94 protein-coding genes (2 of these 94 running past the window's edge) are annotated in these 115,343 nt (G+C 60.3%); 51 read left to right on the forward strand and 43 right to left on the reverse strand.

Going from position 1 to position 115,343, the window contains the following annotated elements:
• The 14 genes from rsmH to lpxC all read left to right on the forward strand — a co-directional run.
• Positions 1-772, forward strand: the 3' portion of a protein-coding gene (gene rsmH, locus HDE80_RS09970) for a 16S rRNA (cytosine(1402)-N(4))-methyltransferase RsmH (RefSeq protein ID WP_184670434.1). 185 nt of this gene lie to the left of the window's left edge; only the last 772 of its 957 coding nucleotides appear in the window; its start codon lies off the left edge, out of view; the stop codon is at positions 770-772.
• Between the two features lie 5 nt (positions 773-777).
• Positions 778-1,038 carry a cell division protein FtsL gene (gene ftsL / locus HDE80_RS09975; RefSeq protein ID WP_184601103.1) on the forward strand — a complete coding sequence of 87 codons (261 nt, stop codon included), beginning with the start codon at positions 778-780 and terminating at the stop codon, positions 1,036-1,038.
• On the forward strand, positions 1,038-2,855 hold the full coding sequence (locus HDE80_RS09980) for a penicillin-binding protein 2 (protein WP_184670436.1): 1,818 nt from the start codon (positions 1,038-1,040) through the stop codon (positions 2,853-2,855). Before ftsL ends, HDE80_RS09980 begins: the two co-directional genes overlap by 1 nt.
• The gene (locus HDE80_RS09985; protein ID WP_184670438.1) at positions 2,852-4,357 is read left to right on the forward strand and encodes a UDP-N-acetylmuramoyl-L-alanyl-D-glutamate--2,6-diaminopimelate ligase; all 1,506 of its coding nucleotides are present in this window, start codon (positions 2,852-2,854) and stop codon (positions 4,355-4,357) included. Before HDE80_RS09980 ends, HDE80_RS09985 begins: the two co-directional genes overlap by 4 nt.
• Complete coding sequence (gene murF / locus HDE80_RS09990) at positions 4,354-5,772, forward strand: UDP-N-acetylmuramoyl-tripeptide--D-alanyl-D-alanine ligase (RefSeq protein ID WP_184670440.1); 1,419 nt, start codon at positions 4,354-4,356, stop codon at positions 5,770-5,772. Before HDE80_RS09985 ends, murF begins: the two co-directional genes overlap by 4 nt.
• Complete coding sequence (gene mraY / locus HDE80_RS09995; protein WP_184670442.1) at positions 5,762-6,862, forward strand: phospho-N-acetylmuramoyl-pentapeptide-transferase; 1,101 nt, start codon at positions 5,762-5,764, stop codon at positions 6,860-6,862. The genes murF and mraY overlap by 11 nt, the downstream gene beginning before the upstream one ends.
• Entirely contained in the window at positions 6,862-8,103 is a 1,242-nt protein-coding gene (gene ftsW / locus HDE80_RS10000; RefSeq protein WP_184670444.1) for a putative lipid II flippase FtsW, read from the forward strand. Before mraY ends, ftsW begins: the two co-directional genes overlap by 1 nt.
• On the forward strand, positions 8,100-9,173 hold the full coding sequence (gene murG / locus HDE80_RS10005; protein ID WP_184670446.1) for an undecaprenyldiphospho-muramoylpentapeptide beta-N-acetylglucosaminyltransferase: 1,074 nt from the start codon (positions 8,100-8,102) through the stop codon (positions 9,171-9,173). Before ftsW ends, murG begins: the two co-directional genes overlap by 4 nt.
• Positions 9,170-10,612 carry a UDP-N-acetylmuramate--L-alanine ligase gene (gene murC / locus HDE80_RS10010; RefSeq protein ID WP_184670449.1) on the forward strand — a complete coding sequence of 481 codons (1,443 nt, stop codon included), beginning with the start codon at positions 9,170-9,172 and terminating at the stop codon, positions 10,610-10,612. Before murG ends, murC begins: the two co-directional genes overlap by 4 nt.
• 14 nt (positions 10,613-10,626) lie before the next feature.
• Positions 10,627-11,580 carry a D-alanine--D-alanine ligase gene (locus HDE80_RS10015; protein WP_184670451.1) on the forward strand — a complete coding sequence of 318 codons (954 nt, stop codon included), beginning with the start codon at positions 10,627-10,629 and terminating at the stop codon, positions 11,578-11,580.
• A complete protein-coding gene (locus HDE80_RS10020) occupies positions 11,577-12,314 on the forward strand; it encodes a cell division protein FtsQ/DivIB (protein WP_184670453.1) in 738 nt (245 codons plus the stop codon). The genes HDE80_RS10015 and HDE80_RS10020 overlap by 4 nt, the downstream gene beginning before the upstream one ends.
• A gap of 10 nt (positions 12,315-12,324) precedes the next feature.
• Positions 12,325-13,557 (forward strand): cell division protein FtsA, encoded by a 1,233-nt coding sequence (gene ftsA, locus HDE80_RS10025; protein ID WP_184670455.1) that lies wholly within the window; start codon positions 12,325-12,327, stop codon positions 13,555-13,557.
• Between the two features lie 165 nt (positions 13,558-13,722).
• Positions 13,723-14,913, forward strand: a complete 1,191-nt coding sequence (ftsZ, locus tag HDE80_RS10030; RefSeq protein ID WP_184600637.1) for a cell division protein FtsZ — start codon at positions 13,723-13,725, stop codon at positions 14,911-14,913.
• A gap of 453 nt (positions 14,914-15,366) precedes the next feature.
• Entirely contained in the window at positions 15,367-16,281 is a 915-nt protein-coding gene (gene lpxC, locus HDE80_RS10035; RefSeq protein WP_184600638.1) for a UDP-3-O-acyl-N-acetylglucosamine deacetylase, read from the forward strand.
• A gap of 235 nt (positions 16,282-16,516) precedes the next feature.
• Here lpxC and HDE80_RS10040 read toward each other — a convergent pair whose 3' ends face one another.
• On the reverse strand, positions 16,517-16,966 hold the full coding sequence (locus HDE80_RS10040; protein ID WP_255483688.1) for a DUF721 domain-containing protein: 450 nt from the start codon (positions 16,964-16,966) through the stop codon (positions 16,517-16,519).
• 75 nt (positions 16,967-17,041) lie between these two features.
• Between HDE80_RS10040 and HDE80_RS10045 the strand changes: the two genes are divergently transcribed.
• Positions 17,042-17,971 carry a M23 family metallopeptidase gene (locus HDE80_RS10045; protein WP_184670459.1) on the forward strand — a complete coding sequence of 310 codons (930 nt, stop codon included), beginning with the start codon at positions 17,042-17,044 and terminating at the stop codon, positions 17,969-17,971.
• A 234-nt stretch (positions 17,972-18,205) separates the two neighbouring features.
• Positions 18,206-20,941, forward strand: a complete 2,736-nt coding sequence (gene secA / locus HDE80_RS10050) for a preprotein translocase subunit SecA (RefSeq protein WP_184670461.1) — start codon at positions 18,206-18,208, stop codon at positions 20,939-20,941.
• 73 nt (positions 20,942-21,014) lie between these two features.
• Here the strand turns inward: secA and HDE80_RS10055 are convergent, their stop codons facing one another.
• The 9 genes from HDE80_RS10055 to HDE80_RS10095 all read right to left on the reverse strand — a co-directional run bounded on the left by HDE80_RS10055 (position 21,015) and on the right by HDE80_RS10095 (position 30,359).
• Complete coding sequence (locus tag HDE80_RS10055) at positions 21,015-21,866, reverse strand: symmetrical bis(5'-nucleosyl)-tetraphosphatase (protein WP_184600642.1); 852 nt, start codon at positions 21,864-21,866, stop codon at positions 21,015-21,017.
• A 16-nt stretch (positions 21,867-21,882) separates the two neighbouring features.
• Positions 21,883-22,266: a Co2+/Mg2+ efflux protein ApaG gene (gene apaG / locus HDE80_RS10060; RefSeq protein ID WP_184670463.1), complete on the reverse strand. Its 384-nt coding sequence runs from the start codon at positions 22,264-22,266 to the stop codon at positions 21,883-21,885.
• A 73-nt stretch (positions 22,267-22,339) separates the two neighbouring features.
• Positions 22,340-23,137, reverse strand: a complete 798-nt coding sequence (gene rsmA / locus HDE80_RS10065) for a 16S rRNA (adenine(1518)-N(6)/adenine(1519)-N(6))-dimethyltransferase RsmA (protein WP_184670465.1) — start codon at positions 23,135-23,137, stop codon at positions 22,340-22,342.
• Positions 23,134-24,192: a 4-hydroxythreonine-4-phosphate dehydrogenase PdxA gene (gene pdxA / locus HDE80_RS10070; protein ID WP_184670466.1), complete on the reverse strand. Its 1,059-nt coding sequence runs from the start codon at positions 24,190-24,192 to the stop codon at positions 23,134-23,136. The genes rsmA and pdxA overlap by 4 nt, the downstream gene beginning before the upstream one ends.
• A 6-nt stretch (positions 24,193-24,198) precedes the next feature.
• The gene (locus HDE80_RS10075; protein WP_184670468.1) at positions 24,199-25,551 is read right to left on the reverse strand and encodes a peptidylprolyl isomerase; all 1,353 of its coding nucleotides are present in this window, start codon (positions 25,549-25,551) and stop codon (positions 24,199-24,201) included.
• 51 nt (positions 25,552-25,602) lie between these two features.
• The gene (gene lptD / locus HDE80_RS10080) at positions 25,603-28,041 is read right to left on the reverse strand and encodes an LPS assembly protein LptD (RefSeq protein WP_184670470.1); all 2,439 of its coding nucleotides are present in this window, start codon (positions 28,039-28,041) and stop codon (positions 25,603-25,605) included.
• A gap of 193 nt (positions 28,042-28,234) precedes the next feature.
• Complete coding sequence (locus HDE80_RS10085; RefSeq protein ID WP_184670472.1) at positions 28,235-29,158, reverse strand: histone deacetylase family protein; 924 nt, start codon at positions 29,156-29,158, stop codon at positions 28,235-28,237.
• Positions 29,159-29,179: 21 nt separating this feature from the next.
• Positions 29,180-29,752: a cob(I)yrinic acid a,c-diamide adenosyltransferase gene (locus HDE80_RS10090; RefSeq protein ID WP_184670765.1), complete on the reverse strand. Its 573-nt coding sequence runs from the start codon at positions 29,750-29,752 to the stop codon at positions 29,180-29,182.
• 1 nt (position 29,753) lies between these two features.
• Entirely contained in the window at positions 29,754-30,359 is a 606-nt protein-coding gene (locus HDE80_RS10095) for a hypothetical protein (protein WP_184670474.1), read from the reverse strand.
• A 136-nt stretch (positions 30,360-30,495) separates the two neighbouring features.
• On the opposite strand from HDE80_RS10095, the gene ubiH reads away from it, so the two are divergent.
• The 4 genes from ubiH (at position 30,496) to HDE80_RS10115 (ending at position 35,175) form a co-directional block, all read left to right on the forward strand.
• Positions 30,496-31,743 carry a 2-octaprenyl-6-methoxyphenyl hydroxylase gene (gene ubiH, locus HDE80_RS10100; protein ID WP_184670476.1) on the forward strand — a complete coding sequence of 416 codons (1,248 nt, stop codon included), beginning with the start codon at positions 30,496-30,498 and terminating at the stop codon, positions 31,741-31,743.
• Positions 31,740-33,002, forward strand: coding sequence for a UbiH/UbiF/VisC/COQ6 family ubiquinone biosynthesis hydroxylase (locus tag HDE80_RS10105; protein WP_184670478.1), 1,263 nt, complete (start codon positions 31,740-31,742; stop codon positions 33,000-33,002). Before ubiH ends, HDE80_RS10105 begins: the two co-directional genes overlap by 4 nt.
• A gap of 61 nt (positions 33,003-33,063) precedes the next feature.
• The gene (locus HDE80_RS10110) at positions 33,064-33,858 is read left to right on the forward strand and encodes a dienelactone hydrolase family protein (RefSeq protein ID WP_184670480.1); all 795 of its coding nucleotides are present in this window, start codon (positions 33,064-33,066) and stop codon (positions 33,856-33,858) included.
• A 108-nt stretch (positions 33,859-33,966) separates the two neighbouring features.
• Positions 33,967-35,175, forward strand: coding sequence for a DUF2252 family protein (locus HDE80_RS10115; RefSeq protein ID WP_184670481.1), 1,209 nt, complete (start codon positions 33,967-33,969; stop codon positions 35,173-35,175).
• Between the two features lie 81 nt (positions 35,176-35,256).
• On the opposite strand, the gene HDE80_RS10120 is transcribed toward HDE80_RS10115, so the two are convergent.
• Positions 35,257-36,258, reverse strand: a complete 1,002-nt coding sequence (locus HDE80_RS10120) for a polyprenyl synthetase family protein (RefSeq protein WP_184670483.1) — start codon at positions 36,256-36,258, stop codon at positions 35,257-35,259.
• A 386-nt stretch (positions 36,259-36,644) separates the two neighbouring features.
• On the opposite strand from HDE80_RS10120, the gene kdpF reads away from it, so the two are divergent.
• The 9 genes from kdpF (at position 36,645) to HDE80_RS10165 (ending at position 48,627) form a co-directional block, all read left to right on the forward strand.
• Positions 36,645-36,737 carry a K(+)-transporting ATPase subunit F gene (gene kdpF / locus HDE80_RS10125; protein ID WP_179477788.1) on the forward strand — a complete coding sequence of 31 codons (93 nt, stop codon included), beginning with the start codon at positions 36,645-36,647 and terminating at the stop codon, positions 36,735-36,737.
• Positions 36,734-38,536 (forward strand): potassium-transporting ATPase subunit KdpA, encoded by a 1,803-nt coding sequence (gene kdpA, locus HDE80_RS10130; protein ID WP_184670485.1) that lies wholly within the window; start codon positions 36,734-36,736, stop codon positions 38,534-38,536. The genes kdpF and kdpA overlap by 4 nt, the downstream gene beginning before the upstream one ends.
• A gap of 47 nt (positions 38,537-38,583) precedes the next feature.
• The gene (kdpB, locus tag HDE80_RS10135; RefSeq protein ID WP_184670487.1) at positions 38,584-40,671 is read left to right on the forward strand and encodes a potassium-transporting ATPase subunit KdpB; all 2,088 of its coding nucleotides are present in this window, start codon (positions 38,584-38,586) and stop codon (positions 40,669-40,671) included.
• A 79-nt stretch (positions 40,672-40,750) separates the two neighbouring features.
• Positions 40,751-40,960 (forward strand): hypothetical protein, encoded by a 210-nt coding sequence (locus HDE80_RS10140; protein WP_184600657.1) that lies wholly within the window; start codon positions 40,751-40,753, stop codon positions 40,958-40,960.
• 83 nt (positions 40,961-41,043) lie between these two features.
• Complete coding sequence (locus HDE80_RS10145) at positions 41,044-42,540, forward strand: outer membrane beta-barrel protein (protein WP_184670489.1); 1,497 nt, start codon at positions 41,044-41,046, stop codon at positions 42,538-42,540.
• A gap of 8 nt (positions 42,541-42,548) precedes the next feature.
• Positions 42,549-43,130: a potassium-transporting ATPase subunit KdpC gene (kdpC, locus tag HDE80_RS10150; RefSeq protein ID WP_221437507.1), complete on the forward strand. Its 582-nt coding sequence runs from the start codon at positions 42,549-42,551 to the stop codon at positions 43,128-43,130.
• A 219-nt stretch (positions 43,131-43,349) separates the two neighbouring features.
• Positions 43,350-46,031, forward strand: coding sequence for a sensor histidine kinase KdpD (locus HDE80_RS10155; protein WP_184670491.1), 2,682 nt, complete (start codon positions 43,350-43,352; stop codon positions 46,029-46,031).
• A 77-nt stretch (positions 46,032-46,108) separates the two neighbouring features.
• Entirely contained in the window at positions 46,109-46,804 is a 696-nt protein-coding gene (locus HDE80_RS10160) for a response regulator transcription factor (RefSeq protein ID WP_184670492.1), read from the forward strand.
• Between the two features lie 629 nt (positions 46,805-47,433).
• Complete coding sequence (locus HDE80_RS10165) at positions 47,434-48,627, forward strand: hypothetical protein (protein ID WP_184670494.1); 1,194 nt, start codon at positions 47,434-47,436, stop codon at positions 48,625-48,627.
• 58 nt (positions 48,628-48,685) lie between these two features.
• Here the strand turns inward: HDE80_RS10165 and HDE80_RS10170 are convergent, their stop codons facing one another.
• From HDE80_RS10170 to HDE80_RS10185, 4 genes are all read right to left on the reverse strand, one after another.
• Positions 48,686-50,137, reverse strand: coding sequence for a glycosyltransferase (locus HDE80_RS10170; protein WP_184670496.1), 1,452 nt, complete (start codon positions 50,135-50,137; stop codon positions 48,686-48,688).
• 104 nt (positions 50,138-50,241) lie between these two features.
• Positions 50,242-50,889, reverse strand: a complete 648-nt coding sequence (locus tag HDE80_RS10175) for a cytochrome b (RefSeq protein ID WP_221437508.1) — start codon at positions 50,887-50,889, stop codon at positions 50,242-50,244.
• 180 nt (positions 50,890-51,069) lie between these two features.
• Positions 51,070-52,113: an alpha/beta hydrolase gene (locus HDE80_RS10180; protein ID WP_184670498.1), complete on the reverse strand. Its 1,044-nt coding sequence runs from the start codon at positions 52,111-52,113 to the stop codon at positions 51,070-51,072.
• Positions 52,114-52,248: 135 nt separating this feature from the next.
• Positions 52,249-53,799: an MFS transporter gene (locus HDE80_RS10185; RefSeq protein WP_184670500.1), complete on the reverse strand. Its 1,551-nt coding sequence runs from the start codon at positions 53,797-53,799 to the stop codon at positions 52,249-52,251.
• Between the two features lie 112 nt (positions 53,800-53,911).
• Between HDE80_RS10185 and HDE80_RS10190 the strand changes: the two genes are divergently transcribed.
• Positions 53,912-54,820, forward strand: coding sequence for a LysR substrate-binding domain-containing protein (locus HDE80_RS10190; protein ID WP_221437509.1), 909 nt, complete (start codon positions 53,912-53,914; stop codon positions 54,818-54,820).
• Here the strand turns inward: HDE80_RS10190 and HDE80_RS10195 are convergent.
• The 4 genes from HDE80_RS10195 to HDE80_RS10210 form a co-directional block, all read right to left on the reverse strand.
• On the reverse strand, positions 54,813-56,102 hold the full coding sequence (locus tag HDE80_RS10195) for an MFS transporter (protein WP_184670502.1): 1,290 nt from the start codon (positions 56,100-56,102) through the stop codon (positions 54,813-54,815). The genes HDE80_RS10190 and HDE80_RS10195 overlap by 8 nt on opposite strands.
• 3 nt (positions 56,103-56,105) lie before the next feature.
• The gene (locus HDE80_RS10200) at positions 56,106-56,435 is read right to left on the reverse strand and encodes a hypothetical protein (protein ID WP_184670504.1); all 330 of its coding nucleotides are present in this window, start codon (positions 56,433-56,435) and stop codon (positions 56,106-56,108) included.
• Between the two features lie 2 nt (positions 56,436-56,437).
• Positions 56,438-56,998, reverse strand: a complete 561-nt coding sequence (locus HDE80_RS10205; protein ID WP_184670506.1) for a cysteine hydrolase — start codon at positions 56,996-56,998, stop codon at positions 56,438-56,440.
• A 134-nt stretch (positions 56,999-57,132) separates the two neighbouring features.
• A complete protein-coding gene (locus HDE80_RS10210) occupies positions 57,133-57,585 on the reverse strand; it encodes a MarR family transcriptional regulator (protein ID WP_184670508.1) in 453 nt (150 codons plus the stop codon).
• A 376-nt stretch (positions 57,586-57,961) separates the two neighbouring features.
• Between HDE80_RS10210 and HDE80_RS10215 the strand changes: the two genes are divergently transcribed.
• The 7 genes from HDE80_RS10215 to HDE80_RS10245 all read left to right on the forward strand — a co-directional run bounded on the left by HDE80_RS10215 (position 57,962) and on the right by HDE80_RS10245 (position 64,552).
• Positions 57,962-58,672, forward strand: coding sequence for a FadR/GntR family transcriptional regulator (locus HDE80_RS10215; protein WP_184670510.1), 711 nt, complete (start codon positions 57,962-57,964; stop codon positions 58,670-58,672).
• Positions 58,669-59,598 carry a 2-dehydro-3-deoxygalactonokinase gene (locus HDE80_RS10220; RefSeq protein ID WP_184670512.1) on the forward strand — a complete coding sequence of 310 codons (930 nt, stop codon included), beginning with the start codon at positions 58,669-58,671 and terminating at the stop codon, positions 59,596-59,598. Before HDE80_RS10215 ends, HDE80_RS10220 begins: the two co-directional genes overlap by 4 nt.
• Entirely contained in the window at positions 59,595-60,227 is a 633-nt protein-coding gene (locus HDE80_RS10225) for a 2-dehydro-3-deoxy-6-phosphogalactonate aldolase (protein WP_184670514.1), read from the forward strand. Before HDE80_RS10220 ends, HDE80_RS10225 begins: the two co-directional genes overlap by 4 nt.
• Positions 60,224-61,372, forward strand: a complete 1,149-nt coding sequence (gene dgoD, locus HDE80_RS10230; RefSeq protein WP_184670516.1) for a galactonate dehydratase — start codon at positions 60,224-60,226, stop codon at positions 61,370-61,372. Before HDE80_RS10225 ends, dgoD begins: the two co-directional genes overlap by 4 nt.
• Positions 61,373-61,432: 60 nt before the next feature.
• Positions 61,433-62,200 (forward strand): SDR family oxidoreductase, encoded by a 768-nt coding sequence (locus HDE80_RS10235; protein WP_184670518.1) that lies wholly within the window; start codon positions 61,433-61,435, stop codon positions 62,198-62,200.
• Positions 62,197-63,096 (forward strand): SMP-30/gluconolactonase/LRE family protein, encoded by a 900-nt coding sequence (locus HDE80_RS10240; RefSeq protein ID WP_184670520.1) that lies wholly within the window; start codon positions 62,197-62,199, stop codon positions 63,094-63,096. Before HDE80_RS10235 ends, HDE80_RS10240 begins: the two co-directional genes overlap by 4 nt.
• A gap of 70 nt (positions 63,097-63,166) precedes the next feature.
• Positions 63,167-64,552 carry a sugar porter family MFS transporter gene (locus tag HDE80_RS10245; RefSeq protein WP_184670522.1) on the forward strand — a complete coding sequence of 462 codons (1,386 nt, stop codon included), beginning with the start codon at positions 63,167-63,169 and terminating at the stop codon, positions 64,550-64,552.
• A gap of 91 nt (positions 64,553-64,643) precedes the next feature.
• On the opposite strand, the gene HDE80_RS10250 is transcribed toward HDE80_RS10245, so the two are convergent.
• Positions 64,644-65,117 carry a hypothetical protein gene (locus tag HDE80_RS10250; protein ID WP_184670524.1) on the reverse strand — a complete coding sequence of 158 codons (474 nt, stop codon included), beginning with the start codon at positions 65,115-65,117 and terminating at the stop codon, positions 64,644-64,646.
• Between the two features lies 1 nt (position 65,118).
• Positions 65,119-65,802, reverse strand: a complete 684-nt coding sequence (locus tag HDE80_RS10255) for a pyridoxamine 5'-phosphate oxidase family protein (protein WP_184670526.1) — start codon at positions 65,800-65,802, stop codon at positions 65,119-65,121.
• A 610-nt stretch (positions 65,803-66,412) separates the two neighbouring features.
• Between HDE80_RS10255 and HDE80_RS10260 the strand changes: the two genes are divergently transcribed.
• The 5 genes from HDE80_RS10260 (at position 66,413) to HDE80_RS10280 (ending at position 73,022) form a co-directional block, all read left to right on the forward strand.
• Entirely contained in the window at positions 66,413-67,417 is a 1,005-nt protein-coding gene (locus HDE80_RS10260; protein WP_184670528.1) for a DUF535 family protein, read from the forward strand.
• The gene (locus HDE80_RS10265) at positions 67,405-67,950 is read left to right on the forward strand and encodes a sigma-70 family RNA polymerase sigma factor (protein ID WP_184670530.1); all 546 of its coding nucleotides are present in this window, start codon (positions 67,405-67,407) and stop codon (positions 67,948-67,950) included. Before HDE80_RS10260 ends, HDE80_RS10265 begins: the two co-directional genes overlap by 13 nt.
• Positions 67,950-68,954 (forward strand): FecR domain-containing protein, encoded by a 1,005-nt coding sequence (locus tag HDE80_RS10270; protein WP_184670533.1) that lies wholly within the window; start codon positions 67,950-67,952, stop codon positions 68,952-68,954. The genes HDE80_RS10265 and HDE80_RS10270 overlap by 1 nt, the downstream gene beginning before the upstream one ends.
• A gap of 214 nt (positions 68,955-69,168) precedes the next feature.
• A complete protein-coding gene (locus HDE80_RS10275) occupies positions 69,169-71,565 on the forward strand; it encodes a TonB-dependent receptor (RefSeq protein WP_184670535.1) in 2,397 nt (798 codons plus the stop codon).
• Between the two features lie 587 nt (positions 71,566-72,152).
• A complete protein-coding gene (locus HDE80_RS10280; RefSeq protein ID WP_184670537.1) occupies positions 72,153-73,022 on the forward strand; it encodes a bacterial transcriptional activator domain-containing protein in 870 nt (289 codons plus the stop codon).
• A 192-nt stretch (positions 73,023-73,214) separates the two neighbouring features.
• On the opposite strand, the gene HDE80_RS10285 is transcribed toward HDE80_RS10280, so the two are convergent.
• The gene (locus tag HDE80_RS10285) at positions 73,215-74,024 is read right to left on the reverse strand and encodes a hypothetical protein (RefSeq protein WP_184670539.1); all 810 of its coding nucleotides are present in this window, start codon (positions 74,022-74,024) and stop codon (positions 73,215-73,217) included.
• Between the two features lie 244 nt (positions 74,025-74,268).
• Between HDE80_RS10285 and ssb the strand changes: the two genes are divergently transcribed.
• Positions 74,269-74,775: a single-stranded DNA-binding protein gene (gene ssb, locus HDE80_RS10290; RefSeq protein ID WP_184600687.1), complete on the forward strand. Its 507-nt coding sequence runs from the start codon at positions 74,269-74,271 to the stop codon at positions 74,773-74,775.
• 212 nt (positions 74,776-74,987) lie between these two features.
• Here the strand turns inward: ssb and HDE80_RS10295 are convergent, their stop codons facing one another.
• The 3 genes from HDE80_RS10295 to HDE80_RS10305 form a co-directional block, all read right to left on the reverse strand.
• A complete protein-coding gene (locus HDE80_RS10295; RefSeq protein WP_345776437.1) occupies positions 74,988-75,617 on the reverse strand; it encodes a DNA-3-methyladenine glycosylase in 630 nt (209 codons plus the stop codon).
• Between the two features lie 93 nt (positions 75,618-75,710).
• A complete protein-coding gene (mug, locus tag HDE80_RS10300) occupies positions 75,711-76,259 on the reverse strand; it encodes a G/U mismatch-specific DNA glycosylase (protein ID WP_184670543.1) in 549 nt (182 codons plus the stop codon).
• A gap of 90 nt (positions 76,260-76,349) precedes the next feature.
• The gene (locus HDE80_RS10305) at positions 76,350-76,976 is read right to left on the reverse strand and encodes a TetR family transcriptional regulator (RefSeq protein WP_184670545.1); all 627 of its coding nucleotides are present in this window, start codon (positions 76,974-76,976) and stop codon (positions 76,350-76,352) included.
• 275 nt (positions 76,977-77,251) lie between these two features.
• Between HDE80_RS10305 and HDE80_RS10310 the strand changes: the two genes are divergently transcribed.
• Positions 77,252-78,193, forward strand: coding sequence for an aldo/keto reductase (locus HDE80_RS10310; RefSeq protein WP_184670547.1), 942 nt, complete (start codon positions 77,252-77,254; stop codon positions 78,191-78,193).
• Positions 78,194-78,587: 394 nt separating this feature from the next.
• On the opposite strand, the gene HDE80_RS10315 is transcribed toward HDE80_RS10310, so the two are convergent.
• Positions 78,588-79,268: a TetR/AcrR family transcriptional regulator gene (locus HDE80_RS10315; protein WP_184670548.1), complete on the reverse strand. Its 681-nt coding sequence runs from the start codon at positions 79,266-79,268 to the stop codon at positions 78,588-78,590.
• A gap of 475 nt (positions 79,269-79,743) precedes the next feature.
• On the opposite strand from HDE80_RS10315, the gene HDE80_RS10320 reads away from it, so the two are divergent.
• On the forward strand, positions 79,744-81,168 hold the full coding sequence (locus tag HDE80_RS10320; protein ID WP_184670549.1) for a lipase family protein: 1,425 nt from the start codon (positions 79,744-79,746) through the stop codon (positions 81,166-81,168).
• Here the strand turns inward: HDE80_RS10320 and HDE80_RS10325 are convergent.
• The 5 genes from HDE80_RS10325 to HDE80_RS10345 all read right to left on the reverse strand — a co-directional run bounded on the left by HDE80_RS10325 (position 81,155) and on the right by HDE80_RS10345 (position 86,196).
• Positions 81,155-81,475 (reverse strand): hypothetical protein, encoded by a 321-nt coding sequence (locus HDE80_RS10325; RefSeq protein WP_184670550.1) that lies wholly within the window; start codon positions 81,473-81,475, stop codon positions 81,155-81,157. The two genes, HDE80_RS10320 and HDE80_RS10325, sit on opposite strands and share 14 nt — an antisense overlap.
• Before the next feature lie 49 nt (positions 81,476-81,524).
• Positions 81,525-82,523, reverse strand: coding sequence for an ABC transporter permease (locus HDE80_RS10330; RefSeq protein ID WP_184670551.1), 999 nt, complete (start codon positions 82,521-82,523; stop codon positions 81,525-81,527).
• Complete coding sequence (locus HDE80_RS10335; RefSeq protein ID WP_184670552.1) at positions 82,520-83,488, reverse strand: ABC transporter permease; 969 nt, start codon at positions 83,486-83,488, stop codon at positions 82,520-82,522. Before HDE80_RS10335 ends, HDE80_RS10330 begins: the two co-directional genes overlap by 4 nt.
• Positions 83,485-85,041, reverse strand: coding sequence for a sugar ABC transporter ATP-binding protein (locus tag HDE80_RS10340; protein WP_184670553.1), 1,557 nt, complete (start codon positions 85,039-85,041; stop codon positions 83,485-83,487). Before HDE80_RS10340 ends, HDE80_RS10335 begins: the two co-directional genes overlap by 4 nt.
• A 63-nt stretch (positions 85,042-85,104) precedes the next feature.
• The gene (locus HDE80_RS10345; RefSeq protein ID WP_221437510.1) at positions 85,105-86,196 is read right to left on the reverse strand and encodes an ABC transporter substrate-binding protein; all 1,092 of its coding nucleotides are present in this window, start codon (positions 86,194-86,196) and stop codon (positions 85,105-85,107) included.
• A 366-nt stretch (positions 86,197-86,562) separates the two neighbouring features.
• Between HDE80_RS10345 and HDE80_RS10350 the strand changes: the two genes are divergently transcribed.
• A complete protein-coding gene (locus tag HDE80_RS10350; RefSeq protein WP_184670555.1) occupies positions 86,563-86,775 on the forward strand; it encodes a hypothetical protein in 213 nt (70 codons plus the stop codon).
• Positions 86,776-86,895: 120 nt separating this feature from the next.
• Here the strand turns inward: HDE80_RS10350 and HDE80_RS10355 are convergent, their stop codons facing one another.
• The 5 genes from HDE80_RS10355 to HDE80_RS10375 all read right to left on the reverse strand — a co-directional run bounded on the left by HDE80_RS10355 (position 86,896) and on the right by HDE80_RS10375 (position 93,617).
• Positions 86,896-88,890, reverse strand: coding sequence for a M1 family aminopeptidase (locus HDE80_RS10355; protein ID WP_184670557.1), 1,995 nt, complete (start codon positions 88,888-88,890; stop codon positions 86,896-86,898).
• Between the two features lie 24 nt (positions 88,891-88,914).
• Positions 88,915-90,168: an AGE family epimerase/isomerase gene (locus HDE80_RS10360; protein WP_184670559.1), complete on the reverse strand. Its 1,254-nt coding sequence runs from the start codon at positions 90,166-90,168 to the stop codon at positions 88,915-88,917.
• Positions 90,165-91,142 (reverse strand): carbohydrate kinase, encoded by a 978-nt coding sequence (locus HDE80_RS10365; RefSeq protein WP_184670561.1) that lies wholly within the window; start codon positions 91,140-91,142, stop codon positions 90,165-90,167. Before HDE80_RS10365 ends, HDE80_RS10360 begins: the two co-directional genes overlap by 4 nt.
• A gap of 91 nt (positions 91,143-91,233) precedes the next feature.
• Positions 91,234-92,466 (reverse strand): L-fucose:H+ symporter permease, encoded by a 1,233-nt coding sequence (gene fucP, locus HDE80_RS10370; RefSeq protein WP_255483695.1) that lies wholly within the window; start codon positions 92,464-92,466, stop codon positions 91,234-91,236.
• Between the two features lie 98 nt (positions 92,467-92,564).
• Positions 92,565-93,617, reverse strand: a complete 1,053-nt coding sequence (locus tag HDE80_RS10375; protein ID WP_345776441.1) for a LacI family DNA-binding transcriptional regulator — start codon at positions 93,615-93,617, stop codon at positions 92,565-92,567.
• Between the two features lie 215 nt (positions 93,618-93,832).
• Between HDE80_RS10375 and HDE80_RS10380 the strand changes: the two genes are divergently transcribed.
• The 4 genes from HDE80_RS10380 (at position 93,833) to HDE80_RS10395 (ending at position 100,223) form a co-directional block, all read left to right on the forward strand.
• Positions 93,833-96,139, forward strand: coding sequence for a GH92 family glycosyl hydrolase (locus tag HDE80_RS10380; RefSeq protein ID WP_255483697.1), 2,307 nt, complete (start codon positions 93,833-93,835; stop codon positions 96,137-96,139).
• Positions 96,140-96,262: 123 nt separating this feature from the next.
• On the forward strand, positions 96,263-98,065 hold the full coding sequence (locus HDE80_RS10385; protein ID WP_184600705.1) for an ATP-binding protein: 1,803 nt from the start codon (positions 96,263-96,265) through the stop codon (positions 98,063-98,065).
• Complete coding sequence (locus tag HDE80_RS10390) at positions 98,062-98,508, forward strand: response regulator (RefSeq protein WP_184600706.1); 447 nt, start codon at positions 98,062-98,064, stop codon at positions 98,506-98,508. Before HDE80_RS10385 ends, HDE80_RS10390 begins: the two co-directional genes overlap by 4 nt.
• A 149-nt stretch (positions 98,509-98,657) precedes the next feature.
• Positions 98,658-100,223: a response regulator gene (locus HDE80_RS10395; protein WP_184670567.1), complete on the forward strand. Its 1,566-nt coding sequence runs from the start codon at positions 98,658-98,660 to the stop codon at positions 100,221-100,223.
• 54 nt (positions 100,224-100,277) lie between these two features.
• Here the strand turns inward: HDE80_RS10395 and HDE80_RS10400 are convergent, their stop codons facing one another.
• The 6 genes from HDE80_RS10400 to pgmB all read right to left on the reverse strand — a co-directional run bounded on the left by HDE80_RS10400 (position 100,278) and on the right by pgmB (position 112,328).
• Positions 100,278-101,672 (reverse strand): sigma-54 dependent transcriptional regulator, encoded by a 1,395-nt coding sequence (locus HDE80_RS10400; protein ID WP_184600708.1) that lies wholly within the window; start codon positions 101,670-101,672, stop codon positions 100,278-100,280.
• A gap of 124 nt (positions 101,673-101,796) precedes the next feature.
• Positions 101,797-102,870, reverse strand: a complete 1,074-nt coding sequence (locus HDE80_RS10405; protein WP_255483669.1) for an alpha/beta hydrolase — start codon at positions 102,868-102,870, stop codon at positions 101,797-101,799.
• Positions 102,871-102,911: 41 nt separating this feature from the next.
• Complete coding sequence (locus HDE80_RS10410) at positions 102,912-105,182, reverse strand: glycoside hydrolase family 65 protein (protein WP_184670569.1); 2,271 nt, start codon at positions 105,180-105,182, stop codon at positions 102,912-102,914.
• Between the two features lie 67 nt (positions 105,183-105,249).
• The gene (locus HDE80_RS10415; protein WP_255483670.1) at positions 105,250-106,512 is read right to left on the reverse strand and encodes an MFS transporter; all 1,263 of its coding nucleotides are present in this window, start codon (positions 106,510-106,512) and stop codon (positions 105,250-105,252) included.
• 168 nt (positions 106,513-106,680) lie between these two features.
• Complete coding sequence (locus HDE80_RS10420; RefSeq protein ID WP_184670571.1) at positions 106,681-109,221, reverse strand: TonB-dependent receptor; 2,541 nt, start codon at positions 109,219-109,221, stop codon at positions 106,681-106,683.
• Between the two features lie 74 nt (positions 109,222-109,295).
• A complete protein-coding gene (gene pgmB, locus HDE80_RS10425) occupies positions 109,296-112,328 on the reverse strand; it encodes a beta-phosphoglucomutase (protein ID WP_184670573.1) in 3,033 nt (1,010 codons plus the stop codon).
• Positions 112,329-112,730: 402 nt separating this feature from the next.
• Here pgmB and HDE80_RS10430 point away from each other — a divergent pair, with 402 nt between their 5' ends.
• Positions 112,731-113,702: a LacI family DNA-binding transcriptional regulator gene (locus HDE80_RS10430; protein ID WP_255483671.1), complete on the forward strand. Its 972-nt coding sequence runs from the start codon at positions 112,731-112,733 to the stop codon at positions 113,700-113,702.
• 44 nt (positions 113,703-113,746) lie between these two features.
• On the opposite strand, the gene HDE80_RS10435 is transcribed toward HDE80_RS10430, so the two are convergent.
• On the reverse strand, positions 113,747-115,343 hold the 3' portion of the coding sequence (locus HDE80_RS10435) for a HAMP domain-containing sensor histidine kinase (RefSeq protein ID WP_184670575.1). It continues 17 nt past the right edge of the window; 1,597 of the gene's 1,614 nt are visible here — the last part of the coding sequence; its start codon lies off the right edge, out of view; it ends in the stop codon at positions 113,747-113,749.

Here is a 115,343-nt window from a genome sequence, read left to right on the forward strand (position 1 = left end):
TGCCGCCGCCCAGGCCGAGTTCGCTGTCGATCCGCGCGTATCGATTCGCCACGCCAATTTTTCCACCATGGCCGAATGGGACGAAACCGCCGCAGGCCTAGATGGCATTCTGCTGGATCTGGGGGTGTCGTCGCCGCAGTTGGACGAGGCCGAGCGCGGCTTCAGCTTCATGGCCGATGCGCCGCTGGATATGCGCATGGACACCACGCAAGGCGAAAGCGCGGCCGACTTCCTAGCCAGCGCGACCGATCGTGAAATTGCCGACGTGCTGTGGACGTTTGGCGAAGAGCGCCACAGTCGCCGCATCGCGCGGGCGATCGTTGAAGATCGTGATGCCAAGCCGTTCACCCGCACCGGTCAGCTGGCGTCACTGATCGAGCGCATCGTCGGCCGACGTGAGCCGGGCAAGCATCCGGCCACACGCAGCTTTCAGGCGCTGCGCATTCATGTCAACGGCGAGCTGGATTCGCTGCAGCAGGGCTTGAACGCGGCGTTGGAACGGCTGCGTCCGGGTGGTCGTCTGTCGGTGATCAGCTTCCATTCGCTGGAAGATCGTGCGGTGAAAATGTTCATCCGCGATCAGTCCGGTCGCGTGCAGAACAGTCGACGCGGGCCGCCGGTGGCTGTCACTGCCGCGCGACTGGTTGCGATCGGCAAGGCGCAGTTTCCTTCCGACGCCGAAATTGCCGTGAATCCGCGTTCGCGTTCTGCGGTGCTGCGTGTGGCGGAAAAGCTTTCCGAGCAAAAGCTGTCAGTCGAGGGCCATGCATGAAGGCGATCGGCGCACTCATCATGCTGATCCTGCTCGCGGCCGTGCTGGCCAGCGCGCTCGGCGTGGTGTGGACACGCCACGAGAGCCGCGTGCTGTTCGTCATTCTCACGACCCTGCAGAACCAGCGCGACGAGCTGAATATCGAATACGGCAAGCTCGAGCTGGAGCAGGCCACGTACGCCGAGCCACGCCGCATCGACGACCAGGCGCGTCAAAAACTGGGCATGCTCAACCCGCGCCCGCAAGACATCCGGTTGCTGCACTGATGGTTACGCGCAAGCCAACCCCATCATCGCGACAGGGCCGTCGGCATAGTGCCGGCCCTAGCGCCAGCAAACGCATGACCGTGGTGGTCAGCCTGCTCGGGCTTGCGTCGCTTGGGCTGATGGCCCGTGCTTTCGATCTGCAGGTGGTCGGCAAGCAGTTCTATCAGCGTCAGGGTGATGCACGATTTTTGCGCGAGATGCCGATTCCGGTTTCGCGTGGGACGATTTTCGATCGCAACGGCGAGCCGCTGGCGGTATCCACGCCGGTGATGTCGATCTGGGCCAACCCGTCTGAAGTACTCGAGAACGAAGACCGGATTCCTCAGCTGGCACAGGCACTGGGTACCGATGCCGAAGAATTGAAGGAGCGCCTTGAGCAACGCTCCGACCGCGAGTTTCTGTTTCTGCGTCGCCAGATGGCGCCGGAAGCCGCACAGGCCGTGCTTGATCTGGGCATTCCTGGCGTCAATGGCCAGCGCGAATTTCGCCGCTTCTATCCGTCCGGCGAGGTGACCTCGCACGTGCTTGGTTTTACCAATATCGATGATCACGGTCAGGAAGGTCTGGAACTGGCCTATGACGACTGGCTGTCCGGCAAGCCAGGCGAAAAGCGCGTGATCCGCGATCGCATGGGTCACATCGTGGAAGACGTCGAGCAGGTACGCGCGCCGCAGCCCGGTCGCAATCTCACGCTGAGCATCGATCGCCGCGTGCAGTTTCTTGCCTACAGCGAGCTGAAGGCGGCGATCGAGAAGTCGAACGCCGACTCCGGCTCGATGGTGATTCTCGACGTCAAGACCGGCGAAGTGTTGGCGATGGTCAACCTGCCGACTTACAACCCTAACGCATTGGTGAGTACGGCAGCATCGGATCGCCGCAACCGCTCGATGACCGACGTATTCGAGCCGGGTTCGACGATCAAGCCGGTTCTGATGGCGGCAGCGCTATCCAGCGGCAAGTTCACGCCGACCAGCCCGTTGATCGACACCACGGGTGGACACTGGTTCTTTCTCGGGCACGACATCCACGACACGCATAACTGGGGCGTACTCACGCCCACGGGCGTCATCACCAAGTCGAGCAATGTGGGTGCTGCACACATCGCGGCCGATCTCGACACCAGTCTGATGTACGACACCTACCGCGCGTTCGGTTTCGGTTCCAGCACCAACAGTGGTTTTCCCGGAGAAGCGTCCGGTCACCTGAAGCCTGGCGGCGGCTGGGGCCTGCGCGAAAAGGCCATTCTCGGCTACGGCTACGGCCTCAACGTCACTGTGCTGCAGCTCGCCAACGCATACGCGACGATTGCCGATGGCGGCGTGATGCATCCACCCACTTTTATCAAGGGTGGCGAGAACGATGCCAAGACGATCATCGAACCGCAGATATCCAAAGAGCTCATCGGCATGCTGGAAACCACCACCCAGCCGGGTGGCACCGCAGCGCCCTACGCGTGGATTGCCAACTACACAGTGGCCGGCAAGACCGGGACCGCGCACAAGGCCACCGTCGGCGGTTATTCCAAAGACAACTACGGCGCGGCGTTTGCGGGCTTCGTGCCAGCGACCAACCCACGTCTGGTCGCCGCCGTGGTGGTCGACAACCCGAAGAAGGGTAGCTACTACGGCGGTCTGGTTTCCGGCCCGGTGTTCGCCAAGGTGATGGACGGCGCGCTGCGTTTGCTCGATATCCCGCCCGACAACATCGGTCGCTGGTATGTCGGCGGGCCTGTGCAGGATCAGAACGGATTGACCGGTAGCAAGCCACCAGAGGCGCCGAATATCGAAGAAGCGCCGGTTGACGAGGCGACGCCATGAGCACCGGCCAACTCGACCAGTTGCTGATGGGTATTGCCGATGCGCAAGTGGCGCAGGCAAGGGGCGCAGCACGCATAGTTGTCTCCGGACTATCGCTCGACTCGCGCCGCGTGCGCCGCGGTGATGCTTTCTTTGCGCTGCGTGGAACCCAGGGTCACGGTATCGAATTCGCGGCTGGCGCCATACAGCGTGGCGCGCAGGTCGTGCTGGCCGAAGCGCCCGCTGTCGAGGTCGCGCCGTTCGATGTGCCGTTGCTGTGGATCGATGGACTGCGCGATCAGGTCGGCGAAATCGCTGCGCGCTTTTACGATCGTCCCACCGAGTCGATGCGTGTGGTCGGCATCACCGGTACGAATGGAAAGACCTCCTGCGTGCAGCTGTTGACACAGGCGCTGACGTTTCTCGGTCATCGCGCGGCAAGCATCGGCACGCTGGGTGTCGGCCTGCATGGCAAGCTGCTCGAAGGCGAGCGCACCACGCCAGACGCGATCACGGTGCAGCAGCAGTTGGCCGATTTTCGCGATGCCGGCGCCAGCCATGTAGCGATGGAAGTTTCCTCGCACGCGCTGGAACAAGGTCGCGTATCCGCTGTCGATTTCGAGGTGGCCGCTTTCACCAATCTCACCCGCGATCATCTGGATTATCACGGCAGCATGGAGGCTTATGGCGCAGCCAAAGCCAAGCTGTTTTCGTGGCTAGGTCTGCAGGTCGCCGTCATCAATACCGACGACGCGTACGGCGCAGATTTGCTGGCCACCTTGTCCGCAGGCGTGCAGGCGCTGCGAGTCAGCAGCACCGGTGTGGGTGATGCGGACATCATCGCCAGCGATGTGGTTACCTCGCCAGAAGGTCTGCTGTTCCGGCTGCGTACACCGTGGGGTACGCGCATGGTGAATAGCCGTCTCCTAGGTCGTTTCAATGTGGCCAACCTGCTCACCGTGGCGGCCTGTCTGGGCGCGTTGGGTGAACCGTTCGAACGCATCGTCGGTGCGCTCGAAAGCCTGCAGCCTGTGAATGGACGCATGAGCCGGCTGGGTGGACTGCATGGCATGCCGCTGGTAGTTGTCGATTATGCACATACGCCCGACGCGCTGGAGCAGGCGCTCACCGCATTGCGCGCGCACTGCACCGGCCGACTGATCTGTGTGTTCGGATGCGGTGGTGAACGCGATGCCGGCAAGCGTCCGCTGATGGGCGGGATTGCTGCGCGGCTGGCCGATGTGGCCATTGTCACCGACGACAACCCGCGTGGCGAAGATGGCGACGTCATCGTGGCGCAGATCGTTGCCGGCATGGTCGCGTCACCATCGATGGCGGTGGAGCGTGATCGCGCAAAAGCGATCGGCGAAGCGCTGCAGCTCGCGCATTCCGGCGACGTGGTGCTGATTGCCGGCAAGGGGCACGAAACGTATCAGGAAGGCGCGACGGGCAAGCGCCCGCTCGACGATCTGGCCGTGGCGCACGCCGCGCTCGATCGGATGAGCTGGGAGCCGCGCGCATGATGCTTTTGAATACCATCGCGATGTGGACTCACGGCCGCCTGCTCGGCGCGGATACCGCGAGTACGGATATCAAAATCAGTGGCGTAGCCATCGATACGCGCAAGGTTGTGCCAGGGGATCTGTTCGTCGCCATCAAAGGCGAGCACGCCGACGGTCACGATTACCTCGCCGATGCCGCCGCGCGTGGGGCCGTGGCTGCGCTGGTCACACGCACGATCGAGGGCGCGCTGCCGCAGGTGCTGGTGAAGGACTCCACGCTGGCATTGGGCGATCTGGCCAGCGCTGTACGCGCGCAGCACCACGTGCGGGTGGCCGGCATCACCGGTTCCAACGGCAAGACTACGGTGAAGACGCTCACTGCATCGATCCTTTCACGCCACGGCCGCACTCACGTCAGCTCGGGCAATTACAACAACGAACTGGGCCTGCCACTGACTCTGCTGTCGATGCCGCAGGACACGCAATTTGCGGTGCTCGAGATGGGCGCAGGCAAGCCGGGCGACATAGATTACCTCGCTGCCATTGCACGGCCCGATGTTGGCCTCGTCACTCTCATTGCGCCGGCGCATCTTGAACGGATGGGCAGTATCGAAGGCGTGGCGGAAACCAAGGGTGCGCTGTATCAGGCGCTACCCGCTGACGGCGTCGCCATCATCAATGCCGATGATGCCTTTGCCAGTTTCTTTGCCGGGCTGGTCGGCTCGCGCAAGGTGCTGCGCTTCGGGCTTGATCATAAGGCTGACGTTGGCGCCGACATTCTCGATCAGGGCATCGATGGTTCGCGCTTTGTACTCAGCACGCCGCAGGGCGATGCCGAAGTGTCGCTGCCCCTCCCTGGCCGCCACAACATAGCCAACGCGCTGGCTGCTGCCGCTGTTGCTCTGGCGCTGGAGGTTCCGTTGGACACCATCGTCATCGGATTGGAGCAGGTCAGCGGTGTGTCAGGCCGGCTGCGGCGCATCACGACGCGCGGTGGCTGGACCTTGATTGACGATAGCTACAACGCCAATCCCAGTTCGATGATGGCGGCGATCGACACCTTGCTGCTGGCTCACGGCGAACGCTGGTTGGTGTTGGGCGACATGGCTGAACTCGGAACCGATGCCCGGGCGCTGCATGCGGGTATCGGCCAGCGCGCGCGCGACAGCGGTGTCGATCGCCTGTTTGCGGTGGGTCCTCTGAACGCAGCTACCGTTGAAGCATTTGGTGCGCAAGGCGAGCACTTCGCTGACAAGGTATCCCTGATCGCTGCACTCAAGAATCAACTGCACGACGGCGTGACCTGCCTGATCAAGGGTTCACGATCCGCGGGCATGGAACAGGTCGTTGCCGCGCTGGGCGATCGCGCTGATGCCAGTACGCAACACGCTCACACGGAAGACACCAACAAAGGGAGGGCATCCGATGTTGCTTGAACTATCGGATTGGATGGCCCGGCATTTCACCGCCCCCCATCTTTTCCAGTACATCACCTTCCGTACGATCATGGCTGCGCTTACCGCGCTGGCAACGTCACTGCTGTTCGGTCCGGCGCTGATCCGAAAACTGGCTGCGTTGAAGGCAGGGCAGGTGGTTCGCACCGACGGTCCGCAGACGCATCTGGTCAAGGCCGGTACGCCTACGATGGGTGGCGTGATGGTGCTGCTCTCGGTCGTTGTCGCCACCCTGCTGTGGGCCGACTTGCACAATCGCTACGTGTGGACGGTGCTCGCGGTGATGCTGGCTTACGGTGCGATCGGTTTCTACGACGATTACCGCAAGCTAGTGCTGAAGGACAGTCGTGGCCTGGCCAGTCGCTGGAAGTATTTCTGGCAGTCGGTGTTCGGTGTCGGTGCAGCACTATTCCTCTATTACAGCGCGCCGCATGCGGTGGGTACCTTGCCGGTTGCGGAGACCGCGCTGTACGTGCCGGTGTTCAAGCACGTGGTAATTCCAATGGGCTTGTTCTTCGTCGTACTGACGTACTTCATGATCGTCGGCTTCTCCAACGCGGTGAACCTTACCGACGGCCTAGACGGTCTGGCGATCATGCCGACTGTACTGGTGTCAGGCGCGTTGGGCGTATTCGCTTACCTCGCCGGTAACAAATTATTTTCCGAATATCTCGGCATTCCGTCGATTCCCGGCGCCGGTGAGCTGGCCGTCTTTTGCGGTGCATTGTCCGGTGCGGGCCTCGGATTCCTTTGGTTCAACACGTATCCGGCGCAAGTGTTCATGGGCGATGTCGGCGCGCTGGCGATGGGCGCGGCGCTTGGCTGTGTGGCGGTGATCGTGCGGCAGGAAATCGTGCTGCTGATCATGGGCGGCGTGTTCGTGATGGAAACCGTGTCGGTGATGCTGCAGGTGGCCAGTTTCAAGATGACTGGCAAGCGCATCTTCCGCATGGCGCCGATCCATCACCACTTCGAATTGAAGGGCTGGCCCGAGCCCCGCGTCATCGTGCGTTTCTGGATCATCAGCGTCGTGCTGGTGCTCGTCGGTCTTGCCACGTTGAAGGTGCGCTGATGTTTGACTTCGACACTACGCAGGCAAAACGCCGCGAAGGTCCACGCGGCCGTTTCGACATGCTCCTTCTGATCGGTTTGATCGGACTGGCCAGCGTGGGCGTGGTGATGGTGACTTCGAGCTCGATCGCGGTAGCCGATAGCCAGCACTTGGGGCAGTTCTATTTCCTCAAGAAGCACCTGATCTTTCTCAGCCTCGGCATGCTGGCAGCCGGCATGGTGATGCGCACCGAGCTGAAGCTATTCGAGAAGTACGCGTTTCCGCTATTGGCCCTTGCCTTCGTCCTATTGCTCGCTGTCTTCGTGCCGCACTTTGGCATGCGCATCAACGGCGCACGGCGCTGGTTGAATCTATTGGTGACCACCTTCCAGCCGGTGGAAGCGGTAAAGCTCATCCTGGTGATCTACATCGCCAGCTACCTGGTACGTCATCGCGAAAGCGTCGAGACGCGCTTCATGGGCCTGATCAAGCCGATTGCCGTTGCCGGCATCATCGTGCTGTTGCTGCTCGCCCAGCCGGACTTCGGCTCGGCCACACTGGTGATTGCGGTGAGCATCGCGATGGTTTGGCTAGGTGGCGCGCGTCCGGTCTTCCTGTTTTTGATGGGTCTTCCGTTGATGCCGCTGCTGTATGTCGCGGCGACTGGCGAAAGCTATCGCATGAAGCGACTGACGACGTTCATGCATCCCTGGGATCATCCGTTTGACGACGGCTTTCAGCTGACCCAATCACTCATGGCGATCGGCCGTGGCGAATGGACCGGTGTCGGTCTGGGTTCCAGCGTGCTGAAGCTGTCATACCTGCCGGAGGCGCATACCGACTTCATTTTCGCGGTGATCGGCGAGGAACTGGGCATGGCCGGCGTGGTGCTGGTGATGGGCCTGTTCGCGATAGTAGTGGGGCGCGGTCTGTATCTGGGCCTGAAGGGTGTCGAGATTGGCCAGCGGTTTGCGGGCTACGTGGCGTTTGGTATTTCGCTGATGATCGCGATGCAGGCCATCGTGTCGGTGGGCGTGAATCTCGGCGCGCTGCCAACCAAGGGGCTGACCTTGCCACTGATCAGCTACGGTGGCTCATCGATGGCGCTGACTTGCGCGATGGCCGGCGTGCTGCTGCGCGCGACGTTTGAGATCAATCGCGCGCTCGACGCGCGCGAAGTGCGCAATCGCATGTCATTGGCGGCGTCAGCACCTGATGCGAATGTTGCCGTCATTCACCCGGGCGAGGCAATGGCCGCATGACCGCTTCCGCGCCTGTGCTGATCATGGCCGGTGGCACCGGTGGCCACATTTTCCCAGGCCTCGCGGTGGCCGAGTGTCTGCGCGCGCAGGGCATACCGGTGGTGTGGCTCGGTGCGGTCGGCGGCATGGAGACGAAAGTTGTACCGGCACACCAGATCGAACTGCATACGGTGGCGGTCGGTGGCTTGCGGGGCAAAGGCTTGCGTACCCGATTGCTGGCACCGCTGATGTTGCTGCGCGCGCTGGGCGCCTCGCTGCGGGTGTTGAGCAAAACCAAACCTCGCAGCGTGCTGTCGATGGGTGGCTATGTCGCCGGCCCCGGCGGCCTCGCGGCATGGTTGTTGCGCCGGCCGCTGCTGGTGCATGAGCAGAATCGCGTGGCGGGATTCACTAATCGCAAGCTGGCGAGCTTGGCCAAACGCGTACTGGCGGGTTTCGCAGATGCGTTGCCGAATGCCGAGTGGGTGGGCAATCCGGTACGTGCTTCCATCGCATCGCTACTCGAGCCGGCACAGCGCATCGGCGCCCGCACCAGCACGCCGCGACTGCTGATACTTGGCGGCAGCCTCGGCGCGCGTGCGCTGAATCTGGCGGTGCCGAAAGCGCTGGCGCAGCTGACGCTGGCCGAACGTCCGGAAGTGCTGCATCAGTGCGGCAGTCGCGGTCTCGATGAGGCTCGTGCTGCGTATGCGCAAGCCGGTGTCGAAGCCGAAGTCGTGCCCTTCATCGATGACATGGCAGGCAGCTACGGCTGGGCCGATCTGGCTGTCTGCCGTGCCGGCGCGCTGACGCTGGCTGAACTCACGGCTGCAGGACTGGGCGCTGTGCTGGTGCCGTTCCCGCACGCGGTGGACGACCACCAGACGCGCAATGCCGAAGCGCTGGTTGCGATCGGTGCGGCCGAACTGATTCAGGAGCGTGATCTTGACGCACAGCAACTGGCCCAGCGACTTTCTGCGTTGCTGCATGACCGCGTTCGCGTGACTGCGATGGCTGTCGCCGCGCGCACGCTGGCCAAACCCGACGCGGCGCAAGTGATTGCGCGTGCTTGTATGGAGGTCGCCGCATGACACTGCGCCGCCTGCATGCCCACGAGGATTTGATGAGCACGTTCCGTCGCGTGCATTTCATTGGCATTGGTGGTGTGGGCATGAGCGGCATCGCCGAGGTGCTGCACAATCTCGGCTATGCCGTGTCCGGTTCGGATCGGGCCAATTCGCCCACCGCGCAACGTTTGCAGCAGCTTGGCATCAGCGTGCATGTAGGCCATGCCGCCGAACATATCGGTGATGCCGATGTGGTGGTGACATCAAGCGCGATCAGCAAGGACAACCCCGAACTGGTCGCTGCACGTGCCGCGCGTGTTCCGGTGATTCCGCGTGCCGAGATGCTGGGCGAACTGATGCGCTTTCGCCGTGGCATCGCGATCGCCGGCACGCACGGCAAGACCACCACCACCAGCCTCACCGCCAGCGTGCTGGCCGAAGCAGGCTACGACCCGACCTTCGTGATCGGCGGCCAGCTCAATGCGGCCGGTGCCAACGCACGGCTCGGCACCGGTCAGTATTTGGTAGCGGAAGCTGACGAATCCGATGGCTCGTTCCTGCTGTTGTCGCCGGTGATCGCGGCGGTCACCAATATCGATGCCGATCATCTGGAAAATTACGGCGGCGATTTCGCACAGGTGAAAAAAGCCTTCGCCGATTTTCTACATCGGTTGCCGTTCTACGGCCTGGCCGTGTTGTGCGTCGATGATGAGGAAGTGGCTGAGCTGGCCAAGTCCACCACGCGTCGCGTGATGACTTATGGCATCGATACGCCCGACGCCGATGTGCGCGCCATCAACATCACCCAGCACGGCTTCGAGATGCACTTCGATGTGGTGTTGCCGGCTCGCGCTGATGCGCTGCCCATGAAGTTGAATCTGCCTGGTCGACACAATGTGTTGAACGCGCTGGCCGCGGTCACTATCGGCTGGCAGCTCGGTGTGGAAGCCGAGGCGATGGCGCACGCGCTGGAACATTTCCAGGGCGTCGGTCGACGCTTTCATGCTCGCGGCGAAATCGCGCTCGATCGCGGTAGCGTGCTGCTAGTCGACGACTATGGTCACCACCCGCGTGAACTCGCCGCGGTATTCGAGGCCGCGCGTGGTGGTTGGCCAAAGCGTCGCCTGGTGGTGGGTTTTCAGCCGCATCGTTACAGCCGCACGCGTGATCTGCTGGATGACTTTGCCAATGTGCTGGCGGAAGCCGACGTGCTCGTGCTGACGGATGTCTATCCCGCCGGCGAGGCACCGATTGCTGGCGCCGATGGCCGCGCGCTGGCGCGTGCGGTGCGCGCACGCGGCAAGGTTGATCCGGTGCTGATCGAGCATCCGCGCGAATTCAAGGACACGTTGCCGACCCTGTTGCGCGACGGCGATCTGCTGTTGCTGCTCGGCGCGGGCGACATCGGTGCCGCAGCACTGGAGCTATCGCAGGCCGGTGAGCTGAGGACGCATAAATCATGAGTCAGTCAAACCCTATGTTTAATAAAATCCGGCGAAACCAGATCACCGACCCAGCCCAGTTCGGCCGTGTTGCCGTGGTGATGGGCGGGAGTTCGGCCGAGCGCGAGGTGTCGCTGGATTCCGGTCGCGGTGTGTTGGCTGCCCTGAAGGCGCGCGGTGTGGATGCACATGCCATCGACGGCATTCCGGCCTTGCTGGATGCGGTTCGTGCCGGTCACTTCGCACGCGTGTTCAATATCCTGCACGGTGCCGGCGGCGAGAACGGCGAGCTGCAGGGCGCGCTGCAGTCGCTCGGCGTGCCGTTTACCGGTTCGGGCGTGCTCGGTTCGGCGCTGTCGCTGGACAAGATTCGCGCCAAGCAGGTGTGGCAGGCGATCGGCCTGCCGACGCCGCTCTTCAAGGCGTTGCCGCGCGGAGCGGACATGCATGCCGCCGCGCGCGAGATCGGTTTTCCGCTGGTGGTAAAACCGGCTTGGGAAGGCTCCAGCGTTGGCGTAACGCGCGTTTTTGACGAAAAGGATCTGGATGCAGCGGTGGCGCTGGCGGCGAAATATCCGGGCGACCTGATGATGGAAACGCTGATCGAAGGCGGCGGTGAATTCACCGTCGGCATTCTCGATCGGCAGGTGCTTGCCAGCATCCGCATCGTGCCGAAGGGCGAGTACTACGACTACAACGCCAAATACATCGCCGACGATACGCAGTACATCTGCCCTGGCCTGGATGGCGCCGCCGAGCAGGCACTGCGCGAGTTGTCGCTGCGCGCCTTCGACGCGCTGGCCTGCGCCGGCTGGGGACGCGTTGATGTGATGCGTGATGCCGCTGGTCGTAACTGGCTGCTGGAAGTGAATACCGCACCGGGCATGACCTCGCACTCGCTGGTGCCCAAGGCCGCTGCCGAAGCGGGCATCGACTATCAAGAGCTTTGTTGGCGCGTACTCGAGACCAGTTTTCGGGAGGGCTCATGAGAGGCACCGTCCGCCTCATCGCCTGGTGCCTGGCCATCGCGTTGGTCGCGCTACCGATCGTCGGCGTGCTGCGCGGATGGTTTGCGGCCAATCGGTGGCCCGTGACCCAGCTCACCGTGCAGGCGGAGTTCAAACACGTCACTGCGGATCAGCTGCGTGCGGTGGTGTTGCCACGACTTGGCAAGGGCTTTTTCGCGCTGGATCTCGATGCGGTGCAGAAAGCGGTCGCCGCGCTGCCTTGGGTCGAGTCAGTGGAGGCGCGCAAGCGCTGGCCCGACACCTTGTTGCTTCGTATCTATGAGCGTCAGCCATTTGCGCGCTGGAACGACAAGCAGCTGATCAGCCGACAAGGTCTGGTATTCGATGCGCCTGGTACGGATGACACCAGCGCGTTGCCGAACCTGCATGGGCCGGACGATCGGCTGGCCGAGGTGGTTAGCTTTTATGCCGAGACGCACAAGGCCTTCGCCGGTACGCATCTGGAAATCACCGGCGTTGCGCTGACCGAGCGTGGCAGCTGGAGCGTCACCACCGCCAGCGGTGCGCAGATCGTGATCGGCGATCGCGACCAGGCTGGCCGTCGGCTGCGCCGCTTCCTCGACGTTTATCCGCAGATGACGGTCGGTCATGCCGACGCCTTCGCCTACGCCGATCTTCGCTACACCAACGGATTTGCCGTGCGCTGGCCACAACCGCCGATCGCTACCCACGCTGGAGGCCCGACCCGCATATGAGTATCTCCTTATGAAGCCGCGCAACGACAAACAACTGGTCGTCGGCCTCGATATTGGCACCTCGAAAGTGGTGGCGATTGTCGGTGAGTACGAGCCGGGCGAGCCAATCACCGTGATCGGCATCGGCACCCATGTGTCGCGTGGCATGAAGCGCGGTTCGGTGGTCGACATCGAATCCACCGTGCATTCGATCCAGCGCGCGGTGGAAGAGGCCGAGCTGATGGCGGGCTGCGATATCCGCTCGGTGGTTGCATCGATTTCTGGCAGTCATCTGGAGACGCGCAACTCGCATGGCAACGCGGCGATTCGCGACCGCGAGGTCACCGCAGGCGATCTGGAGCAGGTGCTGGAAGCGGCCAGTGCGGTCGCGATCCCGGCCGATCGCAAGGTCCTATATAAGGAGTCGCAGGAATATCGCATCGACGGCCAGGACGGCATTCGCTCGCCAGTCGGCATGAGCGGTGTGCGGCTGGAGGCGAACGTGCATCTGGTCACCGGCGCAGCGGCGGCGGTGCAGAACATCACCAAGTGCATACAGCGCTGCGGGTTGTCGGTCGACGAGCTGGTGCCTTCGGCGCTGGCCAGTGCCAAGGCCGTGCTGACCGACGACGAGCGCGAGTTGGGCGTCTGCCTGGTCGATATCGGCGCCGGCACGACCGACATTGCGATCTACACGCAGGGCTCGATCCGTTTCACCGCCTCGCTGCCGATCGGCGGTGATCAGGTGACCAGCGACATTGCCTATGGTGTGCATACGCCAACGGCGCATGCCGAGGAAATCAAGATCAAGTACGCCTGCGCGCAGACCGGACTGGCGCATGCCGAGGAGACTATCCAGGTGCCCAGCGTCGGCGATCGACCGCCGCGCCGGCTGGCCCGACAGTCGCTCGCGCAAAGCGTGCAGGCGCGCTACGAGGAAATCTTCGAGATGGTGCAGGACCAGCTGCGTCGCTCCGGCTACGAGAGCCTGGTCGCTGCCGGCGTGGTGCTGACTGGCGGCGCTTCCAAGATGGAAGGCGCGCTGGAGCTGGCCGAAGAGATCTTCCACAAGATGGTGCGCATCGGTGTACCGCAGCAGATCAGCGGTCTGGGCGAAGTCGTGGCCAGTCCACTGCATGCCACCGGCGTTGGTTTGTTGCTGCATGGCGCGCGGTCCGGCGGCATGCGCGTGAGCGGACCAGCCGGCGGCAGTGTCGGCGGCATCGTCGACAAGCTGCGCGGCTGGATCACCAAGAATTTCTGATTTCGAACGACCAGGTTTTTGAACAACAGGTTTTTTTAACAGCAACGTTTTCGGGTGGCGCATGGAGTTGTCACCCAGGGCGGATGGAACCAGCCCACCACCATGGACCGACAAGGAGTCGCGTTCCCTGGTTACAACGACAACAACTCTTTAGGAGGACGGGAAATGTTTGAACTCATCGATAAGCTCGCACCAAATGCAGTCATCAAAGTCATCGGCGTAGGCGGTGGCGGCGGCAATGCCGTGGCCCATATGCTCAATGCCAACATCGAAGGCGTCGAATTCATCGTCGCCAACACCGACGCGCAAGCCATGACCAGCTGCGGCTCGCGCACTCATTTACAGCTGGGCGGCAACGTAACCAAGGGTCTTGGCGCCGGTGCCAATCCAGAGGTTGGTCGTCAGGCCGCGCTGGAAGATCGTGAACGCATCGAAGCGATGCTTGAAGGTGCCGACATGGTGTTCATCACCGCCGGCATGGGTGGCGGTACCGGCACTGGCGCGGCGCCAGTGGTGGCGCAGCTGGCCAAGGAAAAGGGCATCCTCACCGTGGCGGTGGTCACCAAGCCGTTCCCGTTCGAGGGTCGTCGGCGCATGCAGGTCGCCCTGAAGGGCATTGAGGACCTGTCGCAGCATGTCGACTCGTTGATCACTGTGCCCAACGAGAAGCTGCTCAGCGTGCTGGGTCGCGACGTGACCCTGCTGAACGCGTTCAAGGCAGCCAACGACGTGCTACAGGGCGCCGTGCAGGGTATTGCGGACCTGATCACAGCTCCTGGCCTGATCAACGTCGACTTTGCCGACGTGCGTACAGTGATGTCCGAAATGGGCCTGGCGATGATGGGCTCGGGCACCGCCCGCGGCGATGACCGTGCGCAGGCCGCGGCGGAAGCGGCGATCAAGAATCCGCTGCTGGAAGATGTCAACCTCAACGGCGCCTGCGGCATCCTGGTCAATGTTACGGCCGGCACCAATCTGACCATGCGCGAGTTCGACGAAATCGGTCGGATCATCCACGACTTCGCCAGCGAAGACGCCACCGTGGTGATTGGTACTTCACTCGATCCGGACATGAAGGACGATGTGCGCGTCACTGTGGTCGCTACTGGCCTCAACCGTGCCGCCGCCTCGCGTCAGCCGATGCGCATGGTCGAAACCCAGCAGGTGCAGATGCGTCCACGTCCGGTCGTGCTGCGTACCGGTACGGGTAATGAAGTGGTCGACTATGCCCAGCCGGAAGCGACGACGGTGAGCCACCACGCCCGCGCCGATGCGAATGGCGTACCGGCCAAGAGTGCCGAACCGGGCTTCGATTACCTGGATATTCCGGCGTTTCTGCGCCGTCAGGCGGACTGAGTTTGAAAAGAATCGCTAAGGAGGCGTGAAATTATTGAACAAATGCCCGTTTAGCTGGTCCATTTGAAATCGCATCTATTGCGCGTGCTTTACGCGAGATAGATGACGACTCGGCACGATTTTTGCGCCGAAGTGTGCTGGCTAAGCGTTCGGACTGTTGGTTCGTTCGTGTGCGAGCAGTGACTATGCGTCCGGAGTGGCGCATGGCTGGCAAGTCAGGTCCTGCCTGAGTTGTTGGTTCGACACCCGTGCCGGATTCCCGTCCCAGGCACGGGCGTTGTGTCGAGATGCTCGATGGTATCGGGAGCAAGGTTCTGTCTGCTTATTGCCTTCAGATATGAAGGAAGCATGAAGGTTTAATCAGACTGTACGGTATGGTTTGCTATTGCCGCAGGTTAAAACTGTGTTAGCATCCGCTCCTAATTGGCTGTGCCTACACGGGTACCAACAAAAATGATCAAGCAGCGTACGCTCAAAAATATTATCCGGGCTACCGGCGTGGGCCTGCACACAGGCGACAAGGTCTACATGACCCTGCGGCCTGCAGCGCCAAATACCGGCATTGTGTTTCGCCGCACGGATCTTGAACCGCCGGTCGATATTCGCGCCCGTCAGGACAACGTTGGCGATACCAGCTGGTCCACCACGCTGGTCAACGGCGAAGCCAAGGTTTCAACCGTCGAGCATCTTCTTTCTGCCATGGCAGGATTAGGCATCGACAATGCTTACGTGGACCTTTCAGCGCCGGAAGTTCCGATCATGGACGGCAGTGCCGGTCCCTTCGTATTCCTGCTGCAGTCCGCTGGTATCGAAGAGCAGAACGTCGCGAAGCGCTTCATCCGCATCAAGAAGCCGGTGAAAGTGCAGGAAGGCGACAAGTGGGCCAGCATCTCGCCCTTCGAAGGTTTCAAGGTCGGCTTTTCGATCGACTTCAATCATCCGATCATCAGCAAGCGCACCTCGCGCGCCGAGATCGATTTTTCGACAACGTCGTTCGTCAAGGAAGTCAGTCGTGCACGCACGTTCGGCTTCATGCGCGACATCGAAATGATGCGCGAAAAGAACCTCGCGCTCGGCGGCTCGATGGACAATGCGGTGGTACTCGATGATTACCGCGTGCTCAACGAAGATGGCCTCCGCTACGAGGACGAGTTCGTCAAGCACAAGATTCTCGATGCGATCGGTGATCTGTACCTGTTGGGTCACAGCCTGATCGGTGCCTACAGTGCGCACAAGTCCGGCCATGAGCTCAACAACAAGCTTTTACGCACGCTGATGGCTGATGTCACGGCATGGGAAGAAGTGAGCTACCAGGATGACCCGGCGACTTCGCCGATCTCCTACGCGCACCCTGCACAGGCCGTTTGATCCAACTAACGCCTGGAAAACAAGCAAGTTAACCAAAAAGCCACGTCTTCAGACGTGGCTTTTTGGTTTTGCGACATGCCGCTCAATCGCTCCGATTTCGTTCACATGTCCTCGACATTTGTTGCAATGGGGTCGGGAAGTCGTGCTATAAATCTCCGCTTGGCATAATCGCTGAAACGATTCTTGAGTGTCGGCGAAAATGTTCAGAATGGTTGGTGCCGAAAACGTTGGCAGTTTACCGTTCGGTTTTGGCTTGGGAATCAGTGGTTTCGGCGAGGGACGCCAATCCAAGGAACAGTGCCCGCAATTCGGGGTCTGAGAGCGAAGCTGCAGTTGCCTGAAGATGGGCCGCCGCGGCGGGAGAAAGCGGTTTTGACCTGTCCGGCTCGATCACGACCGGCGGTTGGGGGGCCACTTTCACGGTGACTGAACTGGCGCTTGTGCCGATGGCGTGGGCGGTGGCAAGGATCTGCGTCTGCATGAGACGCAGGCGCGTTGCCCAGGCCGGTGATGACGCCAGAAAGACGAGGCGATCGTTGCGCAGGTTGGCGAATCTCACCTGTTCGCGCAATGGCGATGGCAACGTCTGGCGCAAGGCGCGATCCAGCGCTTCGAGCTCGCCGGCCTTTTTGGCCAGCGTAGCGAAGGAGCCGCAGTCGACAAGGGACTTCGGTCCGTTGCCCATGCGGCGGGAAGTGGCCTGATTGGGGCCGGCTGGAGTGGTGCGTTGCACGGTGCCCGCATTCGATTTTGGAAACATATGCAAATCATACTCGTCTCACGTTCGCGCAAATTGCCCAAAACACTTGATCTGGCCGACCGGCGCGTACGCTGGAAGCTGCTTTCGACACTGGCGCTGGCAATTGTGGGATGTGTGGGGGCAGGCGTTGGTCTGGCTTTGACCGTGGCCAGTCCACGTGATCGGGCGCTGTCGCAAATTCACGAACTGCAGCAGCAGATACGACAACAAAACATCCAGCTCGGCGGCGTACGCGAAGATTCCCAGCGCGGGCTTGATGCACTGGCAGTCAAGCTGGGCCAGCTGCAGGCACAGTCGACACGACTGAACGCGTTGGGCGAACGTCTTACCGAAGTCGGCAAGCTTGACGCCAGTGAATTCAATTTCGATCAGCAGCCGGCGGTCGGTGGCGTCGAGGACGTCAGCGGTAGCGCCTATGCCTTGCCGCAGACACTCGATAGCAGTATCAGCCAGCTGGCGACTCAGTTTGATACCCAGCAGGCGCAGTTGTCTGCGTTGCAGAGCCTGTTGCTGGATGCCAAGATCGAATCGAATCTGAAACCTACCGGTATGCCGGTGGAGGGCTATATATCATCGTATTTCGGTGCGCGCCCGGATCCGTTCGATGGTCGCTCCGCTCGCCACACTGGCATCGACATTGCCACCCCTTACGGCACGCCTGTGCATGCTGTGGCCGAGGGCATGGTCACCTACGCCGGCGTGCGTAATGGCTACGGCAATGTGATCGAGATCGATCATGGCAATGGCTACATGACTCGCTATGCACACAACAGCGCGCTGGAAGTGCATGCGGGCGAACACGTTCAGGTCGGTACCGTCGTTGCGCAGGCCGGCTCCACGGGGCGTTCGACCGGCTCGCACGTGCATTTTGAGGTTTGGTACGACGGTCGCGTGGTCAATCCGCTGGCTTTCGCACGCAATCATCGCTAGCTGAAGGCTTCCAAAGGCTGGCGGTACCCTTGAATCTGGATGCGACTGCCGCCATTCGGATGGCTGGGTCGAAGTTCTGCTCCCCCTGAACAGTGCAGGTAGGTTCAGGTGCAGATACTCGCTCTTCAAGGCTACCCAATAGGGGCCGTAAAACTGGTTCGCATAGGCATGTAGTAATATGCCCGACTGGCTTGCGCGTGTTGCAGGCAACTTGTTTCCCAATCCGGAAGATCGATGTTCAACCGTGCCCTGACGAGTCTTTTCGGTAGCCGCAACGATCGCGTGCTGCGCCAGCTTTCCCGAAGTGTTTCCCGCATCAATGCGCTGGAGTCCGAGTTCGAAAAGCTGAGCGACGAAGCCCTGCGTGGCAAGACCGAAGAGTTCAAGCAGCGCGTTGCCGGTGGCGAGTCGCTGGACAAACTGTTGCCGGAAGCCTTTGCGGTGGTGCGTGAGGCGGCCAAACGCACGCTGGGCATGCGCCATTACGATGTGCAGATGATCGGCGGCATGGTGCTGCATTCGGGCAAGATCGCCGAAATGCGCACTGGTGAAGGCAAGACCCTGGTTGGTACGTTACCGGTCTATCTCAATGCGCTGGCCGGCAACGGCGTGCATGTGGTTACCGTCAACGATTACCTGGCGCGCCGCGACTCCGCGCAGATGGGCAAGCTGTACAACTTTCTTGGTCTCAATGTGGGTGTGGTGTATCCGGGGATGGATCACGCCGACAAGCACGAGGCTTACGCTGCCGATATCACCTATGGCACCAACAATGAATTCGGTTTCGACTACCTGCGCGACAACATGGCGCTCAGCAAGGAGCAGCGCTACCAGCGCGGCCTGCATTACGCCATCGTCGATGAGGTCGATTCGATCCTGATCGACGAAGCGCGCACGCCGCTGATCATCTCCGGTCCGGCGGAGGATTCGCCGCAGCTGTATCTGGCGGTGAACAAGATCGTGCCGCGGATGATCCGCCAGCCCGACGAAACCAGTCCTGGCGACTACTGGGTCGATGAAAAGCAGAAGCAGGTGCACCTGTCCGAAGAGGGCATGCAGCACGCTGACGAATTGCTGCGCGAAGCCGGAGTCATTGAGCAGGACAGTGGCCTGTACGACTCGAAGAATCTGGCCGTAGTGCATCACCTCAACGCGGCGCTGCGTGCGAACGGTATTTACCAGCGCGATGTCGATTACATCGTGCGCGACGGTGAGGTCATCATCGTCGACGAGTTCACCGGACGTACCCTGGCCGGGCGCCGTTGGTCCGACGGCTTGCATCAGGCCGTCGAGGCGAAGGAAGGCGTACCAATCCAGCGCGAAAACCAGACGCTGGCCACGGTGACGTTCCAGAATCTGTTCCGCATGTACAAGAAGCTGGCCGGCATGACCGGCACGGCCGATACCGAGGCGTTCGAGTTCCAAAGCATCTACGGCCTGGAAGTGGTGGTCATTCCGACCCACATGCCGATGATCCGCAAAGACAACTCGGACATGATTTTCCTCGCGCAGGATCCGAAATACCGCGCGGTGATCGAGGACATCAAGGCCTGCCACGAGCGCGGCCAGCCGGTGCTGGTCGGTACTACTTCGATCGAGGTGTCCGAGCTGTTGTCCGGTCTGCTTACACAGGCAAAGGTGACTCACGAGGTCCTCAATGCCAAGCAGCACGAGCGCGAAGCGCACATCGTGGCGCAGGCTGGCGCGCCGGGGCAGGTGACCATCGCCACGAATATGGCTGGTCGCGGTACCGATATCGTGCTCGGTGGCAGCCTCGAGGCGGCAATGTCCAAGCTGCCCGAGGGCGCCAGCGAGATCGAGCGCCAGCGTGTCAAGACCGAATGGAAAAAGCTCCACGAGCAGGTGCTCGCGGCCGGCGGCCTGCACATCATCGGCACCGAGCGGCACGAGTCGCGCCGCATCGATAACCAGCTGCGCGGCCGTTCGGGTCGCCAGGGCGATCCGGGCTCCTCGCGCTTTTATCTGTCGCTGGAAGACAATCTGCTGCGCATCTTCGGCGGCGAAGGCCTTATCCGCTGGATGAAGCGCTTCGGCATGAAGGACGACGATGCGCTGGAAGATCGCATGATCAGCCGGCAGATCGAAAAGGCCCAGCGCAAGGTCGAGCAGCACAACTTCGATATCCGCAAACACCTGCTTGAATTCGATGACGTTGCCAACGATCAGCGCAAGGTGATCTATCGCCAGCGCGACGAATTGCTCGAGGGTGAAGAGGTTTCCGCCACGGTCACCGACATCCGCGAAGACGTCGTGCAGTCGTTGGTGCGCGCGCATGTGCCAGCTGAAAGCATCGACGAGCAGTGGGATATCCCCGCGCTGAATCGTGAGCTCGAAAGCGAATTTGGTCTTTCGCTTGATTTGCCGAATTGGATCGAACAGCAGCACGAGATCGACGCCGAGATGATTCTTGGCCACGTGCGCGAATCCGTGGACGGGTTTTTCCAGGCCAAGGAAGCGCAGGTCGGCGCAGACACCATGCGTCAGCTGGAAAAGCACATCATGCTCACCGTGGTAGACAACGCTTGGAAAGATCATCTGGCGAACATGGACTACCTGCGCCAGGGCATTTATCTGGTCGGTTACGCTCAGCAGGATCCGAAGCAGGCGTTCAAGCGCGAGTCGTTCAAGCTGTTTTCTGAAATGCTCAACCGGATCAAGGCCGAAGTGGTGCAGATGCTGGCACGTATCCGCATCCGCAGCGAGGAAGAGGTCGCGGCGATGGAAGCCGAGCAACAGCGTTTGGCCGAGCGCCTGCAGACGCAGATGCTGGCTACCGGCGGTGGCGCTCCGGCGAATGCGTTTGCGGCACCGTCGATCGAAGCCTCAGGCAATACCGGTAACTATCAGCGCTTGCCGGAACCGGATAATAGCCCGAAGGTCGGTCGCAACGATCCGTGCCCGTGTGGCTCAGGCAAAAAGTACAAACATTGCCACGGGCAACTGGCCTGATCCATTTAGGTTGAAAGGCTTCTGCTCAATCAAGAAAAACCCCGCTGAGGCGGGGTTTTTCATTGGCTGAAACTCAATCCTCGCCACCTGGCGGTCGTTTTCGGTGTGGCTCCGCGTTGACGGTGATGTACTGCGGCTCTTCGCCATCGATCCGCAGTGCCGTCAGTTTGCCGCCCCAGACACAACCGGTGTCGATGGCATGCACGCCGAGTCCGGCAAACCGTCCCAGCGCCGACCAGTGCCCGCAGACGATCTGCGTTTCGCGACGTCGCATGCCGGGAACCTCGAACCATGGATACAGACCGGGTTTCTGCGTGCCAGGAATATCCTTGGCGTCGAAATCGATCCGGCCATTGACATCGCAGTAGCGCATCCGGGTCATGGTGTTGATCGTCGCACGCTGGCGATCCAGCCCCTGCAGACGGCTCGACCATACGGCCGGGCGATTGCCGAACAGATTGCGCAGTAGTCGCGGATGCCGTGGGCTGGACAGCTCGCGCTCGACATCCTGTGCCGCGCGCTGCGCCTGCTTCAGGGTCCACATTGGCGCGAGACCCGCATGCACCATCGTCCAGTTGAGTTGTTCGTCGTGATGCAGGAGTTTTTGCGAACGCAGCCATTCGAACAGCACGGGAGCGTCATCGGCGAACAGCACTTCGCGCAGCTCCGGATTTACCCGTGCCTGCGCATCCGGCCTACGCTGCGCGATCGCCAGAAGGCTGAGGTCGTGATTGCCAAGCGTCACCACACTGGACTCGCGCAGCTCGTGGATCAGCCGCAGCGTATCCAGCGACTGTCCACCGCGGTTGACCAGGTCGCCACAAAACCACAGTTGATCCTGCGACGGATCAAAGCGCAGTTTCTCCAGCAAACGCTGCAGTTCGGGATAACAACCCTGCACGTCGCCAATGGCGTACGTGGCCATGGTCAGATCGCGTCCATCAGTGCAGCGTGCGCGGGATGGACAGGGTGAAGGTCGGGATCGGCGCCTCGAAATGTGTGCCGTCGTCGGCCAGCATTTGATAACTGCCGCCCATGGTGCCGACCGGTGTCTCCAGTACGGCACCTGAGGTGTATTCGAAGTCATCGCCCGGGCGCATCCATGGCTGCTCGCCGACCACGCCGTCGCCACGCACTTCCTCCACCTTGCCGTTGGCGTCGGTGATCATCCAGTGGCGGGTCAGCAGGCGCGCAGGCATGTCGCCTGCGTTGCGCAGGGTAATCGTGTAGGCGAAAACGTAGCGATTGTCACCGGGCTTCGATTGATCGGGGACGAAGCGCGTTTCGACCTGCACATCGATCGTGTAGGAAGCTTTTTCATTCATGGCCCGATTGTAAGGCTTGCCACCGTGAATGGGGTGCAGCCTTCACGTCTGTGATGAAACCCGGGCAATAAATCTATTCGTGCGACTGCGCGCTGTAGACCTTGGCCAGTCGCACAAAGTCCTCCGGCGCCAGCGTTTCAGCGCGCGCCTTGGGGTCGACATCGGCGCTGCGGATGGCGTCACTGTCGAGCAACTGCTTGAGTGCATTGCTGAGCGTCTTGCGCCGCTGTGCGAAGGCTGCCTTCACCACGGCATAAACATGCGTGGGATCGGCATCGTGTTGCTGCTCAGGTGACAGCGGCAGCAGGCGCACGACAGATGACTCCACTTTTGGCGGTGGACGAAACGCCTCGGGCGGCACGTCGAACAGCGGCTCGACCCGGCACGCCAACTGCAACATCACCGAGAGCCGCCCGTAGACTTTACTGCCGGGTTCGGCGGCCATGCGATCGACCACTTCCTTCTGCAGCATGAAATGCAGATCCTGGATCGCACCAAAGTGATCGACGCAGTGAAACAGGATCGGGCTGGAAATGTAATACGGCAGATTGCCGGCAATACGCAGCCGCGGTACGCCGAGGCTTTGCGCCAGCGCGGTGAAGTCCACCTTCAACACGTCGGCGTGGATGATTTGCAGTTCGCCCACGCTGGCCGCACGCGCCTGCAGACCAGGGATGAGATCAGTATCGAGTTCGATTGCGGTGAGCTTGCCTGCGGCCTTCAGCAGTGGCAGCGTCAGCGCGCCCTCCCCGGGGCCGATTTCGACCACGACGTCCTCGGCGTGGGGTGCAATCATGCTGACGATCTGCGCGATGTACCGCTGGTCGTGCAGAAAGTGCTGGCCAAAACTTTTCTTGGGGCGAGCGCTCATGAGGTGGTTCCTGGCGGAGATTGCCCCTCACCTCGTTCCTCTCCCCGCCGGGGGGAGGATGGATGAGTGGCACGGCGCGCCACGAGCTCCAATGCCATCTGTGCTGCGGCAATCAGGCTGGCGGGGTCGGCTTTGCCGGTTCCCGCAAGATCCAGCGCGGTGCCGTGATCGACCGATGTGCGGATAAATGGCAGGCCGAGCGTGAGGTTCACCGTCCGATCGAACGCCTCGCTCTTCAACACCGGCAATGCCTGATCGTGGTACATCGCCAGCACCGCGTCGTAGTGCTGACGTTGCGCTGGTACAAAGGCGGTGTCAGCCGGCAGTGGCCCAAGCAGGTGCATGCCTTCCGCGCGCAGTGCTTGCATGGTCGGGATGATCGTGTCGATTTCCTCATGTCCCATATGGCCGGCTTCACCGGCATGCGGGTTGAGACCCAGCACCGCTATGCGTGGCGCGGCCAGGCCAAACTTTTCGCGGAGCTCCGCATGCACGATACGCAGTGTGCGTGTCAGCCACGGCTCTGTGATAGCTGCCGATACCGCAGCCAGCGGCAGATGCGTGGTGACCAGGGCTACCCGAAGCTCGGGGCTCGCCAGCATCATCACTACATCGGTACGCGTGCGTTCGGCGAAAAATTCGGTGTGACCACTGAAGCGGATGCCAGCGTCGTTGATGGATGACTTCTGCAACGGCGCAGTGACTACAGCGTCATAGCGGCCGGCCATGCAGCCATCGCTGGCTTCGGCCAGCGTGGCAAGCACGTGGCTTGCGTTGATTGGATCGGGATGGCCGGGAATTTCCTGTGCGGCCAGCGGCACGTGTCTGACGCGCAGCGTTCCGGGCACTCGTTGGAATTCCGGGCTGCTGTCGTCGTTAACCAGTTCAATGGTGGTGCCGCAGCTTGCAGCGGCACGTTCGAGCAGGCTGCGGTCGGTAATCGCGATAAGGCTGGCGGGCAATGGGCTGGCGGCTAGCCTTATCAGCAGTTCCGGACCGATGCCGGCCGGCTCACCGGCCGTGATGGCGAGCCGCGGGAGTGGCGCCCCGTTCAACGTGGCTTACGGGCTAGTGCTGGTCGCGGATGCCTGATCGTCCGCTGAGCGCAGTTCGGGCACCAGGATGTTGATATAGGCACCGGCGCGCATCTGACGCAGATAGTCGTCATACGCCTGATCGGACTTGCGGTTGCCGATGGCTTGGCGCGCGTTGTTGCGGGCGATTTCATCGGTGAGATCGCTCTGGCGTGTGCCGAGTCGCTGCAAGATGTCCCAACCGGCTTCGGTCTGGAACGGCTGCGATACCTGGTTGTCCTTCAGCGCGTCGATCTGCTGGGCGATGCTCGAACCCCAATCCTGCTGCTTGAACCAGCCCATGTCGCCACCGGCGTTCGCTGTGGTCGGGTCGGCCGAGTCCTTCTTCGCTGCGGCGGCGAAGTCCTCATGTTTGTTGACGATGCGGTTATAGATGTCTTGCGCCTTCTGCTGCGCTTGTTCGGGAGTGATCAGCTCGCTCGGTTTGATCAGGATCTGGCGCGCGTGATATTCGGTCACGACCTGGCGGCTGGGCTCGCGCTGGCCGATCAGCTTGATGATGTTGAAGCCGGTCGGGCCGCGCAGGGCCGGACTCACGTCGCCAGGTTTCATCGCCGTAACGGTGTCGGTAAACGCCGGCGGAATAGCGTCCATGCGGCGCCAGCCCAGATCGCCGCCTTCCAGCGCATCGGAGGCATCGGAAAAGCGGATCGCTGCCGCGTTGAAATCCATGCCACCCTTGAGCGCGGCAACGGCCTGCTCGGCTTTCGCCTGGGTTGCCTGGATGGCGGCAGCGTCGGCGCCGCTCGGCGTGCTGATCTGGATATGCGCCAGATGCACTTCGCCAGCCTTGTAGGTCGGGCTGCTGAGCAGGTTGGTGACCTCACTGTCGGTGACCGAGACGGAATCCTGGATCACGCTCTGGTGCAGACGCTGAATGGTGATCTGGTCGGCCAATTGCTGGCGAAACGCCGCAAAGCTGCCGCCGTCGTGTTCCACCGCAGCGCGTAGCTGATCGGCGGTCATCTTGTTCTGTTGTGCTACGCCGTTGACGGCTTGATCGACGTCGGCATCGGACACGTGGATGCCTTGATCATCTGCCTTCTGAATCTGCAGCCGATTCAGGATCAGGCGATCGAGCACCTGCTGCTGAAGCACGTTCGCCGGCGGCAACTGGCCAGGCTGGCTGGCGTACTGCTGCTGTACTGAACGTGTGGCTTCGTTCAGTTCGCTCTGCAGGATAACGTCGTCGTTGACTACAGCAACAATACGGTCGATCGCTTGATTGGCCGGCGCTGCAGTCGCACCGGGGAGCAGTTGGGCGTGCACGGGAAGCGCGATCGCGAGCGCCAGCAGGAAAAATGCAGTGGGTTGCTTCATTATTGAAAAGCCTAGGTCGCCAAAAGTGAATGCAGAAGGGGCGAATGCAAATTATTGATAGCCGAGAATATCACGGCGCAACGTGGGATCGATTTGGCCACCGGTTGAGCCCAGTCCCTTGAAGACCACTTCAAACATGATGGCGTTGTCGCGAAGGTTGGTATTACTGGCCGTGGGCACGGCAACGGTGCCGTAATAGGTCTGGTTTACGTAGTTGCGATCGACCAGTCTCAGTGTCACGCAGCAGCTGTCGTATTCGACGCCAGCCAGGGCTTCCACCGTTCCGGTCGCCGTATTTTCGAGGCCCTTGATTGGTTCCTCGTAACTCCAAGAGCCGATCAGGCGCCAATACGCGGATATCGGGTAGGTCGCCGATACGCTGTATTGATCCAACAGGCCGCGGCGATAGTGATACGAGAAATTCAGCACGCCATCGTTGCCTAAGCGGTGCTGTAATTCAAAGGCGGCCATGTCGGTTTGATGCGTATTCGGGCTCCACTGATAAGCGGTGTTGACGCGCCAACGATCGTTGAGCTGCATGTCAAACTGCGCAACGTAATCGGAACCGTGGAAGTTTGTTGAGGGGGTAAGTGTGTTGGCTCCGGTGGGTATCTGCACGAGCTGCGGGGTGAAATACCGGATCTGGCCGAAACTGGCGGAAATCCTCTCCACGCCGTTCTCATCGAGCAGGCGGGTGGTCAGCGCGCCGGTGAGGTTGTTCGCGTTCATCTGCCGATCGTCGCCGGCATACTGGTTCGGGGTGAAGAGCTGGTAGTAGTCGAACGAGGTTAGCGAGGTGTCGAATAGCGGCAGATCATCCTGGTTGCGGTACGGCACATACAGATAATACGCGCGCGGCTCCAGCGTCTGTGTGTAGTTGGTGCCGAACAGCGAGATGCTGCGGTCAAATACCAGGCCGCTATCCAGACTGACGATCGGCATCGAGCGGGTGGGCGTTTTGTCGGTAAAAGGTGTAGTTTGACCGCTAGTCAGTAGACCGGAGTAGCCGTAATTCTGGTAATCACCGCTGAGATCGTAGGCTGTATAGCGATATGCCAGCTTCGGTCGAACGAACCAGGCTGAGTTACCCAAGTCCGCCTGAATGTACGGGTAGAGGTCGAGGCGCTCGCCTTCCACAAAGTCGGCTTTGTGGAAATCGTCGAACTCGTTGTTCGCGCCGAATTCCAGCCAGCGGGAGATCGGTATGTTCAAGTTGAGTATCAGGTATGGCAACTTGTCGTATGGATTGACCGCATCGGTAGCGAACGGATTGGTGTTCTGATAGATGAGTCCGCCGAACTGCGCGTTCCACCACGTTCCGCCACCGACAATGGCTGCGTTGGAAGCCAGGGTATAGATCACCGTATGCGACAAGGCGTTGCCGAAATCGTAAAGATAGGCGTTATCGGACGCGTGGTTGTAGGAACCCACGAAGGTCCAGCTGTCCCATAAATGCGTCGTATCGGTGTAGTCGATCAGGTAGCGCGACTGGCCGGTGGTATTGGTTGTGCCATCGCTCTCGCCGGTGTCGTTGGGTACGTACTCGACATTGAGTTGACCGTGGCTGGCTTGGTTGCCGGATGTGAGATAGCGGAACTCACCGGCCAGCAACTCTCCGCGCGAGGCGTAGTAGCGCGGATCCAGGGTGGCGTCGTAATTTGGCGCCAGATTGAAGTAGTACGGCGTGCTGATTTCGAAGCCGGAGCGACTGGTATTTCCCAGCTTCGGGTTGAGGAAGCCGCTCTTGCGCCGGTGGTCGATCGGAAAGGTGAAATAGGGCAGGTAGATAAATGGCATCTTGCCGACCCGCATGGTCGCGTTGCGCGCGGTGCCGACACCGGTGTCCTTGTTCATTGTGATCGACTTGCCGCGGAACTCCCAGATGTGGTGGCCGAGGTCACAAGTCGAATAGGTCGCCATCGAATAGCGCGTGTGCAGGTCGTCCAACATCTGGCCCTGCTTGGCCACGCCGTTGCCGCGCTCATCGAGCATCTGGTAGTGCACGTTATCGGCGATGCCGCGGCTGTCGTTGCTGTTGCCGCGGATGTGGGTGCCGGCAATCAGCTGGCTCGCCTCCTGATAGCGGACGTTGCCGCGGGCATCGTAGTCGGTGGTGTCGTTGTTATAGTCGACCGTGTCGGCCTGCATTTTCTGGTCGGCGCGTTGCAGTATCACGTTGCCGGACAGATGGAAGATCGTCTGGTTGGAGCTGTCGACGTGATCGGATTTGACGTAGGCCGGGCTGGTATTGCGCAGCGACGGATCCTTGCCCAGTGCTGGGTCATAGAAATCCAGCAGCGCGTTGGGCCGGCATATCGCATAGTTATAAGGACGTGGCGCGCAGTGAAACGTGCCCAATGGACACACTTGTTCCGATCCGTCCAGGGACGACTTTGGGCGGACCTGACCGGTAGCTTCGGCCTGGTTGCCGATCAGGGCGAGCGCGGCGGCGACGGCCAGAAGGCGGCGCGGTGGGAGCTTATGCGTCACAGTCAAAATCTGTCGGCTATGAGAGTTCGTTAAGCTAACAGAAAGACCGAGTGTAAGGCAGGCATACATTTACCCGACGCTCGTGCAATTCAGCTGCCATACCCCAGTTCCGCAAGGAATTGGGGCGAAAACGGGTTTCTGCGCTGTGTAAGCCGGGTCAGCGGGTCAGGTCGCTGATCGTCAGAGTCGGCGGCTAGTCCATCAATGCAGCGACATGCGCCGAAGCACTGGCCGCCAGCGCTGCCAGGTCGTAGCCGCCTTCGAGTGTTGAGACCAGCTTGCCGGCGGCATGCTTGTGGGCCAGCGCCACCAGGCGCTCGGTGATCCATGCATAGTCATCCTGGCCGAGCCGGATATCGGCCAGCGGGTCGTTGCTGTGGGCATCGAAGCCGGCCGAAACCAGCACCAGCTGAGGCTTGAACGCATTCAGCCGTGGCAACAGCATGCCGTCCCACAGTTCGCGGAATTCGTGCGAGCCATCGCCAGGTGATAGCGTGCCGTTGACGATATTGCCCACCCCGTGCTCGCTTTCGAAGCCGGTACCCGGATACAGCGGCGACTGGTGGCTGGAAACAAACAGCACGCGCTTGTCCTGCTCGAAGATCGCCTGCGTACCGTTGCCGTGATGCACGTCGAAATCCGCGATCGCCACGCGCTTGAGACCGTAGGTCGACATGGCATGCGCGGCGGCGACCGCGATGCTGTTGAACAGGCAGAAGCCCATCGCCTGATCGCGTGTCGCGTGATGGCCCGGAGGCCGCACGGCGCAGAATGCGCGCTGTCCGTCAGCCCCGTTCATTACAGCATCCACCGCGGCGACCACTGCGCCGGCAGCGCGCAAGGCGGCGTCAAGCGAGCCGGGCGACATCACGGTGTCCTCGTCAAGCCGCTGCGTACCTTCCCGTGGTGCGCTGGCAAAAATGCGATCGACGTACTCGGCGCTGTGCGCCCGCAGCAGCTGTTCGCGTGTGGCCAGTGGTGCCTCGATCCGGTCCAATGCCGCGTAACGATCGAGGTCCAGCGCGTGCAGCACTGCCGACAGACGCGCCGGGCGTTCGGCGTGGCCGACGCCGGGATCGTGTTGCAGGCAGGCGGAATGGGTATAGAGCTGAAGCATAGTCAGGTTGTCGGGCGGCGGCTAATTCGTGGCGTTGGGTTTGCGGCGGCGCTCGTGCTGCCAGAGCACTTCACCATGGCCGCTGGCGCGGGCCAGCACGCGGCAAAGCACGAACAGCAGATCGGACAGCCGGTTGAGATAACGCGAAGCCTGCGGACGAACGTCTTCGACGTGCGATAGCGCCACCACGTCACGTTCGGCACGCCGGCAGACCGTGCGGGCCAGATGGCAAGTTGCCGCCGCCATGCCACCACCGGGCAGGATGAAATCTTTCAGCGGCGGCAGCGGCTCGTTGAAGCCGTCGAGCACGGTTTCCAGCCGGTCGATATCGGCGTCGTCGATCATCGCCATGCCGGGAATGCACAGCTCGCCGCCCAGATCGAACAGCTCGTGCTGCACCTGGGTCAGCGTTTCGCGTATGGCGTCGTTAACGCCTTCGCTCGCCAGCACCATGCCGATCGTACTGTTGAGTTCGTCCACCGTGCCATACGCGGTTACGCGCAGGGAGTCTTTCTGTACCCGCGAGCCATCGCCCAGGCCCGTGCTGCCGTCATCGCCGGTGCGGGTGTAGATCTTCGAAAGGCGATTGCCCACGTCAGTGAGGCTGGCCGCTGTGCTGACGCGCACGAGACAGCTGCACCGCCAGTACGTGCATGATCGCGCCCAGCCCGACCCATATGGCCGTGGTTTCCAGGAACGGCAGATACCAGTCGCCGAGATTCTCGGCCCATCCGCTGAAGTTGCGCGTTGCCGTCGGCACGCTGGCGCTGAGCCAGAAGAAGCTGCCGTTCGAAATGAGGTAGCACACGGTCACGCTGACCAGCAGGGCCAGCACGGCCATGCCCAGCGTGGACAGGCTCAGACCACGCTGATACTTGGCCAGCAAGCTGCCGCCCAGCCACAGGCTGAAATATGAGGGAATCAGGAACCAGTACGCCACCGACACGCAGTAATGGCTCCAGAAATCCAGCCCCTGGTTGGTGATCACCACATAGTCGACCAGCACCGCCTCGACCATCAGCAGCGGGAATGCCCAGCGCGCCGAACCACGCAGCCAGAAGCCGGCCAGGAAGAACACGCCCCACGAGGCGTCAGGCAGTGCATCAAAATGATGCAGGAACGAATGGTGGATGCGGGTGAGCGCCATCCCCAGGGCAAGTACGAGCAAAATGCCCAGGCGTTGGGTGAGCGTCTTGGCCATGCGGAACTCCGTGGGATCGCCAGATAGAGGCAGGTTTATACAGGCCGCTAGTCTAGCCCACCGGCTGCTCTATGGCCGCAGTCATACGGCCGGTATCAAATACGGCGTGTTTCATTTCAGCGGGTATCATCGCAGCATGAATCTACCTGCGCCTTCCTCTTCTTCAGGCCGAAACAGTGTGCTGATCGTCGGCGGTGGCCTGGTTGGCGCCAGCCTGGCGATTGCACTGGACGCGGCGGGCATTGCCGCCACCCTGGTTGAGGCCGCCGCGCCTCGCACCGACGAGCAGCCCAGCTATGACGAACGCAACCTCGCCCTGGCGCGGGCCACGGTCAATGGCCTCGATGCGATCGGCGTGTGGAAGCATGCTTCGACCCACGCCACTCCGATCAAACATATCCACGTCAGCCGAACCGGCGAATTCGGTAGCGCGCGCATCGACGCGGACCGCCACGGTGTTGACGCACTGGGCTGGACTCTGCCGGCCCGTGAGCTCGGCAGCGCGCTGCTGCGTCGGCTGGGCGAATGTACCCGATTGACCCGGCTCGCACCGGCCAGCCTGGTCGCGCTTGAGCCGCAGGCCGATGGCTGGCGTGCAGAAATCAAGACGCCCGAAGGCACGCGAAGTATCGGTACGTCACTGCTCGTCGGCGCCGACGGCACGGATTCCTTCGTGCGTAGCCAGCTTGGCATCGAGGCCGAGCAGCACGATTACGAGCAGACGCTATTTGTCTGCACCATTACGCCGGAGCGTGAGCATCGTAACCGCGCCTACGAGCGATTTGCCGACGATGGCCCGGTGGCGCTACTGCCGCTAACCGAGCGCCGCTGCGGGCTGGTTCTTACAGTACCCGCCGAGGAGGCCGATGCCATCACCGCGCTCGACGATGCCGGCTTTGTCGAATTCGCCCAGCGACGCTTTGGCTGGCGACTGGGTCGATTCAGCCGGCCTGGCAAACGCTATCCGTATGCGATTCGCGCCGTTACCGCGAAATCCTTGACCGCGCCACGTGCTGTGCTGGTGGGCAATGCAGCGCAGACGGTGCATCCGATCGGTGCGCAGGGATTCAATCTTGGGTTGCGCGATGCACTGACGCTGGCCGAGCTGGTGGCGGCGTCTTCCCATTCGGGCATGGCCGATCCGGGCGTGGCCGATGTGCTGGCCAATTACGCGTCGCGTCGCGCGCCAGATCGCGAGGGCACCATCGCCATGAGCCATGGCCTGGTGCGTCTGGCCTGCCTGCCGCAGCCGCTGCTGGCGCCATTGCGTTCGCTGGCCCTGCTGGCTTTTGACCGTGTGCCGCCGCTGTGCAATGCGATGGCCAGACGAGGCATGGGCTTTCGCGGCGAACCGCCGCTCGCCGTGCTGGAACCACTGCCATGAGTTCATCCGCACAGGATATTCCGTCGCGCCGTCGTCCGCCGGCACTCGACGTGGCGGTGGTTGGCGGCGGCATGGTCGGCGCAGCCGCTGCGCTGGCGCTGGCCCGCGCCGGTTTTGCTACAGCCTTGGTAGAGGCCCGTGCTCCGCAGCCGTGGCAAGTGCAGGACGAAGTCGATCTGCGAGTTGTCGGTCTCGCGCCGTCCTCAATAAAGTTGTTGGATGATCTGGACGTCTGGACGTCCATCCGAGAAGCACGCTCCAGCCCCTATGCGCGCATGCACGTATGGGATGCCGAAAGCGGTGCGTCGATCTCCTTCGATTCGGCCAGCGAAGGTCGCCAGCAACTGGGCTATATCGTCGAAAATAATCTGGTGCAGTGGACGTTGTGGCAGGCGCTTGAGGCTGCTGGTGGCCGCTCCAGCACATCCTGTGCTCGCGGCACTGGCACATCCATGTGCGGTGTACAACGCTTGTGTCCCGCGCACGTGCGGGCGTTCGAAGCGCGCGAGGATCGCATCCAGCTTGAACTCGGCGACGGCCAATCGCTGACCGCGGGTTTGCTGGTGGCCGCCGATGGTGCGGCCTCACCACTGCGAACGCTGGCCGGTATTGCCACGCGCGGTCACGACTACGCTCAGAGCGCCGTCGTCGCGCATCTGCAGACCGAACGGCCGCATCAAGGCACGGCATGGCAGCGTTTTCTCACTACCGGCCCGCTGGCTTTGCTGCCGCTGGCCGACGGGCGCAGCTCGCTGGTCTGGTCATTGCCCGAAAACGAAGCACAACGTGTGCTGGCGCTGGACGATCATGCCTTCATGGACGAACTGGGCATGGCCAGCGACTTCCGCCTGGGACGGATCGCCGCAACCACGCCGCGGGCGGCGTTTCCGCTGAAGCTGCAACTGGCCGACCGTTATCAAGCCGACCGTTTTGTGCTGTTGGGTGACGCTGCGCACGCCGTGCATCCGCTGGCAGGACAGGGCGTCAACCTCGGTCTGCGCGATGTCGCCGAGCTGCGCGATACGCTGGTCGCCGCGCGCACGGCTGGCCGTGATATTGGTGCCGAACATGTGCTGCGTCGTTACGCACGTCGTCGGCGCAGCGCCGATACGCTGGATGCATTCGGCTTTGACGCGTTGGCGCGTATCTACGCTTGGGAGTCTTCGCCACTGGTGGCTGCACGCGCTATAGGCGTACGACTGCTGGATCGTCTGTCTCCGCTCAAGCGGCGTATTGCTGATCACGCGGCAGGTATTTGATCGGCGCGTCTCACCCGTTCGTTTTTTTCAGTTTCTTCAACCAACGCACGAGGATTCTGCCATGCGATTCGTCCGACTTTGCTGTGCGCTTGTTCTTTGTACCGTCGCCATGGCGACGCAGGCCAGGATGGTCAACAAACCGGTGGAGTGGACGCAGGACGGCACCCGCTTCCACAGCGTGCTGGTGTATGACGATGCGGTCAAAACCAAGCGTCCTGGGCTGGTGATGGTGCCGAACTGGTACGGCATAAACGATATGGCGGTGCAGAAGGCTGAGATGATTGCCGGCAAGGATTACGTGATTCTGCTGACCGACATGTACGGCGCCAATGTTCGCCCAACGCAGGGTAATGCCGATCAGGCCATGGCCGCCGTGAAACCGCTCTATGGCGACCGTACGTTGATGCGCAAGCGCATCAACGAAGCCCTGTCGCAACTGAAGGCGCAGGCGGGCAGTGCGCCGATCGATCTCGACAATCTGGCTGCTATCGGTTTCTGTTTCGGTGGCTCGGCGGTGCTCGATCTGGCGCGCAGCGGCGCTGATGTCAAAGCGGTGGTGTCATTCCATGGTGGTCTTGCGACCGACAACCCTGCGCTGGGCAAAAACATCAAGGCACGCGTGCTGGCGATGAACGGCGCAGACGACAAAAGCACGATGCCGGATGCCGATAAGTTCATGGATGAGATGCGCGGCAGCCCGGCGGACTGGCAGTTCGTGGTGATCGGTCACGCCGTGCATTGCTTCACTGAAAAAGGCGAGAACTCACCCGGCTGTCGCTACGACGAAAAAGTGGCCCAACGCAGCTATCGCCTGATGCACGATTGGCTGCACGAGTCTTTTGCGAACAAGCCCTGATCGCAGCGCTCTGATCGGGTCATGTCCTGTTCGGATCATGCTTTTCTCGGCGTGTGAACGCGTCCCGCTCATCCCATCGGCCAATGCGTCGATTTTTCGGAATCATTGATGAAAGCCAGCAAAGGCGTGGTACGGGTGCAAGATCGCGCAGCGGTGCTACGCGCGCTACAGAACGCCAAGATGGCAGCGTCTGCCCACGCGTATGTGCGCGGTGCCACCGTGCGATTCTACGAATGGCTGGAAGCGAACCATAGCTGGTCGATTCCGAAGGGTCCGGCCATCTGGATCTGCGGCGACTGCCATCTTGGCAATCTCGGCCCTATCGCTGATACGGAAGGCCACGTGCAGGTGCAGATCCGCGATCTGGATCAGACCGTGATCGGCAATCCTGCGCATGATCTGATCCGCCTCGGCCTGTCGCTGGCCACCGCCGCCCGTGGCTCGGATCTGCCGGGCATCACCACGGTGCGGATGATCGAGACGCTGATGGAAGGTTACGAATCCGCCTTCCCCGAGAACGACGAGCCGCATCCGGAAAAACCGAAGGCGGTAAAGCTGGTGATGAAGAAGGCGATGAAGCGCACCTGGAAACAGCTGGCGCGGGAGCGCATCGTCGATACCGATCCGGTCATTCCGCTGGGCAAGCGCTTCTGGCCGCTGGCGCGAGAAGAGCGCAAGGCGATCGAATCGCTGTTCAGCGCGCCTGCGCTGGCCGAGCTGGTCACGCAGATCAACAGTCGCGCCGATACGCAGCGTATCAAGGTCGTCGACGCGGCTTACTGGCGTAAGGGTTGCAGTTCGCTGGGCCGGCTGCGCTATGCCGTGCTGCTGGATGTCGATGGCGGCAACGTCAATGGCGAGGATCTTTGCCTGATCGACATCAAGGAAGCGAGCAAGGCTGCCGCACCGCATGCGAACGGTGCGGTGATGCCGCGTGATCAGGCGCGACGGGTGGTGGAGGGTGCACGGCATCTTTCGCCGGCCCTGGGCGACCGCATGCGCAGCGCGACGCTGCTCGACAAGCCGGTCATCATTCGCGAACTGCTGCCGCAGGATCTGAAGTTGGAGATCAAGCAGCTGGATCGAGAGGAGGCGATCAAGGTCGCGCGATTCCTGGCCAGCGTCGTTGGCCACGCGCACTGTCGGCAGATGGATGCAAAGACACGAGGCGCGTGGCGCAAGGAGCTGCAGCGCAACCGCTCGAAGACGCTTGATGCGCCGTCGTGGCTATGGTCGAGCGTGGTAGACTTGGTCGCCGAGCACGAGCGCGGTTACCTGGAGCATTGCCGTAAGTACGTGCTGCTGGATCAGGGCTGACCGGAAGAGAAAGAGCAGGGCACGCGGACAAAGACAGCGGCAAAGAGCAGCGGCTAAGCTGGATGCGCCCAGTTCCCCGCTTTAGTGTGTCCGTTCGACCGCATACGCAGCCAGCGTCAGCAATGCGTCGCGATGGATTGAATCCGGTAGCGCGTCCAGCGCGGCGCAGGCGGCATCTGAATGAAACACCGCTCGCTGATGCGTGCGCTCAAGCGCGCCAGAGTCGCGTATTGCCGCAATGATGCGATCCAGTGAATCCAGGCCGCCGTGTTCGATGGCGTGACGCAGTGATTGCGCCTGTTCCGGACTCGATTTTTCGAGCGCGTAGATCACCGGTAGTGTCGGCTTGCCTTCGGCCAGATCATCGCCGATGTTCTTGCCCAGTGTGTCGGCGTCTGACACATAGTCCAGCAGGTCATCGGCAATCTGGAACGCATAGCCCAGCTGCATGCCGTACTCGCGCAAGGCCGCGATCTGGCTTTCCGGCAGGCCGCCGAGAATGCCGCCCAATTCCGTAGCGGCGGCAAACAGTACGGCGGTTTTGCGCTCGATCACAGTCAGGTAAGACGCTTCGCTGACATCTGCATTGCCGATGTTCAGCAGTTGCAGCACCTCACCCTCGGCGATGGTGTTGGTGGTGTCGGCAAGGATGCGCATGATGCGCATGTCGTCCAGTTCCACCATCAACTGGAACGAGCGCGAATAGAGAAAGTCGCCGACCAGCACGCTGGCCGCATTGCCCCACAGCGCGTTGGCCGTCTTGCGACCGCGACGAAGGTCGGATTCGTCGACCACATCGTCGTGCAGCAGGGTCGAGGTGTGGATGAACTCGATGATGGCCGCCAGCTTGGTATGTTGGTCGCCGCGGTAGCCGGCTGCACCGGCGGCCAGTACGTGCAGCATCGGTCGCAGCCGTTTGCCGCCGCTGGCGATGATGTGATCGGCGATCTGGTTGATCAGCACCACATCGGACGACAGCCGCTGGCGGATCAACGCGTCGACGCGCTGCATATCTGAGGCTGCCAGATCGCGCACCTGGGTGAAATCGGCGGGGCGGCTGGCGTGGGCTGGCATCGAGTTCATGAAGGCTTCAAATCGGCGTGATCGGCGATTATAGGGGCGAGAGCTCATTTACGCCGTGACATGAGGTCGCGAGTATATGTCGTGCCCCGTGCCGCAGGGTCTTGCGAAGAAATTTACGCGTTGTTTACGCGTGGGAGCCGAATCGCTACCCCTTTGTTATGCGGCAATTCCTACAGTGCGCACCTTACTTTACCGAGTCTGCGCCGATGGATTTCGTCTATCTCCTGCTTTTGATTGTGCTTTGCGCGGCCACGCTGGGTCTCCTGCTGATCTGCGATCGCCTCAGCCCGCGCAAATAGCTTGATCGCCGGTCAACTCCGGACTGAATCCGCCGTTTCGCCGCATCCGAGGCGGCTTTCTCCAGCAACGTTATTGAGTCTTATCTCATGAATGTCCTTTATGTCCTCGCCGGGCTGATCGCTGTGGCGCTGACCGGCTACCTCTGCGTGGCACTTCTCAAGCCGGAGTGGTTCGAATGACCACGAATGACTTTGTCCAGATCGGATTTTTCCTGGTCATCCTGTTGCTGCTGGTCAAGCCGCTCGGCGGATACATGGCCAACGTGTTCTCCGATACGCCTAATCGCGTCACGCGCTTTGGTGGCGGTGTTGAGCGCTTGATCTATCGACTGTGCGGCATCCGCCAGGACGAGGACATGGGCTGGAAGCGCTATGCGCTGGCGCTGCTGATCTTCAACATCCTTGGCCTGCTGGTGGTTTACGCACTGCAGCGTCTGCAGCAATGGCTGCCGCTCAACCCGCAGCACTTTCCGGCGGTAACGCCAGATTCCGCGCTCAACACTGCGATCAGTTTTGCCAGCAATACCAACTGGCAGGGCTACGGCGGCGAGTCGACAATGAGCTACCTCACCCAGATGCTGGGTCTGGCAGTGCAGAACTTTCTGTCGGCCGCGACTGGTATCGCGGTACTCATTGCGATCATTCGTGGCTTCAGTCGTCGCAGTGCGCAGGGCCTGGGCAATTTCTGGGTCGACATGACGCGCAGCACGCTGTACGTGCTGATGCCGCTGTCGCTGCTGCTGACCATGCTGCTGGTATCGCAGGGGGTGGTGCAGAACTTCAAGTCGTATGTGGATGTGCCGGTCGTGCAAACCACGACGGTAAGCGAGCCGGTGCTGGACGCCTCGGGTGCCGCGGTCAAGGACAAGGCCGGCAATCCGGTGATGAAGCCGACCGACGTTTCCACGCAGACCCTGCCGATGGGGCCGGCGGCTTCGCAGATCGCGATCAAGCAGCTGGGTACCAACGGTGGCGGTTTTTTCAACGTCAACTCGGCGCACCCCTACGAGAACCCCACCCCGTTCAGCAATTTCCTGGAGCTGCTGTCAATTTTGCTGATTCCCGCGGCGCTCTGCTACACGTTTGGTGAGCTGGTGAAAGACAAGCGGCAGGGCTGGGCGCTGCTGGCGGTGATGTTGGTGATCTTCGTGCCGCTATTGATCGCCTGTACCTCGGCCGAGCAAGCGGGCAACCCCGCGTTCAACGTGCTGCATGTCGACCAGACCGCGTCCGCGCTGCAGGCCGGCGGCAATATGGAAGGCAAGGAGACGCGTTTCGGCATCGTCAACTCCACGCTGTGGGCGACGGCAACCACGGCAGCGTCGAACGGCTCGGTCAATGCAATGCATGACTCGTTCACTCCGCTCGGCGGCCTGATCCCGATGTGGCTGATGCAGCTGGGCGAAGTGATCTTTGGCGGCGTCGGTTGCGGCCTCTACGGCATGCTGGCTTTCGCGGTGGTGGCGGTATTCATTGCCGGATTGATGGTAGGTCGCACGCCGGAGTATCTCGGCAAGAAGATCGAAGCCTATGAAATGAAGATGGCCAGCCTCGCGGTGCTGCTGCCGTGTGCCTTGGTGGTAATCGGTACGGCGATTGCGGTGACGGTGCCGGCCGGGTTTGCTGGTGTGGCCAATCCGGGCGCGCACGGCTTCAGCGAAATGCTCTACGCGCTGAGTTCGGCGTCCAACAACAACGGCAGCGCTTTCGGTGGCCTCACCGTCAACACGCCGTTCTGGAATGTGCTGCTGGGTATCTGCATGTTCCTCGCCCGCTTCCCTCTGATCATCGCGATGCTGGCGATGGGCGGTGCGCTGGCAGCCAAGCGTCACGTACCGAACTCGGCCGGCACACTGCCGACGCATACGCCGCTGTTCGTCACGCTGCTGGCCTGCGTGGTGATCGTGATCGGCGCACTGACCTTTCTGCCGGCCCTGGCCCTGGGGCCGATCGCCGAATACCTGATGTCTGTCCACTGACGCATGCGTCATTAAATCCTGACATTGATTCATTCTGGACACTGAATATGACTTCGCACACTGAAACGATGGGCAACCCACCTGTCGGCAATTTCAACCGCACGCTGGTCGTTGCAGCGCTCGGCGATTCCTTCCGCAAGCTGTCGCCGCGGCTGCAGTTCCGCAATCCGGTGATGTTCGTGGTATTCGTCTGCAGCGTGCTGACCACGTTGCTCTGGGTGCAGGCGCTGGCCGGTCACGGTGAAGCGCCGACGGCCTTCATTTTCTGGGTCAGCCTGTGGCTGTGGTTCACCCTGTTGTTCGCCAACTTTGCAGAAGCGCTGGCCGAAGGCCGCGGCAAGGCCCAGGCCGATGCCTTGCGCAGCTCACGCAAGGACGTGATCGCCAAGAAGCTTGCCAGCGCCGATCGTAATGCGGAGATCGTCTTCACACCATCGAACGAGCTGCGTACCGGCCATCACGTATTGGTGGAAGCGGGCGAGGCGATTCCCGGCGACGGTGAAGTGGTCATTGGCGCGGCCAGCGTCGACGAGAGCGCGATCACCGGCGAATCCGCGCCGGTGATCCGCGAATCCGGCGGCGATCGCAGCGCGGTCACCGGCGGCACCAAGGTGCTGTCCGACTGGGTGGTGGTGCGTATCACCAGCAACCCGGGCGAAAGCTTTCTCGATCGCATGATCGCGATGGTGGAGGGCTCCAAGCGCCGCAAGACGCCGAACGAAATCGCGCTGACGATTTTGTTGGCCAAGTTCACGCTGATCTTTTTACTGGCCTGCGCCACGCTGCTGCCGTATTCGCTCTACAGCGTCAAAGCCGCCGGGCTCGGCCATCCGATCACGCTGACTGTGCTGATTGCACTGTTGGTCTGCCTGATTCCCACCACGATCGGCGCGTTGCTGTCGGCGATCGGCATCGCCGGCATGGATCGGATGATCCGCGCCAACGTGATCGCCACCTCAGGCCGTGCGGTGGAAGCTGCCGGCGATGTCGATGTGTTGCTGCTGGACAAGACCGGCACCATCACGCTGGGCAACCGTCAGGCCGTGCAGTTTCATCCGGCGCCAGGGATTGCCGACCACATCGTTGCCGAGGCGGCGCAGCTGGCTTCGCTGGCCGACGAAACGCCGGAAGGCCGCAGTGTGATCGTGCTGGCCAGAGAGAAGCATGGCCTGAGCGAGCCCGAGCTGGCCGAAGGTGAAGCGCAGTTTGTGCCGTTCACTGCGCAAACCCGCATGAGCGGTGTCGACATCGGTTCGCGGCAGATCCGCAAGGGTGCACTCGATGCCGTGGAAAAGCATTTGGAAGCGCAGAGCAGCCACCTGCCGCCGTTGGTCAAACGCATGGCCGAAGACATCGCCCGTCGCGGCGCCACGCCGCTGATCGTCACTGAAGGCGCACGTGCGCTCGGCGTGATCGAGCTGAAGGACATCGTCAAGATCGGCATCAAGGAGCGTTTTGCCGAGATGCGCAAGATGGGCATCAAGACCATCATGATCACCGGTGACAACCCGCTCACCGCGGCGGCCATTGCGGCCGAGGCCGGCGTCGATGATTTCCTCGCCGAAGCCACGCCGGAAGCGAAGCTGAAACTGATTCGCGACATGCAGGCGGAGAACCGCCTGGTCGCGATGTGTGGCGACGGTACCAACGACGCCCCTGCGCTGGCGCAGGCCGATGTGGCGGTGGCGATGAATACCGGTACGCAAGCGGCCAAGGAAGCCGGCAACATGGTCGACCTGGATTCCAACCCGACCAAGTTGATCGAGGTGGTGGCCATCGGCAAGCAGATGCTGATCACCCGCGGCGCGCTGACCACGTTCTCGATCTCCAACGATATCGCCAAGTACTTCGCGATCATTCCGGCCGCGTTTGCCACCACCTATCCAGCACTGAATGCGCTCAACGTGATGCACCTTGCCACACCGCAGAGCGCCATTCTGTCGGCGGTGATCTTCAATGCGCTGATCATCATCTTCTTGATTCCGCTGGCGCTGAAGGGTGTGAAGTACCGCGCGCTGGGAGCGGGTGCGCTGCTGCGTCGCAATCTGCTGGTGTACGGCCTGGGTGGCATCGTGGTGCCTTTCATCGGCATCAAGATCATCGACATGTTGCTCGTTGTGTTCGGGATGGCCTGATTGAAATCGGCCTGATTACGTCTCTGCCTTCGTGCCGACGTTGACCGGCATGCAGGCCTACTTCTCTGGAGTCTGTGATATGCAAACCCTGAAGCTTTCCGTCTCGCTACCCGATGCCACTCATCCCGATATGGAGCTGCGCCTGTCGGCCAATGATTCGGACTGCGAAGTCGTCATCGCGCTGCCCACGGGTACACGCGTCGATCTGGTCAAACCCACGGTCGTCAGCGTCAACCCGCTCAGCGCGGTCAACGACGAATACGAGCTCGGCGGTTACGCCGGTATCTGACATCACAAAAATATTTCTTCCACTACTTCTTTCACCACCAGTCTGGTCCGGCACGGGCCACAGTTGCAGGGGCTTTTACTTTTATGCAGTACAAGAAACTTATTTCCAGTGCGATTCTCGTTGCGATGATGCCAGTTGGTCAGGCGATGGCTACGGTCGACGCCTCGTCAGGCGCAGCGCTCACTCCGGATTCGCAGTCGGCTATGTCCGCTCCGGCGACGGCCAAGGTATCCAGCAGCGATTGCTCGGTCGGCTTTTTGAGCCGTTTTGCGGCCGCCTATCGCGAGGACGCGGAGCCGGCCGATCCGAATGCGCCCGCCACGCCGCGTCGCGCCATGCTGGCACCGCTCGACTCACCGCCTTTCCCCAACTCCGAATGGCAGCTGGGTGGGGTCGACGCGCCGATCGGTGTGCCGGATACGAACTCGCAGTACCCGTTGGAAAAAGCGCTGTCCTGCACCGCCGTCGGCCAGTGGATGAAAAACAACCGCATCGAGGTATTTGGCTGGATCAACCCGTCGGCCAATGCCAGTACCTCCAACACGAGCAATTATCCGCTGTCGTACGCCACGCGGCCGAACCGCCTGGAATTCAATCAGTGGGTGCTGAATATCGAGCGTGTGCCCGACACGGTACAGACCGATCATGTCGACTGGGGCTTCGACATCTCCAACCTGTACGGCTACGACTACCACTTCACCACGATGAAGGGCGTTTTCAGCAATCAGCTGTTGAACAATCCGGCCGGCGCCAACGAGCCGCTGTCCGGCAAGATCTACGGCGACGATCCGATGCTCTTCTACTACGACCTGTATATCCCTTCGGTCGCACAGGGCATGGAGATACGTTTCGGTCGCTGGCTGTCGCTGCCGGACATCGAGGCGCAGTTTTCGCCGCAGAACTATCTCGTCACGCACTCGATTCTCTACACCGTCGATCCGTACACCCAGATGGGTGTGATGACGACGACCAAGCTCAACAACCAGTGGACGGTGCAGCTTGGCATCAACGGCAGCAACGACACGGCGATCTGGAATTCCGCCGCGCGGCCGTCGCTTCAGGCCTGTGTGCGCTGGGTTTCCAAAAGCAACGACGACATGCTTTATCCATGCGTCAACAACTTCAACGAGTCCGACTACAACTATAACAACGTGCAGATGTACGTGATGACCTGGGGTCATCGCTTCAGCCAGAATTTCCACATGCTCACCGAGTCGTACTACATGTACGGGCGCAACGTGCCCGGCTTTGGTCCGGGCGAGACGCCAGGAATCACAGGATCGTCGCCGCTGCCGGGCAAGGCAGCCGAATACGGCATCGTCAATTATCTGAACTTTGAACTGAGCCCCAGCAACATGCTGTCGTTCCGCAACGAGTTCTACAACGACCAGAAGGGTCAGCGCACCGGTTTCGCCACCCGCTATACCAGCCACACGGTGGGCATTACCCATTGGGTGTCACAGGACCTGGAGATCCGCCCGGAGCTTCGCTACGAGCACTCCTACGATCTTCCGGCCTATGACGAAGGCAAAAAGAGCAGCCAGACCGTGGCGTTGCTCGACGCCATCCTCCACTACTGAGAAACATCATGGGCAAATTACTGCGTCAATCCATCATGATGCTGCTGTTGATGACGGTCATCACCGGTGTCGCGTATCCACTGGTCGCTACCGGGCTGGCTCAGGTGATTTTTCCTGGGCAGGCCAACGGCAGTCTGATCGTCAAGGACGGCAAGCCGATCGGTTCCACGCTGATCGGTCAGTCGTTCACCGATGCTAGGTACTTCTGGGGTCGTCCGTCGGCCACGACGCCGAATCCGAACAATGCGGCATCGTCATCCGGTTCCAACACCGGTCCGACCAATCCGGCGCTGGTCGATGCGGTCAAGCAGCGTATCGATGCGCTGCACGCGGTCGATCCGACGAACAACGCGCCGGTGCCGGTCGATCTGGTCACGGCTTCGGCCAGCGGTCTGGATCCGGAAATCTCACCAGCGGCGGCACAGTATCAGGTGGCGCGCGTGGCGCAGGCACGCAAGCTGAGTGCGTCGCAGGTGCAGGCTCTGGTTAGTGAATACACCAGCGGCCGCACGCTGGGCATCCTCGGCGAACCCCGCGTCAACGTGCTCAAACTCAACTTGGCACTGGATGCGCCGCAACACGGAAGCTGATGCTATTGGGCGATGGGATTAGTGTGGCAAGCACTTGGGGAGGTTGCAGAGCGGAAGCCGGATTCTCGGCTTCCGCTCTGCCGTTTTGTGTTGTGGTCACGAGTTCTATAGCCCTCGTTTTATGACGCACGCACTGGCATGCTTGATAGCGCAGACCACTGCCTGGCTGTGCGGACACCTGGATGTTTTACGGGACGCCCTTGACCGGAGTTGCGCCGCATGACCGAATCTTCCCGTGAAGCCCGTGCCGATGCGCTGCTCAACACCGCGCATGAAGAGCACAACCGCCGGCTGAAGATTTTTCTCGGTGCCGCACCAGGCGTGGGTAAAACCTACGCGATGCTTTCCGCCGCGCGCGAGCTGAAGCGGCAAGGTGTTGACGTCGTGGTCGGTCTGGTTGAAACGCACGGCCGTGCTGAAACCGCCGCGTTGTTGGAAGGCATGGAAGTGCTGCCGCGTCGGCCGGTACGCTACGAGTCGTTCAACGGCGGCGATCGCGAGTTCAGCGAATTCGATCTCGACGCTGCGCTCGCGCGCAAGCCAACCGTGCTGCTGGTCGATGAGTTGGCCCATCGCAATCTGCCGGGCGGCCGCCACGAGCGGCGTTGGCAGGATATCGCCGAATTGCTGGATGCCGGCATCGAGGTCTACACCGCGCTCAACGTGCAGCATCTGGAAAGCCTCAACGACCAGGTGCAACGCATCACCGGCATCACCGTGCGCGAGACCGTGCCCGATGCGTTTCTCGATCACGCACGCGACATCGTGCTGATCGATCTGCCGCCGCGCGAGCTGATCGCACGGTTGAAGCAGGGCAAGGTCTACGTGCCGGAAACCGCGGCCGCTGCGTTGAACGCGTTCTTTTCGCCGACCAACTTGGCCGCGTTGCGCGAGCTGGCGGTAGGCACCATCGCCGATCACGTCGACAGCGATCTGCGCGAACACATGTTGGCGCGCGGCAGCGCCATGACGGTACGTCGGCGCGTGCTGGCCGCGATCGATGGTCACGCGCAAAGTGATTATCTGGTGCGCGTGGCGCGGCGCATTGCCGAGCGTCGTGGTGCGCCGTGGAGCGTTGCGTATGTCGACACGGGCGCCCGGCTCGATCCGGTGCGTCGTGAGCAGCGCGATGCGGCCATGCGGCTGGCACGCCGGCTCGGCGGTGAAACCATCATTCTGCGCGGCCACTCGATCGCCGACGAATTGCTGGCGCACGCCGATCGCGAAGGCGTTGGCCAGATCATCCTGGGCCGCACGCGCGAACGGCTGATCGCGCGTATGCTGGGTCGCTCGCTGACGCAGATGCTGCTGCGTCGCGGCGCCCACATGGAGTTGACCATCATCGCCACGCCGGCCGAACGGGCCAAGGCGCGCCGACGGCTGAGATTGCCACGTGATCGCGGCAGCCGCAGCGAATACGTCTACGCCACGCTGGCCACGTTGGTGGCTTTCGGGTTGGCCTTCATTGCCGACCGTTATCTCTCCGTCGCCAATCTGTCGTTGATCTTCCTCACCGCCGTGCTGGTAGTGGCCGTTCGAACGCGCATGACCGTAGCCGTCTATACGGCCATTTTATGTTTTATCGGCTACAACTTTTTCTTTGCGCCACCGCGTTACACGCTGGAAATTGCCAATTTTGACGACGTGCTGGCAGTTACGCTGTTCCTGGTTGCGGCCCTGGTCTGTAGCCGACTGGCTACGCGGCTCGCGAGTCAGGTGGAATCGCTGCGGGCGTCACACGCGCAGACCCGCGCGCTGCTGACGCTGGGTCAGCAGCTGAGTACCAGCACCGACGCCGACGGCATTCGTGCTGCCGGTAGCAGGGCGCTAGCGCGCGCGTTGCACTGCGACGCGTCGATGTTGGCGCGTGACGCCGATCAGGTGCTTCAAGTGGTCGCCAGTGAGCCGACTGATCGCGTATTTACTGCGCAGGACTTGGCCGCCGCCGACTGGAGCGATCGCCACGGAGAGCAGGCCGGTCGTTTCACTGACACTTTGAACGCTGCGCCATGCTGGATCCTTCCGCTGGGCAGCGATACCCGTCCGCTGGGCGCCATTGGATTGCGTTTTGATCCGGCAGAGGGCGAGCCCGATGCCGACCGGCGTAGCCTGGCGCTGGCGATGGCGCAGGATATCGGTCAGGCGCTGGAACGCGCGCGTTTGTCCGACGAACTGGAGGGCGCGCGTGTGCAGGGCGAAACCGAGCGCCTGCGCAACGCATTGCTGTCTTCCGTCTCGCACGATCTGCGTTCGCCGCTGGCTTCGATGATAGGGGCCGCCGGCACGCTGATCAGCTACGAAGCCAAACTGCCACAGGCTGAGCGGACCGAGCTGCTGCAATCGATTCTCGGCGAAGGCCAGCGGCTGGATCGCTATATCCAGAATCTGCTCGACATGACCCGGCTTGGCCACGGTACGCTCAAGCTCAGCCGCGACTGGACCGATAGCAGCGAGATCATCGCGGCCGCTGTCACGCGACTGCGTAAATTGTTTCCCGATCTCCGCGTGGAGACGGTGGCGCCACAAGAGCCGATTCTCCTCTACGTGCATCCGGCGCTGATCGAGCAGGCGCTATTCAACATTCTGGAAAACGCCGCGCGCTTCTCACCGGCCGACGAAGCCGTGCGCGTTACGGTACAGAGCAAGGAGGAGCGTCTGCTGATCGACGTCAGCGATCGCGGCCCCGGCATTCCCGAAGCCGAGCGTGCGCAAATCTTCGACATGTTCTATTCCGTCTCGCGCGGGGACCGCGCGCCGCAAGGCACCGGCCTCGGCCTGGCCATCTGCCGTGGCATGATCGGCGCGCACGGCGGCAGCGTCGAGGCCTTGCCAGGTGACGGCATCGGTACCACCATCCGCATCAGCCTGCCGTTGCCGGCGCCACCCGGCTCTGATCCGTGATCATGTGATCGTAATGCGTGATGCATGATGCCGGTTTCGGGCTGCACCATCCTGACCTTCAACACGATGAAACCTTCATGACCTCGGCTTCCCCACGCATTCTGGTGATCGACGACGAGGCGCAGATCCGGCGCTTTCTCGACATTGGCCTGCGGGCAGAAGGCTACGAGGTGTTTCTGGCCGCCAACGCGGCGGACGGCCTGGCGCTTGCGGTGACGCAATCGCCCGATCTGGTCATTCTCGACATCGGCCTGCCCGATCGCGAAGGCCACGACGTGCTGGCCGAGCTGCGCCAGTGGACACAGGTGCCGGTGATGATGCTGACCGTGCGCGATGCCGAAAGCGAAAAAGTACGTGCGCTCGATGGTGGCGCCAATGACTATGTCACCAAGCCCTTCGGCATCCAGGAGCTGATGGCCCGATTGCGCGTACTGCTGCGCAGCCGCCCCGGCGAGCCGGCGACCCAGCAGCGCTACGACGATGGTCATCTGGTCATCGATCTGGCCCGGCGAGAGGTGCATCTCGACGGCGTCCTGCTGTCGCTCACTCGCAAGGAATACGCCGTGCTCGCCATGCTGCTGCACCACGCTGGCCGTGTCGTCACCCAGCAACAGGTATTACGCGAACTCTGGGGTGCCACTCATGTGCAGGACACTCATTACCTGCGCATCGTGCTCGGTAAGCTCCGCCAAAAACTCGGCGACGATGCAACCACACCGCGCTGGCTGAAAACCGAGCCCGGAGTAGGTTATCGGTTTCTTGGAGCGGGTTGAATGGAGTGTCCGCTTTCGGTCGCCGTCAGAAGCGGACTCCGCGTTTTGCGTTGATCTGGCAGATGGGATTAGCTTGATCAACATCGACCCATTCATGAACTTCGTTTTTGAAACGTCAACATGCCACTGTCTAGCGAGGCGGGCGCAGCATAGAGTCGCGTAGCGCGGCCTCGTGCAGCACTTCGTCCAGGCAAGCCGTTTCTTCAGTGTCTAATTCGCTGTGTCCGGGGCGATGCATGCCTGTCGGTGAATTGACGGCTTCAGAAGTCGCCGCGTTATTGGAGTCAGAGTTCACAGCGCCCGTTGCGCTCATGGCAGTTCCTTTGGGGTTTGGATTGTTGTCCGGCAAGAATGTATGGCACAAGTCGATCAGTTTCTAGAGGAGGCCAATAGATGGTGTCTGCCTTGGGTGCGGTCACTACAAGCATGCCGTCGAGTCGCCCCGGCTGCAACGATCGTTTGCGGCAAGAAGCGGTTCCTGGCGGCTACCCATTGTCGGCAATGACAACCTTCACATACTCAGATGGGCTTTGGGCAGTACGCTTTGGGGAGAGATAGGTGTCCCCCTTGAATAGGTCACTGTGATGAAGCCCCTGGACTGCCCTGCAGATCGTAAGCACTTCCAGCCTATGAGCCTTCTCATCTGTCTTGTCGGGTTGTTGCTAACCAGCAGTGCAGTTTCCACGCCGGTCACTGATAAACCGACATTGATTCGATCTGTGCCGGCTCATGCAGCAAGCTTTAAGGATGGTGTGTCGTCGACGGGATGGATCGACTTCAACTTCGCAGATGGCAGAAGCATTTTGGTTCCGGCGAAGGTTAACGGCCAGAGTGTATGGGTCAAGCTCATTGACGGCGATGAAACCTCTTACATCGACAAGGATTTTGCGGCTTCCATTGGATTTCAACCGCCCACTGCGACCAAAACATTTGGTGATGTCAATGTGCAGGTTCAGCTGGGTGAACTCACTCTGCGGCGTGTCAAGACATCGACCGCAGACCTGGGCGCCAAACGTACCGACCCTTTGTTTGCTCCGTTTATCCTGAGTGACGACTTGTTCAATCAAGTGGTGGTCGACATTGATTTCGCGCATCACCGGGTGGCTTTTCAAGATCCCCATGCCGCGATCAAACTGCCAAGCGGTGCAGTGGAAATTCCACTCATCCGGTACCTGGATGCACGAACGGTCCCCATCTCGGTCGAGGGCGCGGCGCCCGTACCGTTTGAATGGTTCCTGGGCGACCCGGCCCCCATCACGGTGTATCAGCCTTACTATGAAACGCACAAACTGTTGCAGAACAGACCTACCTCCATAAGGCTTGGTGGTGGCCTCAACGGTCAGCATCCGCAAGAACCCGTCGCGACTTTGAGTCGTGTCCAGTTTGCCGGCGTAAGTTTCAATCAGGTGCCGAGCGTGTTCCCATCCAACACGGTGCGTGGGAGCGGCTCCCCTCTCGTCTCGGGCAATATTGGCCTGGAGTTGCTCGCCCGGTTTCGGTTGATCGTCGACTATCCCCACGATCGCCTTTATGCGGTGCCCAACATCGATACCGAAAGCGTGCCGTTCGCCAAGGATCGGTTAGGCCTGTACCTGAGCAAACAAGGCACCACTTTTGTGGTGGATTTCGTTTCTCCAGACAGTCCGGCGCAGACAGCCGGTTTTAAAGCCGGCGAACGGATTGCCATGATCGATCAAAAGGCAGCGGCGGCCTGGACTCAGGCCGAGCTTACCAATCTGCGGTTTGCCACCAAGGAGACCACGATCGTGTTCACCATGGAAAGCGGCGGCATTCGGCAAGTCAAAGCGAAAGACTATTTCTGACGAACGCTCAAATTACATGGCTTGCCGATACTTCGGCGGCATCGCGATGCCCTGCAGCTCAGAGTTTGCTCGCTGAATTCAGGCCTTCCCGATGTTGTGCGCCCCATTCGTTACGTCGGAGCAGGAAGTACAACCAGCCGAGCGTCGCGCCGCCATGACGCATCAGCTGAAATGAGAACGGCTCGACTATCGAGGCGAGTAGCGCCATGCCAAAGCTCGAGCTGGTGCGGTCACCACTCCAACGCCGGTATAGATGCAGCGACCAGGATTGAAACGCCAGATCGATGGCGATCTTGGCGAGGATGATCGCCAGCACAGGCAGCACGATCGTGAACCGACCGCCAAACAGGAAGGCGAGCAGCAGGCCGAACGCAGCCAGTCCGTAGAGCGGCTGCACGGTATCGAACGCCTTGACCGGCAGCATCAGCGTGCCGAGCGTGCCGTAGCGTCGGTTGCCAATCATGCTGCGATACCAGTATTGCGTCTGCAGGAACCCGGCGAACCAACGCCGCCGCTGCCGCAGAAAACTGCCCAGCGTACTCGGTGCGTCGGTGCGCGCCTTCGCGGTACCGATGACGCGTACGTCCCAGCCCAAGTCCCGATCGAACGAATAGCGGCGTACTCGGTGAATCAGCTCGTAATCCTCGACCAGACATTCCGGATCGAAGCCGCCCACCGCCAACACGGCGTCGCGCCGGAAGCAGGCGAAAGCGCCAGAGATCAGCAGCAGGCTATGTGCGCGCATCCAGGCGTAGCGGGAAACGAAATTTCGTATGTACTCATAGGTCTGGAACCACTGGAAGAAACGGCCACTTAGCGTCTGGCTGCAGACCGGCGACAATAACCCGGCCGCTACAACCATCTGTGGCAACACAGCGAACGCATGGGACATCGCGGCACAGGCTTCCGGCTCGAGCAGCGTGTCCGCATCAACCGTCATCACTGTCTCGGTCGTCATTACGAGCATCGCTGCGTTCAGGGCGCGCGCCTTGCCGCCATGCGGCAGGCGCAACCAGCGCAGTACGGGGTGGGAGGGGCTCGGTTCACTAAGCTTGCCTTCGCCAGGATCGACCAGGCCGTAGCGGCTCGCGAGCAACGCCGCCGTGCCATCTGTTGAACCATCGTCGGCGATGACAATTTGCGCTGGCAGGCTGGTCTGAGTGAGCAGCGCATTGAGCGTGATCGGCAGTACAGCCGCTTCGTTATGCGCGGCGACGATCACGCCGAGCGTCGGCGGTGGGCGGCTGGCCGCAACATGCGGCAACGGCTTCATCAGCGACAAAGATTTCCATGCGACGAAGATCAGCAGCAGGGTGTCATAGATTACATAAGCAATGCCGGTAGACCACGCGGCGACGCCATGCAGAAAGAATGCCCGCGCGAACAACACCAACCACAGCGCCATCACACCTCCGTGTATCAGCACGCTGATGGCCGGTGTGCGCACGGGCGAGATACGCGGCGAGGCAAGCGCCCGCGCGCGATCAAGAATAGAAAAGGGCGTGTCCATCAACATCCTTAAAGAATCGATAGCAGTATTCGATGCCAACCGGCCATGTCGGCATCGGATGTCGCTGTTGCGTTATGACATATACGTCGGCCGCCATGCCGCGGTTACGGCAACATCCGTCCCAGCACCGCGTGGCGATCGATCCACTGATGCTTGAGCGCACCGGCGATGTGCAAAGCCAGCACCACATAAAGCGCATAGCCGCACCATGTATGCAGCGTGCCCAACTGGGTATGCAGTTGGTCCTTTAGCGCCGGATCGAGATGCATCAGAAAGCCAAGGCGCGGCCAAGGCACGAGCCCGAACAGATGCATCGGATGCGTCGCGGCGGCGCTCCACGCCGAATCATGCATCCAACCGGTCAGCGGCAGCGCGAAAATCAGCACGTAGAGCGCGATATGTGCCGCATGCGCGGCCGTTTTCTCCCAGCCGGGAAACACAGCAGGTAGCGGCGGCGGCCGATGTGTGAATCGCCACAAGACGCGCGCGATGGCGAGCCCAAGCACGGTGATGCCGATGGACTTGTGTGTATCGATGACAAAGCGCGCATCGGTATCCGAAAGCACCGACGTTGGCAGCAATGCGGCACTCAGCCCCAGGGCGATATTGGCAAGGATCAATAGCGCAATCGACCAGTGCAACAGCATCGCGACACGCGTGTATTTCAACGAATCATCGGCGACGGTGGTTGCCGAAGGAGGCAGCACATGCCGCGCGCGGGGAGAAGTTTGAATAGGTGGCGAGGTTTTCACGACGATCTGCTGTGAGAGGGCAATGGCTGATCAGATCAGCGTGGGATTGGCTGTCCGGATATTGGGAGGCGGTCAGTGCAAAATGGGGGGGCGTCGTGACGCACCAACATTAAACGTCTCGGGCTGACTCGCTTGTTACGACTTGTAAGTTCAAACGTCGCTATCTGGAGTGGGTTGACATTAGCGAGCGTAAGGCATTCGATCTCGCGAGATGGCGAGCACCTGATCAACGGCATCGATGACTGCTTGCGGGCGATCCAGCTGAATGAAGTGCCCCGTGTTCGGGACTAACTCGTTGACGCCGCGTGTCGACATGGCGGCAACTTCATTATGCATTTGTTCCCAAATCAGGGTGCGCTGATTTCTTATCTCCTGGGTCTCATCCTTTCCCTTGGGGAACGGCGTATGCGTCATGACTATGATCGGCATATCACCGAAACTGCGGCGGGTTGCCCGGGTCTCGTCCGCGCTCTTGTAAAAGATATTTTCCTTCTCGGATAAGACTGCACTTTGCCATCCAGGTGTCGTGCTGATCCGGATTTTCACGTCATTGATGGCTTGGCTCATGTATGGGTCGGGGTCAGGGATGCATGTTTTATAGGCCGGCGTGCCTTTGATGAACCCTTCCTTTGCTTCGTCGACGCAGAGCCGCGCTTGCTTTAGCGATGCCTCCCATTGTGCGTATCCATTCCAATTGTCGCTATCAATTTTCCACGAGCGCTGGGACTGGTCTTCGTGTGACGGATCGATCAACACAAGTCCAACCACCTCCGTGGGGTAGCGATCAGCAAAAACGCGCACGTTCATTCCGGCAGATGAGTGGCCAACCAGAATGTAGGGAGGCGCAATATGTGCTGCTTGGAGCAGGCGGTGAAGATCATCGGCAATGTTTAGCGTTGTACCCGGATGATCCGTAGGGTCGCTAAAGCCGAGTCCCGCGCGGTCGTAAGAGCAAGTCCGCGTTTTCTTCGCTAGACGAGGTTGCACCAGGCCCCAGGTGCTAGTCGATTCGCCAAGGCCAGCGTCGAAAATGATAGTCGGCGAACCTGATCCTCGACAGTAAAGATTCAAGCGTCGCCCATGGTCCACGTCGACGAGATGCTGGGGTTTTGTATAGACAGGATCGGTAACCAAGGGACTCTTGGGTGCCTCTTGAGCATGTGCTTGGCTCGCGATAGCCAAGCACAGCAAAGAGACTATCGTTGCGACGTAACGATTACTCATACTTCCCCTGGCTAGCTATGCCGCTGATTGATGCCGGAGTGTGCCACGTGCGGAGATTTGGTTGGGCCCACTGCCTGCGGGTCAGCGAGCAGTTTTCGGCCGCCTGCTCAGGCGCTGATGCCCTCAATCGCTCGTCTATACCAGTGTCGCGCCTGATTCGACTATAGCGCCAGATCTTCCGGGCTTTGCGAGTAATGCGAACACCACGAGCGACGATATAAGGGTGATTGCCACAAGCAGATGGAGAAGTGTTTTGAACGCCTCTCCGTATTGCGTGACCATGATCGCGCGGCTGATACCGGGTAGCTGCAGAACGGCATGCGCAAGATTGCCTGACGACAGGCTTGCGCTCGCCTCGCTGATCGGTGTGCCGATGCGCGCGTTTTCGTCTGTCAATAGTTGACTGAGCCTGGATTGCGTCAATGCAGCGAGGACGGCAGTGACGATGGCCAGCGCGATGCCCTCTCCCGCAACCCGGGTAGTGCTGAAAATGCCGGTCGCCATGCCCGCGCGATCTTTCGGCACTACGCTTACCGATAGTCCATCCATCAGACCCCAGGGTAATCCGGTGCCGCATCCAATCATCAGCATCGGCAACACGAGTGCGCTTCCTGTCTCGCGAATGCCGACGCGGCCAAGCAGATAAAGCCCCGCCGCTGCGATAAGCAGTCCGGTGCCGGAAAGTACACCGGGGGAAAGCCAGCGGGTGAGCCACGAGGCGAGTGATGGAACGACCAGCATCGGTGCCGACAAAGCAAGCATGAGTATGCCGGCGTCTATTTCACTGAGGCCGTTCACGCCAATAAATCGAAGTGGCAGCAGCACGAGCAGCACGATGTAGCAGTAGCAGGTGCCAATCGGAAGAATTTGCACGCCGATAAATCGCGGATAGCGGAATAGCGCCAGATCAAGCATTGGCCGTTTTACCCGACGCTCGACGATCACGAAGAGCGCCGCAAAAATGGCTGAAGCGATCAGCAGGCTCAGTACGATGGCGCTGTTCCAACGATGATCGGTTGCTTCAACGATGCCACTGGTAAGCAAAACCAAGGTCATGGTGAAAGTGGTCGCGCCCGGAAGGTCGAGCCCTGAAGCTTGCGGATCACGCGATTCGTGCATGCGCGGTACGCCGAAAAGGAGTGCCGCTATCGCCACCGCGGAGATAAACAGAAAGATCGAACGCCATCCCCAATGCTCGATAAGAAAACCCGCGAGTAGCGGGCCAAAGGCCAGCCCTGTGCCGAAACTCGTGCCGAGCATGCTGAAGGCACGTGTGCGGGCTTGACCTTCAAACACTTGAGCAAGCGCTGCCGATCCTCCCGAAAGTGCCGCCGCCGCGGCTAGGCCTTGCAGTGCACGTAGTACGTCAATCCAGAATACCGACGGAGCGGCGGCCAGCATCAGCGATAGCAGCGCAAATGCGCCCACGCCAGTGGCAAAAAGCCTCTTTCGCCCATAGGCGTCAGCCAAGGCGCCGGCAGCCATCAACGAGCTGCCAAAGGCCAGCATGAAAGCGTTGGTAATCCAGATCAGGCTGGTGGTGCTTCCGCCGAGCTGTCTCCCGATGATGGGTGTGGCCACTGCGCCGGCTGAAAAACTCAGCGGCAGAATCAGGGCAGCCAGGCAGATGGCAGCGAGAATAAGCAGCGAAGCTTTCTGCGAAAGATTGTTCGGTTGACTGGACATGGCGATATTCCGGACTGTGGAAAGACGGCGGTGATTGATCACCTGGCAGCCATTGCCATGCTATAGATGCACTAATGATCAATAATCAGCTCAAATTTCCGAGTACTACGGAATGAAACGCTCGAATAAACCAATCGAAAGCCTCGGCCGCGTTACCGCCTTTGTGCAGACCGCCGAGAGCCTCAGCTTTGTGGGTGCGAGTCGGATATTGGGTGTTTCGGCGTCTGCCGTCGGCAAGACCGTCGCCAGACTGGAACAGACGCTGGGTGTGCGACTGTTCCAGCGCAGCACGAGAACCGTCCGGCTCACGACCGAGGGCGAGCTTTTCTACGAGCGCTGCCGCAAGGTGCTCGATGATTTGCATGATGCCGAGGCGATGCTCTTGCAGTCGTCCGAGCAACCGCGGGGACGACTGCGCGTGAGTTTGCCGACCATCGGCTATCGCTTCCTGGTGCCTCATCTCGCCGAATTTCATCGGCTCTATCCGGAGATCGAGCTCGACCTCGACTTCAGCGACCGGCTGGTCGACATCATCGATGATGGTTTTGACGCTGTGATCCGCAGTGGCGACCTGGCGGATTCGCGATTGATGTCCAAACGACTGGGACCATTCCACTTCGTGCTTTGCGCGGCTCCGCATTACATTGCGAAACACGGCACGCCAAAAAATATCGTGGACTTGGGCGACCACTCCTGCTTGCAGTTCCGTTTCCCGACTAGCGGAAAAATTCGAGGTTGGCCATTTCCGGATGAAACGCGATCACCGCAGCGAAGTCAGTCGTCGTTGCTCACTTGCAGCAATATGGAGGCGATTCGTGCACTGGCGATCGAAGGTCTTGGCCTGGGTTACATGCCGGACTTTCTCGCCAGCGATGCGATCGAGGAAGGGCTGCTTGAGCGCATTCCGCTGGAGCTGCCAAAAGACGAAGGGCAATTCTCGGTACTCTGGCCGTCAAGCCATCAGCTGTCGCCAAAGATCCGAGTGTTCGTCGACTTTGTATCGTCCCGCCTTTTCAAATAGCCCCGCTGATTGACTCGCTCAGCGCTTCGCCGTTGTCGATGCTGAAGCGAATGCGTCTGCCATCCATCCGTACGCGCAATTGTCGGTATTTGGTGAGGTAACGAAGCCCGATAATGGCCGCCACCAGGCCAGCGGCGGCGCCGACGGCAAGCGCCCAGCGGGGGCCGAAGGTGTCTGCCACCCAGCCGACGATTGGCGCACCGATCGGTGTGCCACCGAGTGCGATCGCCATCACGATCGCCATGACGCGGCCACGCATCGCGGGATCGGTAGACAGTTGCACGGTGCTGATCACGGTGGTGGTGAATGTTTGTGCGGATACGCCAATGATTACGAGGGCGCCGCCGAACAGCCAATAGGTTGGCATGACCGCAGCGACGGCCAGGCCCAGGCCGAAAACGGCCGAAGCGACAAAAACCAGCGCGACGTGCGCTTTGGCGCGCTGGGCGGCGAGCAGGGCGCCAGCGACTGAGCCGATCGCCATGATCGACGTCAGCAAACCGTATTCGCTGGCGCCCGCGTGAAACGCCGTGATCGACATGGTCGAAATATAGATCGGAAAGTTGAGACCGAATGTGCCGACAAACAACAGCATGAACAGCACGGATTTCAGATCGGATCGATGCCAGACGTAGCGGAACCCTTCGACCAGACTCCCGCGCGTACGCACGGCCCTTGCGCCGCGATGAAGCTGGTCCACGCGAAGCAGGCACAGCGAAACAATTACCGCAGCGTAAGAGACAGCGTTGATCAGAAACACCCATCCCGTACCGACACCAGCGATCAGCAAGCCGGCGACGGCAGGGCCGATCATCCGTGCCGCGTTGAACGAAGTGGAGTTCAACCCCACCGCGTTCGACAAATCCGCTTCGCCCACCAGCTCGGAGACAAAGGTCTGCCGCGCCGGTGCATCAAACGCGGCCGCGCAGCCGAGCAGGAAAGCGAACACGTATACATGCCATAACTGCACCAGACCCGTGATGGTCAGAATGCCCAGGCCGAGTGCCAGCAAGCCCATCGTCGCCTGTGTCGTGAGCAGCAGCTTGCGTCGGTCGAGATGGTCGGCTGCAAAGCCGCTGAATGGAAGCATCAGCAGCTGTGGTCCGAACTGCAAACCCATCACGATGCCGACAGCGGTCGCGTTGTGATGCGTTAACTGGGTCAGAACGATCCAGTCCTGCGCCGTGCGCTGCATCCATGTGCCCACATTGGATACGATCGCACCGCTGGCCCAAAGCCGGTAATTGCGGTTGCGCAGCGAGCGGAAGGTGCCTGTTGTCACTCGTCATTTGCCCTTGGGCAGATTGCCGCCATGAAAGCGCCCGAAGCGGCGTGCCATCAGCACGCCCATCAGAATCATGCCCAGCCCCAAAGCCGCTGCGTGATCTGTAGCCCGCAAGTCAAAGTCACCGACGCGCAAGAGAAGCAAGTAGCTGAAGATCAGATTCAGAAATCCCCACAGCACGTTGACTGTCGATGATGAGAGTCCTTCGCCGGGAGGCTTGGCGAATGGGCTCTGAAAGGGCCGGCCCATCATGCCGCTGACAAAATGCGGGACGGCATTGCTCAGAAAGGCACCGCCAAAAAACCATGCCAGGTAGTGAGTCCATGCCATGATCAGGCGCTCCTTGCCAGCAGATCGATGACATCCTGCGTGGAGCCGGTTTCCGCGATCCTCGGGAAAATACGGGTGATGCTGTGGGTGTGCTCGTCGAGGCTACGATCGGTCATCGCATCGCTAACCAGCGTGACGTTGAAGCCGTTCTCATACGCATGACGCGCGGTCGACTCGACGCCGGAACTGGTGGCAACGCCGACGATCACCACCTGCGTGACGCCTTGCTTCTTCAGGTATTCATCCAGGTCGGTACCGGTGAATGCGCCGCGGGTCTGCTTGGTCACCAGATGATCCTGTGGTTGCTGATTGAGTTCGGGAATGAGGTCGGCCCAACCCGGGGGGAACTCACCGCGATGGCGCGACTGCTCCACGCGGCCCGGTGAAACACCCGTCACATTGACGAGCACCACCGGCAGGTCACGGTGGCGGAATGCCGCAAGCAGGGCGCAGGAGTGTTTGATGATGTCGCCGATCGGGTGCGCCGTGGGCAGGCCGACGATGCCTTTCTGCAGATCGATGACAATCAATGCGATGTTCTTGTCCAGCGTGGTGAGCGCCATGGGCTTCTCCGTTGGTGATCTTGCATACATGACAAATGGGCGACGAAGGTTGGGCTGAGCGCAGCGATGCCCAATGTTTCGTGAGGCCGATGTTGGGCATCGCTGTGCTCAACCCAACTCACAGAGGCATGGGCCTACGAATCGACGAAGCGTTTGAGTAGCTCGACCGCAGCGCCAAGCTTTTCCTGTTCCCTCGTTGAGAACTTGGTGCTGATGGCGCGGAATAGCCAATCTTCCCGCGCAGCGCGACCGGCCTTGATCTCTTTTCGACAAGCAGCGGTGAGTGATAGAAGGGTTTGTCGCCCGTCGGTCGGATGCGGCGCGCTGCTTATATGTCCGGCTGCTTGCAGGGCGGATACCGTGGCACCCATGGATTGCGGGCGCACGCCATCGGCCTTGGCCAGCGCTGTTACCGTCGCCGAGCCGTCGCGCTCCAGATGAAGCAATACCGACTTTTGCGATGCGGTGAGATCGCTCGAGTGGGCTTGTTCGCGCAGTCGACGAATGAGCTGGCCGATCAGCACGCGCAGTTCTCCGGCTATCGCCAGCGCGCGGGCGCTATCGGGATCGCTGTGTTGATCGTTCATGCAATGTCCATCATTTAGTAAGCAAAACTACTAAGGTAAACTTAGTAGTTGAATAATCGGCTTCCGGTACACGACTGTCAAGCTGCGCAGCGGCGTCCGCCTGCAAAGACGAAGAATCTTGATGGCGCCGGCGACTGCCTTGCACGACGTTAGCTTGAGCTTGACTGGCCGCAATAACGGCGCCATGAGGCGTTTGCATCGCACGACGGCAGGGTGCCGACACGTCCACCTATGGGCGCTGGCTGGCGTAAGCAATTCGGAAATTCATGCGTGAACCGATGGATTTTCGACGATGGATGCTGCATCTGTGCCTATGAATCGATGATATGTCTGTGTTACAAATCTATTTGTCCTACAAATAGAAAAGCCTATTGTCATGACCGCAAACGAGCCGCAACTCAATATCCACCGGCAGGTCGTCGACCAACTTGGGAAGATGATCGTGGGCGGTTCGTTGGTGCCTGGTGATCTACTTTCCAGCGAAGAGCAGCTGGCCGAGCAGTTGGCGGTCAGCCGCTCCGCGCTACGTGAGGCAATGAAGGTTCTTGGTGCCAAGGGCCTGATCGAGAGCCGGCAGAAAACCGGCGCGCGCGTGCGCGAACGCCGGTTCTGGCATCAACTGGATGCCAAGGTGCTTGAGTGGCGATTCGCCACCATGCCGACCAAGGCATTTGTCGCCGAACTGATCGAGATGCGCGAGATCATTGAACCGGCGGCCGCGGCCGCCGCCGCAAAAAAACGCGACCGCGACCAGCTTGAGGCCATCGGCACGGCTTATCAGGCGATGGCCGATGCCTCCGATCGCGACGCGTGGGCCAAGGCCGACGTGGAATTTCACAGTGCCGTACTGAACGCGGCGAATAATGAGCTGATGAGCTCATTATTCAACGTCGTGGCCACGGCCTTGCACAGTTTTTTTCAGCTGTCTGCGCGCGCCGCGGTTGATTTTAAGTATTCGCTGCCGCAGCATTTCAACGTGTACGACGCCATCCGCAAGCGCAGTGCACTGCAGGCTCGCGCGGCCATGCAGCGGCTGGTCGACGATTCACGGCGCCATCTTCGTCAAAGCGGCGGAGCAGCGGCATGAGCGGCCTGATCGCACTGGACTGGGGTACATCGAGCCTCCGCGCCATGCGGATGGGCGAGGATGGTGTGATCCTGGAAACACGTCGCCAACCCTGGGGCATTCGCCAGCTTCCCGCGGGCGGCTTTGCCGTGGCTCTCGATGCGGTGACGCAGGGTTGGCCTTCGCTGGCACGCATCGCCTCCGGGATGATTGGCAGCCGCAGCGGGTGGCGGGAAGTGGCCTATCTCGATTTGCCCGCGGGTGCTGACCAACTGGCTGCTGCGTTGGATACCCGCGATGGCCTGACCATCGTGCCAGGCCTGCGCAATGCGCGTGGTCCTGATGTCATGCGCGGTGAGGAAACCCAGGTCATCGGTCTGATGGCGCTTCACAAAGCCGCAGCGGATGCGACCGTGCTACTGCCCGGCACCCACAGCAAATGGGTGTCGTTGCGCCAAGGCTCGGTGGTCGACTTCTGCACACTGATGACCGGCGAGCTCTTTGCGCTGCTGCGCGAGCATTCGATTCTTGGCGTCGGTGTCGATGCCAGTGTTACGGCGGGTGATGGTGACGCGTTCCTCGATGGCGTGCGACAGGCGCGCGACAGCGGAGCAGCGGGCGCATTCAGCCGCCTTTTCGCCACTCGCGCGCGCATGCTCGATGGTGCCTTGAAGCCCGCCTCGATTCCCGACTACCTCTCCGGCTTGCTGATCGGCGAAGAGTTCCGTTCCATGCAGGCTGACCAGCGCATGCGTAGCGACCAGCCGCTATGGCTGATCGGCGATGCGGCTCTGTGCAATCGCTATCGATTGGCCGCTGCCGAATTTTCCATCGAGTTGGCGCCCGCCGTCGACGACACCGCCGCCGCTGGTTTGTGGTGGCTGGCACGTGCGGCCAACCTGCTTGATGTAACTACACCGATTTCTGCTTCCGGAGCTTCCTCATGATCGATACCTGGCTCGAACCACTGCCACTGGTGGCCATACTGCGTGGGCTTACGCCTGATGATGCCGTCGACATCGGCAACGCCGTGCTCGATGCGGGCTTTCGCATACTCGAGGTGCCGCTCAATTCGCCTGATCCAATGCGCAGCATTGGCTTGATGGCCGAAGCGTTCGGCCATCGCGCTTTGGTCGGTGCAGGCACTGTGCTGACCACAGCGCAGGTTGGCAAAGTCGTGGCGGCGGGTGGTCAGCTGATCGTCATGCCGCATGGCGATGTCGAGGTTATTGCCGAAGCCAAGCGTCACGGCCTGTTCTGCATTCCCGGTATCGCCACGCCAACGGAAGCGTTTGCGGCCATCCATGCCGGCGCCGACGCGCTGAAGATCTTTGCTGCCGAACACATCAGTCCTGCCGTGGTAAAGGCGTGGCGCGCCGTCTTGCCGAAAGAACTGGCATTGCTACCGGTTGGCGGCATCACGCCGGAGAACATGGGGCCGTACGTTGCGGCCGGCGTGCGCGGCTTTGGTATCGGCTCGGCGCTTTATGCGCCCGGCCGTAGTGCAGCAGAAACCGGCGAGCGCGCGCGGAAGTTCGCTCAAGCCTGGACTGTGGCGAAGGAGCATGCCGGGTGAAAATCACCAGTCTGAAAACCTATCTGGTACCGCCGCGCTGGCTGTTCCTGAAAATCGAAACCGATAGCGGCATCGTCGGTTGGGGCGAACCGGTCGTTGAGGGTCGTGCACAGACCGTCGCCGCGGCTGTCGAGGAGTTGTCGGATTACCTGATCGGCAAGGACCCTGGCCGCATCGAGGATCTGTGGAGCGTGATGTATCGCGGCGGCTTTTATCGCGGCGGCCCGATCCTGATGAGTGCCATTGCTGGTATCGACCAGGCGTTGTGGGACATCAAGGGTAAGCATCTTGGTGTGCCGGTGCATACGCTGCTTGGTGGTCCGGTACGTGATCGCATTCGCGTGTATTCGTGGATTGGTGGCGACCGTCCGGCCGACACTGCGCGTGCGGCCAGCGATGCGGTGGGGCGCGGCTTCACCGCGGTCAAGATGAATGGCACCGAGGAAATGCAGTACATCGACTCGCACGACAAGGTCGACAAGATGCTGGCCAACGTCCAGGCGGTGCGCGATGCGGTCGGCCCGAATATCGGCCTTGGCGTGGATTTCCACGGCCGCGTGCACAAACCGATGGCAAAGGTGCTGATGCGCGAACTGGCGCCGTACAAGCTGATGTTCATCGAGGAGCCGGTGCTGTCTGAATACCTCGAATGCATCCCCGAGCTGGCCGCCATCTCGCCGGCACCGATTGCGTTGGGTGAACGACTGTATTCGCGCTGGGATTTCAAGCGCGTGCTGGAGCGTGGCGGCGTCGACATCATCCAGCCCGATCCCTCGCACGCCGGCGGCATCACCGAAACCCGCAAGATCGCTGCAATGGCCGAAGCCTATGACGTGGCGCTGGCGCTGCATTGCCCCCTGGGCCCGATCGCGCTGGCCGCCAACCTGCAGATCGACGCGATCTGCCACAACGCCTTCATCCAGGAGCAAAGCCTGGGCATTCACTACAACGCTGCCAACGACCTGCTCGACTACGTCACCGATCGCAGCGTATTCGCCTACGAGAACGGCTACGTGACCATTCCTGGTGGTCCTGGCCTCGGCATCGAGGTCAATGAGGCCTATGTGATCGAGCGTGCCGAGGTCGGTCATCGCTGGCGCAACCCGATCTGGCGCCAAGCCGACGGCAGCGTCGCGGAGTGGTGAGCATGCTTGCCGCACCAGCCCCTTTCAGTATCGGAGATGAACCATGATCAGAGCCGCATCATGACGGCACGTTTTGCCAGCTATCCGAGTCTTGCCGATCGTGGGGTACTCATCACCGGTGGCGCCAGTGGCATCGGTGCTTCGTTTGTCGAGCATTTTGCACGGCAGGGCGCGCGCGTTGGCTTTATCGATGTCGACGACAAGTCGGCGACTGCACTGATTGAGTCACTGCCTGACGTGGCGCACAAGCCCGTGTTTGATCGCTGCGATATCACCCACCTCGATGAGCTGGCGCAGAGCATCGATACCTTGCGCACGGCGGTAGGTCCGTTCTCTGTTCTCATCAATAACGCGGCGAATGATGTGCGCCATGCGCTCGATGAAGTGGATGAGGCATTCTTCGAGCGCAATATCGCTGTCAATCTGCGCCATCAGGTGTTTGTCACGAAAGCGGTGATTCCGGACATGAAGCAACTCGGCGGTGGCTCGATCATCTGCATGGGTTCCATCAGCTGGATCAGAAAAAATGCCGCTTTCCCGCTGTATGCGATGGCCAAGGCCGGCGTGCGCGGCTTCGTCAACGGCATGGCGCGCGAACTCGGCGCGCAGCACATTCGTATCAACTGCCTGGTGCCTGGCTGGGTGATCACGGAGAAGCAGCGAAAGCTTTGGCTCGATGCGGAGGGTGAAGCCTCGATCAAACGCATGCAGTGTTTGCGTGGGTACCTGGAACCTTCAGATTTGGCGCGCGCTGCGCTTTTTCTCGCGGCCGACGACAGCCGCATGTGCACCGGTCAGGATTTCATCGTCGACGGTGGCTGGGTATGAACACGTCGACCTCCATTGCACACGCGGTGTCGCACGAGCTGGGCGAAGGCGTGCTGTGGGACGATCGCCTGCAGGCTGTGTGGTGGACCGATATTGGCGGTCGCAAGCTGTGGCGTCTGCATCCGGATGATGGTCGCGTCCTGCATTGGGACATGCCCGAGCGCCTCGCTTCGTTTGCGTTATGCGAGGCCGATGGCTGGCTGCTGCTGGCGCTGGCATCGCGGCTGGCATTCTTTCATCCCGAAACCTTGGAACTGATCGAGCTGCATTCGGTGGAAAAGGATCTGCCGACGCGCAGCAACGACGGCGTTTGCGATCGCCAAGGGCGCTTCGTCTTCGGTACCTTGCATGAGCCGAAGCAAGGTGCCAAGCACGCGGTCGGCGGCTTTTATCGGCTCAACCATGATCTGACTTTGGAGCGCCTGGCACTGCCAGATGTCGCCATCAGCAACAGCATCGCCTTCAGCCCATCCGGAGATCGCATGTACTTCTGCGATTCACCGACGCGGAAAATATTCTGTTGCGATTACGGCGACACCACGCTCGGCGAGCCGCGTCTGTTCGTCGACCTCAACAACATGACAGGCGTGCCCGACGGCTCGACCGTTGATGCCGAAGGTGCACTGTGGAACGCACAGTGGGGAATGGGCCGCGTGGTGCGCTACCTGGCCGATGGCACCGAGGACCGCATCGTCGCCTTGCCGGCACGGCAGACGACCAAGCCGGCGTTCGGTGGCGCCTCGCTCGACACGCTCTTTGTCACCAGCGCCAGCGAAGACCTGACAGCTGAACAACTCGCCGGCGATCCGCAGGCCGGCTTTCTCTTCGCCTGCGACATCGGCATCACCGGCCTGCGCGAGTCGCGCTTTGCCAGTACACCGATTCGTGACGCATGACGGCCGATGATATGCCGCACGACCATCAGGTTTTGTGTCTCCATCTGCTTTCCTCCGCAGGAACCAACCCATGAATACTTCAGCGTCACCGCAAGCCGTAGCACGTACGGCGGTTATCTTTACCTGCATTCTGGCCGCACTCGCGGGCTTGATGTTCGGCCTCGACATCGGCGTCATTTCCGGTGCCACCCAGTTCATCCAGAAAGACTTTGCGATCAACGACAAGACAGTCGAGCATATTGTCAGCGCCATGATGTTTGGTGCGGCTCTCGGCGCACTCGGCGCGGCATGGATGTCGTCGGCGCTGGGTCGCAAGAAGTCGCTCATCATCGGCGCGATTCTTTTCGTCGTCGGTTCGCTGCTGTGCGGGTTTGCGTGGTCACCGATAACGCTGATCCTGGCGCGTGTCGTGCTCGGGCTGGCGATTGGCATCGCCACTTTCACTGCACCGCTTTATCTGGCCGAAGTTGCGCCAGAGCACATCCGCGGCTCGATGATTTCGCTTTATCAGCTAATGATCACCATCGGCATCGTGGTAGCGTTTATCTCCGACCTGGCCTTCAGCAGCACCGGCAGCTGGCGCTGGATGCTCGGTATCATCGCAATCCCGGGTGTGCTGTTTCTGTTCGGCGTGTTCTTTTTGCCTGATAGTCCGCGCTGGCTGATGATGCGCGGTCGCAAGCCTGACGCCATCAAAGTGCTCAAGCGTTTGCGCGGCGACGATGGCGTCGTCAATCACGAAATCGCCGATATCGAGGAACAGCTGAAGCAGCCGCAGCTGGGCTGGCACCTGTTCAAGGAGAATTCCAACTTCCGCCGTTCGGTGGGTCTAGGCGTGCTGCTGCAGCTGATACAGCAGTTCACCGGCATAAACGTCGTGATGTATTACGCGCCGAAAATTTTCCAGACCATGGGTTATGACACCCATGCGCAGCTGTGGTTTACCGCCATTGTCGGTCTGACCAACGTGCTGGCCACCTTTATAGCCATCGGTCTGGTCGATCGCCTGGGCCGCAAGCCGATCCTCTATACCGGTTTCGTGGTGATGGCGCTGGGCCTGGGCATCGTTGGCACCATGATGCATCTGGGTATCAACACCAAGGGCGAACAGTACTTCACCGTCGGCATGCTGCTGCTCTTCATCGTCGGCTTCGCGATGTCGGCCGGCCCGCTGATCTGGACGCTGTGCTCGGAAGTGCAGCCACTCAAGGGCCGCGACTTCGGTATCGGCGCGTCCACCTTCACCAACTGGGTGGGTAACTACATCGTAGGCCTGACCTTCCTCAGCCTGCTCAACGGCATCGGCAACGCCAATACGTTCTGGCTCTATGCCGGGCTCAACGTGATCTTCATCGGTCTCACTTTCTGGCTCGTCCCAGAGACAAAGGGCGTGACGCTGGAACAGATCGAAACCAAGCTGATGGCCGGCAAGCCACTGCGCGAGATTGGTCAATAAAGATGAGTCAGTAAAGCAATAGGTGAAAAGAAGAACGCCGGCCTCGTGCCGGCGTTTTTATGGTTGCAATGCGCATGCATGGCCAGCCTTGTCATGTCGCTAAAGCGAGTGCCTTCGGTACGTTGCTATCGATCCAATCGGTGATGAACACTTCGAGCGCCACGCGTTGTGGAACCTCGATACCTGCGTTCCGCACGAACGAGGCGGCAGCCTTGACTAAGGATTGCTTCGACAGACTGGACGCTTGTCGGGCGGCGGCCTGCTTCTGCCGAAGGTGGATCGTATGAGGGGACGGTTGCCCAGGCTTGGCAAACTTCTGGTAACGACGCAGCTCGTCGGCCGCCAGTTCCGTGTCGAATGAGGCCTGCAACATGGCCTTTCGGGCTTTGAGCAGATGGATAAGGTCATCCGCAGCTTTCGTCAGTGCCCCGGTCCCATCCGAAGCCAACAGAATGCGGGCAAGGGGCGGTGGCAACGACGCGCCTTCGACCAAGGGAGTGGATGCGCCGAGAAGCTCCAGATGATTGAGGAAGTCTGCCTGGAGAAAGGGTTTCTGCGTTGCCATGCTACCGAAGACGCCCGGAAGCAATTAACGCAGCCAGCGGTTCGGGCAGTTTGATTGAATCAGGCACCTCGGGTGCCCTCTGACTTTCGGCCAGAGTAGTGCGTGCAGGTATGACGCCCGCCCAGACGGGAACATGCGATTCGTCGGCGTCTGATGGAGGGCCAGTACGGGCTTTTACCGTTGCCTCATCGATGTCCATCCACAGCACGGAAGTTGCTCTCAGCTCCTTTTCTGTCACCGGTCGCAAGGTATCCCAGCGCCCCGGGAAAAGGCCGTCCATGAAATCTCTGAGTGTTTCCGCCCGTTCTTCGATGCTCTCCACCACGCGTGCCGTGCCAAATAGCATGGCCGATCGGTAGTTGACCGCATGATTGAAGGCTGAGCGTGCCAATACATAGCCATCGACCATGCTGCAAGTCATGCAGGTCCGTGTGCCATCGACTTGCCTCAGGAATCGACTCCCAACCGAGCCATGCCAATAGATGCGGTTGCCTTTCCTCCAATGCATGGTTGGCGTCACGAATGGCGCGCCGTCAATCACGTAGCCAATGTGACACAACGGAGCAGCGTCCACGACGGCATACACGTCCGAACGCAGGTAGCTTCCACGATGTGGTTCGCGCCTGATTCTGCTTCGATCAGTCTTTGGAAAACTGATATCGCTATCCGATGCTGGTTTGGACATGGACTGCCTTTTCTATTGATGACGCGTAGCTGGCCGAGCGGGCCCCAAGCATTCACGGCTACTTTCGCTTTTATCGAACACTCTGATATCCGGTTGACGAGTTCTATTCAGACAGCGCCCCCTTTCCTGATCCTTCCGTAGCTGAATGGCAGTGCCTGCTCGGCTCGAAAGGGGCATGACGAGCTTTCCGTGGGGTCGCCCGCGTAGTTCGTGAATACCCGCTCAGGTGATTGGTGTGCGCGCTCAAACCCGGTTGCCGGCATCGAGCTATTTCTCTCTTCCAGCCAGTGTGCAGGCTCTCCTTCAGGTTGCCGCTGCAAGCTAATTGCCCGCTGATTTCTTCACGGCAACCCTTTGTGAGCGCTGATTTGCTCCGCCGATTTCAATTTTCGACTCCGAAGACGTCTTGGAAAGGACATAGGCATAACACGGGTCAAATGCATTGAACGAGATGAGCAAATTGCCCGGAACGGGAGCAGCCCAATTCGGGGGCATTTTTTCGGCTGGCCGCTTTTCGCAGTCACGAGCGCTGGAAGAGTCGCCAGCGTTTGAAGAAAGTCTCGGAAGCGCCCTCGGTCGACTCGGTAGATGGGTATTCAAACGATCAGGCGTGAGTTACTTCTCAGGCGTCTTCCATGCGATGGCATATCTGTTGCGTTCTTTGCGTGGCCGGTTCGACTGGCACGGCACCCCGCTGAAACGCGGATTGATTGCGACCAAATACATCGTGCGTACGCTGAGCATGCCACGGCAGCATGTAAGCCACTTGAGCTTCATTTACGGCAATCGACGCCTGGATGGCTATCGATGCAGGGATCCGCGGTTGTTGGAGCGCCATTTCCATCGTTATATGCATGTGCAGTGGAACCGTCAGGCACGGCTGCAGAGCATTCGGCAGCATTACCGTTTTGCACTCACTGAGTTGCCAAGTCTGCTGTTCGAGGCAATTTACATTTACGGCAACGCGACACTCGGCTATTTGACCTTGAAAGACGGCAGCCAGCTCAAAATATGTCTGCAGCCACCGATTTTCCTCGGCTGCGAAGGCGAGTTGTGCCTGCAGCTCAGCGATGTTCGCGACCGTCCGCTCTATCGCATCGTGTTCAGCGTGATCGACGCTGATCCCACCATCGCCATTGGCTGTTTACAGGGGCCGGACGGTGCAGAGGCGAAGGACACGGTTCGTGATCTGACGCGGAATATGTATGGCATGCGTCCCAAGCAGCTTATGCTTTCATTGGTCTATGCGTTTGCTCGACACCATGGAATAGAGCGCATAGTGGCGGTAGGTAACGCCGCGCATCCTCTGCGTCGTGCGCGAAGCGTTTTTCAGGCCGACTATGACGCATTCTGGCTGGAGCAAAAGGGTCATGATGGCGGGGATGGCTGGTTCGTACTGCCTGGCATGCCGATTCGTAAAACAGAGGCCGACGTCGCCAGTAACCATCGCTCGGCATTTCGTCGGCGCGAAGCGCTGCGGATAGAGGCCGAGCAGTTATTGACCGCAACGCTGGAGATTTTTCCCGTGCATCGTGTCAAGACCGTTCCAGCGTACGAGTTAGAATCGCTCGAATCGTCGCCATGTGATCGTCTGGAAGCCTCGTGGATACATTAGGCAAGCCCACTGACTTGGACACATCGACTGAACAGGCCGCTCGCGTGGCGGCTTTGTTCCGCGAACACAATCGCGCGTTGATTGCCTTTTTGCAATGTCGGCTCAATTCGTTTTCCGACGCCCAGGAGATCGCCCAGGAGGCTTATGTGCGCATGCTCACATTGGAGCGTCCTGATGAGGTTGTTTCCCAACGTGCTTACTTATTCCGGATCGCATCGAATCTTGCCCTGGACAGATTGCGCATGCGCAAGGTGCGAAACGATATGCCAATTGAACTGCCCGCCGATGAATTGCACCTTCCTCCCGTACCCGAGCGCCATGTAACGACAGGCGAGCAATGGCGGGAACTACGCAAAGCGCTTCGCGAGCTGCCAGCGAAAACCAGTCAGGCGTTTGTCATGCATGTAATCGAAGGGCGCGATTTCCACATCGTTGCGCAGGTGATGAAACTCAGCGAGCGCATGGTGCGCTATCACGTTACTAATGCATTGGCCCACTGTCGCGCGCGTGTCGACGAAATGGAGATACCGTGATGCCCGGAATTCCTGACGAAAAGACGCTGCATACCGCAGCCGACTGGTGGTTGCGCTTGCGCGATCACGATGGCTCCGATGAAACGATAGAGCAGTGGCTGACGTGGACCCGGGCCGACCGCAGCCATATGGAAGCGTTCGAGCGGGTGACGGAACTGGGCGAACGACTTGGCACCATCGACGCATTCACCCGGCGCCAGTGGATCGACGAGTTCGCGCCACCAGTGGTGGCCCGACGCTCGTGGTTACCGTTGGCCGCCGCGGCTGCCGCGGTAATCGCCTTGTTCGGTGGTTATGTCGCATGGAGTACCTTCAATGCATCCGTGACAACGGCGTCATATACGAGCGCGGTGGCACAGAATCGCACCATCAATCTGCCAGACGGCTCGACCGTGGCGATGGGAGGAGCGTCCATGTTGACCACACGGTTCACGCGGGGCGAGCGCCGTGTCGAACTCGGTGCCGGTGAGGCATTTTTCCAGGTGGCGCATAACGCCAAACAGCCGTTTATCGTGACGGTGGGCAATGTCAGTATTCGTGACATCGGTACCGCGTTCGATATTCGTCGCAGTGGGCAACGGGTGACGATTGCGGTGACCGAAGGACGAGTGCAGATTTTCGACGGGAGCGGCACGGCCGACCATGACACCCATGGCCCGCACATGCTGGAGGCTGTGGCAGGCGAACGGGTGTCTTACGATCCGGATGCATCGGCGATGAGCATCAGTCCGGTGACGCCCGAGCAAGCGACGGCCTGGCGCAGCGATCGACTCGAATTCATCAACGAGCCGCTCGAAGTGGTGATCGCCAACGTCAATCGCTATAGCATCCATCCGGTACACATTGCCGATGCCGATCTGGAAGTGCTGACCTTTACCGGCACCATCAAGACCGACGCGATCGACCAATGGCTGGGGGCGCTGCCGCAGGTGTTTCCGTTACGTGTCAGCAGGGGCGCCGATCAGGTGATCCTTTCCAATGCAGAACGCAGGCCCAGTCCCTAGGCTGCGGTTATCTGTTCCTGCTGGCAGACGTGGGTAAGTTAAAGGCGCATTTGATGGTTTCGGCGACCTTGCGCCCTGTAAAGGTCGCTCCCTACGGCCGCGTTTGGTCTCAGCTTGGCTTTAGGGCCTTGCTCTGGTGGGTCACATTCGTGCTGTCATCCGTCGTAGGGCATGGCAAACTGGCGGTTTTCGCTTAGGGAAGGAAGCGAAGGCCATGGGTCGGATCGCACTCCTGATTGTCTGCGCATGTCTGTCGCTACCGGTGAACACTGTCGGTGCGGCGGAGACGCCTGCACGCGTGCGATCGACAGTCGCGCATACCGGGTTTGCCATTCCGTCGCAGTCGCTGGCTACCGCGTTGGTCGCGTTCGGTAAACAAGCCAACGTGCAGGTGCTTACGGCGAGTGAAACGATTGCCTCGCTGCGCTCGACGGGTATAAAAGGCATGTTCACCGTCGATGCCGCGCTCACGACGCTTTTGCAAAATACGAACTTGAGCTACGCGTTCATCGATGCGGAAACCGTCGTTGTGAAGCCGGCGGTACCCACTTCGCCCAAAGGCGGGAAGGCAGCGAGTAGTGCTGTGGCGGCGCGCGTTAAATTGCTGGCGCCGGTAGATGCGACGGGATTGGCACACGACGAAGGTTATCTGGCCGACGTGACCAGCGCCGCCACGCGTAGCGATGAAAGTCTGATCGATGTGCCGCAATCGATAAGTATCGTCACCCGCGATCTGATGGATTCGCAGCAGATCCGCACGGTGGCGGATGCGGTGCGTAACGTGGCGGGCGTGCAATCTCTCGATGGTTCTGACGGTTTGCCGCTTTTCCAGATACGCGGGTTCTACACCGGCAACGGCATGACCGACGGTATGTTCAACAGTATCGATGGATCGGGCGATTACCCGCCATTGATTGGGGTAGAGCGTGTCGAAGTAGTGAAGGGTCCTGAAGCCATTGTGGGCGACTCATCGTCCAATGACGACTTTGGCGGCTTGATCAACGTGGTGATGAAAAAGCCGCAGAGCACGCCGGTGCACGAACTGAGTTACACCGTGGGACGCTATGGCGATGTGCAGTTGGGCGTCGATCTGGCCGGGCCATTAGGCAACAACAATGGACTGACCTATCGACTGGTGTTGTCCGGTGAATACGCCGATCACACTGCGCAGGGTTATCACGGTCAGCGCAGTAGCTATGTGGCGCCCTCCATCGGATGGCAGGGCGATAGCACGAAGCTCATCGTCGGCGTCCAGCGCACAGTCAACCGCGTACCCATTCCCGACCATACGATATTGCTCGATGACAGCGTGGGTTCCAGCTCGCCACCTGGCATTCTTCTAGGTAATCCGAGCGATCATTCCACGTTTCAGACGAGTCGCTTTTACTACCTTTTCGAGCAGCAGCTCGGCAACGACTGGATGATCCGCAGTCGTGGTCAATATGTGCATCAGCGAACCAACCTGCAGACCTGGATTCTGGACGATCCCACGCCGGATGGAGACGTCGATGCCACCGCGGAGTCCTATCGCTATGCCGATGCGTATTACACCCTGCAGAACGATATAACGGCGACTTTCTATCAGGGCATGCTCACGCATAACGTCACGGTCGGCTTCGACTACTCGCGTTCGCGCGTTGGCAGCAGCGACTATGTTTTCAACGATGCCGGCAGCGGGCCATACAATATTTTCTCGTCGCCTAGTTTATTGCCCGTCCGGGCTGTGCTCGACCCCACCACGGATTTCTATCAGCCTGGAAGTGCCTGGTCGACCGATAGCGGTCTGTTCCTGCAAGATCAGATCACGGTAGGTCAGCATTGGGAGCTGCTGCTTGCTCTGCGACGCTCGGCGTACGAGCTTTCCACTTATGACGAGAACGACAATCCGTGGAACCTGCAAAAAGCACAGTGGGTACCCAACGCGGGATTGGTCTACAAGATGACACCCAATATCGCGTTCTACGGCAGCACAGCCAGTGGCTTCCAGCCTGACACGTTGTTGGGGAAAAACGGCCGGCCGCTAGCGCCTGCCATGTCGCGTCAGATCGAAGCAGGAGCCAAGTTCAATCTGTTTGACAATCGTGTCCGACTGACTGCGTCGTGGTATCGCATCATGCTGGATCGCAGCGTCGATCTGTTCTCGTTGGAGCCGCCTTATTTCGCGATTCCGGGCCCCGGTCAGACCAACCGGGGCGTGGAGATCGAATTCACCGGCCGCATTGCGCCAGGCATGGATATCACATCCAGTTACACCCAGGCCCGCGTTCTCAATCACGACGGTACGCTGGCTACAGGCTCGCCTCGGCAGCGCTTCAATCTATGGGCCAGCTACCGTGTCCAGAGTGGTGTTTTGCAGGGGTGGGGCGCCGCAGCTGGTGTACTCGCGCGCAGCCGTAGCTTGGGGCAGACGACGGACGACGATACCTATTTCCATATTCCCGGACAGGCCAGCGTGGATGCCAACGTGTCTTACCAGGCACATCAATGGAGCATGACCTTGGGCGTCAAGAACCTGTTTGGTCGACGCTTGTACAGCGACGACTTTGACGAGACCTTCGTGCCTCTGCGTAACCGGCGCAGCCTGTTGCTGACTGGTACGTACGATTTCTAATCACACATCCGAATCAGAATCGTCCAGCTCAATCGAGCAACTGGACTGTAACTATTTTGCTATGTGCCTTCGTTAAAAGTGATTTGCCGGACATCCAAGAGCAGCTCGTGACGTTGCCAAGGCTATGCAGCGAAATTGGTGAAACGAATCGTCGACTCAGCTCAAAAAAGCAAGACGTACTTTTCGCGCATCAGCGGGATTTGTGAATTATCTGCTCGCATTCAAACCGGACGGCAGATTGGGCCACGCCTGGTTGATCGATGCCGTTCCCGATCCTGTGCTGGGCGAAACGTTGCGCACCTACGCGGAGAACATGACAGCCCCGCCAGTGCCAGGCGGTAGCGAAGCGGGGCTGCGTATGCGTGGATGCCCGTCATGTATGACGATGGCCGTTATCGGGCGTCATCTTCGCGTTAAGCAACAGGTTTCCAGCCCATAGCCTGCCCACAATACCGTTTTGAAGAAACATCAGGTCAAATTCGCTGTCTCAGCTGTACGCTGATACTGCTATCTAAGCCTTGTTCTTCTATGTCGGTGACCTAATTTCAACATAAACGACCTGCCTGGGTCGCGCATTGGAGATATACGTGAAAAAGCTTTGGTTGACGGGACTATTGGTATTGCTGGTGAGCGCCACGGCTTTCGCCGCCGATGGTCCGAAGGAAGTCGAGGCGGCGCTGCAGCAAGGCAATTACACGCTGGCGGAGCAGGAGCTGCGCCAGGCGATCGTCGAGCATCCGGAAAGCGCCAAGGCGCACTATCTGCTGGCGCAGGTGCTGGCTCATCAGGGCAATATTGGCGATGCGCAGAAAGAGGCGGCTCAGGCCAAGCAGCTTGATCCGAAGATCAGTTTCACCAATCCGGCCCGCTTCGAGCACTTTCAGTCGGAGCTGAATCAGGCGCTTGCAGCGCCCACCAGCGTTCGGCCCACAGCCTCGACGCGAGCGGAGCCTTATGCCGCTGCCGAGCAGCCCGTGGCCGGGCAGCGTTCGAGTGGCAGCATCTGGCCCTGGGTGATCGGCGCCGTGATCGTCGTCCTGTTGTTTGGCTGGTTCCGTCGCCGCCAGCAGGGTGCGTTCAATAATCAGGGCTACAACCAGGGTTACGGTGCGCCCGGCCCGCAAAACCCGTATGGCAATGGACCGTATCCGCCGCCGGGTTATCAGCAAGGACCGCAAGGCGGATCCGGTATCGGCGGCAGTTTGCTTGGTGGACTGGCCGGTGGCGTGCTTGGTGCGGCCGCCGTCAATGCCTACGAAAACCATGAGCGTCGCGAGGAAGAAGAGCGTGGCGATTACCAGTCCGGCAATAACGCTGCATCCAACCCGCAGGATCAGGCATACGACGATTTGCGCCGCGATCCCATTGACACCGGCAACAACGACAATAGTTGGGACGATAACAGTGGCGGCGGCGACTCGTTCGACGGCGGTGGCGGTGACGATAGCTGGAGCTAGTGCTGCGGTAGCTCACCCTCGAGCGACACCTCGCTGGAGTAGGTTGGGATGAGCGTAAGCGAATCCCAACATCATGGTTCCAAGTAACAAGTTATGCATCAATGACGGGCTGCCTTCAGTAGCGCGTCATTGATGCATCGGTCGCCAGCATATCGTTGGGTATCGCTACGCTCCACCCAACCTACTTTGAAATCACGGAATCTTGCACTGCCCATTCAGTGGCGCCTTGGCGGCGTTGTCGAGATCGGTGCGGCTGACGTCCTTGTTTTTCGACGGATCAAACAGGATTTTCGCGTCGACGTTTTTGCCATCGCTGCTGCGGATATTGGCGATGCCGCTGAAGCTCAGCAGCTCGTGGGTTTTGGCATCGTAGGCAACATCGAGGTGTGGCAAGGCGAAGCCGATCATGCTGTCCAGGCTGAGCCGGTACTGGCGCGCGGCGTGGCCGTCGATCTGGGTATCGCCCTGGCGTTTGACCCTGAAGCTGAGCGTGCCTAGCCGACTGGGGAGAAGAAACGGCAAGGTGTCGCCGCTCTTGCCGAGCGTGTCCCAGTGCGTGCGGATATAGGCGTCGAAGCCAGCATCGATCACCGGCATGGGTGAGGTATCCAATGCCGCGGTGCGCTCGGCGGCATTTTTGTCGTTGCGCACGAAGATCACGCGTTTGCCGCCACTGCTGCGCACGCCTTCCCGGTAGCCGGTACGGGCATCATCCAGCTCGAAATCGGGCGCCTGGGGGCTGTCATCGTCGTGGAGTGTCTTGCGGGCGAACGGCTTTCCATCCGGGCAGCGATACAGCACCAACCGCGACGGGTTGCCGCCGTCGTCGTAGATCCAGTGGGATTCGGTGTACATCAGGTGGCCATCTGAGGCGGATGCCTTGCCTTCGACGTAGCGAACGGAGTCGGAATCTGTGGGTGCGCCAGCTGCAGCGGCGACCGTGGCGGCCAGGCCAAGTGTCAGGCCAAACGCACAAGCGTGGCCATGGACGGTCATCGTCAAGGGTTTTCTCCCGTAGCGGTGGGGTTTGCCGCGGGCGGGCAGGCATCGCCCGATGCGAAGAGTCACAACGCTTAATTACGGGTCGATACGACCGATGGATGCAGCGGCTTGGCATCCTGAATGCCGAAACGGTCGCGGGCGGCTATGATGGGAGGCCGTCGGGCGCGCGGAAATCGTGTGCGGCCGGCAATTATTGACAGCGGTCGATGTTTCGGCATTGGCCACGCACAGTGAGGTTAGTGATATGGCACGTGGCGTCAACAAAGTCATTCTGGTCGGCAATCTCGGCGGAGATCCGGAAATGCGCCACACCGGTAGCGGTACGGCGATCACCACGATCAACATTGCCACGTCCGAGTCGTGGACCGACAAGCAGTCGGGCGAAAAGCAGGAGCGCACCGAGTGGCACCGGGTGAAGCTGTTCGGCCGACTGGCCGAGATCGCCGGTGATTATTTGAAGAAAGGCCGTCAGGTTTATATCGAAGGTTCGCTGCGCACCGACAAGTACACCGACAAAGCCGGCGTCGAGCGCTACAGCACTGACGTGATCGCCAGCGAAATGCAGATGCTTGGCGGCCAGGAAGGCGGTGGTGGTGGTGGCGGTCAGCGTGAGCGTCCGCAGAGCTCCGGCGGTCAACGCAGCAGTGGTGGTGGCCAGTCACGCGGCAACGACGACTACAACCAGCGAGCGCCAGCGCCGTCGGCACCGGCCGGAAACAGCAGCTTCGATGATGACGATATCCCGTTCTAAAACGTACCTTAGATCAGAATTGTCGTTTTTCACCTAAAAACCCCCGAGAAATCGGGGGTTTTTGCTTTTCTGGAGTGGACATTTACCATCGCTTTTGGTGCCGATGGTTAGCTGTCGTCGAAGCGTGCCGATCACGGCTTCGATCAGCACCGTGAAATCGCGGATCGCTGCTCACAGGTCACCTGCCCTGCGCTCAGTACATGCTTCAAGAGTCAGTTTTGCTGCGCGATCGTACCTGATACATAACGGCTGCCAGGCACACTCCACCGCCATGGGAGATCCTTGCCTAGGCTGATGCCGATACGAGGTCCGCCTGTTAGATCTTTGGGGGGAGCCATGCCATCGTCGATGACAGTAAAGCCATCATGGGTGCCAACCAGATCAATCCCATTTTGAACTCCGCTGATGCCCATCGCCTGAGTCAGGCGAGCTGGCCCGCGGCATAAATCACGATCACGCGCTGTCCGTGGGCGCGCCGCGCGCATTTGCTCAAGCCCGCGCAAGGGTTCCAGCGCACGGATGAGCACACCGCTACCATCGCTCTCAGGGCCACACACGCAGTTACAGCACCAGTGCATGCCGTACGTGAAATAGACATACATGTGCCCCGGTGGTCCAAACATGATCGCATTTCGTGGCGTCTTTCCCCGGTACGTATGCGCCGCTGGATCGATGGCGCCGACATAAGCCTCCACTTCCACAATGCGACCCGCCCGGCCATCCGCTGCTGCCAGGATCTTGTTGAGCAGCTGTGGTGCTACCGTGGGCGCGGTCCGATCAAAGAACGCACGGGACAAGGGGGTACCTGGCCAGATGATCGACGCAGTTTCTTTTTGAACCACCGAGCTCTCCATACGCGTTGTCCGACCATGCATACCGTATCTTGCTGGAATGCGCCGGCTTGCCAAAGCGTACCGGTGCACTCGTTCGGCGCTTTACCGGGTCACTGGCTTTACGAAGTCATCGCCATTGGAAGTGGCAACCGCTGTTAGACAAAGTTGACGGTACGCTTCGACCAGACGGTCGAGACCGAACGCACGATTTCTCCCGCTAGGGTTGGGCAGAACCCAAATTAAAGCGCCTTCCATGCGAGTTGGTTGCAATCCCCAGGCGATGTCTCGTTGACCTGAAAGCCCGGAGTACGCCGCCTTACCTAGAAAGGCGACGAAGTGTGGCGCATGGCGTGCAATCTTCCGCTCGAATTCGGCAGCGGCAGCGATGAATTCCTCTGGCGAAAGCTGATCTGCACGCGCCGTCGGCCGTTTCACTACCGACGTCACACCGCAGCCGTATCTGAGTATCGCGTGGTCTTCCTGCGGCTGTAGTTCCTCAGGGGTAAAGCCAGCCAGATGGATAACCCGCCAGAAGCGATTACTTCTACCAGCGAAATGGTGTCCTGTTGCGGCTGCCGTCATTCCAGGGTTGATTCCGCAGAACAGCACCTTGAGGCCTGCGGCAATGATATCCGGGATCTCGTCAGTCATCGTAGGCCTCGCAAACTCGGGCAGGCGTCGAGCTCGATCCGAAAAGGAGCCGATATTCCCTTCGGGGAGATAGATCAAATCGACCGGTCATCAGCAGATCACGCTCACCGCTTTCTGTGCGAGCTTCCTTAGGTCGTTGTGGGAGGCGCCGGCGCGAGCGCGGATGGCCAGGGTATGCATCGTCGCCGAGGCGAGCAGGGCGAGGGCTTTGAGGTCAGCGTCCTGTTTCAATTCTCCGGCGGCACGCGCCAGTTTGAAGTGCGCCTCGAAGTTGGCATCGAGCGTACGAAACCCCTCCGCAACAATGCGTTGGATCTCCGGGTCGCCGGGCGCCTCGGTAATGGCGGTGCCGACCACGAAACATCCAAGCGCCTGATCGTCGTTAGAGAAATAAATTGACAGTGATGCGTCGTAGATCCTCATCAACGTCGCGGCCAAGCTCCCGCCACTGTCGAATGCTTTACGCATCGACTCAAATTTGAATTCCCAGTAGCGGCTTAGCGCCTTGACATAGATTTCGTGCTTATCGCCGAACGCCGCACGAAGGCTCGGCCGGTTCATGCCGGTCGCAGCAGAAATGTCGTCGAGCGAGGTGCCCGAATAACCGGTCTTCCAGAATGTCGCCGCCGCCAGCCGGAGCGCAGTTTCCGGATCGTAGGCGCGTGGCCGCCCTCGGGGCTTTTTCTCGGTCTCGTCCTTTTTTGTTCCTGAGCGCATAAAAATCTTGACCTCTCATCTTCGCCATGATTATTATTCGAACATGTACAAAATTCAAGATGGTGGGAATTCGGGCGCGGGGCTGGTCGACCGATGATCTGGGCCGACGATCAGCAGGTAGTTCGGTAGAGGTCTGGTTTCAGTTGAGGTAAGAGGCCGCGTACGCGGCAGGAACCCGGTACGAGGTGGTCACGCGTACCTTTCATCCAGCATCTCGACGAGCTGCGCCACGCGTCGTCAGCACGGCAGATGGATTACGACAAGAGAGCACACACATGAATGCCTTTGAGCGTTTTCGTAATACAAGAATTCCACTGGCCCATGGGGTCGGAGCAATCCCTGCGGTCGGATTCGGTACGTTGATTCCAGATCGCATCGTGGCCAAGCAAGCCATCAAAGTCGCGTTGGAGGTCGGATTCCGACACCTCGATGGCGCGGAGGTCTACCGTAACGAAGACGTGGTCGGCGATGCTATGCGAGAGGCTTTTGAAGCCGGGACGGTCAACCGAGAGGAGCTCTTCGTCACCACGAAGCTATGGAACAACAATCATCGTCCCGATCGAGTCAAAGCAGCCTTCGAAGCAAGCCTCCGTCGTCTTCAGCTCGACTACCTTGACTGCTATTTGATCCATACGCCCTTTGCCTTTCCGCCGGGCGACGAACAGCATCCGAGGAATGAACAGGATGAGCCGATCTATGACGCGGGGGTGACGCTGGTTGAGACGTGGCGGGCGATGGAGCGTCTCGTGGATGAGGGAAGGTGCAGGGCCATCGGACTATCCGACATCACGCTGCCGAAGCTGAAAGAGATCGTCGCGGTGGCACGCATCAAGCCCGCCGTGGTGCAGGTCGAGTGCCATCCTTATCTTCCCGAGTGGGAGCTACTCGACTTTTGTCGGCAACATGGAATCGTGCTGCTTGCCTTCGCGCCATTGGGTCATGGCATGGAACCGAGAATAACGGACGACCCGGTGATCAAGGCCATCGCCCAACGTGTCGAGAAGACTCCGGCACAAGTGGCGCTGGCGTGGGCTGTGCAGCGCGGTACGGCATTGCTCACCACGTCAACTAACCCCACGCATATCCGGGAGAATTTCGATATCTCCTTGCTGCCCGAAGACGCCATGCAGGAAATGCAAAATCGCATCACGACGAGCATCCGATTGAACGCGGTGGTGGAGACCGGAGTGCCTGGATTTGTTCCGCGGCGCGGGTGAATGGGGTGAGATGGTGGGGTGCCGTGTGCTTCCGTAATGATCAGCGCAAGACAGTGCGCTACACCTAGAGCTACGGGTCTCCCTTATCTCTCTTGTGAATGCCGATATTCGATACAGAGAAGAACGAGTGCCTGAATTTCAAGGAATACGTGAACGTGGTCAACTACTTGTTGAGGCACGAGCACAAATGATCATCGTTCGACACTTTGTTACAACTTATGCTTTACGAATAGAGATCTGCGTATTGGCGTGGAGCCAGTCGAATAGCCCGAACCGAGCCGCGATGCTGCATTGAAGGTGTTCGGCGATAATGTTTTGTCAGTCATCAGAGTATGACGTCGATTGCTCTGGCACGGCTGGACACAGGTTTAGAAAGCCAGCATGCGGTTTGGGGTCAGGCGGGCGACTGGAGTATTGCAGCAACGATGAGATGAGTTGCCTCAGCCGCGATTTTTTCCAGACTCTGTGGCTTGTCGCCCGGGGTGACTGAAGCGACAGCGAGTCCCCTGATCGCTCCAACAAGTGCAATTGCCGTCAAAGAGAAGTCTCGTTTCGGCGCTAGTTTGATTTTCGCCAAACGATTCGCTTCTTGCTTGATGAGCGAAGCGAACACGTTCAGAGCGGCCTGCCGATGAGCCTCCATAGCGGCGCTTACTCCCACTGATTCAATATGAGCGATGCGCGCCATACGTCTATCGGCCGTCATCGTCTTGAGATAGGCAGTGACACCTGCACGGGCACGAGTCTTGAAATCCAAAGGGTCCGCCTTTGCTAAGGCGGACGCGGCGGCTTCAATCGCACGCACATTGATGTCGTCGTAAAGAGTGTGAAGTAATTCTTCCTTGCTCCCGAACTCTTCATAGAAGTTTCGCGCAGAAATCCCAGCCATCGAGCAAAGCTGTTCTATGGAAGTGTTGCTATAGCCGTCACTGGCGAAGGCTTCCGTCGCCGCCTCGATCAGTTTGTCGCGGCGTTCAGTTCGGCGCTCGGCGGTCGTGCGACTCCGGTACCGACGGTTTTCTGCGTTATTCACCTTCAAAGGCGTGATCCATTTTTGTGGCAGTGCAGCTTGCAAAGCTACATCGTGAGCGTAACTTGCAAATTGGTATGGAGTCTTACCAGTTTAACGATGTCCAGTAGGCGGTCGTCCTGGGCATCGCATTGGTGAGTTCGGAGGGGCGTATGTATGACTGTTCGATTCGTGGCCATTTTAGCAGTAGCCCATGCGGTATCGATTGCCTGTGGGCGACCGGCTGCCTGCGCAGTAACGGCTCCAACGACTGGAGCGGCCAGCCTTCTGTTGGATCCTTTGAGTCTCTCGCATGGTATGGGGGGTGCAGCCGATCATCTCGTCAGAATTTTCCTCTTTACAGAAATACCTCGATACAGCACCGCAGAAGTGGCTTAAGCCGCGTCGTTGTGTCGATGACACTTGTCGTGATGACGTCGGTCGTTGTGTCAGCCATTCGGTCGACTGCTCGCGGTAGAGGCTTGTGTGTCACCACACTGCAGTCTGGGGTTTTAATGCAAATGGCAATGGGAGTAGTGCGATGAAGAAAGCAAGCTTTATGGCAGGGGCACTGGCGTTGGTTTTCACCTTGACAGGTGCCATCACCAGTTCCGTCAGGGCGCAGACTATTGTTCCGCCACCGAACCGCGATCCGTTCTATGTTCCACCGGCCGGTTACGCATCTTTGCCGAACGGGATGATACTCAGCGATCGCACGATCAATGCGGAATATCTGCTGCCGTTTCTATCTACAAATGTCACCAATCAGTTGGGCAGTGCAGGCGCGGCGCTCCTGCCCGCAATCAGCACATTGCAGAACCTGAAGATCAATGCCTATCAGGTGCTGTACAAATCCACAGATTCCAATAACCAGCCGGTGGCCGAAGTGGTGACTATTCTGGTTCCTCAGGAAACGTGGAGCGGCAGTGGCACGCGTCCGTTGGTCGCCTTCGAGAGTGCCGAGGATTCAGTGTCGAACATATGCGAACCGTCGTATACCCTTCGTGCGGGACTACTGGGGCAACCAGCTAGCCAGGCATCGGGCAGCCAACTTGACATGTTACTTGGGTTGATTCCATTGACCGAAGGCTACGCGGTCGCGATTGCCGACTATGAAGGGCCGCAATCGGAATGGCTCGCTGGTGCACAGGCGGGACATGCCGTGCTCGATGGTATCCGCGCAGCATTGCATTACGCGCCAGACGGATTGTCGTCTACGACACCGGTTGGTCTCTCTGGCTACTCGGGTGGTGGTGGGGCGGCGGGCTGGGCAGCAGCTTTGAGGCAGGTTTATGCGCCGGAGTTGAACATCGTTGGTGCAACGGTGGGTGCGGCGTCCAATTCCGATCTTAGCGTCGTGTATAAGGCCAACGATGGCACCCTGGAGGAGGGCATACTGCCGCAGGCAGTGGTCGGTCTGTCGCGTGCTTACCCCAATGCAGGGGTCGCGCAATATTTCAATGCCGCAGGCAATCAGTTGCTAGCGGCGGCGGCCAATCAGAACCAGTGCCTCATCACGCAGGCCATCACCTTCGCTTTCGACGGACCACTTGAGAATTACACGATTAATCCGAGTGTCAATTTGGTGAATTCCCCGCCAGGCGGCATTCTTTTTCCTGTTAACAGCCTTGTCGATCAACCGCTCGTACCGGATATGCCGATCCTCAACTATAACGATGAGTTCGATGGATTCGTGCCGGTGACCGGAGATAACGAAGTCGCACTGAAGTACTGCAAGGCGGGCGCCAATGTGGAAGTGATGCGCACTTCGACACCGTTGCCGTTTTCAAATGGCACTCCGGTTGGCGTCGTCGTGCATGGGATCGCCGCGATCGAGGGTGCGTTGCCAGCACTGCATTATCTTACCAATCGGTTCAAGGGTTTGCCGCCGCGTAATGACTGCCCATACCCGGTCCTGTGGTCGGTGAACGACGGAATGCCTTACCAGGCGCTCAATACGCAGTGATGGCGAAGCATTGATAGAGCCGTAGCCAGCTCGCCCTGCTCACAGTTGCTGTAATTGCTGCGGGCAGGGCGGTTATTGGTGTGCCAGTGTCGACTCCCCATAAACTCACGTTCGTTGCGTGGTCGATGATCGCGTACGTGGCATATCGGCGCATTGGCAACTTTGTTTTATTTTCGGCGGCCTGAAGCCAGAGTGTAGTGTCCTCGTTCATCCACGCATCGCGGCGTTCGTTGCTACGGACGATCATCGGAAACCAGCTGTGGCCGATCTCGTGCTCAATCAGCGCATGAAGATCACTGCCCGACATCAGATAGCTATTCCTCTTTTCGGAGGCGCATGCCGAAGGAGCACCCGATTTACAGGCGCTGCGACCGTGAAAGTACCGTCTGGATAACGACGACAATCGCCAGGAATACACCGGAAACCACGGCCTGCACGGACGAGTTGAGTGAACCGACCTGATTGATCATGTTCTGGATGACGCTCAGCAGCAGCACGCCGGCGAGCGTTCCCACCAGGCTTCCGCGCCCACCGACAAGCAGCGTTCCGCCGATGACCACCGCCGAGATTGCGCTGAGTTCGAGGCCGACTCCGACTATCGGCACTCCCGAGGACGAATATCCTGCGTTCAGCGCGCCTGCGACGCCGGCGCACAGCCCGCTCACGATGTACACGCTGAGCTTGACCCGCGCGACGGGAAGGCCCATGAATATCGATGCGCTTTCTGAACCGCCGACCGCGAAGATCGACTGGCCCGCGCGCGTTCGGCTGAGCGCCAGCGTGCCGAGGATCACGCCAACCAAGGCCACGATGACCGTCCAGTGGATGCCGAAAATACCGTCTTGACCGACGGCAGTGAATGCTGGGTTCTTGATCAGCGGCGTCGTGGATCCGCCGTTGGTAACGGCAAGAACCAGCCCGCGCACGGCGAGCAATCCAGCCAGCGTCACGATGAAAGGTGCCATCTTTCCGTACGCGACGAGCAGCCCCTGAAACAGTCCGATCATGCCGCAGACGACGAGGGGAAGAACGACTGCGCCCACAATGCCCCAGCTCGAACCATAGGCCGCGAGCACGCCACCGAGCGCGAACATCGAGCCGACCGAGAGATCGATGCCCCCGGTGAGAATGACGAAGGTCATTCCGACAGCGACGATCAGAGGAAAAGATGATTGCGTAAGAATGTTGCTGAGGTTGCTGAACGTCAGGAAGGTGGGAAAGGAGAAGGCACCAACCACGAGAAGAACGACGAGCGCCACCGCGGCGCCGTAGCTCTGCAGCACACTGGCGATGAGCTCCCGACGCGCCCGGTTGTCGACGGCTGGCTTGACGCTCTGTTCAATCGCGACGGTCATCGGACGGCCAGCCTTCCACGTTGGATATAGACAGCGAAGAGGATGATGATGGCCTGGGCGATTTGCGAATAGGCATCCGGCACATTGTGCTGGTTCAGTGTGGCGCTGATGAACTGCAGCAGGGCGGCACCGGCGATCGTACCGATGACCTTCACCTGGCCGCCGGTCAGCGGGGTTCCACCGACGACGACAGCCGTAATCGCCGACAGCTCAATCAAGTTGCCGAGCGTCGACGGCACGGATGCTCCGAGGCGCGCGGTGCCGATGATTCCGGCGATCGCTGCAAGCACAGCACAGAGTATGTAGACCATGAGAAGGATGCGCTTGACCGGTAAACCGGAGAGCTCTGCCGCCCGGCGGCTTCCACCGATCGCGATCAGCTGCTTGCCGAAGGTCGTGCGATTCACCAGCACCGCGATCAGCAGAACGGCCACGACGGCAATGATCATGCTGCAGGGAATGCCGACGACAGTGCCGCGTCCGATCGCCAGGATTGTCGGATCCGTGATCGATACCAGTTGCTCATGGGCGATGAGCAGGGCGATTCCACGCCCGGTCACCATGAGCGAGAGCGTCGCGACGATGGGTTGCACACCGATGAAGGCCACGAGCGATCCGTTGATCACGCCGACGAGTCCGCCGACAACGATCGCGATCATCACCACCGGAATCAGCCCGTAGCCGATATAGAGCGGCATGACCGCCGCGGCAAGCGCCATCACGCCACCGACAGAAAGGTCGATGCCCTCGGTTCCGATGACGAGCGCCATGCCAAGCGCGACGATCAACGCGGGAACGACCTGCACGAACTGGGTACGGAAATTTCCGATGTTGAAGAAGTTCGGTGTGAAGAAGAAGTTGTAGAGCAGCAGCACAATGATGGCGAGATAGACGCCGTAGGTTTGGAGGATGCCGAGCCCTACTCCGCGCGTTGGCAGCGAGACCGTCATGGTCTGTTCGGTCATTCGTTCACTCCGGCAAGAGCCGCAAGCAGATGCTCCTCGTCGACATCGGCGCCCTGCAGTTCGGTTTCAATGGATCCGTCGCGCAGAACGATGACGCGGCCCGAACCCTCGACCACTTCCTCGACCTCTGAGGAAACCAGCACGATCGCCAATCCCTCGCGTGCGAGTTCGTCGATGAGCGCCTGCACCTCGGCTTTTGCACCCACGTCGATGCCGCGGGTCGGTTCGTCCAGCAGAAGGACCTTCGGGCGCATGGCGAGCCAGCGCGCGATCATCACCTTCTGCTGGTTGCCGCCGGAGAGTTCCGACACGATCTGGTCGGGTGAGGATGCCTTGATGTGCAACCTCTTCATGAAGACCTCGACCACGGCATCCTGATTGCGCCGTGAGGAAAATCCGGCGTGAGAGAGTCGCGGAAGGGCGGCAAGAACGATGTTGTCGCGAACGGAAAGGTTCGGAACGATCCCCTCGGCCTTGCGGTCTTCCGGAAGCATCACGATGCCGGCGCGGATGGCCGCCGGCACCGAGCCACTGCGTACGGGCTTGCCGTCCACGGTCACCCGGCCGCGATCGAGCTGCATCACACCGGCGATCGCCTTGAGGGTTTCGGATCGCCCGGAGCCGAGCAGACCGCCCAGTCCAACGACCTCACCCGGCCTGATCTGCATGTCCACACCGTCGATCTGATGCCTGCGACTGAGATCCTCCGCTACGAGAACCGGCGGCGCCGTACTTGCGTTGGTCGCGCTGAAAGCGGTGCTTCCGCTTCTCCTGACTTTCTCGACCGACCGGCCGAGCATGAGCGAAACAAGTTCAACTCGCGGTATGTCTGAGAGTTGGCCGACGCGCACGACTGCCCCGTCGCGCAGGATGACGATGCGCTCGGCGACGCGGTAGATCTCATCCATTCGGTGACTCACGTAGACGATCGCGATGCCTTGCTCCCGCAGCAGTGACACGACCGAGAAAAGTGTCTCGACCTCGCGCGCTTCGAGCGATGATGTCGGTTCGTCCATGATGACGATGCGCGCATTGATACTGACCGATCGGGCGAGGGCCACCATCTGCTGGACGCCGAGCGCGAGGCTGCGAAGCGGCTTGCGAACATCCACGTCGATGCCGTAGACGTCCAGCAGTCCGCGGGCGTCAGCGACCATCTTGGTGAAGTCGATGAGTCCGAAGCGGTTGCGCGGTTCGCGTCCGAGAAAAATATTCTGTGCGACCGACATCAGCGGAATCAGGTTGACTTCCTGGTAGATGGTCGAGATCCCGGCTCGCTGAGCATCGAGCGGGCGGGCGAACTTTGCGATCGATCCGCCAAGCAGCAACTCGCCCTCGTCCGGCTGGTAAACGCCGGTCAATACCTTGATCAGGGTGGATTTTCCAGCGCCGTTCTCGCCCATCAGTGCGAGACTTTCGCCCGGTCGCACCGCGAAGTCCACGGAGCGCAGTGCGGTCACACCGGCAAAACGTTTCGTGACGCCACGCGCCTCGAGTACCGGTGCTTCGACTGAACCCGGTAACGGCGCCGTGGTCGGCGGCTCGATCGTCACGATGCTTGCCTCTCTTCACATCCAGTGGGCGCCGGACCAGCCGACGTCGCGCGCGCGTGGTTCTTAGAAGGCCGAATTCACGCTCTTGGCCGCGTTCGACGAATCGTATTGCGTGTCGTCAATAACGATGTTCTGACTGACAGGGGATCCAGAGAGAAACGTCTTGAGCGTGGCGAATGCGAGCGGTCCGAAACGCGGGTTGGATTCGATCACACCGTTGTAGGCCCCGGCGACGATTTGCGAGACGGCATTCCTGGTTCCGTCGACAGAATAGATCTGGATGTCCTTGCCTGGGCTCTTGCCGGCGGCGATGATCGCGGCTTGGGCTCCAAGACCCATCTCATCGTTCTCGGCGTAGATGACCGAAATTTCCGGGTGCGCCTGCAACAGCTGCTCGGTCACTGACTGGGCGGTCGAGCGGTCGAAGTTGCCGGTTTGCTGCGCCACGATCTTGATCGCGGGTGCCTTCGCAGCCATCTCGTCGACAAAACCCTTCGTGCGGCCGGTCGTCACACCGTTACCGGAGGCCCCAAGCAGGATGCCGACATTGCCCTTGCCCTGGGTCCCGGTGATCAGCTGGTCTGCCGCGCGCTTGCCTTGCTCGACGAAGTCTGATCCGAGGAACGAAACATAGTCCTTGCACGCGGTGGCGTTCAACTGGCGATCGATAGTGAGCACCGGAATGTTCTTCGCGCGGGCGACAGAAAGCGCCGGCTCGAGTCCATCGGAATTGAGCGGCGCAACGATGAGAACCTGTGAACCCTGCGAAATCAGATCCTGGATGTCGGAGATTTGCTTGGACAACGTCGACTGCGCGTTGGTCTTGATAAAGCGCTTTACTCCGATCCTGGCGGCCTCGTCGGTAATCGACTTGGTTTCGGCGATGCGAAATGGGTTGTCTTCCTTCTCCGATTGCGAGAAACCGACGACCGCATCCTTCAGATCAATCTTTTGGCCGTGGTAATCAGAGAGGGAACAGGTCGGACCGCTCGAGGCCTTGACCGTCTGCTTGGTGTCTGCCGAGTCCGCCCCGGACCCGGACGCAGGCGTTCCGGTGTTCGTACAGCCAGTGAGGGAGAGCCCAACCGTGGCCATGAATGCCAGGGTTCCGATGATCGATGTGACCCGAGGGCCTTGAGTTGTGTTCTTCAACATAAGCTGTCCAACCTCATTATTAGAGATGTAGTTGCTTGTGAGACACGAACTTGCGCGGTGGTTGCAATAGTTCTCGATCCCACCATTCTCAATAAAACAACGCTTTAATTACACGAGTCACTTAAACCTTAGCGATTGGTTTCATTGCGCGTAATGTTCATTACCGAGTGTTGCTAAATGGTGTTCAAAAGTCTATTCGGTATTTTCGCAATATTCACATCCATGCCTATTCTGGACAACGCATCGATTTCGACTAAGGCCGCTCCGCATCCGTCACCAGGTGGATGATGCCGGTCGCTGGCACTGCCAGAATGACCGTTCGTGCCCCAACTTTGAATGTGATACGCGAGCGCGATGAGGCGATCAATGGATGCAGCCGTCTCGCGTTCAGCACGGCGATCACCTCGATCAACAATTGCTACGTCCGAATCCTGGACGGACAAGCACGCCGAAAAGGTCGGCGTCGTACGTTACAGCACCGACGTGATCGCCAGCGAAATGCAGATGCTCGGTGGCATGGATGGCTGCGGTGATGATTATGGTCAGCGCGCGCTCAGCCCAGTCGGCACCGGCCGGTAACGGCAGCTTTGATGACGACGATATTCTGTTTTAATTCGAGTGCTTGATTCCTGCATGGATTGCAAAAAGAGCCCGCCGAAAGGCGGGCTCTTTTTGTATCTGGTGAGGCTTCGCTCAGTTTTATTTCATCATGAGAACGTCGTTGCTTCGATTGCGATCTGGCAGCACGTGCTCGGGATCGATGGTGACGGATTTCACCTTGCGCGTGCCGGCGACGTGGACAACGTAGGTGCGGTGTTGCTGCCAGGTTTCCCACGGCACGCGGACGTCCTGCTTGCTGCCGTCGTCGTAGATGACTTCGAGTGTTGCTGGCAGTGCCAGTTGGTCGAGGTTGGCGATGGTGACATCGAGACCTTTGTGGAAATCGCCGCCGGCGTAGACGGCTTTTTGCACCGCGAGATCGAGCTGCCAGTTGTGCTGGTACCAGGCGTTCCAGAACCAGCCCAGATCTTCGCCGGTTTCGCTTTCCATGAAGCGGAAAAAATCCGAGGGGCTAGGATGCTTGTAGGCCCAGGTGGCGATATAGCGGCGGAACGCGGGATCGAAACGCTCTGGCCCGATGATTTGTTCGCGCAGCAGCTGCAGGCCGAAGGCGCCTTTGAAGTAAGTGATCGGATGGCGGTATTTCTCCGACACCATGTCGGCACCGATCAGCAGCGGTGGGGCATTCGTATCGGTCAGTACCTTGGCCATCTGGTCGGCCGGCGTGCCCTTGCCGGGGGCGTATTCGCCGTCGCGCTTGGGCGCATATTCTCCGTTGTGGAAGTGGTCGGCTTCGTAGATATCGATGAAGGTGTTGAAGCCTTCATCCATCCACGCATCGCGGCGTTCGTTGCTGCCGACGATCATCGGGAACCAGCTGTGGCCGATCTCATGGGCGATCAGTGCGTGCAGGTCGCTGCCGCTCGCGGTCTTGTCGTCGAAGGTGATGGCGGGATATTCCATGCCACCCGCGGTACCGGCCTCGTTGACGGCCACCGGCCACGGGTAGGGAAACCACTGCGCCGAGAAATATTCGGTGGATGCCTTGAGGTATTCGGTTGCGCGGCTCCAGGCCTTGTCGCCAGCGCTCTCCACTGGATAAAGCGACATCGCCAGCGCTGTTTTGCCGGCGGGGAGATTGATGCGTGCGGCATCCCAGACATAAGCCTTGGATGCACCGAACGCAACATCTCTGCTGTTCTGTATGCGGAAGTGCCAGGTCAGCGTGCCGTTCTGCTTTGGCCGGCTGGACGGCTGGGTGACTTCCTCGGCCGTGCGGATCATCACCGTGGTATCGCTGTGCCGCGCCTGTTCGAGCCGCTGCTGCTCGGTGGCGGTAAGTACGTCGGCAGGGTTGAGCAGCTCGCCGGAGCCGGTCACGATCATGTCCCAGGGTACGGTGACCGAATAGTCGAAGTCGCCGTATTCCAGATAGAACTCGCTGTTGAGATAGGGCGCGGTATCCCATCCGCGCAGATCGTCGTACACGCATAGTCGCGGATACCACTGCGCCATCTCGAAGATGTCGCCGTTTTTGCTGTGGTTCACGTCGGTGCGGCCACCGAATTCGCCGGGTACGGTGTAGCTCCAGCGGATATGCAGGCGCAGCTGACCATCCCTGGCTTTCAGCGTGGTCGGCAGGCGCACTTGCATGCGCGTGTCGGAGATCACCCAGGTCGCGTTCTGCAGTTTGCCAGCGCTGTCCTCGACCTGTACCGATTCGATGGTTTCGCCATCGGTGAATTCGGTGGGGAAGCTATCGCTGAAGGCGCCGCGTGCATCCTTGCGATAACGGTTCTGCTCCACCTGCAGCCACAGCACGTCGAGCGCGTCGGGGCTGTGGTTGGTATAGGTGATGATTTCGCTACCGCTGAGTTTGCGGCTGGCCGGATCCAGTGTGGCCTTGATCGAATAGTCCGCGTGGTTCTGCCAGAACAGCGGGCCGGGCATGCCGCTGGCGGAACGGAACGCGTTGGCCGGCTGCGGATACGCGTAGGGCGCGAAGGTTTGCTGCGGATTGAAGCGCGATGCGGTTGCATCCGCCGCCGCGGGACCGGCCGCTGATACACCATTGGCTGAAAGCATAAAGAGCGTGAGAGCGGCAGCGAGCCGCCCTGGAGTGAAAAGATTCATGCGACTCTCGTGCGGGGAAGTGGGTCAGGGAACGCCGCCCGACTCTATCAGGGCCAGCACCTCATAGCAGGCTCCCATAGTGTGGTAATCGGTCTTGCCGGCGGGGCTTTTCTCGTCATCCATTTTGCGGTTGTCCACGGTGAGAATCCGGTACCAGGCACCGTATTTGTGGTCCACAAAATGTTCCCACGCGTAAGCCCATAGTTTCCCGTACCAATCGTCATAGACCGGCAGCCCGGTGCGCGCGTGCAGCAAGGCGGCGGCGGCCAGCGATTCGGCCTGGACCCAGAAATACTTGTCGCCATCGCAGACGCTGCCGTCCAGCGCAAAACCGTAGGCGATGCCGCCGTTCTTCTCATCCCATGCCCGTGCCAGCGCGGTGTCGAACAAATGCATGGCGGTGGGCAGCAGCCAGTTCTCTTCGCGGCCGCGCTCGAGCAGCAGCGGTTCCATGATCATCAGCAGCTTGGCCCATTCGGTCTGGTGACCGGGCTGGTATCCCCATGGGCGGAACAGGTCTTTCGGGTTATCGCGGTGGTAGTCCCAGTCGACGTTCCATTCGCTGTCGTAGTGCTCCCATACGAGTCCGTTCGCCTTCGCAGCCTGACGGCGGGTCATGTGATCGGCCAGCGTGAGCGCGCGCTCCAGATAGCGTGGATCGTCGCTGGCCTGATATGCGGCCAGCATGGCTTCGCACATGTGCATGTTGGCGTTCTGGCCGCGGTAGCTGCTGAAGTGCCAGTCGGCATCAGCTTCGTCACGATACAGACCAGCCTCGACATCCCAGAAGCGTTGTTCGAGCAGTTGCCAGGTTTCATCCATCCAGGCGCCGGCCTCGGTGATGCCGGCCTTCAGTGCGGTGGAGTAAGCCAGCAGCACGAAGGCCACGCCGTAGGCATGGTTGGTGCGATCTTCCGGCAGGCCGTCGCGGATTGTCCACGTGTAGCCGCCGCTTTTCGGATTGCGATGCACGTCACGCAGGTAGCGCAAGCCATGGCGGGCGGCGTCGAGGTACTCATTAGCCAGAGCGGCCTGCTTGCCGAATTCGATCGATGCCATCGCATAGTTGAAGACAAAGCGTGTGCTGCTGACCAGATGGCGATGGTTGCGATCGTAGATCGTGCCGTCGTCCTTGAAATAATGGAAAAAGCCACCTGCCGGATCGATCGCACGCGGATGGTAGAACGCCATCGTGTGGGCGATGTGTTTGCGCAGGAAATCCGCCGAGCGGAAATCTGGCGCGGCGGTTTGTGAGCTGTTGTGCGTGTCGGAACTCATGCGTGCGTCTCCATGAAGTGTTTGGTTTCGGCATCGGTTGGCATCGCGGTAAACGAGCCCTGGCGACCGACGGCGATCGCGCCGCAGGCGGCGGCATAGCGCAGTACGGCATGCAAATGTGGCAGCGAGGTCAGCAGCGGCTGCAGGCGTTCGGCTCCGCGACCATCGAGCGCGGCAAGCTGATACAGCAGTCCACCGACGAAGGCATCGCCAGCCGCCGTGGCATCCACCATCGGTACCGAATAGCACGGCAGTTCGCCGTCCATGTCCGGATGAAACCAGCGCATCGGTTGATTGCCGTCGGTGACGATCAGCAAGGTGCTGCGGCCTTTCCACAGTGCTTCGAGCGCGGCCTCCTCACCATCCACGGCGATGTAGGCAAACTCCTCGGCGCTGAGCTTTACCACGTCGGCCAGATGCAAAGCCGTCCACAACGCGGCGTGTGGTTCGCTGCCTTGCGGCCAAAGGGCTGGGCGAAGATTCATGTCGAAACTCACCAGCGCACCGGCCTCGTGTGCCCGGCGCATGCCTTCGTAGGTGGCTTCGGCCAGATCAGGGTCGGTCAGGCTGTTTGAGCAGACATGAAAGATGGCGATATCGCCGAAAGTCTTGTTGCCGAAATGATCGGCGCGAAACAGCAGGTCTGCCGAAGGTGGTCGATAGAAGCTGAAGCTGCGTTCGCCTTTGGCATCGTGCGTTACAAATGCGAGTGCCGTGTTGGCCACGCTGGTACGTGCAACGTCCTGGGTGCCAACGCCCTCATGCTGCAGACGGTCGAGCAGAAAGTCGCCAAAGCGATCATTGCCCAACATGCCGGCAAAGCGCGCTTCGCCGCCGAGGCGGGCGACGGCTACCGCGACGTTAGCGGGCGCGCCGCCGGCAAACGGCACGAATTGTTGCGCGAATCCGCGCTCATCGTTGCTCTGCGCATGAAAGTCGATCAGCGCCTCACCAAAACAGAGAATGGGTTGCATGGTCTTGAGTTCTTGGAGTTGAAAAAAAGCAGGTCGAAAAGACAAGGCGAAAAAAAGCGAGGCGCCGCAGCGCCTCGCTCTGACCGATCATTTACTTGACGGTGCGAACCTTGGAGCCGCTGACGCCGTAGAACAGGATGTACAGGTAGCACAGCAGTGGCAGGAAGAAGGCGTGCTGCAGACCGATGTGGTCGGCAAATACGCCCTGCACATACGGAATTAGTGCGCCGCCGACGATGGCCATGATCAGCAGGCTGGATGCCTTGCTGGTCAGGGTGCCAAGACGCTCAATGCCGAGGGCGAAGATGGTCGGGAACATGATCGAGTTGAACAGGCCAATCGCCACAATGCTGTAGACGGCCATGTCGCCACTGGTCAGCATGGTTGTCAGTACCAGTAACGAGTTGACCGCAGCGAAGATGGACAACAGCGTACGCGGCAAGATTTTTGCCATCAGCACCGAACCGATAAAGCGCCCAACCATTGCACCACCCCAGTACAGCGATACGTAGTGCGTCGCCTGCTGCTCGGTCATGTGGCCGATTTCCGGCATCGCCAGATAGTTGACCAGGAAGCTGCCGATCGATACTTCTGCACCGACGTAGAAGAAGATACCCAGCACGCCGAACAGCACGTGCCGATGGCGCAGCGCCTCCATCAGCGTGTGCTTGGCGGTGCCCGGTTTTTCGGTGGTTTCTTCCAGCGCTGGCAGGCGGAACAGCCATACAAACACCGCGAGCAGAAACAGCACGACTGCCAACCCGACATACGGCATCTGCACGGCATGCGCCTGCTGGGTCTGGTAGATCAGCTGCTGTGCTGGCGCCAGCTTGGCCAGCTCATCCGGGCTCTTGACCACGTTGGACAGAATCAGCAGACCGCCGAACAGTGGCGCCAGCGTGGTGCCCAGTGAGTTCAATGCCTGGGCCAGGGTCAGCCGGCTGGAGCTGGTTCTTTCAGGGCCAAGCAGGGCCACGTAGGGATTGGCGGCGACCTGAAGCACAGTGATGCCGGTGGCCAGCACGAATAGCGCAGCCAGGAAAGCGTTGTACGAATGCAGCGCCGCAGCCGGCCAGAAACCCAGTGCGCCGATACCGGCAATTGCCAATCCGGCAACGATGCCTTTCTTGTAGCCCAGTGCTGCAACCAGCTTGCCCGAAGGCAATGCCATCAAAAAATACGCGCCGAAAAAAGTGAACTGCACCAGGATCGCCTGGGCGTAGTTGAGCTGGAAAATCGACTTCAGATGCGGGATCAGAATGTCGTTGAGGCAGGTCAGGAAGCCCCACATGAAAAAGATCGTGGTGAGCACGCCAAGTGCCATCGGGTAATCGGTGTAGCGATTGCCCTTGGTTTGGCCTGATGTTGCCGTGGGCGGAAGGTTTGGAGCCATGGGGATGGGGAGTCCTTGGTTGGGCTTGATCAGAGAAAGGGTGGCGGACAACTGCTGGCACGTATAACGAGCTTCACCGGCGCAATGGTTTGGCAATTCGGCGTATGCGGTTCGTGCAGGCGCTGCAGCATGAGTTGCGCGGCCTGCCTGCCGCGCTCGCTTGGCGCGGTGGACAAGGTCGTGAGCGGTGGCATGCCCAGTGCTGCTTCGGCAATGTCGTCAAAACCGGTCAATGCGAAATCCTTGCCTGGGCGCAGTCCACACTGATTGAGGCCAAGCATCAGCCCCAGCGCCACCGCATCGTTGTAGCAAACCGCTGCAGTGGGGGCGGTATCCCCCGCAAACAGTGCCGTTGTTTGATGCGCGGCTTCGAGGCGAGTCGGCGCGCATTCAATTTGCCATTTCGATTCGACCGGCAATCCCGCCGCGTGCATCGCCTGGATGAAACCGACACGGCGCTGCCTGCAGGAGCTGGAGTCGTGATGACCGCCGAAAAAGGCGATGTGACGATGGCCGCGCTCGATCAGATGTTCGGTGGCCAGTCGTGCGCCGTACTGGTTGTCCAGCATCAGGTGATCCCAGGGTGCGGATTCGGGAACGGCGCCGTCCAGCTCGCGGTTGAACAGCAGCAGCGGTGACCTTGGGCCAACGGCGGCCAAGACGTCTTCTGCGTTGCTGTGTTCGGCGGGCGACAGAATGATGCCGGCCGGGCCGTGTTCCAGCAGCGAGCTCAGCACGGTCTGTTCGCGTGCCGCCGATTCGCCGGTGCAGCCCAGTAGCGTAACGTAGCCTGCCTCGCCGAGTGCTTCGTCGACGCCGGCGGCGAATTCGGCGAAGAAGGGATTGGCCAAGTCGTTCAGTACCAGCGCAATGCTGGTCGAGGTGCGCCGGCGCAGGTTGGCCGCGGCGCGGTTGTAGACATAGCCTTGATGCCGCAACTCCTGCTCGACGCGCGCCCGTGTATCCCGGTTGACCAGCGGACTGCCGCGCAATACCAGCGATATCGTTGCCCGCGACAGCGCGCAGCCGGCGGCAATATCGTTCAAGGTAACCTTGCGGTGGATGGGTGGATGGTTGGGCACGGTACTCTGCGAAATAGCGACGATGCAGATGTTGGAACGATCCAAATGTAACTTATCGGCGCCGTTACACACGCCGCGACGCAGCATGCACTGGGCTAGTGGTGAATGCTAGCGTGCTGCAACTGGTTGATGCCATGACTGACAGTTAATCCGAGGTTGAAATGACTTTTTGCTCGCGCCGCATGTCGTATTGGCTGATCAGTTCCATGCTATTCATGGCGGGACCCGTCATCCCTGCGCAGGCCGAAAGTGCGCCTGTCGGCCATGCCGCCGATGTCGATCCACGCATCGGTACCGGTGGCGACGGCCATACCTATCCGGGCGCGACGGTGCCGTTCGGCATGATCCAGCTGAGCCCGGATACGGCGATGCCGGATTTCAAGCACGCCTATAAATGGGCGGCCGGCTATCAGTACAACGACCCAACCATCATGGGCTTCTCGCACACGCATTTTTCCGGCTCGGGTCACTCGGATCTTGGCGATGTGCTGGTGATGCCGATCGCGGGTGACGTGAGGCTGGAGCCGGGTGATGCCACCCAGCCGGGCAGCGGCTACCGCTCGCGTTTTTCGCACGACACTGAAGTTGAGCAGGCGGGTTATTACGCGGTGACACTTGCCGATTATGGTGTGCGCGCGGAGCTTACGGCTGGGCAGCGGATCGGCTGGCATCGCTACACGTTTCCCGAGGGCAAGCCGGCGCATGTGCTGCTGGATCTTCGCCCGAGCATCTACGATTACGCCGGCAAGGTGCTGTGGGCGCATCTGCGCGTGGAACCCGACGGTACGGTCACCGGCTGCCGCACCACGCGCGGCTGGGCGCCCGGGCGCGAGCTGTGTTTCGCGATGCGCTTCTCGCAGCCAATGACGTCGCGCGAGCTGTACAACCGCGAGACCGATAACGTCTATAAGGGCTTCGCCGGACCGGGCAATCAGCCACAAGACAAGGATGCACAGAACGGCCGTGCGCTGGTGGCCTCCTTCGATTTCGGCCAGCTGAAACAGCCGCTGGAAGTGAAGGTGGCTATCTCGACCGTGAGTGAGGTCAACGCGGTCGCCAATCTCGACCAGGATGGCGCTGGCTGGGATTTTGACGCCCGCCGGGCCGCGGCAACAGCGGCCTGGAACAAGGCGCTGGCGGTGATTGACGTGGAAGGCTCCAAGGCCGCAACGACGAGTTTCTACACCGCGCTGTATCACGCCATGCTCGCGCCCACACTGAGCACGGACGTCAATGGCGAGTTCCGTGGCCCCGATCACGCCGTGCATCGCGCGCACGATGCCAATGGTGACTTCAACTTCTATTCCACCTGGTCGATGTGGGATGTCTACCGCGCCGAGGAACCGTTGATGGTGCTGCTGCGGCCGGATCTCAGCACGCTGTTCATCCGTTCGTTGATCGCCGCGCGTGAAGCCAGTCCGTTCGGCATCCTGCCCGTGTGGGCGTATCAGGGGCTGGAAACGTGGTGCATGACCGGCTATCACGCGCTGCCGATAATCGCCGATGCCTACATCAAGGGCGTGCGCGGCTTCGACGCCGAGGCCGCGATGCGCGCGATGGTCGCCAGCGCGACCTATGCACCGTACGGCGATCTGGGTGATTACATGAAACTCGGCTATGTCCCGATCGACAAGGAAGTGGAAGGCGCATCCAAGACCCAGGAATATGCCTACGACGACTGGTCGCTGGCACAGATGGCCAAGGCGATGGGCAAGACCGACATCGCGGCGACATTCGAGCAGCGCGCCGGTAACTGGCGCCATGTGTGGGATCCGAAAACCAGTTTCATGCGTGCGCGGTTGAGCAATGGCCAGTTCCGTGAGCCGTTCGATCCGAACTTCGCCGGTTACGGCAGCGACTACACCGAAGCCAATGCCTGGCAGTACTCCTGGTACGTGCCGCAGGATGTGGCCGGGCTGATCGGCGCCTTCGGCGGCGACGCCAAGTTCACCGCCAAACTCGACCAGGTATTCGACGCCAAGGTCGATCCGGCACAGTTCAAGGACGTGGAGGACATCACTGGGCTGATCGGCTGGTATGCGCATGGCAACGAGCCCAGCCACCATATCGCCTATCTGTACGACTATGCCGGCGCACCGTGGAAGACACAGCAACGGTTGAAGCAGATCATGGACAGCCAGTACGCATCGCGGCCGGACGGCCTGACCGGCAATGACGATCTGGGCCAGATGTCGGCCTGGTACATTTTCACTGCGCTGGGGTTCTACCCGGTGACCCCGGGCAGCGTCGAATACGCGATCGGGCGACCGTTCGTGGCGCATGCATCGATCCACTTGAGCAACGGCCATACCTTCAGCGTAAGCGCCGACCCCCTGGACGACGCGCATCCCTACGTTGGTGCGGTGACGCTCAACGGCAAACCACTGGATCGGGTGTATCTGCATCACGCCGAGATTCTTGCCGGCGGCGAGCTGCACTTCAGCATGCAGGCCGAGCCGAGCAAGACTTGGGGAACGGGCATTGCCGCGCGGCCATCGGCGACCAGTCGCTATGGTCATTGAGTCATTGCCGGGGTGAATGGTGGCGTTCACTCGACGCGTGGGCGAAGCGGCTCGGCGGCCAGCGGAAACATGCCAAAATGTGCTGATGCCCGATTTTGAAGATCGACCGATGACGCGACTCACATGAAAGCCAGGGATATCGTGAACTGGCGTATCGCTGGCCTGCTGGTCGCCATCTTCATCATTGTCGGGCTGCCGTATCTCGTCACGCTCAACAACCTGCATCAGACCCAGGAAGCGACAGCTTGGGTAGCGCATTCCAACGCCGTCAAGTCAGTGACTTACGAGGTCGCCTATCTGGTTCGCGACAGTGAGGCGGCGACTTACCGGATGCTGGTCGGTGACGGCAATCCAACGACACAGATGCGCGCCGATCGCGCCAGTACCGGTGTGACGGGCCTGTTGTCGCAGTTGCGTGAGATGACGCGGGATAACCCCGACCAGCAAATCCTGATTGGTTCGCTGGAGAGTAGTGTCAATGGCCGAGTTACCCTCATGAATCAGGCCATGGTGCGAATACAGCAGGCCAATGCCGCAGGTGCCCGGCAATCGCTGCGCGACGCTGGCGACCTGTTCAAGATCAACCCGCAGATCGCGGCGATCGTGAAAAACGAGGACATGCTGCTGGAATCCCGGCGGGCCGCCGCCAATCACGAGTCGATGAACGGAAAGATCGTGCTTGGGGTTACGGCGCTGGCGCAGCTGTTGCTGCTGGCGATCATTGTGGTGATGTCCGAGCGGCAGATTGGCCGCCGCCTGATGGCGGAAACCCGCGAGAGCAGTGCGGTGATGCGCTCGCAGCAGATTCTGCAGGCGGTGCGTGAGCCCATCGCCCTGTTCGACGACAAGCTGGATGCGTTGCTGGTCAATACGGCCTTCAGTGAGTTGTATCAGATGGACCCGCGAGAGCACTCGCAGCCGTTGATGCAGGTCGGTCACGGTGCCTGGAGCGATCCGATCCTGCAGCAACGGCTCAGGGACGTGCTGTTGCGCGATCGCGAGTTGTGGGATTACGACATGACCCAGCGCACGGCCGACGGTGAAGATCGGTACGTGGTGATCAATGCCCGACGGCTGCAGCAACGCGAGGCCGACGCGCCGACGCTGCTGCTGACGGTAAGCGATATCACCGCCCGCGCGCTGGTCGAGCAGAAAGTAGGCGAGCTCAATCATCAGCTGGAAGGCAAGATCAGCCAGATCTCTGACGTTAACCGCGAACTCGAGGCATTCAGCTACTCGGTTTCGCACGATCTGCGCGCGCCTTTACGCCATATTTCCGGCTTCGCCCGCAAGCTGGAGCATCATCTGGGCGAACATGTGGATGAAAAGGCGGCCCACTACATCGAGGTGATTTCCGGCTCGGCGCAGCGCATGGCCCAGCTGATTGACGACCTGCTGGTGTTCTCGCGGCTTGGTCGTGGTGCGCTGCGTCTGCAGGCGGTGGACATGCAGACCGTGGTCGAAGAGTCCAAGGCGATCATCGAATCGGGTGTGCATGACCGCCGCATCGTGTGGGATCTGGCGCCGCTACCGATGGTGATCGGCGATGAGAACATGCTGCGCACGGTCTGGCAGAACCTGCTGGGTAACGCGGTCAAGTACACTGCACAGCGCGAAGTCGCCACGATCGCGGTGCGAGTGCAGCAGAGCGCCAACGGTGATTACGAGTTCACCGTGGCTGACAATGGCGCAGGCTTCGACATGCAGTACGCTGATAAGCTGTTTGGCGTTTTTCAGCGCCTGCATCGCGCTTCCGAGTTTGTCGGCAACGGCATCGGTCTGGCCAATGTGCGGCGCATCGTGGGCCGCCACGGTGGCCGCGTCTGGGCTGACGCCGAGCTGGGCAAAGGCGCAAACTTCCATTTTTCGCTACCGGCCACTGATCTGGCGGGAGCATCAGCTTCAACGAATGAGAGCCGCGTATGAACAAGCGTGATCTGCGTACCATCCTGCTGGTTGAAGACAGCCCTGCCGATGCCGAAATGGCACTGGATGCGCTGAGCGGCGCACATCTGGCCAACCCGGTGGTGCACGTGGAGGACGGCGTGGAGTGCCTCGACTATCTGTATTGCCGTGGTGCGTTCGACGGCCGTCAGACCGGTGACCCGGCGGTGGTGCTGCTGGATATCAAGATGCCGCGCATGAATGGCCTGGACGTGCTGACACAGATGCGCGGCGACGATCGCTTTCGGCGCATCCCGGTGGTGATCCTTTCCTCTTCGCGCGAAGAGAGCGATCTGGCGCGCAGCTGGGATCTGGGCGCCAACGCCTACGTGATCAAGCCGGTCGACGTGGACCAGTTTTTCGAGGCGGTGCGCACGCTCGGTCAGTTCTGGGCGGTGCTCAATCAATCGCCGGAAAAAGAGTGATTGTGCAAGGAGCGATGGCGTGAGCAAGAATGAATGGTCGATTTAAAGTTGCGAAACCTTTAGTTGCCAACAGCGTTGCGATCGCACTTATTCGTGTAACGCGGTTGCACAGTTTCTGGTAAAGCTGAGTCAGTTCTCTGGAAACCCCCATGCCAAACCGACAGATTCAATCCACGCCATCTATTCGCGTGTTACAGGTCGAGGACAGCGCGCTCGATGCCGAGCTTGTGCTGGCGCAGCTCGATGAGGATGGCATTGCCTACGAAGTGCAACTGGTCGACGATGCGCCGCGTTTCGTCGCCGCGCTTGACGAGTTCAAGCCGAACATCGTGCTGTCCGATCTCAGCATGCCGGGGTTTTCCGGCCAGCATGCGCTGGAGCTGCTGCGCCAGCGCGATGAGGATCTCCCCTTTATTTTTGTCTCCGCCACCTTGGGCGAAGATGCCGCGATCGAAGCATTGCGAAATGGCGCCACCGATTACATCCTCAAGCAGAACCCGGCGCGACTGGCCAGCGCCGTTCGCCGCGCCCTGGCCGAGGCCGATGCGCGCCGCGCCAGCCGTCGCGCCGAAGCCGAGCTGATCCGCGCACAGCGCTTTGAGAGCCTGGCGATGCTGGCCGGTGGCCTCAGCCACGATCTGCGCAACCTCTTGCAACCACTGCTGCTGGCTGGCGATAGCTTGCAGGATTATCAGGACGATCCGCGACTGGCGCGGCTGGGCAAGCTGGTGCGTGATTGTGGCAAGCGTGGCCTGGACATGGTGCAGTCGATGCTGTCGTTTGCGCGTGGTGCGCGACGCGCGGAAGAGGTGCGTCTGGGTGCGTTGCTCAATGCGCTCGATCTGCTTCTCCAGGGCAGCATACCGCGCTCGGTCGCGATGGAACTGGCGATCGAGGATCCGGAATTGTTGTTCGAAGGCAACCACACCGAGTTGCAGCAGTGCCTGCTGAATCTTTGCCTCAACGCGATTCAGGCGATGCCGGACGGTGGCAACCTGCGCATCGAAACGGCGCAGATCCAGCTGCCGCTGGATTTCTTTTTGCCGGAGGAGCATCCAAGGCGCGGTAAGGGAAACTACCTTCGCATGAGCGTGGTCGACAGCGGTATCGGCATGAGTCAGGACGTGCTGGAGCGACTGTTCGAGCCGTTTTTCACCACCAAGGAGACCGGCACCGGCCTCGGTCTGCTGTCGTGCAAGCGCATCGTCAGCACGCACGGCGGCGTGATGCGGGTGAACAGCGAGCCAGGTAAAGGTACCCGTTTTGATCTGTATATCCCACTGGAAGTACTTACTGCCGATAGCGAGCAGGGCAGCAAGGATGGTCTCGAAGGTTCCGGTGAACGCGTTCTGGTCGTGGTGGAAGAGGCCGGTCAGCTATCGCTGATGGTCGACACGCTCGACTCCTACGGCTACGAGGCGCACGCCAGTCAGAGCGGCACCGCGGCCCTGCAGTGGATCGAGGCCTGTGGCCTGCCGGATCTGGTCGTGCTGGATGCCGACATGAATCTGTATACCGGCGTGCGCACCTTGGCGGCCTTGACCGAACATGGTTACAGCGGTGCTGTGATCCTGCTCGGTCGCCCCGAAGCGCCGCCGGATCTGCACGAGCTACCGCCGTTCGATCACCTCTACGTGATGAACAAGCCGATCACCACACAGGTACTTCTAAAGACACTCAACAAGGCACTGCTGGCTGCCGGTGCAGAGAAGTAATCGGCGTACCGAGTCCAGGACTGAAATGGCAAAACTGACGCGTGATTTTCAGCGTCAGTCGATGCCGAGTTTTTTCAGCTTGTAACGCAGTGCGCGGAACGTGATGCCGAGCTTTCTGGCAGCCGCGGTCTTGTTGTAGCGCGACTCCTCCAGCGCCTTGACGATGGCGGTGCGCTCAAGGTTGCTGATGTAGTCGTCGAGACCGCCGTTGCTGTCGACAACCTGCGAAGGTGCTGCCTGCTGCAGGTTATTGCCCGGAGCGCCTTCTTGATGAGTCTGGCGCGGCGCGCGCTGTGGCAGCATCAGATCATCCGCGTCGATGCTGTTGCCGTCGCACATGGCCATTGCGCGCTCGAGAATATTTTCCAGCTCGCGCACGTTACCGGGAAACTCGTAAGCCTCAAGCGCCTGACGTGCCGCGGGCAGCAGCTGGCCAACCGCTTCACCACTCTTGCCCGCCAGCGCTTTCAGGATATATGCCGAAAGCTGCGGCACGTCACCGCGACGTTCGCGCAGCGGTGGCACGCGCAGCTCGATCACATTGATGCGATAGAACAGATCCTGCCGGAACTGGCCTTGTTCAACGAGCTGACCCAGATTCTTGTGAGTGGCGGAAAGAATGCGCGTGTCGACCGGAATCTCGTCGCGGCCGCCGATCGAGCGTACCGCTTTTTCCTGGATCGCACGCAGCAGCTTCACCTGCATATGCAATGGCAGCTCGGCTACTTCGTCGAGAAACAGTGTGCCGCCCTGTGCTGCCTGAAACAGGCCTTCCTTGTCGCTGCTGGCGCCGGTAAAACTGCCTTTGCGATGGCCGAAAAATTCGCTTTCCATCAGCTCGGAGGGAATGGCGCCGCAGTTGACCGGAATGAACGGACCGCTGGCGCGCGGGCCTTGTTCGTGGATCAGTCGCGCGACCAGCTCTTTGCCGACGCCAGATTCGCCGGCGATGTATACCGGCGCCTGATTGCGCGCCAGTTTGCCGATCGTGGCGCGCACCTGCTGCATCGCCGGCGAGTCGCCGATCAGCCGATCGCTGGAGTCGCCGGTTTTCGCCGTGCCGCTGCCGTTACGCTTTTCTTCGGCAAGCTTCAGCGCCGTGCGTACCAGACCACGCAGCATCTGGATATCGACCGGCTTGGAAACGAAGTCGAAGGCTCCGGCCTTGAGTGCGTTGACCGCTGCGTCCACGTTGCCATAGGCGGTAATCATCGCGACCGGCGTATCCGGCGTGCTGTCGGAAATCAGCTCGATGATCTCCTGTCCATCACCGTCAGGCAGTCGCATGTCGGTGAAACACAGGTCATAGGTCTTCTCGGCGAGGGCTTTGCGCGCTTCAGCTACGGTGCCTACAGCGTCAACCTGCAGGTCCATCCGCCCAAGAGTAATGGTGAGCAGTTCGCGGATGTCGCGTTCGTCGTCAATGACCAGAACGGTCTGTAAGCTCATGGCAAGCCGTGCAGCAGTAGGTTTGTAAGAGAATACCCGCCTGTGCTCTGCAGGGCAAAGACTGTCATCAGCTTGCGGGCGAGAGGCGACGCGAGTCACTGTCAGCGCCACCCTTCGTTAATATCTAGCGGCCCAGATGGCGATCGAAAAAATTCACTATCACCGCGTAGGCTTCTTTCGATTCGGGCATCTCTGGATCGGAGAAGAACGAGTGCCACATGCCGTCCCACACGTGCAACTCGGCAGATACGCCGGCATCATCGAGCAGGCGCTGGCTTTGCAATTCCGAACTCATCGAGAAATCGCGCGTGCCGGTAATCAGCAGCGTGGGTGGAAACTTGGCCAGCAGTGCGGGTGAGTTCGCCGGAAATACCAGTGGGTCGTCGGCCTTGGCGCCGGCGAAATACGGCAGGCTGGCCAGCTTGAGCGGGGCATTGGGTACTGCCTGACCGTTGAGTATCGGTGCCGTATATACCGAGTCGCCGCTGAACTCGGCGATGGAGCCGCAGAACGTGCCGATGGCGCCAGGCACCGGGAGCTTTTTTGAAATCATCCACGCGACCGCTTCGCCGGTCAGCACACCGCCGGCGGAACAACCGTAGATGCCGATGTTTTTTGCCTGGTATTGTTTCAGTAGGGCGGTATAGACGGCTGCCACGTCTTCGCTGGCAGCGGGGAAAACATGCTCCGGGCCTTCGCGGTAATCGACCGTGATCACCTTGATTTTGCCGAGGTTCGCGATGGGGATGGATTCGACCAGTCCGCCGCTGTGCGCACCCCACAGAAAGGCACCGCCATGCAGGTTGATCAGTACGCGCTTTTTCTGTGCCGCGGCGATACCTCCGGCAGGCAGCACCACATCGGTGTGAACACCGCCGATAGTCTCGGCATGAATAGTCACCGGATAGATCTTCTGCATACGGTTGGCGCGGTCGGTATTGATCTTGTCGTAGAACGTGCGACTCGGTTCGATGCCCAAAAGCAGCGATGGGGTTTTCTTGCCGTCTGCCAGTACCTGCTGGAACATCTTTGCGGCTTCCGGCGAGGCATAGGTCGAATAGGGAATGGCAAACGCTGGCCCGGTTACGGTGCCGCTCTTGTCGATGCCGGGTTGTTGGCTATCGGCAAACACGGGAGCGCCAAACAGACAGGCCAGGATGGCGATGGATACGGTGTGGCGATAGCGGGTCAGTTTCAAGATGGATTCCTCGATATGGTTCGGAATACAAAGTCGACGCGTCAGCGCGGTAGTCGGGTCAGTCGGGTTTTGCCGTTGGCATCGCGATCGATCGTGATGTCGTAGCGCTTGCCGCGAAAAGTAATGTGTTTGAGAGTCAGCGATTTCCACGTCGGTGGCAGTGCGGGCGCATAGGCTTCGGTGAGACCGTTATCGTCGATACGCAAGCCACTGAGTCCGTAAACCAGGCTCTGCACAAAGCCTGCCGAGGTAGCGAGTATGTAGCCGGCATTGTTGGATGCGGTTTCGCTACGCACGTTGTAAGGCGGCTTGAGGAAACCGACCAGGTTGCGCTGCAGCCATTCGCCGGCGGTCTTGCCATCGCCTACTTCGGCGGCGGCGGTGGCGAGCATCACCATCATCATTTCGTTCGGGTCGTTGCCGTGGACTTTGAGTTCTTCCAGTTGAAAATCGAAGTCGTTCTTGCGGATTTCAGGCGACATCGGCAAATCGAGGTTGGGGTACATCAGCCATGCCAGCGACGAGCCCATCCAGGTGATCTTGTCATGCGGCACCGACGCATCGAAATCGAGATGGCGCTGCGCTTTGGCATCGAACGGGATGTACATCTTCTTCGAGATGTCGGCCCACTGTGGATCGGGCGATGCCCCAACCTTGATGGCTGCTGCAGTGGCAATGTCCAGCGCCTTGCGTGCGGCCGCGTTGGTAAAGGAGTCATTCGGCACGTCATCGTAGGCTTCGTCGGGCGAGGTGACGTGCAGGATCTCGTAGCGGTCGTTTGCCTTGTCATAGTTGACACGGCTTACCCAGAAGTCGGCGACCTCCTTGATCACCGGCCAGCCGTTGGCCTTCAGCCAGGCGCTGTCACCGCTGGCGAGGTAGTACTGCCACTGCGCGATGGCGACATCCGCATTGACGTGAATCTCGCGGAACACGCCGTAGGCAAAATGTGGTGTGTAATCGATGCCGGTTTCCGGATCGGCTTCCCACGGATACATGGTGCCTTTGGCGCCATACTGGATGGCTCGTTCGCGTGCTGGTTGCATGGTGCGATGGCGAAACATCACGATGGGTTTCGCGCGGTCCGGGTGCAGCAGCAGCAGGGCGGGGAACACCCACGAATCGGAATCCCAGAACGCGTGGCCAGCGTAGTTGGGCGTCAGCGCGCAGGCGCCCATCGGCCACGCTGTGCCGCTGGTGGAATTGGACAGCAGGTAATACAGATCGGAATGCACGGCCTGCTGCACTTTGGCATCGCCGTCGATCACGATGTCCGACTGCCACAGGGTGTGCCACGCGATCTGATGGGCAACGAGCAGCTTGTCGAAGCCGGTGCTGCGCGCTTTTTTAGCCAGTGCAGCGGTGGCTGACGCGTCTCCGCCCCAGCTTTCGCGCGACATCGCCACGTACTTGGTGAAGCTGTAGGCGTGGCCTTTGTGCACGGGCACTTTCATGTTGAGCGCGAGTTGGTAGGTGCTCTTGTCCAGCGTGATGTCACTGGGCTTGATGCCTTTGGGCAGTTCGATCGCTGCGGCCTCGGCCATGTGCAAGCCTTGCTCGGCCTTGCCGTCGAGTTGCAAGGTCAAATCCTTCGTACTGCCGTCATCGTTCGAGACGTTTGTATCGCCGTGATACCAGACCGGCGCACGATCGGCGGTGCGATAGTTGACCGGTTCGGTCACCGACATGTTATTCGCGGCCACGGCGGCTAGCATCTCGTCGCCGGTCATCTTGCCGATAGGGAAGCGTGGCTGATGCGGCGCCCAGATATTCAGCGGAAACGACAGCTGCACGGTGCCGTCGAATTCCGGTGTGATCGTGATACGCGTCGCGGCCAGATGCGTATCCGCCTGGCTGACGAAGGTAGTGATTTCGATGCGCGTGGATTTCTGGCTGTCGTCGGTGTAACGGTAGCGCGTGGTCAACGTGCCGTTGTGCATGTCCAGCGTCTGCTGGTAATCACTGAAGGACTTGTCACTGAGCAGAGTGCGGTTGAGCCAGAACTCGCCGGCGGTGGATTTGCCGGTGCTGTAATCGATGCCGCTCCAGCCGGGAATCGCTGCAGGGCGAGCGATGTCGTCCTTGGCGTAATCCATGAACGCAACCATGTAGGCGAGATTGGCTTCGCTGCCGCGCACCGAAGTCATCGTCGAGAAATAGCCGTTGGCCAGATAGCTCGGGAAATAGTTGTCGAAATTCTTCGATGTCGCGGTCAGCACGAAGCTCGGATCGGTGGCTGCATGGGTCACCACGGGTGCGCTGAAAGCGAGCGCGACGATCAGAGGCGACAGGAGTCGATGGGTAAGCGTCATGTCATTTCCGTTTTGAATACAGCGGTAGTGCCAAGCTGAGTGGTGAAATTCATGGGTATGTACGGGATTATTTTGCGACCAGTGTCACCGGCGCCGACACAACGGCGCGATCAGTTTCACGCTTGAAAAAGAACAGCGTGATCAGCACCAGGCCCATTGGTATCAGTGAAAAGTAGAAGGCATGAATACCGTCGAAGCTGGAGAAGACTCTGGCCGTAATGTATGAGCCCAGTGTGCCGCCGAGCGCGGAAAACACCACGATCAGACCGGTCATGGCTGCGTGCATTGGCTTGGGTAGCGAGCTCAGAGCGACCGAGTTGATGACCGGATAGATCGGCGCCATCAGCAGGCCGATCAGTGGAATAAGATAGGCAGCGGTCGGTGCGTTGAACCAGCTGATATCCGTTCGTGCCACTACGCCACGTGCCAGCGGCAACACCACGATGACCAGCACGCCCATGCTGATCACGCAGACATTCAGAAGCACATACCAGCGCACGCGTTTCAGCACGATACCTGCGCCGATGCGGCCCAGCGCGGTCATCCCGGCGAGGATGCTGGCAAACTGGATACTCATGGCGTTGGGTAGCTTGAGAATTTCGTTGTTGAATGTCGGCAGCCAGGTGCCGAAGCTCTGTTCGATCAGCACATAGAGAAATGCCGAGGCCAGAAACACATAGACCAGCGGGCGCACGAACAGACGAAACATTTCCATCAGTGAATCGACGAACGAGTTGTTGTGCCCATGCGAATGGGCGGGACTCTCATCCAATGTGCTGGTGGCCAGCAGTGCGATCACTGCCGCACATAATCCGGCCAGCAGCCAGTAGACGTTGAACCACACCGGATTGCCCGGATGCGCGCGATCGACATAACCGCTGAAGATCCAGTTGCCGGACAGCACACCAACCATGAACATGCCTTCGATGAAATTGGTCAGCCGCGAGTGTGCGGTCTTGTCGGTGGTGAGCAGGCCGATCGACGAATACACGCCGACCTTGGCCAGTGCGAACGAAATGCCCACGCAAGCGAACAGTAGTCGCGTGGTCAGGAAAGTGGGGTAGATCGGCATCAGCAGGCAGGCGCCGCCGACGATGGCCAGCGCAAGCATCATCGATCGCTTGTAACCTGCCAGCGGAATAAACGATGCGACCAGAAACGACGTGAGTGCAATCGACAGATCCTTGTAGCGTTCGAGCGAACTGGCTTCGGGCTTGTCGATGCCGAACGTGGCGATGGATTGCAGGATCACCGTGCCGACGCTGTTGAGGAGGATCGCGAAGATCATGTAGATCAACACCAGCGCGGCGATCATGCGAAATCGGTTCATGGGGTTCTGCTCATCGTGAATCTTTCGGGATTGCCACACGGATCACCTTGCGGACAACGCGCCAGATGTTGAGCTGCAGCATCACAGCGAGTATGTAGGCGGAGTGAGGGCTCCGCCTACAGTGACGCCACCACGAGAAACGGTGTGACCCGGGCTGTGGATGGCCGCTTAGAACTTGTACTTCACCTGGAAGTTGACCTCACGGCCCTCGATCGAGCGAGCCAGAATGACGCCATCGGTGCTGGCAAAGCCGAATAGACGTGCGTTGCCTTCGGTGATGCCGGTCTGGTTGGTCAGGTTGGTGCCTTGCAGGCTGAGATCCCAGTACTGACCGATATCGGCACTCACACCGAAGCTAAGGTCGTAGTAATGGCCCAGCGGCTGCTGTTCGATCAGGTCGCCATAGCGAGCGCCCACGTACTCGTAGGTGAGCCAGAACTTCATACCGCCCCAACCGGTCGGCACTTCGTACGCTGGGGTCACGCGACCCTGGTACTTTGGTTGACGCTGCAGAACCATTCCGTTGATGCTCGTGCACGCAGCGAGGCCAGCCTGCGTGGTGTACGGCGTGCAGCCGGAGTCATGAGTGTAATGGCCATCCATGTAATCGCCGGTCAGCGCGACGGTGAAATGGTCGAATGGCTTGACCGTGGTTTGCAGGTTGACGCCCTTGGTTTCAGAGCCGTAGTCGATCGTGAACTGGCCCGTATCCGTCGTCGTGGTGTAGGGGACATTGTAGAAGAGCTTGCGATAGACACTGACGCTGGTATAGCTCCAGTCGTTCTGGAGCTTGAAGCCCAGCTCCATATTGTGGATCTTCTGCACCGGCTGCTGCGGGTCGCCGCGCAGATCGTCGAAGCCAGGGAAGTGAACGCCATCATTGATGCGCACATAGGCGCTCATGTTGTCGTTGAATTCGTAGTTGGCGCCGATGGTCCACGATGGTGCCGTCTTCGAGTAGGGGATATAGGTATTTCCGGCTACGAGGTAGGTCGAGCCATTGTTGTAGAGCGTGTAGGGGTTGTTATCCAGGTCACCCGTAGCGGTGTTTTGCACTCGACCATTCGCCTCCTGGTGTTCTTCGCGCACACCGGCGTCGAACAGCCATTGGCCGACCTTCCACGAATCGGTGAGGAAGAACGCCGTGTTGGTTGCATTCCAGGCTTCGTAGACGGCGGTGGACGGACCGCTTGCCAAGCCCTGCGAGTTGGTCAGGTTGTAGGTATTAGTGCCGTTGCTCAGGGTGACTACGACCGGATTCGGGTTGCTCTTGGCTTGCAACAGCACGTTGTTGCCCAGGTACCAGGTATCGTGGTCGTTGTAGACGGCCTCGTAATTGCCGAATGTCAGCGTGTTGCCGTCGAACAGTTCCTTGCTGATATGGAACTCATTGCTGATGGCCTGAATGTTCTTGTGTACATACCACAGGCCTTGCGTGGTGACGTTCTCATTCATATTGGCCGTGCCGCCGTTGGCGTATTTGGCGGTAGCGGTCAGGCCGGCGGGTAGTCCATCAGCGGTCTCAGCGCTCGAGATGTAGCTGGCCAGCGTGGTCGGATTGTTGCCGGTGCTGAAGAACGAGATCGTGTTCATCTGACCGCCAGTCAGATTGAATTTGTCCGAAATCGACCAGCCGTCACCGAGGTCCATGTCGAAGTTGCCACCGAACATGTGTACGTCGGCACCACGCCCTTTAGCCAGATCGAGGTTCCGGCTGCCGGGCGTGCAGCCGGTGGTATAGCAGGGCGTGGTCTGGATCGTCGTGTAGCGATCTGCATTGCTGCCAAAGGTACCGGTCAGCGCGTTGAAGCCCGGATAGTCGGAGAACTGCCCCTTGCTCGGGTTGAGGATCGGCGTGTCGGTGACGAACTGGTTGTGGTCTTTCAGGTCGCGCGCATAGAACATCAACGTGCCGCCGTTGTCGAAGTCATGCGTCAGCGTTGCGGTCAGCGAACCACCATTGTCTGCGGCGAACTGCGGGTCGCGTACACCATCGGACTTGCGATAGAAGCCGCCGATGCTGGCGTACCAGCTGGGTGCAATCTGGAAGCCATAGAAGCCGTCCAGACGCTCCATGCCTTCGGAGCCGTAGGTCAAGCCCACATCGCCCGATGGCACTTCGGTGCCTTGTTTGAGGATGAAGTTCGCGGTCACGCCCGGTTGGCCATTGCCGTACAACACGGCGGGGCCGCCCTGCACAATTTCCGCCCGATCGATGGTGTCGTCGAGACGAAACATCGAGGAGTTGTCCATGAACGACAACGTCGACATCGGGTACAGCGGCGAGCCGTTCAACTGGAACGTGACGTATGGCGCATCGCCGCCGCCCGGGAAGCCGGCGACTTCGATATTCGCGCCGGTCTGGCCGCCGGAGGACTCCGGATAGACGCCGGGTGACATCTTCAGCAAATCGGCCGAGCTCTTGGGATTGGCTTCTTTGATCTGCTGTGCCGTCGCCGTGGTGACCGAGTAGCTGGCATCGATCTTCTTCACGCCGCCACTGGTGGCCGTGCCGGTGACCACAACCTGCTGCAGGTTCTTTGTGTCGGCGGCATTGGTGGCTTGCTGCGGGTTTTTCTTCGTAGGTTGCAGTGCGTTCGGATTTGCGTCTTGCGGTTGCTGATTGTCCTGTGCCATCACGGCACCCGACATCAGGATGGCTGTGATGGCCGCGGACAGAGTCAATCGGATCAGCTGTTTTTTGTTCATTAGGTTTTTACTCCCCACCAGTTTATTTATGATTTCGTCGCATGCTTGAGGTGCGGCCGCACCAGGTTCGCCGTTCAAATGGTTGTAAACATGCCGATGTCGAATGCAGCGACGTCCGGCAACACCACATCCGCATCGGGCAGCGCGTGCGCCTGTCCGATCCCTACCGCCGCCATCCCCGCGGCATGAATGCTGGCGATGCCAGCCGCAGCGTCCTCCACGCCAAGACACTCGCCCGGTGACACACCAAGGGCGCTTGCCGCAGCGAGAAAAATTTCCGGATCAGGCTTGGAGCGACTGATCCGGTTTGCATCAACCACGTAGTCAAACAACTCGGCGATACCCAGCCGTTCCAGCAGCAGTGGTGCGTTCTTGCTGGCCGATGCCAATGCGGTCTTGAGCCCGGCTTTTTTCACTGACTCGATCGCGGCACGCGCACCGGGCAGCAGATGCTGCGGTCCGAAATGCTGTACCTGTTCGCGGTAGTAGTCGTTCTTGCGTGCGGCCAGTGCGAGCTTTTCTTCAAGTGTGTACTGACGTGTCGCACGTTCCAGCACGATATCCAGCGAGGCCAGCCGGTCGACACCTTTCAGGCGTTCGCCAACGGTATCGTCGAAGTCGACGCCAATTTCGTCGGCAAGTTGTTTCCATGCCGCGTGATGCACGACGGCGGTGTCGGCGATGACGCCGTCCAGATCAAAGATCACGGCTTTCAGCGGACGTGGCAAGGTGTGCCGGACTGCTGGCGCATTGACGCAAGGCAGACGCAGCGATTGGCCAGCCTGCAGCTGTTGCGTAACGCCGGCGTGTAAAAACGTCAGTGCATTGCCGTCGGTAAGGGTGTACAGCACGCCATCCTGATTTACGTCGACGCGTAGGTGTGCATCGCGCCAGCGCAGTCCGAAGCGATAGCTGGTCCATGCCTCTGGCAATTGCGGTGCAAGTGATGGCTGCTCGTCGCGTACCCGAAAACCTCCGAAGCCCCAGACCAGTGCCAGCCAGCTGCCGGCCATCGCTGCCATGTGGATGCCGTGCGCAGCGTTGCCGTGCAGATCATCCAAGTCGACCCGTAACGTATCCAGAAAATACTGATAAGCCTTGGCCGCATGACCGACCTCGGCAGCGATGACGGCGAAGGTCGATGCTGACAGTGTCGAGTCGTGAACGGTGACGCCTTCGTAGTAGTCGAAATTGCGACGCTTGGCGTGCGCATCGACATGTTCGCCGGCAAGCATCAGCGCCAGCACGGTGTCTGCCTGTTTGCATACCTGGCGGCGATAGATGCTCAATGGATGCAGGCGCAGCAGCAGCGGTTGATCGTTCGGAGCATCTGCCAGTTCTGCCGGCATCCGCGGCTTGTCGAGAAAGCCGTCGTCCTGGGGAAAGATATGGAGTTTGGCGTCGACCGGCAGATACATCGCGTCGGCGGCACACTGCCACTGCGCCACTTCGTTGGCCTGCAGATCGATGCGCGCGGCGAGTGCGGCGTAATCGTCGGGATGCGCTGCGGCCATCTGCGCTGCGACGGCGGCGGCGTCATTCAGATGACGCTGCGCCATGCGGTTGGTGTAATGGTTGTTGTCGACCAGTGCGGAATATTCGTCGGGACCGGTGACTTCGTGGATGCAGAAGGCACCATCCTGGCGTGCGCTGAAGTGGCCGATGGCCAGCCAGATCCGGGCCGTCTCGAACAACATCTCGGCACCCTGCGACAGCAGGAAGGCGTTATCGCCGGTGGCATCGATGTACAGGCGGATCGCCCACGCGATGTCGGCATTGATGTGGTACTGCGCCGAGCCGCCGGGAAAATACGACGAGCATTCATCACCGCTGATCGTGCGCCACGCGTACAACGCACCGCGCGGATGATCCAGTTCGCGCGCATGCAAACGTGCGCGGTCGAGTGTCTGATAGCGGTAGGCCAACATGCTGCGTGCGAGTTGCGGTGCTGTTGATACCAGCGCTGGCAGCATGAAAGCTTCGGCATCCCAGAAATAATGGCCCTCGTAACCTTCGCCGGTGAGGCCTTTGGCCGCCGTGCTGCTGGTGCCGTCGCGTCCGCTGGACTGGAACAGGTGGAACATGTTGAAGCGCAGCGCCTGCTCGATCTCGGCATCGCTGACAGCGAGATCGGTTTCGCGCCAGAACTGTTCGAGCGTGTGGATCTGTCGAGCCAGCAGTGCCGAGTAACCGATCGCCACGCTCGCTTGCAGGGTTTGCTCGACCTGGCCGACCAGGGTCAGATTCGGCTCGTCATCGCCGGGAGATGACCAGGCGTAGGCCACGTATTTTTCCAACGTGACGCTCTCGCCCGGCGTCAGCATGCCGGCAAAGACCTGGGATACGCCATCGGGTGCGGAGGAGGCATCATGAAAACGCAGGCTGTCGTTCTGCAGCTGATGCTGCTGCCCACAGACAAGGCGGATGCGGCTGTTTGCGGTTTGCTGACTGACCCAGCTGAGGGCGTCGCCGGCCTGGGCATCGATCATCTGCAAGCCACCGTGCAGATGCGCGCCAATACGGGGGTCGTCGCCCTGTCTGGCTGCACCGTGGGCCGTGTTGATCGTCGATTCCAGGCTGATGGGCCCGGTGTAGTCGACCGACGTCACCTGATAGCGGATCGCCAGCAGGCCGGGCTCATCCAGTGCCACGATGCGTTGTGCCGTGATTTCCAGTGTGGCGCCGGTTGGCGCGCGCCAGCTCAACTCGCGCCGATAGCAGCCGCTACGCAGGTCCAGCATCCGCTCGAAGCCGAGCCACTCGCCCTCGCTCAGCCGGACTGGCGCGTTGCCGAGTTGCAGGCGGATGCCGGTGGCATCGGCAACGGGCACGCGCGTATCGGTGGTGCGGGCATAGCCGGTAAAGCGTTCGTGATAGTTGATCGGCGAGCGTTCCCACGCCGCCGCCAGGAAGCTGCCCTGGGTTGCGCTTGGATACTCTTCGAGCCCGCCGCGCACACCGAGTGCACCATTGGCCAGGGCGAACAAGCTCTCTTCCTGGGCGAAATCGGCAGGGTTGTTGCCGCGGCGAACGACCCGCCACGGATCAACGGATAGGGCGTTGAAAGCGGCCAGCTCGGAAGTTTTCCCCTGTGTTGCTACTTGCATGTCCACGAGCTCACGCTGACTTTTGGTGAAGGCACTACGGGGGAAGACGCATGATCTTCCGTCGAATGGCGGCGAGCTTGCCAGCAAATGATATCGTTATCAAGATATCGTTATCATTTGCTGAGGCGCCACTGCAGATGGGGTGTAGCGCAAAAGAAAAAGAGGCCGTGACAGGCAATTCGGGAATTCGAACGACGGCCAGCTAAGCCGCCATGGACGAATGGGTTGCAACTAGCCAAACTGCAAGACATTGCTGCGTCGCGCCATCCGGTACCTTAGGTGCTCCTGCGATTCAGCGGTTTTCGCGGAACCTAAGGCAGGCCAATAAAAATGCTGAGCAAGAAGCTAGGGGGCTGAGTCTTGAGTCGGACGGGCAAAAAGCAGCCGGATCCGTTGGGTTCGATGAGCTTGACCATGGCCGATCTGGCCGATTTGGCGGGCGTTTCGAAAATTACCGTGTCGCGGGCGCTGAGCGACAGCCCGCTGGTCACGCCAAAAACCCGCGAACAGATCCAGACGCTGGCGCGCGAGCACGGCTACAAGCTTAACGTCAGCGCGCGCAACCTGAGGCTACGCCGCAGCCATACGGTGGCGGTGATCGTGGAAATGAAGCCGTCGAGCGAACGCACGATGTTCGATCCGTATCCGCTGGTGCTGCTCGGCGGTATTTCACAGGAGTTGACTGCTGCGGGTTACAGCGTGCTGCTCACCACCCGCCAAGGCGCTACGGCGGCAGCGGTGCAGGCAGCCGACGGACTGATCCTGCTCGGGCAGGGCGTGCATCAGGACGCCGTGCGCAGGTTCGACAAGCTGGGTCTGCCGATGGTGGTGTGGGGTTCCCACGCGAAAGGCGACCCGCAAATCGTCGTTGGCGGTGACAACCGGCTGGGCGGCGCCATCGTCGCAGATCATTTCGTTTCGCTCGGCCGCCGTCATCCGGTGTTTATCGGCAACCCCAGTCACCCGGAAATCTTCGAGCGTTTGAATGGTTTCGTTGATGTGCTGGCCAAGCACGGGATCAAACCGCTGCTGATGCGTCGCGATGAATTCACGCCGGACTCGGGCATCGATGCGGTGCATTCGCTGAACGCGCGTGGGGTAAGTTTCGACGCTATTTTTGCCTGCAGCGATCTGCTGGCAATAGGTGCCATTCGCGCCACCATAGAGCTGGGGTACACGGTACCCGGCGATGTCTCGGTCGTTGGCTACGACGATATGCCGCTGGGGGCGAGCTTCATGCCGCCGCTCAGTTCGGTGCGACAGGATTGGCAGGGGGGCGGTACCTTGCTGGCGCGCAAGGTGCTGGCCCTGATCAATGGCGAGTCCACGACATCGGAAACTTTGCCGGTCACCTTGATCGTGCGTTCGACCTAGCTGAGTGCTCGCTTCTGTGGGCTGGCCGTGGCAGCTTCAGCCGCTCATTTCGCGCTGGTGGCCGGTGTCAGAATCAGCCGGAAGCAGCTGCCGCCGCCGGCCACTCGCACGTATTCGAGTGCGGCCTGGTTGGCCTCACTCATCTGACGGGCCAGATAGAGGCCGAGCCCGGTGCCGTACTCATTGGTGGTGTAGAACGGTTCGAAAATCTGCGCCGCGACTTTTGGCGCAATGCCGGGGCCGCGATCAATCACTTCCAGGATCGGCACGCCGTGCTCGCCTTGTCGGGTAACTACCATCACCCGCGCCGGTTCGCCGGGCAGGCGGCCGTAGCGCAGCGCGTTCTGCACCAGATTCCAGACCACCTGCTGCAACTGCTGCGGGTCCGCCACCGCGGCTACCGGCGCACCAGCCGCAGCGACGACGCGTAGGGAGTCGGCGCCCAGGTCGTTGCCTTCGCTGTATTCCGCCACGAAATCCTGCGCCCAGTTTCCGAGATCGAGGGTTTCCGGTCGTGAGCGTTCGCGTCGCGACAGCTGCAGGATATTTTCGATGATTTCGTTGAGGCGGATGCAGTGGTTGTTAATGATTTCGACCATGCGCTGGTCGGTGCTGTCCATGCTTTTAGATTCGGCCAGCAGCTGTGCCGAGTAGCGGATCGCCGCCAGCGGATTGCGGATTTCATGGGCAATCGAGGCGGATAGCCGGCCCAGCGAGGTCAGCGTGAGTTCCTCGGCCCGGCGGGACAACAGTGAGGTGTCGTCGAGGAAGATCAGTACGTGCGAGTCGTCGTTCGGTGCCAGCCGGCTGAAGCGCGGGACCACCTCGGGCACGCCATCGGCGAGCTGGGTAGCGGTTTCGTCCAACTTTCCAGAGGTCATCCAGTGATAAAGACGGCGCGACAGCTCTGGGGCCAGTTGACCCAAGTCGCGCTGGTCGGCGCCCGGATTGCCCAGCAGCATCCACGCCGATTCGTTGATCTGATGGATGCGGTTGGCATCATCGACCAGCAGAACGCCGGTCTTCATGCGTCGGATGATCAGCTCGTTGACCTGCGCCATATTGGCCAGATCGGTGCTGCGCTGTTCTGCTAGTGCTTCGGTCGCACGCAGCTGCCGGCCCAGTACGTGACACAAGGTGGTGGCGGCGAAATAGGCGAGGCAAAAAAGTGCGGGTTCGAGTAGATCGCGATCGCCTGGGCCGCCATGGGTCGCTTCCAGAAAGGTGTGCCCCAGGATGCCCATCGTGGCCAGCGCCGCGAAGAAACTGGACAGCCGCAGTGGCAGGATCAGTGCGCCTGCGCACAGGTTGACCGCCAGCATCATGGAAATGCCGATACGGGCATCGTTCATGGCGGAAATGGCCAGCACGGCCGCGGCAATGTCCACCACCAGCGCGGCGGACACCGCCAGCTTGGCGAAACCCATGCTGCGTCGAGTGAGCCCTAGGGATAGCAGCGCGAACAGCAGATAAAGCGTGGTCACGTAGCCGGCAAAGTTGAACGTACCCAGCTGGGGCCAGCCCAGTCCCAGCGGCGTGAAGGCCAGACTGACGTAGACCAGCGCCTGGATCACCCGGAATACGTTGAGAAACGTCAATTCATGTCGGACGGTTTGGGCGCCTGCGTAGCTGGTAGTCAGG

Origin of the sequence: Rhodanobacter sp. A1T4 (assembly GCF_014207185.1) — a bacterium.
GTDB lineage: Bacteria > Pseudomonadota > Gammaproteobacteria > Xanthomonadales > Rhodanobacteraceae > Rhodanobacter.

What these genes read in the sequence shown, in the direction of transcription:
- HDE80_RS10360 (WP_184670559.1), bottom strand. Translation starts at nt 90,168, where the DNA reads ATGAGTTCCGACACGCACAACAGCTCACAAACCGCCGCGCCAGATTTC.
- mraY (WP_184670442.1), top strand. Translation starts at nt 5,762, where the DNA reads ATGTTGCTTGAACTATCGGATTGGATGGCCCGGCATTTCACCGCCCCC.
- HDE80_RS10185 (WP_184670500.1), bottom strand. Translation starts at nt 53,799, where the DNA reads ATGTCCAGTCAACCGAACAATCTTTCGCAGAAAGCTTCGCTGCTTATT.
- pgmB (WP_184670573.1), bottom strand. Translation starts at nt 112,328, where the DNA reads ATGCAAGTAGCAACACAGGGGAAAACTTCCGAGCTGGCCGCTTTCAAC.
- HDE80_RS09985 (WP_184670438.1), top strand. Translation starts at nt 2,852, where the DNA reads ATGAGCACCGGCCAACTCGACCAGTTGCTGATGGGTATTGCCGATGCG.
- HDE80_RS10210 (WP_184670508.1), bottom strand. Translation starts at nt 57,585, where the DNA reads ATGAACGATCAACACAGCGATCCCGATAGCGCCCGCGCGCTGGCGATA.
- HDE80_RS10345 (WP_221437510.1), bottom strand. Translation starts at nt 86,196, where the DNA reads ATGTTGAAGAACACAACTCAAGGCCCTCGGGTCACATCGATCATCGGA.
- HDE80_RS10325 (WP_184670550.1), bottom strand. Translation starts at nt 81,475, where the DNA reads ATGTCGGGCAGTGATCTTCATGCGCTGATTGAGCACGAGATCGGCCAC.
- kdpA (WP_184670485.1), top strand. Translation starts at nt 36,734, where the DNA reads ATGACCACGAATGACTTTGTCCAGATCGGATTTTTCCTGGTCATCCTG.
- HDE80_RS10115 (WP_184670481.1), top strand. Translation starts at nt 33,967, where the DNA reads ATGAAAGCCAGCAAAGGCGTGGTACGGGTGCAAGATCGCGCAGCGGTG.
- HDE80_RS10380 (WP_255483697.1), top strand. Translation starts at nt 93,833, where the DNA reads ATGGCGGGACCCGTCATCCCTGCGCAGGCCGAAAGTGCGCCTGTCGGC.
- lpxC (WP_184600638.1), top strand. Translation starts at nt 15,367, where the DNA reads ATGATCAAGCAGCGTACGCTCAAAAATATTATCCGGGCTACCGGCGTG.
- HDE80_RS10055 (WP_184600642.1), bottom strand. Translation starts at nt 21,866, where the DNA reads ATGGCCACGTACGCCATTGGCGACGTGCAGGGTTGTTATCCCGAACTG.
- HDE80_RS10335 (WP_184670552.1), bottom strand. Translation starts at nt 83,488, where the DNA reads ATGACCGAACAGACCATGACGGTCTCGCTGCCAACGCGCGGAGTAGGG.
- HDE80_RS10355 (WP_184670557.1), bottom strand. Translation starts at nt 88,890, where the DNA reads ATGAATCTTTTCACTCCAGGGCGGCTCGCTGCCGCTCTCACGCTCTTT.
- HDE80_RS10040 (WP_255483688.1), bottom strand. Translation starts at nt 16,966, where the DNA reads ATGGGCAACGGACCGAAGTCCCTTGTCGACTGCGGCTCCTTCGCTACG.
- HDE80_RS10395 (WP_184670567.1), top strand. Translation starts at nt 98,658, where the DNA reads ATGCCAAACCGACAGATTCAATCCACGCCATCTATTCGCGTGTTACAG.
- HDE80_RS10180 (WP_184670498.1), bottom strand. Translation starts at nt 52,113, where the DNA reads ATGAGTAATCGTTACGTCGCAACGATAGTCTCTTTGCTGTGCTTGGCT.
- HDE80_RS10415 (WP_255483670.1), bottom strand. Translation starts at nt 106,512, where the DNA reads ATGAACCGATTTCGCATGATCGCCGCGCTGGTGTTGATCTACATGATC.
- HDE80_RS10200 (WP_184670504.1), bottom strand. Translation starts at nt 56,435, where the DNA reads ATGGCATGGACTCACTACCTGGCATGGTTTTTTGGCGGTGCCTTTCTG.
- HDE80_RS10250 (WP_184670524.1), bottom strand. Translation starts at nt 65,117, where the DNA reads ATGGCAACGCAGAAACCCTTTCTCCAGGCAGACTTCCTCAATCATCTG.
- HDE80_RS10225 (WP_184670514.1), top strand. Translation starts at nt 59,595, where the DNA reads ATGATCGATACCTGGCTCGAACCACTGCCACTGGTGGCCATACTGCGT.
- HDE80_RS10190 (WP_221437509.1), top strand. Translation starts at nt 53,912, where the DNA reads ATGAAACGCTCGAATAAACCAATCGAAAGCCTCGGCCGCGTTACCGCC.
- HDE80_RS10430 (WP_255483671.1), top strand. Translation starts at nt 112,731, where the DNA reads ATGAGCTTGACCATGGCCGATCTGGCCGATTTGGCGGGCGTTTCGAAA.
- HDE80_RS10205 (WP_184670506.1), bottom strand. Translation starts at nt 56,998, where the DNA reads ATGGCGCTCACCACGCTGGACAAGAACATCGCATTGATTGTCATCGAT.
- HDE80_RS10160 (WP_184670492.1), top strand. Translation starts at nt 46,109, where the DNA reads ATGACCTCGGCTTCCCCACGCATTCTGGTGATCGACGACGAGGCGCAG.
- HDE80_RS10255 (WP_184670526.1), bottom strand. Translation starts at nt 65,802, where the DNA reads ATGTCCAAACCAGCATCGGATAGCGATATCAGTTTTCCAAAGACTGAT.
- HDE80_RS10320 (WP_184670549.1), top strand. Translation starts at nt 79,744, where the DNA reads ATGAAGAAAGCAAGCTTTATGGCAGGGGCACTGGCGTTGGTTTTCACC.
- fucP (WP_255483695.1), bottom strand. Translation starts at nt 92,466, where the DNA reads ATGGCACTTGGCGTGCTCACCACGATCTTTTTCATGTGGGGCTTCCTG.
- HDE80_RS10120 (WP_184670483.1), bottom strand. Translation starts at nt 36,258, where the DNA reads ATGAACTCGATGCCAGCCCACGCCAGCCGCCCCGCCGATTTCACCCAG.
- HDE80_RS10305 (WP_184670545.1), bottom strand. Translation starts at nt 76,976, where the DNA reads ATGCGCTCAGGAACAAAAAAGGACGAGACCGAGAAAAAGCCCCGAGGG.
- HDE80_RS10165 (WP_184670494.1), top strand. Translation starts at nt 47,434, where the DNA reads ATGAGCCTTCTCATCTGTCTTGTCGGGTTGTTGCTAACCAGCAGTGCA.
- secA (WP_184670461.1), top strand. Translation starts at nt 18,206, where the DNA reads ATGTTCAACCGTGCCCTGACGAGTCTTTTCGGTAGCCGCAACGATCGC.
- HDE80_RS10235 (WP_184670518.1), top strand. Translation starts at nt 61,433, where the DNA reads ATGACGGCACGTTTTGCCAGCTATCCGAGTCTTGCCGATCGTGGGGTA.
- HDE80_RS10015 (WP_184670451.1), top strand. Translation starts at nt 10,627, where the DNA reads ATGTTTAATAAAATCCGGCGAAACCAGATCACCGACCCAGCCCAGTTC.
- HDE80_RS10170 (WP_184670496.1), bottom strand. Translation starts at nt 50,137, where the DNA reads ATGGACACGCCCTTTTCTATTCTTGATCGCGCGCGGGCGCTTGCCTCG.
- murG (WP_184670446.1), top strand. Translation starts at nt 8,100, where the DNA reads ATGACCGCTTCCGCGCCTGTGCTGATCATGGCCGGTGGCACCGGTGGC.
- HDE80_RS10310 (WP_184670547.1), top strand. Translation starts at nt 77,252, where the DNA reads ATGAATGCCTTTGAGCGTTTTCGTAATACAAGAATTCCACTGGCCCAT.
- HDE80_RS10365 (WP_184670561.1), bottom strand. Translation starts at nt 91,142, where the DNA reads ATGCAACCCATTCTCTGTTTTGGTGAGGCGCTGATCGACTTTCATGCG.
- HDE80_RS10390 (WP_184600706.1), top strand. Translation starts at nt 98,062, where the DNA reads ATGAACAAGCGTGATCTGCGTACCATCCTGCTGGTTGAAGACAGCCCT.
- ssb (WP_184600687.1), top strand. Translation starts at nt 74,269, where the DNA reads ATGGCACGTGGCGTCAACAAAGTCATTCTGGTCGGCAATCTCGGCGGA.
- HDE80_RS10075 (WP_184670468.1), bottom strand. Translation starts at nt 25,551, where the DNA reads ATGAAGCAACCCACTGCATTTTTCCTGCTGGCGCTCGCGATCGCGCTT.
- HDE80_RS09980 (WP_184670436.1), top strand. Translation starts at nt 1,038, where the DNA reads ATGGTTACGCGCAAGCCAACCCCATCATCGCGACAGGGCCGTCGGCAT.
- HDE80_RS10420 (WP_184670571.1), bottom strand. Translation starts at nt 109,221, where the DNA reads ATGAACAAAAAACAGCTGATCCGATTGACTCTGTCCGCGGCCATCACA.
- HDE80_RS10220 (WP_184670512.1), top strand. Translation starts at nt 58,669, where the DNA reads ATGAGCGGCCTGATCGCACTGGACTGGGGTACATCGAGCCTCCGCGCC.
- kdpF (WP_179477788.1), top strand. Translation starts at nt 36,645, where the DNA reads ATGAATGTCCTTTATGTCCTCGCCGGGCTGATCGCTGTGGCGCTGACC.
- rsmA (WP_184670465.1), bottom strand. Translation starts at nt 23,137, where the DNA reads ATGAGCGCTCGCCCCAAGAAAAGTTTTGGCCAGCACTTTCTGCACGAC.
- HDE80_RS10105 (WP_184670478.1), top strand. Translation starts at nt 31,740, where the DNA reads ATGAGTTCATCCGCACAGGATATTCCGTCGCGCCGTCGTCCGCCGGCA.
- ftsZ (WP_184600637.1), top strand. Translation starts at nt 13,723, where the DNA reads ATGTTTGAACTCATCGATAAGCTCGCACCAAATGCAGTCATCAAAGTC.
- murF (WP_184670440.1), top strand. Translation starts at nt 4,354, where the DNA reads ATGATGCTTTTGAATACCATCGCGATGTGGACTCACGGCCGCCTGCTC.
- HDE80_RS10350 (WP_184670555.1), top strand. Translation starts at nt 86,563, where the DNA reads ATGGATGCAGCCGTCTCGCGTTCAGCACGGCGATCACCTCGATCAACA.
- HDE80_RS10215 (WP_184670510.1), top strand. Translation starts at nt 57,962, where the DNA reads ATGACCGCAAACGAGCCGCAACTCAATATCCACCGGCAGGTCGTCGAC.
- HDE80_RS10155 (WP_184670491.1), top strand. Translation starts at nt 43,350, where the DNA reads ATGACCGAATCTTCCCGTGAAGCCCGTGCCGATGCGCTGCTCAACACC.
- HDE80_RS10330 (WP_184670551.1), bottom strand. Translation starts at nt 82,523, where the DNA reads ATGACCGTCGCGATTGAACAGAGCGTCAAGCCAGCCGTCGACAACCGG.
- ubiH (WP_184670476.1), top strand. Translation starts at nt 30,496, where the DNA reads ATGAATCTACCTGCGCCTTCCTCTTCTTCAGGCCGAAACAGTGTGCTG.
- HDE80_RS10275 (WP_184670535.1), top strand. Translation starts at nt 69,169, where the DNA reads ATGGGTCGGATCGCACTCCTGATTGTCTGCGCATGTCTGTCGCTACCG.
- HDE80_RS10095 (WP_184670474.1), bottom strand. Translation starts at nt 30,359, where the DNA reads ATGGCCAAGACGCTCACCCAACGCCTGGGCATTTTGCTCGTACTTGCC.
- HDE80_RS10145 (WP_184670489.1), top strand. Translation starts at nt 41,044, where the DNA reads ATGCAGTACAAGAAACTTATTTCCAGTGCGATTCTCGTTGCGATGATG.
- HDE80_RS10020 (WP_184670453.1), top strand. Translation starts at nt 11,577, where the DNA reads ATGAGAGGCACCGTCCGCCTCATCGCCTGGTGCCTGGCCATCGCGTTG.
- ftsA (WP_184670455.1), top strand. Translation starts at nt 12,325, where the DNA reads ATGAAGCCGCGCAACGACAAACAACTGGTCGTCGGCCTCGATATTGGC.
- mug (WP_184670543.1), bottom strand. Translation starts at nt 76,259, where the DNA reads ATGACTGACGAGATCCCGGATATCATTGCCGCAGGCCTCAAGGTGCTG.
- kdpC (WP_221437507.1), top strand. Translation starts at nt 42,549, where the DNA reads ATGGGCAAATTACTGCGTCAATCCATCATGATGCTGCTGTTGATGACG.
- HDE80_RS10140 (WP_184600657.1), top strand. Translation starts at nt 40,751, where the DNA reads ATGCAAACCCTGAAGCTTTCCGTCTCGCTACCCGATGCCACTCATCCC.
- HDE80_RS10270 (WP_184670533.1), top strand. Translation starts at nt 67,950, where the DNA reads ATGCCCGGAATTCCTGACGAAAAGACGCTGCATACCGCAGCCGACTGG.
- HDE80_RS10245 (WP_184670522.1), top strand. Translation starts at nt 63,167, where the DNA reads ATGAATACTTCAGCGTCACCGCAAGCCGTAGCACGTACGGCGGTTATC.
- HDE80_RS10045 (WP_184670459.1), top strand. Translation starts at nt 17,042, where the DNA reads ATGCAAATCATACTCGTCTCACGTTCGCGCAAATTGCCCAAAACACTT.
- murC (WP_184670449.1), top strand. Translation starts at nt 9,170, where the DNA reads ATGACACTGCGCCGCCTGCATGCCCACGAGGATTTGATGAGCACGTTC.
- HDE80_RS10410 (WP_184670569.1), bottom strand. Translation starts at nt 105,182, where the DNA reads ATGACGCTTACCCATCGACTCCTGTCGCCTCTGATCGTCGCGCTCGCT.
- apaG (WP_184670463.1), bottom strand. Translation starts at nt 22,266, where the DNA reads ATGAATGAAAAAGCTTCCTACACGATCGATGTGCAGGTCGAAACGCGC.
- HDE80_RS10400 (WP_184600708.1), bottom strand. Translation starts at nt 101,672, where the DNA reads ATGAGCTTACAGACCGTTCTGGTCATTGACGACGAACGCGACATCCGC.
- HDE80_RS10240 (WP_184670520.1), top strand. Translation starts at nt 62,197, where the DNA reads ATGAACACGTCGACCTCCATTGCACACGCGGTGTCGCACGAGCTGGGC.
- ftsW (WP_184670444.1), top strand. Translation starts at nt 6,862, where the DNA reads ATGTTTGACTTCGACACTACGCAGGCAAAACGCCGCGAAGGTCCACGC.
- kdpB (WP_184670487.1), top strand. Translation starts at nt 38,584, where the DNA reads ATGACTTCGCACACTGAAACGATGGGCAACCCACCTGTCGGCAATTTC.
- HDE80_RS10085 (WP_184670472.1), bottom strand. Translation starts at nt 29,158, where the DNA reads ATGCTTCAGCTCTATACCCATTCCGCCTGCCTGCAACACGATCCCGGC.
- HDE80_RS10110 (WP_184670480.1), top strand. Translation starts at nt 33,064, where the DNA reads ATGCGATTCGTCCGACTTTGCTGTGCGCTTGTTCTTTGTACCGTCGCC.
- HDE80_RS10385 (WP_184600705.1), top strand. Translation starts at nt 96,263, where the DNA reads ATGAAAGCCAGGGATATCGTGAACTGGCGTATCGCTGGCCTGCTGGTC.